The following is a 115,343-nucleotide window of genomic DNA, read 5'->3' as shown; positions in this document are numbered from 1 at the left end:
TTTCTGCGATGGCGTCCTGACAAAAGCCCGAAGCAATGCACGTTCGAACAGATACTTGGAAAATGAGGCTTGGCGAGGCGTCGACAGGTCCACACCATCGAGACCAAATCCGTCAAGCATTCGGCGCAGCCAAATCCAGTCGCATTTCACTGGCGATCTTGAACCCGGCGGCGAGATAAACGCCTTTGCAGGAGGATGCCGGACCAAACTCGTTGTTCAGTCTGTCACCACGCCTCGCTTTGGCGGATCACGGTTCTCGTCCGGATTAGGAACTGGCACTTCGTCGGGAAGAAGATCCGGCTCAGGCTCGCGTATGTCCGGCGTCCACGTCGGCGCATCCACTGGCGGCTCTTCGGTTGGCTCTGGTTTGGGGGGCACATCTATTCTCCGGGTTTCGCTTGGGCGTGGGGTTCGGCCCGCCACAGGTCGCGCGTCGCCGCGTCTGGAGGCGAAAGGGTCTTTTCACACCCCATGTATTTTTACCGATGGCCAGCGGTCCTGGGGCTTGTCGGCGCCCGATCAGAGTCCTGCGTTCCGGCTCCTTTGAGCGCAATGTTGGCATCCGCTGCCTCTGGCTCTTTGAGGACTGCCCTGTCGACGTTCTTGATCTCGGCCATAAGGAATCGTCCTTGGTGGCCAACGGGCAACCGCGAGAATTGTTCCGAGCTATTAAGGGCGGCTGGAGCTGCTGTGCGGACCTTCTGGCTGGGCAGTTATCAACTATGCTGTCTTGCGTTTCGGTGAGGCTCTCTTTGTGGATCTCGCCAGCCCTTCCTGTTTGAGGCTCTTCTTCAGCACCTCAGCGAGGTTGATGACATTCTCCTGTGGCCTTGGTGCGGGCTTCGGCAGCTTCTTGCCTTTGCGCTTTGCATCGATCATGGCGATCAGCGCGTCTTCATAGGTGTCTTCAAATTTCGAGGGATCGAAGGTCGTCACTTTTTTGTCAATAAGCATGCCGGCGATTTCGAGCAGATCGGGGTCGTATTTCTGCTTGGCCAATCCATCGAACACAGTGCTTTCCGAAACCATTTCGTTGTGGTTGCGAAGCTCGGTCATCACCATGCCCTTGCCATAGGGCTGAATCAGCACTTCGCGGCCGCGCTGGTAGAGCACCACGCAGGATCGAGCGGCCACGCCCTTGTTCTTCATGGCATCGCGGATCACTCCGTATGCTTCGATTGCGGCGCCGTCGGCCGGGATCAGATAGTAGGGCTTCTCGAGATAGCGCGTATCGATATCGTCAATCGATACGAATTCGCCGACTTCGAGCGTGTGCTTCGACGTCAGCTTCAACGCCTTTATGTCGTCAGGTTCGATCTGGAGAAATTCGTCTTTTTCGATCTCGAAACCCTTCACCTGATCCGCTGCATCCACCAGCTTTCCGGTCTCCTCGTCGGCGTAGACGCTCCTGACCGGCAGACCGTCCTTGCGGTTCAAAATCTTGAAATGGATCTTGGATGCTTCGCTGGTTGCGCCGACAATCTTCACGCCGCAAGTAACCGAACCAACCTTCAAGAAGCCCTTCCAGGCAGCACGTGGCGCGGCCATTTTGCGCTTATCCCGTTTCCAGCTAGGGCAACGCGTTTCCGTTCGAATTGTTCCTGCGGCGGGGGCTCGGTGCACGTCAATGTCCGGCGGGGAAGTCCTGTCGGTCTCGACAGCCGGGCCGGCGCCTGCATCCGCAGGAACCGAAAGCGCACCATGAACATTGTCAGACACAGGCAGGAGAGTGTCATGCAAGTCGTTCGGACCGAAGTGGTGAATGCCAGGGCGCCAGACGGGCAGTCGGTTCGCCGGGTGATATTTTGCGGCGAGGGCGGCGACTGCGTTACGGTGGACATGGCAAACGTCGGGATACAAGCTGAAGATGACGTGCTTGCCCGCGCAAAGGCAATCCTGGTCCAGACAGCGACCTTTGATCTCGCAGCCAATGAATATGACGCGAGCAGCAACGGCAATTTCGACCAGGTCGAGATAACCTCTGCAAGCGACGGCGCCGGCGACGTATATGTCTTTGAGTATCGCGATGGCGAAACCAGCCGACGCATACCGCCGTCGAGGATGGCGAGCCTTGAGGCGGCCCGGTCCGAAGCTATCCGCTGCGCAATCGATCTTCTCGCCGACCTGCAGCCTGGCACGGACGCTCTGTCCGGGTGGCTTGTGAGGGTATCCAACGAAAACGGTGAATTGCTTTACACTGTTGATGTGGCTGAGGCCGATGCAGCGCGGCAGGCAGGCCAGTAACCCAAACCCGACGGAATCCACCAGTGGCCGCCCAAGGATTGATTCACGGACCAATAGGCGACGATGGCCTGCATCTGTGCGTCGACATGCAGCGCCTGTTTGCGCCGGGTGGACCTTGGCCCGTGCCGTGGGCTGAAAAGGTGGTCCCGGCGATCGAAGAACTGGTCGCCAGACATGCCAGCCGTACCCTGTTCACGCGCTTCATTCCTGCCGCCCGCCCGGGCGAGGCGCCGGGAATGTGGGCAAACTACTATCGTCGGTGGGCGGAGGTAACCCTTTCCAACATCGATCCGCGCCTGATCGAGCTGATGCCTCAACTTGCACGATTTGTACCGCCGGCGACGGTGGTCGACAAACATGTCTATTCGCCCTGGACCGAGGGGCGGCTCGACGCGCTGCTGAGTGGCTCCGGCGTGCGTGCGCTCGTGATCACCGGTGGCGAAACCGACGTTTGCGTTCTCGCGACCGTGCTTGGCGCCATCGATCGTGGCTTTCGCGTCATTCTCGTCACCGATGCCATCTGCAGCTCTGCCGACCAGACCCATGACGCACTGATGGAAGTCTACCATTCCCGCTTCAGTGAGCAGATTGAGGCGGCCAGCATGGCGGAGGTGTTGGAGTGTTGGCCACAACTCACTCGCTGATCTGGGGGGCTTCAAGTGAAAGGGCCGACAATCGTCATTCTGGTCGGGCGGACTGTTTCAGTTGGCGGACGGCACTACAGTGAACCGGAAAACGTATATGAACGGCACGATTGCCTGATCTGCTCGCTCGCGTGAATCAGTGTCTGGAAGCGTACAAAGCCTTGCAGAGCTATCGACAGCGCGGCCAACCGTCATAGAATGGACAGGATACAGCGCCGAAGACTCGATGCCGGCATCTAGCAATCTTTGCGAGACATCCGGCGCCTCTGCCGTCGGCCTTCCGCTGGGAGGGTGATTTGCTGAAAAGCGAAGTCATTGACCTTGAAACCTAGTCGCTGGCAATCGCGCTGACGACATTGTGTCGACGGCGTTTGCGGTCGATGGAATCCGCGCAAGTTTCCTGAGTGTCGCTGCGACGACGAGGAATTGTCGGGCTTATGGTCCATGCCATGTCCGGCAAGAAAATTGCCGTGAGCTTCGACCACCGGGTGGCTGCCTCGCCTTCCGAGTTGCGCAACGCAATTCATGCCTCTCTGGCAATGGCAAACGGCTATGACGTGTCGTGGTCGGCTGAAGCACGATAAATCCACAACCGCATCATGAAAATCCGGCGTTCAAACCAAGGCGCAACCGTCGGCCTGGAATTCACGGCACGATGGAACAAAATTGAAGATGCCGCGTTTGGGGTCTTGCGGCGCGATCCACCATTGGCCGCGGGGGCAACTTTATCCGTATAAATCCATAGGGCTGGGAGTGGCGCTGTGACCGTGCAGGCATCCAAGAAGCAATTGGACCGTCGAAGCATCCTGAATTCTCTGAAAGCCTTCCGGCGCGGCGATTTCTCCGTCCGCATCGACAATGTTTATGAAGGCCTCGATTCTGAGATAGCTGAGACTTTCAATGAGATCGCTGACCTCAACGACCAAGTGACGCGCGAGTTCGAGCGCTTGAGCCGGGTCGTCGGCAAGGAGGGGCGGATAGGCGAGCGCGGCCGGGTTCGCAATGCCACCGGCAGTTGGGAATCCAGTGTCCGTTCAGTCAATGATCTCATCGAAGACATGGTTCAGCCAACGGCTGAGGTTGCGCGCGTTATCGGCGCCGTCGCCAAGGGCGACCTTTCGCAGACCATGATGGTCGAAATTGATGGCCGACCGCTGCGCGGCGAATTCCTGCGCATCGGCAAGATCGTCAACACCATGGTCGGCCAGTTGGCCTCCTTCGCCTCTGAGGTGACGCGCGTGGCGCGCGAGGTCGGTACGGAAGGCAAGCTCGGCGGCCAAGCCCGGGTCAAGGGCGTCGCCGGCACGTGGAAAGATCTGACCGACAACGTCAACGCGATGGCCACGAACCTGACCGGGCAAGTGCGCAACATCGCGGAGGTTACGACGGCGGTCGCGTCGGGCGACCTGTCGAAGAAGATCACAGTCGATGTCAAGGGCGAAATCCTAGAACTGAAGAACACCATCAACACGATGGTGGACCAGCTTAATTCCTTCGCTTCGGAAGTGACGCGCGTGGCGCGCGAGGTCGGCACTGAAGGCAAGCTTGGCGGCCAGGCGCGCGTTGAGGGTGTTGGTGGTACGTGGAAGGATCTGACCGACAATGTGAATTCCATGGCCGAGAACCTGACTGGCCAGGTGCGCAACATCGCCGAAGTGACGACCGCGGTGGCTTTGGGCGACCTGTCGAAGAAGATTACGGTGGACGTGAAGGGCGAGATTCTCGAGCTGAAATCCACGATAAACACGATGGTGGACCAGCTGAATTCATTCGCGGGCGAGGTCACGCGCGTGGCACGCGAGGTTGGCACCGAAGGCAAGCTTGGCGGCCAGGCGCAGGTGCGCGGCGTCGCCGGCACCTGGAAGGACCTCACCGACAACGTCAACTCGATGGCCGAGAACCTGACCGGTCAGGTGCGCAATATCGCCGAGGTGACCACGGCGGTCGCGTCGGGCGATCTGTCCAAGAAGATCACGGTCGCCGTGCAAGGCGAAATCCTGGAACTCAAGGACACCATCAACACGATGGTCGACCAACTGAACTCCTTTGCCTCGGAAGTGACGCGCGTGGCACGCGAGGTCGGCACCGAAGGCAAGCTGGGCGGCCAGGCAGAGGTGAGGGGCGTCGGCGGCACATGGAAGGATTTGACCGACAACGTCAATCTCATGGCCGCCAACCTGACTGGCCAGGTTCGAAACATCGCAGAAGTCACCACCGCCGTGGCGCGCGGCGACCTGTCGAAGAAGATCACCGTCGACGTCAAAGGCGAGATCCTGGAGCTCAAGGACACCGTCAACACGATGGTCGACCAACTGAACTCCTTCGCCTCTGAGGTCACGCGTGTGGCCCGCGAAGTGGGATCGGAAGGCAAGCTTGGTGGCCAGGCGCATGTCGAAGGCGTCGGTGGCACCTGGAAGGATCTGACCGACAACGTCAACGCCATGGCCGGCAATTTGACGGTGCAGTTGCGTGACGTGTCGAAGGTGGCAACGGCCATAGCGACCGGCGACTTGACCCAGAAGATCACCGTCGACGCGCTGGGCGAGATCTTGCAGATCAAGGACGTCATCAACACGATGGTCGACCAGCTCAATTCCTTCGCTTCGGAAGTGACACGTGTGGCGCGCGAGGTCGGCTCCGATGGCAAGCTCGGCGGCCAGGCCCAGGTGCGCGGCATCGGCGGCACGTGGAAGGATCTGACCGAAAACGTCAACGCCATGGCGGCCAACCTGACCGGCCAGGTGCGCAACATCGCCGAGGTAACCACCGCCGTGGCGCTCGGGGACCTTTCGAAGAAGATCACCGTCGATGTCCGCGGCGAGATCCTGGAGCTGAAGGACACCATCAACACAATGGTGGACCAGCTTAATTCCTTCGCTTCGGAAGTCACGCGCGTGGCACGCGAGGTCGGCACGGAAGGCAAGTTGGGAGGCCAGGCGCAGGTGCGCGGCGTTGCCGGCACGTGGAAGGATCTCACAGACAATGTGAACTCGATGGCCGAGAATCTGACCGGCCAGGTGCGCAACATCGCCGAAGTCACGACCGCCGTGGCGCGCGGCGACCTGTCGAAGAAGATCACCGTCGATGTGAAGGGCGAAATCCTGGAGCTCAAGTCGACCATCAACACCATGGTGGACCAGTTGAACTCCTTCGCCGGCGAGGTCACCCGAGTCGCGCGTGAGGTTGGCACCGAGGGCAAGCTTGGTGGCCAGGCGCGCGTCGAAGGTGTTGCCGGTACCTGGAAGGACCTGACCGACAACGTCAACCTGATGGCGACGAACTTGACCAATCAGGTGCGCGGCATCGCCGATGTCGTGACGGCGGTCGCGCAAGGCAATCTCAGGCGCAAACTGACGGTCGACGCGAAGGGAGAGATCGCCCTGCTGGCCGACACCATCAACGGCATGATCGAGACGCTTGCCACCTTTGCCGACCAGGTGACCAACGTCGCCCGTGAGGTGGGCATCGAGGGTAAGCTCGGTGGTCAGGCGCGTGTGCCAGGTGCCGCCGGCCTCTGGCGCGACCTGACCGACAATGTCAATCAACTCGCTGCCAATCTGACCACCCAGGTGCGTGCCATCGCCGAGGTTTCGACGGCGGTGACCAAGGGCGATCTTACCCGTTCGATCAGCGTCGAAGCCTCCGGCGAGGTCGCCGCGCTGAAAGACAACATCAACGAAATGATCCGCAATCTGAAGGATCAGACGCTGAAGAATGCCGAGCAGGACTGGTTGAAGACCAATCTCGCCCGGTTTTCGCGCATGCTGCAAGGCGAGCGCGACCTTGCCACCGTCTCGCGGCTCATCATGTCCGAACTCGCTCCTCTGGTGAACGCCCAGTATGGGGTGTTCTACGTCACCAATCGCGACGAGGAGGAATCCTATCTTGAGCTGGCGGCTTCCTATGGCGCCGAGAGCAAGGCTGCCATCAAGCAGCGGCTTGATCTGCGAGAGGGCCTGGTTGGGCAAAGTGCCGCCGACAAGCGCGCCATCATGCTGGACAATGTGCCGCCAGAATTCCTTCGGGTCACATCTGGTCTTGGCAGCGCCTCGCCAGCCAATGTCATCATCCTGCCTGCCCTGTTCGAGGATGAAGTCAAAGCCGTCATCGAGCTCGCCTCGTTCGGCGAGTTTCGTGACACACACCAGTCGTTCCTCAACCAGCTCATGGAATCCGTCGGCATCGTTCTCAACACCATCGCTGCGACGATGCGCACGGAGGGCCTGCTCAAGCAGTCGCAACTGCTGACGTCGGAATTGCAAGCGCGTCAAACCGAGCTGACAAAAAAGCAGGAAGAGCTGCATGCGACAAACGAGGAGCTGCAGGAAAAGGCGCAGCTGCTCGAGAACGAAAAGAAGCAGGTCGAAAACAAGAATCTCGAAATCGAGATGGCGCGACGCGCGCTGGAGGAAAAAGCCGAGCAACTGGCGCTCACGTCGAAATACAAATCCGAATTCCTGGCCAATATGAGCCACGAACTGCGCACGCCGCTCAATTCGCTGCTCATTTTGTCAAACCTGCTGGCGACCAACCAGCACGGCAACCTCAACGAAAAACAGGTAGAGTTCGCCCGCACCATCAATTCGGCAGGAACCGATCTTCTCAGCCTCATCAACGATATCCTCGATCTGTCGAAGATCGAGTCGGGCACTGTTTCCATCGACATCAACGATATGCCGGTGACGCATCTTCGCCAGCATATGGAACGAACTTTTCGTCAGCTGGCAGCCGACAAGGGACTTGGCTTCACCATCAAGGTCGATCCGGCGCTTCCCGACACGGTCCGCACAGATGAGAAACGCTTGCAGCAGATTGTCCTCAACCTGCTTTCCAACGCATTCAAATTCACCTCGGAAGGCGAGGTCAGCCTGAACTTCCGGGTTGAAAAGGCCGGCCGCCGCAATGGCGCGACGCAGCCGGTGAAGGCTCTCGCGATCGCCGTCACCGACACCGGCATTGGCATTCCAGAAGACAAACAGAAGCTGATTTTCGAGGCCTTCCAGCAGGCCGACGGCACCACCAGCCGCAAGTATGGCGGCACCGGCCTTGGGCTCTCGATCAGCCGCGAGATCGCTCGCTTGCTTGGCGGCGAATTGCGGGTCGAAAGCACGCCGGGCAAGGGGTCGACATTTACCCTCATCATCCCGTTCGACGGCCCCCGCGTGACGACAGTACAGTCGACCTTGGCTCCGGCGGCGGAGGCGGTTGCTGCGACAGCTCTGCTCAGCAGTCCGCCCTCGGCAGAGCTGATCGACGACCGCGATTCAATCCTACCCACCGATCGGATCGTGTTGATCGTCGAAGACGATCCGACCTTTGGCGGGTTGCTGCTTGGCCTCGCCCGGTCGGCCGGGCTGAAAGGCGTTCTGTCGACTGCAGGTTCCGGCACGCTGGCATTGGCCCGCAAGCTCGTTCCCGACGCAATCACACTTGATCTCGGACTTTCGGATATCGATGGCTGGGTGCTTTTCGATCTGCTGCGGCATGACCAGAAGACGAGGGGAATTCCTATCCATGTCATCTCGGGTGCCGAAGACATCGACAGTCTCGCACGCAAGGGGGCGTCCAGCATTTCCACCAAGCCCGTTTCCTCGGACGAGCTGATGAAGGTGTTTCAGGATATCCACTCGAAGAAGCTCCGCGTTCAGCGCCGCGTTCTGGTCGTGGACCCTGACCCGGAGCGGCGTCTGGCTCTGGTCGAGGCAATCCGCGACGGCGTAACGTCGGTCACCGCGATCGGTCGTGTTGCGGCAAATGCAGAAGACGTTGGCCTCGCCTTCTATGATGCCGTCGTGCTCGGCTTTGGACGCTCCGCCAAGGACAACGCAAAGGCGCTGGACGAGATCACCGGCCAATTCGGCGAAGCCTTGCCGCAGCTGCTGTTCTTTACACCTCACCCGGACGCGCTTGAACAGGTACTGGCATTGAACCCGGCCTTGGCGGAAGCACCGCGGGCGGAGAACTTCGCTCAATTGGCGCTGCATATTTCGGCAACGCTGCCGGGAGAAGGTCGCCAAGAGGCCTGGGCAGGAACTGAACACAACGGCAAGTCCGATCTCGCCGGGGCGAAAGTTCTCATCGTCGACGACGACATTCGTAACATTTATTCGCTCACGAGTGTTCTGGAGACCTATGACATACAGGTTCTGCATGCCGAGCGGGGCCGTGATGGCATCGCGCTTCTTGAACAGGCGCCCGATGTCGACGTGGCATTGATCGATATCATGATGCCGGAGATGGACGGCTACGAGACGATGCGGCGGATTCGCGGCACACCGGCGATTGCTCATATCCCGCTGATTTCCGTCACCGCAAAGGCGATGAAGGGGGATCGGCAAAAATGTCTGGATGCCGGGGCTTCCGACTACATCGCCAAACCCGTCGATCTGGATCTCCTGCTGGCGCTGCTTCGTGTCTGGATCGGACGTGCCCGATCCCGTGTCGAGAGCCCGGAAAAAATTCTCCTGGCAGCGAACTGACGGCCGTTCGATGCAAAAGCTGGCAAGAAACAGGGTAAGGAAACTTGAGGTGGCAGCTCTTGCCGAAGGGCCGGCAAGAGCCCGTATCCTGGCGGTGGACGACGATGAGCGCAATCTGCTGGCGATCAGCGAAGTGCTCGCGACTATCGGAGAGGTCATCTGCGCCCAATCGGGCGAAGAGGCTCTGCGCTTTTTGCTGAAAGAGGAGTTCGCCGTCATTCTCCTGGATGTCCTCATGCCAGGGTTGGACGGGTATGAAACGGCCGCACTTATCCGCCAGCGCGAGCAATCCAAGCGCACCCCAATCATCTTCTTGACCGCCATCAACAAGGAGGATGCGCATATGCTGCGCGGCTATGATGCCGGCGCGGTCGACTATGTGTTCAAGCCATTCGATCCGATCATGCTGCGTTCGAAAGTCGCGGTTTTCGTCGAACTCCACGAGAAGACGCTCGAGATCCAGCGCAAGGCGGAGGTCGAGCAGGGACTATTGGCGCAGGCGTTGCAGGCGCACAAGGACAAGCTTCAGGCCGAACGCGCGCTGCGCAGCGCCGAGCAACGGCAGGATGCCATCCTGAATTCGTTGCCGGTCTGCTTTCATGCTCGGGCAGCCGAGCCACCCTTCGCGGCGCGCTTTGTTACGGAGGGCGTCGAGCGCTTGACCGGCTTTGCGCCTGAATACCTGACATCGGATCCGGAGTTCGGTCTCAACCGCGTTCATCCCGACGACCTGCCGCGATTGAAGCAAGCGCTGCTGGCGGCCAAAACCACCGGCTCCTATACGTGCGAGTTCCGCTGGCATTGCGCCAATGGCGAGTATCGCATTTTTCTCGACCAGGGCGTGATGTCGGACGGGTCAGATGGCCGTGAACCGGAAATTATCGGCACATTGCTTGACATCACGGAGCGGCGCGGTCTTGAGGATCAGCTGCTTCAATCCCAGCGCATCGACGCTATCGGCAAGCTAACCGGCGGCCTGGCGCATGATTTCAACAACCTGCTCGCCGCAATTCTCAGTGGGTTAGGGCTGCTTGAACGCCGGGCTACGTTGGATGATCAGGCGCAACAGGTACTCGACCTGACGCGGCGTTCTGCAAAACAAGGCGCTGACCTTGTCGCGCGAATGCTGGCATTCTCGCGGCGCCAGACCCTGAAGCCGGAAGCGGTGCGCCTTGCTGCGCTGGGCGACACGATGAACGGATTGGTGGCGCCCGTGCTGGGGGGGTTGATCCGTTTCGACTGGCAGATCGATGACACGATCTGGCCGGTGCATGTCGATGCAGGCCAACTTGAATTGGCCTTGATGAATCTGGTTTTCAACGCGCGTGACGCCATGCCCTCTGGCGGGACAATAACCGTGCATGCGCAGAATCGATCGATCGGGACGCCAACAGAGGATATTCCGCCGGGCGACTATGTCATGATCGCCGTCAAGGACACCGGATCCGGCATACCCCCCGATCTTGTCGCCAAGGTCGTCGAACCGTTCTTCACCACCAAGCCGGTCGGTAAGGGAACGGGCCTCGGCCTCAGCACGGTCTACGGCTTCATGAAGCAGTCAGGTGGGACACTTCGCATAGAAAGCGTCGTTAACCGCGGAACTACCATGCAACTCTGGCTGCCACGATCGACCGAACAGCCGGTCGATCCTGTGGTGGAACCCGACATTGAACGAGCGTTCGCCGATGCCGGGATGGAGCACCCATCAATCCTCCTGATCGATGACAGCCATGTTTTGCGGCAATTGACCGCCGAGTCCCTTCGCCAACGTGGTTTCGAGGTGACCTGCGCGGGAGGAGGGGCGGAGGCGCTGGCCATGATGGAGCGCACTCCCGACGAGTTCGACGTCATTATCACCGACTTCGCCATGCCACTCGTATCCGGCGTCGACGTGATCCGCTTCGCGCGCAATTTGCGCTCGGACTGGCCAGCGGTCATGATCACGGGCTATGCCGATGCCCGGGAGATTGCCGATCGGCCGGCCGACGTGCCCTTGCTCGGCAAGCCCTTCCGCGACGAGGATCTGTTCGAAGCGATTTTCCTCGCGATAGAGAATGCGGCCCCCCAAAGGATCAAAACCGGCTAGCGCTTAGGGCTTGTCGACGGTCTGGCCACGTCGGCAGGCCGGGCAGATCGAGACCGCACTTTCGGGGCACGGCGACAAGGGCCGCATTCCTGATCGGCAATCTAGGTCATTCGCAACAGGCGGCGCTACCAGCGCTCCTCGGTGTCGCGGTCCGGTAGGTCTATTCCGCAGCACACCCAACCAAGGCGCTGCGCTGAACCGTAGTTGTACCGAGGCATCAGGTGAGCCGGATCATCGAAGGTACCGACGTGCAGCGCGATCTCGGTTGGCGACGCGTCGTAGCAAAGGCTGAGCGGCGATCCGCATTCTGGGCAGAAGCCTCTTTGCGCGATCGGCGAAGACCTTCGATATGTTGGCGTTCCGGAATTCCAGGTCAGGCTTTGGCAGGGCATCCAGGCAAGAACTGCAAACGCGCTGCCGGTCGCTCGTCTGCACATATCGCAGTGGCAGTAGTGAACCCTCGGTTCGATCCCGGCGCTGAATCGGATCCTGCCACAGAGACATCCGCCCTTGATGGCCAAGGAGCCGGGTAGGCGCTTGCCAACCTCACGCATTAAGATCGATCAAGGCGGCGCCGAACGCTCCGATCGCAGTCAAAGAGGCACTGCCGATGTTCTTGTCGGCGATGTTCTTGTCGGTTGCGAAGGCGGTCAGCGCGGCGAAGCCTTCGTCACCGAGGTCGAGCACCACGACGAAAATTCTTTGCCCGCTGACCTGATTGACGAGCTTGGGTTTCATGGCGTTCCGAACCTGTTGCGGGGCAGTTAATGGGCATGGTGCTCGGCATTCCGCTTGCGTGTTGCCGCTGCCTTCTTTGCCGATTCCGATCGGCTTGCGGCTGACCGTGAAGCCGATGCCTTGCCGCCGCTTTTCCCACCCTTGTGGGCCGCGGGGTGTCCGGTGTGTTTACCACGACCCGAGCCGCCTTCTTTCTTGCCGCCGCCATCGTCCTTGTTGACGGTCGCCCATGCCCGGCGCTCGGATTCCTTCTCGGAAACACCGCGCTTCTCATAGCCTGCGGCAATGTGGTCGGCTTTGCGTTCCTGTTTGTCGCTGTATTTCGATTTGTCGCCTCGTGGCATGGTCGTTCTCCTGGCTCAATGATGTTTGAACGGTATGCCGGCGGGAGAGTTCCAAGCGGAAATTCAGAAAATTGAAAACGCGAGCGAGGATTTCGACCAACACGGAGCGTTATTGCTCCGGAGCCGTGGCGGGTGCCGTGTAGCGGCGGCGCACGGCACCGATCACGCGTTTCTTGAAGCGATCGAGCGCGGCAAGCGTCTCCCTGGAGACGACGTCTCCGCGTGCCGTCTACTCGGTAGCCCAATGCAACGAAATACGTTCCGCGACCTCAGTAGCCACCGACCACCGGCAGGATCTCTCCCGTGATGTAACTCGAGCAATGCGACGAGGCGAGGAACACGTAAGCCGGGGCAAGTTCTTCCGGTTGCGCTGGCCGTTTCATCGGCGTATCCGCGCCGAATTTCGAGACGTCGTCGGCTTCCTTGTCCGAAGGGTTGAGCGGCGTCCACACCGGACCTGGCGCGACCGCGTTTACCCGGATGCCCTTGCCGACCAGATTGCCCGAAAGCGCTCGCGTGAAGGCATGAATGCCGCCCTTGGTCATCGAATAGTCAACCAGTTGCTTGGAACCGTCGATGCCGGTCACCGAACCGGTATTGATGATCGCGGAGCCCGGCTCCATGTGCGGCACGCTCTCCTGCGCCATATGAAAATAGCCGTAAAGATTGGTCTTCAGCGTCGTGTCGAAATGTTCCTCGGTCAGGTCGTTGAAGTCACTGGAATGGATTTGGAAAGCGGCGTTGTTGACCAGCACGTCGATCCTGCCGAATTTTTCGACCGTCAGCGCCACGGCGTTGCGGCAATGCTCGCGTTCACTGACATCGGCTTTTATCAGTATGCAACGCCGGCCTTCCTTTTCGACGGCGTTTTTGGTCGCTTCGGCGTCCCTGTCTTCACTCAAGTATAGGATCGCAATGTCGGCGCCCTCGCGGGCGAACAAGACTGCCACCGAACGGCCGATGCCGGAATCACCACCCGTGATAAGCGCTACCTTGTCATCGAGTTTTTTCGATCCGAGGTAGTAAGGCGCATCGTAGAGCGGAGCGGGCTCGATCGCCCATTCATGCCCCGGTTTGGGTTGATGCTGCTCGGGAAAAGGTGGCTCGGGATATTTGCGGGCGCCGGCTTGCATCGCTTGTTGCATTTTGCCAATGCTCTTCGTCTCGTCTTTGGCGTCGATACCACGCTGGATATGGCGTTGCTTGGCGGCTTCGGCTGAAGTCTGCGACTTAGTCTGCATGGCTTTCTCCTGTGCTCGGAGAACGAACAACGCATGCCGGGCAAAAAAGTTTGCGCAAATATCTCGATCCCGAAAGGGCTCGCCATTGCGAACAGCCTGCGAGGGGCGTGGAGCATTGGTCGTCAATAAGATCGGAATTGCCATGCCGGTGCCGTTCACACAAACACCACATTCATTACCCGCTCAAAGCACGCTCTTTTCAGAGCCATAGGGTTTGGCAATGCGGACCATGCCTTTCGTCCGAAGGCGCTGGTATAAATAGAAAATCGTCATCAAGCCGATTGCTGCTCCAGCACCAAGACACAGCGCGAGCAATAGTTCTGCACCGACACCAAACGCAAGCAGAGTAACGCCCGCCGCAGCGACGATGGCATTTATGAATGCGATCATAGTAGCTGCAGTGGTCAGGTACGCCAGGAGAGGCCCAGTACGAAGAGAAGGTTCGGCGTCATTTTCGGGCCAGCGACCGAATTCCTTGGAAAACTGGAAGGCAGCCTCGTCGCCCAAAGTTCGATAGTAGGCTCTGATCCGGGCAATGCCGATATGGGCCTGCATGTTCTCAGCGGCGATGTCGACCAACCTCAAGACGGTAAAGGCACCCAGTAAAAAGACCGATGGCAGCACAACCGCGACAAACGGCAGGAAGAACTCGGAGGACTGCGTAACAAAGCCCGTTGCCACCAGAGCGCTCGACAGAGCCATAATGTAGATGGTCGTCCGCGACGCCATTTCACTTATGGACGTGCTGATCGCTGTCTGCTGCACGAAATGCTCTGTCGTCAGGGCCGCGAGAAACGAAGCATCGGGTGTCGGCGTGTCAGCCATGGAGTATGCTCCTGTCGGGTCGACCTGAGTTTTTCTTCGATATAGCGCTTGCGAGGCTGGCCGCCACTGGATGCTCCCGACGTCTGACCCATGCCGGTTTTATTGTGCCATATCCAGCGAGCCCGCATCACCGATCAGAAAGGGCCGATCATGTGGTCAGCAGACGCTGGCCATATCGCAGGCGAAATGTCTGCCGCGGTCAATCTGTATGGCCTCCTGTTGGGGATCCGGGTCGAAGCGCATTCGCGGCGCGGTTGCAGTTGGGAGCGGTTCCGCGGCGGCGCTGATGCGAGTTCGCGCATTCGTGGCAGCGGCCTCGAAACAAATTCGGTCTCTAGGCCGGCAACGCGAATTCACCGGCAAGTTCAATGGTGCGGGCTTGCGGGCCGACTTTTCGGTGGCGAAGCCCATGACCACGGTCCACCAGACTCATAAATCAGCAGCCCGGATCCTGCCTACTGCGGTATCTCCAGGCCCTGCCGCAATCCTGTCGCGACGACTGAGACCCTGAATTTTCCGGCGAGTGCCCGGTCGAATATGGCGCCGACGATGATGTCGGCGTCGGCGTCGACCTCCTCGCGGATGCGGGTGGCGGCCTCATCGACTTCGAACAGCGTCATGTCCATGCCGCCCGAGATCGAGACCAGGACGCCCTTGGCGCCGATCATCGAGGCTTCGTCGAGAAGCGGGTTTGCTATCGCCGCTTCGGCGGCCTTCCTGGCGCGGTCCTCGCCCGTGGCTTCCCCGGTACCCATCATTGCGCGACCCATGTCGCGCATCACCGACTTCACGTCGGCGAAGTCGAGATTGATCAGCCCCTCCTTGACGATGAGATCGGTTATGCAGCCGACGCCGGAATAAAGGACGCGATCAGCCATGGCGAAGGCGTCCGCGAAAGTCGTCTTTGCGTCGGCGATCCTGAAGAGGTTCTGGTTCGGAATAACGATCACGGTATCGGCGCATTCGCGAAGCTGCTCGATGCCCTCTTCGGCGGCTTGCATGCGGCGCTTCCCTTCGAAGGTGAACGGCTTGGTGACGACGGCCACGGTCAGGATGCCGGCTGCCCGTGCAGCGTTCGCTATGACGGGCGCGGCACCGGTTCCAGTTCCGCCTCCCATGCCGGCGGTCACGAAGCACATATGGGTTCCCGCAAGGTGGTCCCTGATCTCGTCGATCGATTCCTCGGCTGCCGCGCGGCCGACCGCGGGCAGCGACCCGGCGCCCAGGCCTTCCGTGACATGGGCACCCAGCTGGATCAGCCGCGATGCTTTCGACATGGTCAGTGCCTGGGCATCGGTGTTGGCGACGATGAACTCCGCACCCTGCAGATTTTCGGCAATCATGTTGTTGACCGCGTTGCCGCCGCCACCGCCCACACCAATGACGGTTATCTTCGGCCGCATTTCCGAGATGACGGGCCTTGCCGCGGTGCTCATCGTCTTGTCTCCTTGGAATTGATCGACAAAAAAGTTCCCGGAACGCGCCGCTTGAACACGCCAGGTGCAAGAATCAGGTTCTATCGCCTTGGCACAGGGAATCAGAGGGTGAACTTTGCGGCAAGACAAGATGTGGGACTTGTACCATATACGCCTGAACGAGCCGACCTTTTGGACGAGTCTCCAGCCAATTTCCGGAATTGGCCCGGCTTCTGGCCAGCGAAAATCCACAATCCGGGATCCAACCCCTTCAAGCTTCACGCGCCCGCCTCACGCGCCAGAACCTTGAGAATCTGGCGGCCGATCGACGCCTGACGCTTAGCGGATCGGCATCTTGCCGCGAAACAACGGCTGATGGGCCCGCATCAGAGCGGCAATCCGGTCGGCAATCTTTCGTACCGGCGGGGAGTGGCGTTCCTCATGGTGGGTGACGATCCACTGGTCGGTTTCGAGTTCTGGGATAGGATGAGCGACGCGAACCAGCCGCGGATCGCTGTCACCGACGAAGCACGGAAAGATCGAAAGGCCGGCGCCTGCGGCCACCAATTCGCGCACTGAATGGGTGTTGTTGCCGCGCACGGCGATGCGATCGCCGTGATGGGCTTGCAGCCAGCGCGCCGAGGCAATGTTTGCCCCTTCGCCGGTGACGCCGACGAACAACCCGGCGGCGATGCCGTTGATCAGGTGGCGTCCGGAATAGATGGCATACGCGACCTTGCCGCTCTGACGGCCGGCCAGCCACTGTTCGGTCGGGCGCTCGCTGCGGATGCCGATATCGGCGGCGCGGCGACCGATGTCGACCCGGTCGGTGGTGGTGACGAGTTCCACCCTGATGCCGTCATCGACGGTCCAGATTTCGCCGATATGGGTGGAAACGAAGGCCGAGGTCCATGGCCCGGCCGAGACGCGGACAATGCGGTCGGGCAGGTTTCCCTCGCGCCAGCGGGTTAGCGACTGCATTGCTGCTTCGACGTCTTCGGCGCGCCGCAGCAGTTCTTCACCGACCGGGGTTAGTCGGTAGCCGGTCTGCTGACGTACGAACAGCGCTTCGCCGATCTGCTTTTCGAGCGCGGTGACGCGTCGTCCGAGTGTGGCTGCGCTGAGGCGCGTGGTTGCCGTAGCCGCGCTCAGGCCACCCAGCCGCGCAACGTGGAGAAACAACCTCAGATCGTCCCAGCCAATATCCATTTTGCAGAAATGAAAAACTCCTTGCGACCGTGGCTGTAGCGCGAAGCGGACATCATGCGCAAGTATGCAGCTATTGGAGGCGTTGGATAATCCTGCCCTGGCAGGAAAATGACAGGCACGCCTCGGTGGCCAGGAAGTCAGCCCAATCCGTTCGATCGTGCATACGCTTTGCGCGATTGCTTTGCGTTTTCGACCAACTCAAGAGCGTGAGGTATTTCGCTCACCAAGGAGACGATCATGTTGCATGCACTTCGACACCGTTTCGCCCGATGGCTTGCCTATCGCCAGACGCTTGCGAGCTTGAGGCGGCTTCCAGACAGCATATTGGCGGATGCGGGCCTTTCTCGCGAAGAGATCCGCGAGCGTGCCCGCGACGCCAGCCTGCGTCGCTGAGATTGGAGGCGGGCATGCAGAGAATGGAGCCGGCGGCGAGAAGCAATCAGGCGTCGTCTCCTCACTGCTGAGCTGCGGCTGAATTGTGCCAATGCAGTGGCCATGCTTGATGCGGCCGCAGTTTCGCTCCACATCGAAAGGGATCAAGACCGAGACATCCGAGCGGCGGCGGACTTTGCTGTGGGCCTTGCCCGCATCGCTGGTCCTGCACGCGCTTATCACTGCGTTCCTGGTCTACGGCCTGCCCATTCCTCCCGAGCAGCCGCAGGAGGAGCAACCGGTGAACGTCGCGCTCGTGCCGCCGCCCGAACCACCTGAAGCGCAAAAGCAACCGGAATCGAAAGTAGAAGAGCCTGTAGCGGAAAAGCCGCCGGCGCTCGAGGTGCTGAAACCTGTATTCCAGTTCGGCGACAAGGATACCGGCCCCAGGAAATCCCTGGATGGAGCCAGCGCGCAGGATAATTCGCCGACACCGGTCAAGGACAAAGATACGAAGCCGCCAGGTGAGGCGAAGGACGTCGAGAGCAAACCCGCCGCGTCGCCAGACTCCGGGGAGCCGGCGGGTACGACCAAGACCGAGGAGAAGCCGGCAACCGCAGCCTCCGAGCCGACCCAGGAGAAGCAGGCAACCGAGGACGCGAGCAAGCAGGGCGCAGACAAACAAGAGCCGCAAGATGCTGACAAGCAGGCAGCCGCGACGCCGTTGGCCGCCCCCGGCGACGATGGTGAGATCGAGCTTCCTGCATCGGCCCAGGCGCCGAAGGCCAGGCCCGAAAACGCGCCGAAGCGCAGCCCTGCAAAGGTCTCGAAGCCTGGAAGCGGAGGCGCCAGGAAGCCTAGCTCCACGGAGGTGGCCTCAGCCGGGGCTTACTCGGGCCTTCCGGGCGTCCGCGAGCTCTTCTCGCACGGCGCTACCGGCAATGCATTCGGCACCACCGCGACTGACGGCATGTCTCGCGGTGAGCGCGTTGCCACACTTTGCGCCAACGTGTTGGCCGAGGAGCTGAAGGGCGCCGAGTTTTCTCCCGAGTGGCTACCAATGAGACCGCTGAAGTCGGGCAATATTGTTATAGATCCGGCCTTTCGCGCAACGATCGGATGGTACCATGTGAGCTTCCGGTGTGAGGTCGACACCGACGCGACGCGAGTGTTGTCCTTCGACTCCCGTGTCGGGTCTGCCGCCTCGCCAGCCGAAAGCGCTCAGCTTGAACAGGAACTTCGCCGGCAGCATTCGGGGGGATAGCCTGCGCGTTATCATGCCCACGCGCTGGGCGACTGGTTTATGTAACACCAAGGCGCTGTGATTGGGTGCCGCGTGGTTGCATCTCAATCCGCCGGACGATTGGCTTTGCGCCACTCCTCATATTCGCCGCGGGCATCGTCATGCAGCGGATAGTAGCGCTGCAGCGGTGCGCCCTGCATCAGCTTCTCTCGCGAGAACTCTTCCCAATCGTGATGCTTCTGGGATTCTTCGATCACCTTTGCGGCCATTGCGACGGGAAGCACAACCGCCCCGTCGTCGTCCGCCACTATGATGTCGCCGGGGATCACCGTGACACCGCCGCAGGCGATCGGAACGTTGACTGCGTTCGGATAGATGCTGGTTTGCACATGGTAGTTGGGCGTCCAGCCGCGCAGCCATAGCGGCAGATCGAGCTTTTCCACATTCGGCCGGTCGCGCATGCAGCCGTCGATGACGATGCCCGCGCCGCCTCTGCCCTTGAAATAGGTCGACATCATATCGCCGAAGACGCCCGAGCTCATGTCACCGCGCGCGTCGACGACGACCACATCGCCTTCCTGCGCGTGATAGAGCACGTGCCGGTGCAGTTGCGTTTCCGGGTCGGCGTATTCTCCCTCGCTGAAGAGGTCCGGCCGCTGCGGCAGGAACTGCAGCGTCAGCGCCGGCCCGACGATCGACTTCCCATGGTTCTGCGCCACCGGACCGACCATGTGCGGATTGCGGAAACCCATGTGGCCTAGCGTGCCGGCAACCGTCGCGGCGCCGATTTCCCTCAGGGCGTCAATGAGGTCTTTGGGCGGTCGCGTGATGTCAGGGATATGCGTCATTGTGGACTCCGGATAAAAGGGGACTACCAGTTCGTAACAGACCCGTCCCGGCGCCTGAGGTGAGGCGCTTCCCAGAAACGAAAAGCCTCCGCCTGGACCGCCGCTTCGTTGACCTCGACGCCGAGGCCCGGCAGGTCGCTGACCGGATAGTCGGCACCGTCGAGCCGTGGCTGCACGGGGAAGAAGTCGGAATTGTCGAAGCCCAGCTTCGTCTCGGGTTCCCTGGTCTCGAGCCACGCGAAGTTGGGTACGGCGGCGGCGAGATGCAGGGTCGCGGCAGTGCACACCGGACCAAGCGGATTGTGCGGCATCAGGTCGACATAGTGCGCCTCGCTCCAGCCAGCGACCTTCATCGCCTCGGTAAGCCCGCCGACATTGCAGACATCGAGCCGGTTGAACTGATGGATGCCGCGCTCGATGTAGGGCAGGAACTGCCACTTGCTGGCAAATTCCTCGCCGATGGCAAACGGGATGTCGGTCATCCTGCGCAGGGATTCGTAGGCTTCAGGTGTCTCGTCTCGTATCGGCTCCTCGAGGAAATCCAGCACGCCGCGGCCGAGCTTGTTGCAGAAGCTCGCCGCCTCTGCCACCGACAGCCGATGATGATAGTCGATGCCGAGAACGACGTCGTCGCCAAGCGCCTCGCGCGCCTTGTTCAGCATGCTCGCGGTAGCGCCGATCGACTCGCGGGGTTCGAAGATGTCCCTGCTGCTTTGCCCTGCGGGGAAGAAGCGGATCGCCTGCCACCCCCGTGCGCGCAGCTCCCGGGCTCGTTCGATGGCGACGTCGCCCTCGGCCTCGTCTCCGGTCGAGGCGAAGGTGGGGATGCGGTCGCGCTGCTTGCCGCCCAGCAGTTCGTAGACAGGCACCCCCAGCGCCTTGCCCTTGATGTCGTGCAGGGCGATGTCGATGGCGGAAATCGCCGCCTGCAGAACGCGCCCGCCCTCGAAGTACTGGCTGCGATATGCCTCCTGCCAGATCCGCCCGATCTGCATCGGGTCGCGGCCGATGAGAAACTCGCGATAATGCTCGACCGCGCCGGCAACGGCCTTTTCGCGCCCGCTCAAGCCGCTCTCGCCCCAGCCGAAGACGCCTTGGTCGGTCTCGATCTTGACGAGCATCTGATTACGCGTTCCAACCCATACAGGATAGGGTTTGATCGCGGTGATCTTAAGCTTTTCAGTCATCCCCAACGTTCCCAATGAACCCCGTCTTGTCTCAGCCGGCCTTGAGGGCCAGTTCAGTTTCGCCATCGAACAGATGCAGCCGCTCCTGGTCGAACTCGAGCCAGATCTGCTCGTCAGGTGCGACGACGATGTTGGGGGACACGCTGATGTTGACGATGGCGCCTGACAGCAACGCCTGCACGAAGGTGACGTCTCCGGTCGGCTCCACTGTATAGGCCTTGGCCGGGACGCTGCCTGGCACCGCGCTCTTGTGGAGCCTGATGGTCGAGTGACGTGCGCCGAGCACGACTTTCCTCGACGTTGCCCCCGCAACCTTCCGGGCGTTGAGCGGCGAGAGCTCAAGGCTCCAGCCCTCCGCGCCGGTCAACGCAGTGTTGCCGTTTGCTGTCGATGCCTCCAGTGGAACAAGGCTCATCGCCGGGCTGCCGATGAAGCTGGCGACGAACATGTTCACCGGATGGGCAAAGACCTGCGCCGGAGAATCGTATTGCAACAGGTAGCCGCCGTTCATCACCGCCATCTTGTCGGCCATGGTCACGGCTTCGAGCTGGTCGTGCGTGACATAGATGATGGTCGCCTTGAGGTCCTGGTGGAAGCGCTTGATCTCCGAGCGCATCTGGACGCGCAGTTTGGCGTCGAGGTTGGAGAGCGGCTCGTCCATGAGGAAAACGGCAGGGTCGCGGACGAGGGCGCGCCCCAAGGCGACACGTTGCTGCTGCCCGCCTGAAAGTTCGCGCGGCTTGCGCTCGAGAAGGTGCGTCATGTCGAGCACGCGCGCCGCTTCCTTGACCTTCCTGTCGATCTCGTCCCTGGGCAGCTTGCGCATCTGCAGCGGGAACGCCAGGTTCTTGTAGACCGATTTCTGCGGGTAGAGCGCGTAGTTCTGGAACACCATCGCGATGTCCCGGTCCTTGGGGTCGAGGTCGTTGACCACGCGGTCGCCGATGACGATGTCGCCCGATGTGACCGGGATCAATCCCGCGACAAGATTGAGCGTGGTTGTCTTGCCGCAGCCCGAAGGGCCGACGAGCGCAACGAACTCGCCGTCATTGACCGTCAGCGAAACGTCGTTGACAGCTTTGAAGCCGCCATAGGTCTTGACGAGATCTCTCAGGACCACGTGGGCCATCGGCAACTCCCTACGGCATGATGCCGAAAAGTGTGAAGCGGTTTTCGGACGACATCATGCTCTATCTCTTTGATTTAGAGGCGGATTCAGATTTCAGGTCGAACAGACCTGAAATCATCCGGCTCTAGTGTTTGACCGCGCCTTCTGTAAGGGCGCGTACGAAGTATCGTTGCAGGAGGAGGAACAGCACCACGACGGGCACGCTCATCATGAAGCTGGCCGCCATCAGGCCCGGAAAGTCCGTCGTATTCTCCGAGAAGAAACGCTGTATGCCGACCGGCAGGGTCAACTGCTCGTTCTTGGAAAGGAAGGTGTAGGCATAGATGTACTCGTTCCAGGCGCCAATGAAGGAATAGATCGCGGTGGCGATGATTCCGGGCGTCGAGAGAGGCATCACGATCAGGATGAAGGCCTGGAACCGGGTCGCCCCATCGATCCGCGCCGCCTGCTCGAGCTGCACCGGAATGTTGTCGTAAAAGCCCTTGAGCAGCCAGATCGCCAGCGGCAGGCCGAAGGTGAGATAGGTGAGAATGAGCGAGCCATGCGTGTTCACCAAACCGATCGCGCGCATCAGGATGAAGAGGGGCACGAGAAAGATCACCGCCGGGAACATGTTGCGCAAAAGCACGGTGAAGAACAGGAAGTTTCGACCGGGGAAACGAAAGCGCGAAAACGCGTAGGCAGCAGGAACGGCCACGATCACCGAAAGGATTGTGGTGACCGTCGACACGTAGAGGCTATTCCAGAAAAAACGCAGGAAGTCCTGACCGACGCTGTTTTGCGGATCGAGCAGCTTCTGGTAGCTGGCCAGGGTAGGCTCTTCCGGCCACCATTGCGGCGGGAACTGCATCGCCGCGAACCCGGACTTGATCGATGTGATCAGCATCCAGATCATCGGCAACGCGGTGTAAAGCAGCATGAACACGAGGAAGATGCGCCCGGCCCACCGCCATCCGTCGATGCGCATGCGGCGCCGGGCCGGACCTCGAGGGGCTGTCTCGACGATCGTGCTCATGCGCTCCCCTCTTTGCGCTCGTTGCCGGCCAGCGCACGAACGTAGAAGTAGCCCAGCACCATCAGCATGAGGAACAGGAGTACCGAATAGGCCGATGCGACACCCCATCGCTGCCGGCCGAAGGCGAGCTCATAGATGTGGGTGATCCAGATATGCGACGCGTTCGACGGCCCGCCACCGGTCATGATCCACGGGATGATGAAGGAATTGAAATTGGCCACCGCGAGCAACAGGATCGTCACCGTCGAGACGTTGCGCAGATGCGGGAAGGTGACGTGCCAGAAACGCTGCCATGCATTGGCCCCGTCGACTTCGGCGGCGCGCAGCAACTGGTCGGGGACCGTCTGCAAGCCGGCCATCATCATGATCATGGCAAACGGAAACTCGCGCCAGATATTGACGACGATCAAGGAGGGCAGCACCGTGCTGACGTTGTCGATGAAGTTCGGCGGCCGGTCGGCCAATCCGAGGCCGACCAGCACCGCGCCGATGATGCCGAAGTCCGAATGGTAGATCCACTTCCAGATATAGGAGGCGGCAACCGCGCTGATGACCCAGGGAATGATCAGGATAGCGCGCAGGACGCCCCGGCCGATAAACTCGCGGTGGAGCGCCAGCGCGGCGGCAAACCCAAGGGCAAAGGCAACGAAGGTGGATGCGATCGTCCAGATCAGGGTGTTCAGGGTAACTTTCCAGAACACCTGACTGGTGAGGATGGCCGTGTAGTTGTCCAATCCGATGAAGGTCTTGTCGCGGAGCTGCAGGCCAGGCGGCGTCTTAAAGAACGACAGCTCGACCGTGTAGTAGATCGGATAGGCGATGACGATGAGCATCACGGCGATCGCTGGAAGCACGTAAGCGTAGTCGGCGCGATGCTCCCAGATATTCCGCAGCACGCCGGAGCTACCGGGTTGCAATCTTCGGCGAGCCTCGGCCTTGCCGGTCACGATCGTCACGATGGCGTGCCCTTATTGTTCGGAGCAAACCGGCTGCACGCACTATCGGCGCAGCCGGTCGGATCGCAGGTCAGGCCCGGACTAGAGTCCGTCCATCAGGTTTTTCACCTTCTCGGCCGCGTCGTCCGCTGCCTGGTCGACGGTCATCGCTCCGGTCAGGGCGTTCTGCAGCATGTCCGGGACGATGATATTCATGATCTCGGGGGATTGCGGCAGCGCCGGGAACGGAATGCCGTATGGCAACATCGAGGTGGTGACATCGAGGAACTTGATGTTGTCCAGACGTTCCTTCATCCATTTGGTCTTGAAGCCGTTGAGGTTGCCCGGGTTCGAGCCGGCATACGCCATCTTCAGCGACCATTCAGGGCTCGTCCACATGCAGATGATGGCCTTTGCGGCCGGCTCGTCCACCTTGCCGCCCTCGACATATTCGGGCTTCAGGATGTGAATGTTCGAGCCGCCAAACACGACGGCGCGCTTGCCGTCGGGGCCGGTCGGGATCAGGCCGTAGCGCATGTTGTCGATGACGGTCTGCGCCTTCTCCTTGTCGGCGCCCGTTGCCTTCTTCTGCAGGTCGAGCATGACGTTATAGTCGGACGGGTGCGAGACCATCATGCCGAGTTGGCCGGCGACGAACAGGGGCTGGTTATCGGCCTGCTGGTTGGTGAGCGCCGAAACCGGAACCGACTTGTCGCGAACATACATGTCGTAGGAGGCTTGCAACGCCGCCTTGCTTTGCGGGCTATTGAGTTCGACCTCCTTATAGGTCGGGTTCGCGGAGGCTTCGTCGAAGACACCGCCGCCATAGGCCCATAGTTGCGGCATGAAGCGGTACGGCGTGTTGCCGGCGTTCTTTCGCGCCACGAGGCCGTAGCCGGCAATGCCGAGCTTGTCATGGATCTGCTTGGAATATTTGACGACGTCGTCCCAGGTCGCCGGAGCCTTGTCCGGATCGAGGCCCGCACGCTTGAAGATGTCGGCGTTCCAGATGAACGCCATCGTCTCATTGTTGGTGGGAATGCCGTAGGTCACGCCATCCCAGGTTACCGCCTTCATGGCGCCGGGCCAGAAATCCTCCGTGGGATAGCCCACATCTTCCGGCTTGAGCGGCTGCAGATAACCCTTCGAGGCGAACTCGGTTCCACCCAGGATTTGCAGGCGGACCGCCATCGGCGCGGCATTGCCCAGCAGCGCCGTGCGGAACTTGTCGAGAAGGTCGTTGTAGGTGAGGGCCTGATCCTCGAGCTGGATGTTCGGATAGGTCTTGCGGAAGGTCTCGAAGAAATCCTTGTAGTACTGACGCAGCAGGTCGGGGTCGCCCTCGAACACGCCCTGATACCAGAACGTCAGTCGCCCCTTGTAGTCGAGCGGAGTGACCTTGCCGCAATCGGCGGCCGTGTCGAAATCCTGTGTGCCGGCGATGGAGCGCACATATTCCGGCGACCACTTGCTCAAATCGACTGGCGGCGAACCCAGCGCCGATCCCGACATGAGCGACGCCATCAAAGCAGTGGCGACAGTGCCGCGCAGGACGGCACCGCCGAGTGTAATCCTCGTCATAGTATCCTCCCAGATTCTCCCATGCCGCTGTGCGCCAAGGGGCTCGTTCGACCGTGCGGGATGCGTCCTTCTGCTCAATGTATCCCTTCGATCATCTGGTACGTTTTCAGATCGTGGATTGCCTGTCAACGCACCCGATCGTACATTGTTTGCAAAACCCGTGTATGATATCGAGCATGTGATGTACTAATCGGGGGAGCCGGCTTTGGCCGAAACAAGCGATTTCAAAGCAGAGCCACCCGTGGGGATTGATCCCATCGGGGCGTCCAGCGAGGGCGCCTCGCTTTATGAACTGATCCGGGAAGACATCATCGAGGGACGGCTCGCCGCCAACGAACGACTTGTGGTTACCGATCTCGCCCGGCGTCACGGCACCTCGACCAACCCCGTACGCGAGGCGCTGCAGCTGTTGCGAGGGGAGGGCTTCGTCACCTTTGTCGCCAACCGTGGCGCGCGCGTCCGGCCCATAGACCAGGATTTTGTCCGGGATATCTACGAGATCGGAGTCCTGATCGAGCCGGCCCTGACGCGATGGTTCGTGAACATGGCGACCGGCGAGGACATCGCCGAACTCGAACGCATCCAGGCTCTGATCGAAGAGAACAACTTCACCGACACATTGCGGCACAGTGAACTGGATACCGCCTTCCACACCGTAATGTACCAGCGCCACTACAACCGCCATGCCGCCGAGCTTTGGTGGAAGCATCGCGAAGTGCTGCGAGCCGTGAGCCGGCGTTTCAATTTCACGCTCGCGCGGCGGGCCGCCATCATGCGTGAACACCGCGAGCTCATCGCGCATATCAAAGCCGGAAATGCCGACGAGGCGGCCGAACTCATTGCCCGCCATGTCGAGGGTTCCGGCCGGCACGTTCTCGAACAGATGCGTGCGCGCAACGCCGCTCGGGCCGGATAGAACTTCCAGCCCAGAAAATCATTGGTCCGGCCATCAGACAGAGGTAGTTGAGAGATGAAAATCACGAGCGTTCGGCCGTGGCTGATCAAGTCCGATGCTTCCTATTGGGGGGAGTTCCTGTTCGTCGAGGTGACGACCGACGAAGGGGTGAGTGGCTGGGGGGAAATCACCACCACCACAAGGCTCGCCAACCGCGCGCTGTGCACGATCCTGCGGCAGATCGGTGTTGCCGTCACAGGTGAGGATCCGGCGCGCATCGAGCATCTCTGGCACAAGATTTTCCGCAGCTTCACCTATATGGGCAGCCGCGGCGCCGCAGTCGAATGCGTGAGCGCTATCGACATAGCGCTCTGGGACATTCGCGGCAAAGTTCTAGGCAAGCCGATCTACGAGCTGCTGGGCGGACCGGTGCGCGATGAAATCGCGCTCTATACCCATCCCAACCAGGCCAAGTTTAACAGCAAGGAGGCTGTGGTCCGCGAAATTCGAGACATCGTCGAATCCGGACACACCGGGCTGAAGTTCGATCCTTTCCCCCACCAGGGCCGCATCGCCGATGGCTTGGCGCGCGAACAGCGGGACGGCTACCTCGATGGCGGCATGACCCGCAAGGACGAGCGCGAGGCCGCCGAACTCACGGCTCTGATCCGCGAAACGGCGGGGCCAGATGTCGACATTCTCATCGACGCGCATGGCCGTTTCGATGTACCCACCGCCATTCGCCTCTGCCGGAGCCTCGAGGAAGCCGGCCAGATCGACTGGTTCGAGGAGCCTTGCCCGCCCGAGAGCCTCAATGCCCTGAAGCAAGTGCGCGAGAAGGTCAGCGCCCCTATCTCGTGGGGCGAGCGCGGCCACACCAAATGGGATTTCGTGCCGGTGCTCGAGAACAGGCTTGCGGACTACATCATGCCGGACGTCACCTGGACCGGCGGCATTACCGAACTGAAGAAGATTTCCGCCCTGTGCGAAGCCTACTACATCCCGGTCTCGCCCCATGACGCCGCGGGACCGATCAATGTGGTTGCGGGAGCGCAGGTGATGATGACGGTTCCCAACTTCTACAAGCTCGAAACGTCGGAGTGGAACCTGGACAAATATAATCACCTCATCGACGAGCCACTCGATGTCTCGAACGGCAGCCTCAAGCTGGCGTCGAAGCCGGGTCTCGGTGTCGAGATGAACCGAGACTACCTGCAGGCCCACGAGATAGAGCTTGGCTAGCAACGCTTATGCAGGCCGGGGGTGCGGGGCGCCACCAATCAGAACGAGGATAAGCCATGGCAAAGACGGGTAGCGCCGGCGAGGCGCTCAATCGGGTAAATACGAACTCCAGGCCGAGCGACCTGCGCATCACCGACCTGCGCGTTGCCGAGATCGTCGGCGCGCCGTTCACCTCCGCGCTGGTCAAGATCTACACCAACCAGGGCATTGTCGGCCTGGGCGAAGTGCGCGACGGCGCCAGCGCGACCTATGCGCTGATGCTGAAGAGCCGGTTGCTGGGCGAGAACCCTTGCGACGTCGACCGGCTGTTCCGCCGCATCAAACAATTTGGCGGCCATGGGCGGCAAGGTGGCGGTGTCTCGGCAATCGAGATCGCGCTTTGGGACCTCGCCGGCAAGGCGTATGGCGTGCCGATCTACCAGATGCTGGGAGGACGGTTTCGCGACAAGGTGCGTGTCTATTGCGACACCGACGCGGACAAGCCCAGCGGCACCGAGACCGGAAAGCGGCTCAAGGCGCGGATGGATCTCGGTTTCACCTTCCTCAAGATGGATCTCGGTCTGGCGCAGATTTCGCACATATCGGGCGCAGTGGTGGCGCCGGCCGGCGTGCTCGACGGTTTCCGCAGCCATGCCGCGCGCGGTCCGGCACGCACGCTGGCCGAGCGCCGGGCGCGTAATGCCGCCTATGATGCGCAAAACGTGCCGCATCCCTTCACCGGCCTCCACTTCACCGAAAAGGGCATCGACCTGCTCGACCAATATATCCACGAGGTCCGCGAGGTGATCGGCTACGAGGTTCCGCTCGCCATCGACCATGTCGGCCACATCTCGCTGCAGGACGGCATCCGTCTGGCCCGGCGGATCGAGAAATACGCACCGGCCTGGCTCGAGGACGTGATCCCCTGGCAGTACACCGAGCAGTATCGGCAGTTGCAGCAGGCGACGTCGGTGCCGATCTGCACCGGTGAGGACATCTACCTCAAGGAAGCATTCGAGCCGCTGCTCAATTCAGGCATCTCGGTCATCCACCCGGACTTGCTGACCACCGGCGGCATCCTCGAGACCAAGAAGATCGGCGACGCGGCGCAGGAGCATGGCGTCGCCATGGCCATTCACATGGCGGAAAGCCCGATCGCGGCAATGGCCGCCGCGCATGTCGCGGTAGCGACGGAAAACTTCATGGCGCTCGAATATCACAGCGTCGAAGTCGACTGGTGGGACGACATCGTCACCGGCCTGCCCAAGCCGCTGGTCGAGGACGGGTTCATCACCGTGCCCGACAAGCCTGGTCTGGGCATCGACGACATCGTCGACGAAGTGATCAGCCAGCACCTGCAGCCCGGCGTCACCGACATCTGGCAACCGACCGATCACTGGGACGACGAATATTCCTGGGACCGCACCTGGAGCTGACTCTACACTTCTCTCCTCGGAGGGAGAGGTGAACAGAAGGATGGACCATGATCTATGAACTTCGCATTTACGACTGCGTGCCGGGCCAACTCCCGGCGCTGCTCAAGCGTTTCAACGACCATACCTTGGCGCTGTGGGATATACATGGCATTCGCCAGGCCGGGTTCTTCACCACGGTGGTCGGCGAAAGCAGCAATCGACTGACCTATTTCATCGCCTGGGAATCCCTTGCCGAGCGCGAAGTGAAATGGAGGGCCTTCACCACCGATCCGGCATGGCTCGAGGCCCGCGACGAGTCCGAGCGCGATGGCCCGATCCTGGCCAATATTTCCAGCCAGTTTCTCGCGCCAACCGCCTTCTCGTCGGTGAAATAGAGGACATCATGAAGATCACCGATCTCAGGTGCGCCGTCATCGGCAGGCACCCCATCGTGCGCATCGTCACCGACGAAGGCCTCCATGGCCTCGGCGAGGTCGAGTACACCAAGCCTTATCTGAAACCCTGGGTGCTGCATTTCCGCGACGCGCTGATCGGCGAGGACCCGACCGATGTCGAACGCGTGATGTTGAAAATCCGCCAGCGCGGCTCGTTCAAGCCCTACGGCGCCGCCGTCAGCGCTATCGAGCATGCTCTGTGGGACATCGCCGGCAAGGCGGCAGGCGTTCCGGTCTACAAGCTGCTCGGCGGCAAGGTGCGCGACAAGGTGCGGGTCTATAACGGTTCCATCCGCAAGAAGCGCACCGGCGACAGGCCGGAGGATTACGCGGCCGACGTCAAATGGATGATGGAGCGGCCGGAAGGTTTCTTCATGGTCAAGCAAGGCATCAGCTTTCATTCCAACATGAAGACCAGCGTCCCCGACTTCCACTACGGCGTGCGTCAGCCGCCGACCTATCACGGCGCGATGGACCAGGGGCAGATCAGCGAGCGCGGCATGGCGCATATGATCGAATGCGTCATCGCCATGAAGGATGTGCTCGGCGATAAGGTCTCGCTGGCGTTGGATTGCGGCCCCGGGTGGTTCCTGCCGGACGCCATCCGCTTCGCTCAGGCGGTGGAAAAATACAATCTGATGTGGCTGGAGGACATGCTGACCGGCGACTACGTGCCATGGGTCAACCCGCAAGCCTACCGCGAACTCACGACATCGACGTCCACCCCCATCCACACCGGCGAGCAGATCTACCTGCGCCATAACTTCAAGGAACTGATCGAGACGCAGGCGGTTCGCGTCATCGGTCCGGATCCCGCCGACATCGGCGGCATCGCCGAGCTCAAATGGGTGGCCGAGCACGCATACATGCACTCGATCATGATGGCGCCGCACGGCACGGCGAACGGTCTGCTGGGCCTCGGTGCGCTGATCAATGTCTGCGCCACGCTGCCGGCCAACTACATCGCCTTCGAATATCCCAGCGCCTCCGACCCGTGGTGGCAGGACATCGTCATCGGCCTGCCCAAGGGGCAGATCGTCAGGGAAAGTATGGTGGACCTGCTCGAAGCTCCGGGACTCGGCCTCGACATCGACGCCAAGGCAGCGAAGAAATACCTGGCGGAAGAGGACGCCGGTTTCTTCGACCGATAACGATCCGACGCGACCTGAGCGTCATCGTCGAAGCCGGGCGGCCAACGCCAGGCGGTCAGCCTGCTGATGTCGACGCTGACCGGTATCAAGATACTGCTCCTGGACGAACACACCGCCGCACTTGATCCGCGCATGGCGGCCTTCATGCTCGATCTCACGCGCAATATCGTCGAGGAGCAGAGACTGACGGCGCTGATGGTGACGCATTCGATGCGCGACGCGCTTGACCACGGCCCGCGTACCGTCATGCTGCACGAAGGCCCATCGTGTTCGATATTGCCGGCGACCAGCGCAAGAGCCTCGACGTTCCCGATATGCTGAACCTATTCCGGCAGGCGAGGGGCGCCTGGCGCTCTGTGCGCAACCCATGCGTGCAAAATAAAGCTGTGGATATCTGGGTTGTGACGGGTTGTCGTCGTATAAACCAAGTCAAGCCGGAGTAGCGTCCAGCAACTGGCTCGGGGGATTCAATGAAGCGGTTGCTTTTGGGCGCGGCTATGCTTGCCGCTGGCGTCTTCGGCGCGGATATATCTTTCGTTTCTTATATTAGGGATGGCGCAGGGATCGGGGCGTTTGCGCAGAACGCGCAAAGCGCCTCGCCCGAGGCGCCAGCCAGTGGCGGCCTTGGCAATGGCGGCGCCGCACTAGGCGGCGGCTCTTCGACGAAGCAACCGGCCGCAGGCGCGACGGGTGACGGGGCGACCGGCAGTCCCGATGCGGCGGCCAAGGTCGGCGCCAAGCCGGCGGACGCCAAGGCTGATGATGCGAGCGACGCCAAGGCTGCCGATGCCAAAACGACCGACGCGAAGGGCAAGGCCACAGAGAAGACGACCGATACGGAAGCAGCGCCGGAGGAACCTGCCGCGGCAGCGGCGGCAGTGGAAGCAGCCACGGCAACCGAGAGCGGCGATCCCGAAGCGGTCGGCACGCCGAAGGTGGATCTACCCAAGGCTGGGGGCAACGGCAATCTGGGTTACGCTGTAGGCATCGACGTCCCCGATTATCACGGCATCGAGCCGCAGATCGCGCTGAACTACAATTCCTCACGCAAGACCAAGACCGGTGGCCTCTACCAGGGCTGGCTCGGCTATGCCTGGGGCCTCGACGGCTTCGATGTCATCGAACGGGCCACGCCGGGCTATGGCATGCCGGCATACGACGCCAATGACATTTATCTGCTCGACGGCCAGGCGATGGTGGCCTGTGCGGCCGGCATGGTGTCGCCTTCCTGCGCGACCGGCGGTACGCAACGACCGAGAATGAAAGCTATCGCCGCATTGCGCTGAACAGCACCAGCAACGAATGGAGGGTTACCGACCGCGACGGCACGGTCTCGACTTTCCGCTCGGTGGCGGCGGTAGCCAATCTGACGCCGACCGCCGGCACGCCGGCCTATGATCTGGCGATGAGCTATCGCTGGCTGCTGACCTCGGTCACCGACACCAATGGCAATAGCGTAACCTATACCTACACCTGTCCGGCAAGTCCGGTCTGTTATCCCGACGCCGTCAGCTACAACGGTACGGTGGTCAAGTTCTACTACGAGACGCGTCCCGACCTGATCCTGATGGGCAATGGCCGCGACATCTCCGTCACCGACAAGCGCATCAAGACGATCGGCGTCACGGTCTCAGGTATGCTGCGGGGTGCCTACAAGCTGACTTACGATCAGGCGCCGTTTTCCAACACCTCACGGCTGACCGCCGTCACGCGTTACGGCACGGACGCCAGCGTCGCCACAGACGGCGCCATCTCCGGTGGCACCTCGAAGGTGCTCGGCCAGATGACCTATCAGAACACCGATGGGGTCTATGGGTCGGTGGCAGCGCCCTCATTTGCGGGTGGAGGTGTGTCTTCGCCGAGGCAGGTTGGGGATTTGGATGCAGACGGTCGAGATGAGATCTTTGGCGACGCCATCAGGAACGTGGACACCTGCACGCACAATCAAGGTCCTTGCCCAGCTCTAGAGCGGACCAAGTACATATACAAATTCAGTTCGAGCGGCGATCCGGCCGGAACCGTGTCCCTGCTTTTAGACACGTTAGCTAACCCTAACAGTGATCCAGATCCCCCTGAGTATTCATCAGAAGCTGGTCACTTCTTGGCGACTAAGAGTTCTACGGATTTCGCAGATACGTCCATTCAGAACTATGTAGACGGTGCAACCGGTCGGATTACCTATACGGCCACCAAATCAATCATCAAGGCTGATGCTTCTCTGGGTCTGTCAAAGATACCCTGTACTCCAACCGGTTATCAGGCGGTGTGTGATGGTCTTCCAAACGTTGGGCCGGGGGGATTATCACCGCCAGGGGCATCACTCGTTGCCGATGCAGGCGGCAACGGCATCGACGTTGTCAATGCTGTCGCTGGCAACTGGTCTACACCAGCAATAGGCGTCGGCGATTTTCTCGGTAGCGGCCGGCAGCAACCACTCTTTTGGGGTAGCGGCGGGACGGCGAGAAAAGGAGCGCTGTCGAACGGCGTTTGGCAGAAGAGTGGACCATCCTTCAGCATCAGTTGCCCGGCACAGGAATCTGAGACCTCCGGCACATGCGTTTTTGCCGATATCAATGGCGATGGGGCAACGGATGTCTTCCGCTACGGTCGTAATGCCAGCCCTGCGATTTGGCTGTCGACCGGCGTTGGCTTCAAAAGCTATTCGATATCCTCGGTCTCTGGTGCCTCCGCTGTCCTTCGCGACTTCGACAATGATGGCCGCATGGATGTCATCACAGCCGGCAGCAACCAGTCGGCGCCGCCACCCTGGCCTCTGTCGATCGGCCCTATCAAGATTTACTCGCTGCAGCCGTCCTCGACGGCGATGACGCCGGTGCAATTCACTATGCCTACGACAGCGAACGTCGGCACAGTCATCGGCGACTTTAACGGCGACGGGCTGCCAGACTTCACCAACTACAACAGCATGTTCATCTCGAATGCCGGCACGGGCAATCCGAACCTGCTGAAGCAGATCGTGACGGAACTTGGCGGCAAGGTGGCGGTGGAGTATTCGCCGTCCTCGACCTGGGTGAACAATTACCTGCCGCAGGTCGTGCATGCGGTGACCAAGCTGTCGGTCAGCGATGGCCGTGGCCAGACGGCGGTGAGCGCTTACGCCTATTCCGGCGGCAAATACGATCCGGCGGCGCGCAAGTTCCTGAGCTTTGCCTCGATCGTCGAGACAAAGCCGCTGGCCAATGGCGAGACGGCGCCGTCGAAGATCGAGACCACCTTCCGCCAGGATCTCGCAAGCTATGGCCTGCCGTCACTGACGGTGTGGAAGGATGGCGCTGGTACGGTCCATAAGCAGGTGGCCGAGACCTATGTCGTCAACACCACGGCAAAACCCTACACGGTGCAAAACACGGTCACCGACACGACGCTGACCGAGAACATCAGCCGCACCTTGCGGGTCCAACGCTGGTTCGATGCCTACAACAACATCTTCTTGCAGGACGACTACGGCCGCACCGATGTCAGTGGCGACGAGACCCGGACCGGGCGGTGGTTTGCGCCCAACACGTCGGCCTATATCGTGTCGCTACCGCGCATCCAGACGGTACAGGCGGGTCTTGACGAGACATTCCCGTTCATCAGCTACAAGGCGTTTTTCTATGACAACCAGCATGGCGACAACAGTGCGCCGCCGACCAAGGGCAATCTGACCTGGTCGATCGATTATGCCGATGTCTACTCGACGCCGCAGAAATATTCCTATCAGGTCTTCGCCTACGATGCCTATGGCAACAAGATCTCCGCCATCAACGCGCTCGGCCACAAGACCGAGTGGGACTATGACGCGACCTATCACGTCTATCCCGTAACCGAGCGGGCGCCGAAGTATTTTGCCACGGGCGGGCAACCAGCAGACACGCGCTTTGTCTCGACAGCCACATACAACGCCACCTGCGGGCTGCTGGCGACGAAGACCGACCCCAATGGTCTCGTCAAAATCTTCACCTACGATCCGTTCTGCCGGCTCTACCAGGTCTCGCAGAGCGTCACCGGCGCCTATGCCAAGATCCGCTTCGAGAACGAGGGCAATCCGGCAACTCAGGCGCTGGTCAAGTACACGCCGCTGCCCAATGGCGCCGGTGAGGATTTTATCCGCTCGTATTATGACGGGCTCGGCCGGGTCTATCGGGTAGAGACTCCCGGAGAGACAGCGGCCGGCGCCAGGCGCATTGCCGAGACCGACTACGATCTTCGCGGCAATGTCCTGCGCAGCGCCTTCCCTAGATTTGTCGGCGAGGCCGCGCAGTGGACCACCAACAGCTATGACTGGGCCGACCGGTTGCTGCTGACGGTCAATCCGGATGCCAGCCAGCGCAGCTACCTACCCTATCTCGCCACCGCCGAAACCCTCCCGCCGCGGCTGTGGGGAACAACGCTGACCGACGAACTCGGCCATAAAAGCACAACGGTCAGTTCGGCACGGGGCGATGTTGTGGCTGTCTATCGCGACACTTTGGGTCTCGGCCTGATGGAGGCCCGCAACTACGACAGGCTCGGCCGTTTGATCGGTGTGACCGATCCCGGTGGTTCAAACTGGACATACACCTACGACATGGTCGGCAACCGGCTGACGGCGTCCGATCCCGATCTCGGCACATGGTCCTACGTCTACGATGCCGCCAACCGGCTGGTCAGCCAGACTGATGCCAGAGACACGGTCACCACGCTGAGCTATGACCAGATGGACCGGCTGACGCTGAAGACGGCGACGGCGCCGGGTGGCAGTGCGGTGACGCAGATGCAGAACAGCTACGACCAGGCGGCTGCCGGCTTCTACAACATCGGCCAGCTGACTGCCTCGACCAATCCGGCGGCCACGCAAGCGTACAAATATGACGGCTTCAGCAAGCCGGCGCGGCAGGATACCACCATCGGCACGCTGACCCACACCACGACCAGCGTACGCGATGCGTCGGGGCAAACACTGGCGACGCAATATCTGCCGGTGCAGCTCGACTTCGGCACGTCAGCCGCACCGCTGCAATACAGCGCCGGCAACAGGCTCGTCTCCGCTCCCGGTTTCATCACCTCGACGGTCTACGAGGCCGATGGCCAGACCAAAGAGATCACCTACGCCAACGGCGTGAAGACCTCCTTCGCCTATTCGCCGACCCGACACTGGCTCACGAGAATAACCACCGCCAAGGATGCCACCATTCTGATGGATCGTCAGTACGTGCGTGACGCCATCGGCCGCATCACCAGCATCATCGGCATCGACCCTGCAGGCTCGGCCAGTTGGACCTATGGCTACGACAATGCCGACCGGTTGATTTCGGCCGACAATGCCGGCGACAACACGCTGGACGAAACCTTCGTCTATGCCGCAAACGACAACATGATCTCGCGCACGCGCGTTGCCGGGAGCTATGTCTATCCCGCCGGGAACGCGGCACGTCCGCATGCGCCAACATCCGTCGGCGCCAATGCCATGGCCTATGACGCCAATGGCAATCTAACCTCCGACGGCACTCGAACGCTGACCTGGGATGAAGCCAACCGGCTGAAGACCGTCACGCGGGCCTCCAACAGTGTCTCGCTGTTCTATGGCCCAGATGGTGCGCGGGTAAAGAAGGCTTCAACCTTCGCCACCACGCTCTATCCCGACGCTTCCGTCGAGATCAATCCGGCGACGCCGGGTGCGGAGATCTACACCCGCTATCCCCACCCAGACATCAAGGTAGTCGGCACGACCAAATACTTCCTGCACCGCGAGCACCTGGCCTCGGTGCGCAATGTCACCGACATGTCGGGCGCCATTGTCGAGTACACCAACTACGCCACCTATGGCGAGCAGCTCAACACCGGCTTCAAGACGCAGAAAAGCTATATCGGCGAGCGCTTCGACCCCGAGACCGGGCTGCTCTATCTCAATGCACGCTACATGGATCCGGTGCTGGGGCGGTTCATCTCGCCGGATGACTGGGACCCGACACTGCCCGGCGTTGGGACGAACCGATATGCCTATGCTCGAAATGATCCCGTGAACAAGAGCGACCCAAATGGACATATGTTCGGCGACTGGTTCTCGAAATCTGAGGATCGAGATGCGACAAACTCTTCAAACGCTGATCATGCGGATACTGAGGCACAAAAGGCGAGAGAAGAAGGTGATCCTTACAATGTAGCGCCAGATTGGGACAAATTTTCACGCCAGAGCCGCGCGCGTGTTGGCAAGACGACACCCGAACTGATGGCGATGGATGCCATGTCAGTGCTTGAAAGCGTTGGGTGGGTATCCGGCGCACGAGCAATTGCTGCTGCCCCGAGTGTAGTCGCTCCCAAAGCTGTGGAAAGCGTTTGGTCTCTTGGTCCGGCGCCCCGGGGAAAGGCGATTGAGAAGGCGCTCGGGCAAAATTTGCCTGACAGTTACCCGGTGGTCGACAAAATTGCGGGCGGCACTGTCACGAGCATCAAGAGCGTAGACCTCAACGCGAAGACATACCAAAATGCTAGTACGCTAAGTCAAGTACTGAAAGGATATGTGGACAAGGTCAAAGCGTTCAATGGTGCGACCTACGCTGGCCGGACAATCAACTCGGCACAAATATCTGAACGAGCGTTGCAGGTTGCTGTGCCCAATAGCGGTAATGCGGCACAGCAGGCAGCTATTAGCGAAGCTATGCGATATGGGGCATCGCGAGGTGTTGCTGTGAGCGTTTCCACATTTCCATGACAATAGGAGGAGTACAGCTTGAAATCTGCAACGGCCTACGAGCGGAATGGGAAGCTTTTTATCTTTGGTCAGTCGAAGACAATTATGGGATTGTGGATTGAGGAGCGCCCAACTCTAGTCATTCAAAAGAATGAGGTCGCTGAAATAAGGAAGGCCGTTTTGAACTGTCTCCATCTATCTAAAGATGGCGTTCCTCATCCTCGGCAAGAGGACTGGCCTAAGTTGAATAAAGAGTTTGCCGAATCTCTTGGCGTGAAATCCTTCAGCGCCTTTGCCAAAACTGCTAGATGCGTCAACATCAGTCAAGATGGTGGCATCATTAGGCTTGTTCCTACACAGAACCGCGGAAGCAAAATTGGCTTTACGCCACTAGAGGATAAAAGTCAGACATTGCGCGAGACCGACGATGGCCTAGGTGAGGCAGTAATATTTGCGCTCAGTGATTCCAAATGAAGGATTCTTTCGCTGGAATCTTCCTCTTCGAATAGCAGTAATTACAGCAACAATGCATATTTTACCCTGCCCTTGGCTGAGCTGCGTATAGATTGACCGCATGCTCCTCCTTGCTCGCATTGTCGTTCCGCCGCATCACGCAGCGCGGTAAGGGGCCGTGCGCTCTACAAGACCCTGCTAGTCGAGCCTTGCCGCGTCACAGATGTCGGCATCTGGGCCTGGTGGCTGATGCCGGACCGTGTCAGCTCAAACCAAATAACAAAAGCTGTGGCTAATCCGCTCCCCGCGCCTTCGCTGATATCCCCGTCACACCAGCCCCTGTAACCTCAGCCTGAAAACCCTCGGCTTAGAATCAGCCGGGGTGGGGTGGGTCGTGGCGGGACTTGGCGCGCAATGTCTGGATTTCCGGGACTGGTGGCTCGAGGAGCTGCGGGGGGGTTGGGCTCGGCTTTCGCCTAAGCAGAGGCAAGCCCCTAGCGGCGACTGGATCGTCAGCCTGGCGGATGACGGCATTCGTGTGCGCGAGGCCGGCGCCCCTGAGTTCCAGTCGATCCCGCTGGCACTGACAGCCTCGTCGGACGAGATCCTGGCGTTGCTGCAGGGCGGGCGCCGCGTCAGGCGGCCGCGTTTCGATATTGTCATCCAGCCCGGCCTGTTCCTGACCCGGCAGCTGGCGCCGCGGCGACTTCCGGTTCGGCAGGCGCGCGACATGGCCGAGCTCGACCTTATGGCCGCGACGCCGCTCGATCCGGCACAGGTGCATGTCGTGTTTGCCAGGGATGCCGGGGCCAGGCCTGCCGGGCAGGACAGTTCCTACCATGTCGTCAAGGGCAAGACTCTTGCCCCGGTGCTGGACGCGGTGCGCCGCGCCGGCGGCTCGGTGCGCAGCCTGTCGCTTTCGCGGCCCGAAGAGACGCTGCGCGCCGATCCGCTCAGCCTGGCCAGCATCTGGCCGCCGACGGCGCGCGACCGGCGCAGGCGCAGCACCTGGATCGCGGCCTGTTCGGCGCTGGCCGCAGCCCTGCTCATCACCTTTGCCCACGCGCATTGGCTGATCTGGCAGGCCGACGGCGAACTTGACGCCGAGATTGCCGATGCGCAGGTGCTGGCCAAGACGGCACGCGCCTCGCTGCAGAAGCGCCAAGCCGGCATCGAGCGGGTCGAGAAAATCCGCCAGGAAAAGAAGACCACGGCGTCGCTGGTGCGGGTCTGGGCCGAACTCACGCATCTGCTTCCCGACACGGCCTGGCTCACCGATCTCTCGGCCAAGGGCGACGATCTTGTTATCACCGGCTTTGCCACTTCGGCGGCCGAACTGATCCAGCCGATCGATGCCTCGCCGCTGTTTTCGGCGCCCGAATTCGCCTCGCCCGTGGTCAAGGTGCCCGGACAGGACGGCGAACATTTCACCATTTCGGCAAAGATCGGAGCGCTCTGACGATGCTCTCCGCCATCCTCAACACCAGCCCGCCGCTGCGCCGCCTGATCGCGCTGGCGCTGGCAGTGGTGGCGGCGTGTCTCTGTGCCTGGCTGGTGTTCGCGGCGTTCGACAGCGTCGCTTCGGCGCGGGCCGGGATCGAGGAAAAGCGCGAACTGCTCGGCCAGCTGCAAAACGTGGCAGCCCTTGCCAAGCGCCTCGACGGCGAGGCCAGCCCGGTGGTAGCGGCCAATCCCGAATTCCTCACCGGCGAAAGCGAAGCGATGATTCGCGGCGGGCTGCGGAAGCGGCTGAACGCCATCGCTGCCGCCAATGGGGTCAGCGTGCTGTCGGCCGGCAACGCCCCTGTGCTCAGCGAAGGCGGCGTCGATTTCATCGGGTTGCGGGTCAATCTGTCGGGGCCGCTGGAAGGCATCCACAACGCCGTGCTCGCCTTGGAGACCTCGCTGCCGGTGCTGTTTATCCGCGAGGCGACGCTGCGCACCACCGATGTCAGCCCTGCCGCGGGACGGATGGGCGACCCAGAGCTGTCTGCCGAGATCCTGTTTTACGGCCCGCTGCAGACACAAACCCCGCCAGGCGGGGTCAAGCCATGAGCGGGAAATTCGCGGGCCTGGCGATTGCTGGAGGTATCGCGGTTCTCGCCCTCATCAATGTCGCGCTCTACAACACACCGGTCGACACCACGCCGATCGCGTCCGGCAAGGGCCATGATGGCGGCCCGGCTTCGGCGACGGGTGCGCTGCAATTTCCCGAAGCCGGCGATTTCAGCGAGACGTTCCAGCGGCCGCTGTTCACGCCGTCGCGGCGGAAAATCGTGCCGCCGCCGCCAGCACCGCTGCCGGTGGAGGTTGCCGTGGCGCCCGTCGAACAGGCGCCTCCGCCGATGGACGTCGCGCCGGTGGCCGCGCCATCGCTGCTGGGCATCAGCATTCAGGGCGGGGCGGGAAAGGCGCTGCTGCGCGTCGCCGGCAAGGATGAAGCGCTCTGGTATGCCAGTGGCGAGACCGTCGATGGCTGGACGGTCTCGACGATCGACAAGGACCAGGCCGTGCTGGAGCGCGACGGCAAGGTGGCGCGCATCCCGCTGCATCCGTCATGGCAGAACCCGCTACCGGCGCCGCCGCCAGCGCCAGCCCCGCCACCGCCGCCACCTGAGCCGGAACTATGAGCGCGCGCATGTTTGCTGAGAGTAAAGGCAGGGCAATCGCATTTGGTGGTGCCAGTCCCCCACTCCGTCCGCTGCGCGGCCATCTTGCCGGGGCGAGCCACGGGTCTCGCCCGTCCTTCGGACCCCCCATGTCCATGGGGGAGAGGAAACCCAAGCGTTTCAAGGCCGCGACCTCGGCGATTGGCATTTCCTCTTCCCCCACGAATGTGGGGGAGAGGTGGCTCGGCGAAGCCGAGACGGAGTGGGGGAACGCCATATGCGATTGTCCTGCTTCCCCTTGCGGGAAGGGGCCAAGGGTAGGGGTATTCTTAAAACGCAAAGCTCTCCCAGCCATAGACGCAGATAGCACCAGCGCCGGCTTTTCGCTGGTCGCGGTGCTGGTGTTCATGCTGATCGTTTCGGCCATCGTCGTTCCCTTCGCGGTCACCGCCAGGACGCGGCTGATGATTGCCAACAACGAGCTGGAGCAGGAGCGCCTGTCGCTGCTTGCCGAGGGTCTCGGCAATGTGGTGGCGAGCGAATTGACCGGCGACCAGGTCACTGAAAAGCTGCCGCTGGATTCCACGCCGGCCGCGTGCCGGTCGGGACAATACAGCTTTGTCCTGCGCGTCCAGGATCACGCCGGGCTGATCGATCTCAACGCCGCCGACGACCGCCTGCTGGGGCTGGGCTTCGCCGCGCTCGGTTTCGAGCAACAGATGGCGGGCGAACTGGCAAAGGCTGCGATGCGGTTTCGCGACAGCGCCAAATTGTTCGCCGGCCTGCCGCAGGCAAGAAGCCCGGTGGGCCCGCCCGAGGACAAAGAGGCGCCGTTCGAATCCGTATCCGAGTTGCAGGAGTTTTCAGCACTTGCGCAAATCCCGCTGCGCAACCTGCAGGGGATTTTCACCGTCAACTCCAAGCGCGGCACGGTCAGCTCCGATCGGGCGCCGCGCCGGCTGCGCGCTGTTCTCGTCGGCGGCCCCAACGCATCGGTCGTTGCGGGTGCGACCGATGTATCGGCCTACACGGTTGAAATTGTTGTAAGCCGGGATGGCTCCGGCATTACGGGCGAGGCCGGCTTCATCGTCGAAAAATCCCAAGCCAACTCGTCGCCATTCTCGCGCGTCTCGCGTAGCCCGGCCGGCTCCGCCGCCGCACTGCCACCGTCCACGGCCACTGCCGGCTGTGAGATGCTGTTCGGCACTGAAGCCGCGCAATTGCTGGCGAGGTTGAGCGTATGAACGCTTCCGCCCAGGCCAAGGGGATCGAGGCGTTCCTCACCTTTCTCGAAGGCGAGAAGGTACTGACCGCGCATGCCGCGCAGCGCGCCTTGGGGGCGTCGCGAACATCCGGCCATCCGTTCGATACGGTGATGACCGAACTCGGGCTGATCGGCGAGCAGGAGCTTGCCAACAGCCTCAGCAGTTACCTTGAAGCGCCGACGCCGGTGGATGTCCCCGAGCAGATCAGCGCCGAAATGTTGGCCGGCGTGCCGCTCGCCTATCTCCGCGAGAACGCCATCCTGCCCTTGCAGATGGACGCCGAGCGGCTGGTTGTCGCCGTCGCCGATCCGTTCTCGTCGGCAACCATCGATGCGCTTGCCTTCCACTATGAGCGGACGCTGGCGCTGCGCATTCTGCCGAGGCGCGTGATCGCCGAATGCATCGACCGTGTCGAGCAGTCGGCCCTGGCGGCGGCGTCGAATGGCGGCAGTGCCGGCGAGATCATGGATTTCGGTCCTGACGATCTCGAGCGGCTGAAGGATTTCGCCCGCGAGGCGCCCATCGTGCGCTTCGTCGCCGAGACCATCCACAAGGCGGTCGATGCCAGGGCCACCGACATTCACATCGAGCCGCTCGAGGATCATGTCCGCATCCGCTTCCGCCATGACGGCATGCTGTCCACCGTCGACACCGCCTCGATTGCGATGCTGTCGGGCATCTCAACGCGGATCAAAATCCTGTCGCGGCTCAACATTGCCGAGCGCCGCCTGCCGCAGGACGGGCGCATGCGCATTGCCGTGCGCGGCAGGGATATCGACCTGCGCGTCTCGGTCATCCCGTCCATCCATGGCGAAGCCATCGTGCTGCGCATTCTCGACCGCGCCGGGGTCGAGCTGAAGCTGGAGAAGCTCGGCTTCGACAGCGCCGCGCAAGCCAAGATCCGCTCCATGTCGCAATCGGCCAACGGCATCGTGCTGGTCACCGGGCCGACCGGCAGCGGCAAGACGACGACGCTCTATTCGATCCTTGCCGAACGGTCGCGGCCCGACGTCAAGATCTTCACCGTCGAGGATCCGGTGGAATACCGCATGGCCGGGATCACCCAGCTGCAGGTCAATCCGGCGATCGACCTCGACTTTGCCGCGGCCCTGCGGTCGATCCTGCGCCAGGACCCCGACATCATCCTGCTCGGCGAAATCCGCGACCGCGAGACGGCGCAGGTCGCGGTGCAGGCAGCACTGACCGGGCATCTGGTGTTCTCGACGCTGCACACCAACAGCGCGGCGGGCGCGTTGACACGGCTGCGCGACATGGGCATCGATGGTTACCTGCTGGGCGCGACGATCCGCGGCGTCATCGCGCAGCGGCTGCTGCGCCATGTCTGTCCGGCCTGCCACGGCGTTGAGCCGCCCGGTTCGCCCTGCCGCACCTGCAATGGCTCGGGCTATAGCGGCCGCACGGTGACCTACGAAATGCTGCAGGTTTCGCCGCGCATTGCCGAACTGATCGACCAGGGCGCCGGCGAAATGGAGATCGGCCGCATAGCCGCGCAAGACGATCTGGTGCCGATGTCGATCCATGCCACAGCGCTTGCCCGCTCCGGGGTTACCACGATGGACGAGGTCCGCCGCGTCATCGATCTCGCGGGGGATGGCTGATGCCGGCCTTTGCCTATCGCGCCTATCTCGTCGACGGCAGCACGGAGAGCGGCGTCCTCGATGCCTCGACCAAGCAGGAGGCCGCCCGCAAGCTGGCGCAGCAAGGGCGCCGTTCCTATCACCTCGCCCCGGTAAGCAGCGACAGACCGCAGTTGCGCCTGCCGGGGCGAAGCGCGCTGACCTTTACCCGGAAGGTCGATCTCAGCCGGCTGTTTTCCGAGCTGTCGGTGCTGCTCAACGCCGGCTTCACCGTCGACCGCGCCCTCGGCGCGGTCATCGCCGGCGAGGCGAACCGCCAACGGCGCCAGCAGCTGCAATCGGTGCTCGATCTCACCACGGGCGGGCGGCCGATCGCCGAGGCCTTTGCCGCCCTGCCGGGCATCACCTCCGATGTCGCGGCACTTCTCGCCAGCGGTGAGCGCAGCGGCAAGATGGCCTATATCTGCCAGCGGCTGGCCGACACGTTCGAGGCCACCGCCAAGCGCCGCGCGGCAATCGGCGAGGCACTGGCCTATCCGGCCTTTCTGCTTTCGGTGATGAGCGGGGCGCTGGTCATTCTGGCGACCGTGCTGGTGCCGGCGCTGGAGCCGATCTTCGAGGGCTCATCCGCGCCCAAGCCGTTCACCATGAAGATGCTGTCGGTCTTCGGCACGGTGTTCCGCGACTACCCCTTCGTCTTCCCGCTGGCGGCAGTGCTCGGCCTTTTGTCCTATCTCGTGCTGTCTCGCTCTGCCGGCGCCAGAAAACAGTTCTCGCACGCGGTGTTGAAGATACCGCTGATCGGCGCGCTGGTCAGGGATGCCGTCATCGCGCGCTACCTTGAAACGCTGGCCTTGCTGCTCGGCAATGGCGTGGCGATGACCGAGGCGCTTGGGCTCGCCGCCAATGTGTCGAGGCAGAGCTCGCTGGCAGCAAGCTTTGCCTCGATCGAGGACAATGTCGCCAACGGCGCCCGCCTGCACGGCGCGGTCGTCAAGGCGGGGATTTTCGATCATGCGACGATGTCGCTGGTGTCGCTCGGCGAAGAGGCGAACGCGCTGCCGGTGGTGCTGGATCGCGCCGCGAAAATGCTGCAGCTGACGCTGACGCGGCGGATCGACACGGTGCTGAAGCTGCTGACGCCGGCGCTGACGATTTCGCTTGGCTTCCTCGTCGGCAGCCTGGTCATTTCGGTGATGACCACGATCCTCTCGATCAACGATCTGGCGCTGCAATGACCGCCGCCGCCGCGAAAGCCAGCCAGCAGGCGGAGGCCGGATTCACCCTGGTCGAAATGCTGGTGGTGCTGGCGATCATGGCGCTCATGGCGGCCATCGCCGCACCCGGGCTGGTCAGCCACTACCGCAGCAAGAGCCTGGAGACGCTGGCCGGCGAGATCACCATGCGGCTGCGCCTGTCGCGCACCTCGGCCATTGCCACCGCGCGGCCGAGAGAGGTCCTCGTCGATCTCGGCGCCCGCACCATTCGCTTTGGCGAGCGCGATGTTTTCGCATTGCCGGATGACGTCAAACTGACGGTCGTTACCGGCCAGGAGACCGTCGTCGCCGGACGGCAAACGGTGCTGACTTTCCTGCCCGACGGCAGCGCGTCGGGCATGGATATTTCGCTGCAGCAAAAGGCGCGGACCGCGCGCATTGCGGTCAACTGGCTGACCGGACTTCCGACATGGCGGGCATTGCCGTGACAGAGCCTTCGTCCGAAGACGGGTTTTCGATCCTGGAAATGATCGTCGCCATGACGATCCTGGCGCTGGTGCTCGGCATCGCCAGCCAGTCGATCGTGCTGGCCAGCCGCAGCATCGCCATCGCCAAGGCGCAGATCGAAGCGGCGAGGGCCGCGCGCATCATGCTGTCGGAGTACGAGGCCGGAACGGACAGCAGGCGATCCGGCTGGCAGTTGCAGACGCGCCCGATCGTGGTGTCGAAGACGAAGATGGTTGCCGTCGTCATTGGCAGGAGTAACGGCGCCGGCCAGCCGTTCCTGACCTTCGTGCCCGCGAAGGATCGGCAATGATCCGGCGGCTGGTCCAAGCCCATGCGCGTCGTGGGGGCCGGCCATCCGGGCAGCGTGTTCTCAAGCAAATATTCGGGACCGACCGGCGCCCCAAATCATCGGCATCGGTCGAAGGCTTCGCGCTGATCGACGTGCTGGTCGGACTGGCGATGATCGGCGTGATCTCCGCGCTGATGATCGTCTTTCTCGGACAGGCGCGGACCATGATGCGGATCCAGAAGACGACCGAGATGCAGATGGAGGTCGATGCCGCGGCGCGGTTTCTCGAAACGGCGATCGGCAGCGCCGAGCCGCTGCCGTTGTCGCAGTCGACGCCCGACATGGTGCTTTATCTCAGCGGCACCGGCGCGCGCATCGAGTTCAACGCCGTTCAGGCCATCGGCTTCAAATCCTCAGCCTTGCGCGAGGTCGCCGTTTCGCTTGGAAGTGACCTGACCATCGTGCAGAAAATCCGACGCGGCAGCGATGCCGCCAAATCGACTGGAGGCCAACCGGTGCTGCTGATCGCCGGCGTCAGCGCGGTAAGGTTCGAATATCTCGACGCCTCGGCCAAAGTCCCGTCATGGTCGGCGAGCTGGTCCGCTCCACGGCGTCTGCCTGCTGCCGTGCGGTTCACCATCTCGGTGGCGAGGGACGGCGCGACCTACTCGTCGACGGGCTTTGCCCGCCTCGATCTGGCAACCGCCGTGCCGCCGCCGGTGAGCTGAAGAGCCTGACCCATAACGCGTCCCGTCTCGCTTCAGTTGGCGGGCATCAGTTGGTGATGTCCTGGTCCTCGCCGGTGCCGTCGGGCTTGCCGTCCTTGCCAAGCGTGCGGATGACGACGCCGCTCGCATCGGCCTTCACCTCGTAGGAATAGGGCTTGCCCCAGGGATCCTTCAGGCCGCCCTTGAGATAGGGACCGTTCCAGCGCGCTTCGCTGGCCGGCTGTGTGACCAGGGCGGCGAGCCCTTCTTCGTCGGTCGGGTATTTCGCGTTGTCGACATAATAGAGTTCGAGCGCGCTTTCGATGTTGCGGATCTGCGCCTTGGCGGCGTTGGTCCGCGCCGAGCCGAGATAGCGCAACACCTGAGGCGCGGCGAGCGTCGCGATCAAGGCAATGATGGCGAGAACGACCAGAAGCTCGACCAGCGTGAACCCGCTTTCGCTGGTGTCGCGGCCGGATTTTTCGGAAGCTTGCTTAAAGCGCAGCATGATCATCAGAGCAGTCCCATGTTCAAACCGGCGAATTGTTCCAGCACCCAGCTGGCGCCGAGGCCGATGGTGATAAACGGGCCGAAGGCAATGCGGGCCCGCGCGGCTGCCGGACCGCTCGCTACCACCTGGCCACCAACGAACAGCAGCGCGGTGGCGCTGGCGATGAACAGCAACACCGGCAGAAGCAACGGGTCGATCCAGCATGCGGCGGCGGCCAGCATCTTGACGTCGCCGAGGCCAAGCCCGATCCGGCCGGTCATCAGGAAGTGCCCGCGCCGCAGCAGCCAGGCGGCGGCGAAGGTCGCTGCGGCAAACAGGAGATGCAACGGCAGGCCGTCCGCCCCGGCTGCCGCCACCTGATAGCCTAGGCCGACGGCGGCCAGCGCCAGGTTCAACCCGTCCGGGATGATCTGGCGGCGGAAATCGGCGATCGAAATGGCGGCGAGAATTGCCGCCAGGGCGAACGTGGCAGCCAGCAGGAGCGATGGGTGCGCAGCCGCGATCAATAGGCCAGCCTCTTCAAATCCTGCTGCAGCTTGGTGCCGCCGCGGCGTTTCTGGATCGGCGTCTGCAGGCTAATCTTGCCGCGGAATTCGTCGGTCACTTCGCGGGCCTCGTTGATGTCGCGCACGACATGCGGCCGGATGAAGATGATCAGTTCGGTACGCACAATCTTGTCGTTTTTCTGTTTGAACGCGTTGCCGATAATGGGGATGTCGCCGAGAATTGGCACCTGCGTGCGGCCGACACTGTTGTTCTGCTGGATGAGGCCGCCCAGCGCCAGGCTTTCGCCGTCATTGACCAGCACGCGGGTCTGGATCTTGCGCTGCTGTATGGTCGGTGAATCGATGCCGGAGCTCTTCGTCTCGGCAACGTTGCTGACCTCCTGCTGAATGTCGAGCATCACCCGGCCCGCATTGTTGATGCGCGGCGTCACCGTCAGGATGACGCCGGTGTCCTTCATCTGCACCGAGTTGATGATCGGCGCCGTGCCGCTGCCGGTATCCTGCGATTGCTGGGTCAGGATCGGCACCTGGTCGCCGACCTGCAAGATCGCCTTCTGGTTGTTCAGCGCCATGATGGTCGGCGCCGAAATGACGTTGACATCGGTGATCGAGGACAGCGCATTCAGCGTCACCTGTATGTTGTCGGTGGCATAACTCCAGTTGAAACCCGGCAAAGTGGCGGCGGCAGCCGCCTTGGCCACGTCGGTCACCGATACCTTCGTGCCGCCATTCTCGAAGAACCAGCGCAGGCCGTATTTCAGCTCGTCGTTGAGCGTGACTTCGGCAATGACCGCTTCCAGCATGACCTGCGTCGGCAAGATGTCGACCTTGGTCAGGATCTGCTCGATGCGCTCATAGTCGCGCGCCGTGGTCTGGATCAGCAGCGCGTTGTTTTCGATGTCGGCGACGACGGTGGCGTGGGCGGGCGGCTGTCCGTCCTGCTGCGGCATCGAAGGCGACGGCCCGGTCAACGGCACCGGGGTAATGCCGTCCGACTGCATGGCGATCGGCGTCTGGTCGGGCGACACGTTCGAGCCGTCCGCGCCGCCCTCGGTCTTGACCGAGGTGCCGAGAACCGAGCTCAGCACAGCGGCCAGTTCCTTGGCCGGGCGGTTCTGTATCTGGTAGACGAAGAGCTGGTCCTCGTTGGACTCCGCCAGCCTGTCGAGCTTGTTGATCCAGCTGGCGGCGCGCGCGAGATAGGCCGGGCGCGAGGTGATCACCAGCACCGAATTCAGCCGGTCGTTGGGGATGAACTGGATGAGCTTGGCGCCCGGCCCGTCCTTGGTGCCGAAGATGGAATCGAGTTCCGCGGCGACGGCTTCCGGCTTCGAGGTCTTCAGCGGATGCAGCGCCACCGACATGCCGCGCATCCAGTCGACATCGAACACCGACACCGCCTCGCGGATGGCATTGAGGTCGCTGTCATTGCCGGCGACGGTGATCAGGTTGCGGGTGGAATCGACCCGCAGCACCGAGCCCTGGCGGGTGATCGGCTCGAGAATGGTCTTCATCTCGTCGGCGGCGATATATTGCAGCTGCAGCACCTGCACCTTGACGCCGGGCCCCGAAGGCGACACCGAGGGCACGCTGACCGGCGGTGTGTTGGACATGATCTCGGACAGCGGCACGACCTGGTAGGTGCCGGCGCGCTTGGTGATGCCCGCGCCATTCACCGCAAGTGCTGATTCCAGTATGTCGACCAGTGCATCCTTCGACACCGGCTGCGAGGTCTGCAGCGTCACCGTGCCCTGCACGCGCGGGTCGACGATGTAGTTGAGGTGCAGCGCGTCACCCAGCACCGCCTTGGCCGCATCGGCGATCGGCGCACTGACCAGGTTGAGCTCGAACTGGCCCGAGCCGTCAGTCGTTACCTGGGTGACGGGGGCGCTGGACGAGACGAACTGGCCGGACCCCTGATACTGCGCGCCGTTGAAGCGCTGCCCGGCGCTCGCGGCCGAGGTGACGGTGGATGGTCCGGTGTATCCCGCCCGCAAGGGCGAGTTCTTGGCGTGCAGGCTGTCGATAGTCTCGGTGAAAAAGTCCTTGCCCGGCGTGGAATTGCAGCCGGCAAGTGCAAGCAACAGGCACAATACGACGCGATTGCTTGACCCGATTGACATACACCCGATTCCCCAAGGGCCTTAGTTTAGGACGTCCTGAGGTTGAGTGCTTGGATTGATGGGGGGATTTGGAGTCTATCCACAGGGTTGGTGGTGGGGGGTGGGTGCGACCGGGGGTTGGGTTTCTCCTGCAGAACCGAGAGCGCGTCGGTCAGCGCATTGAGCACCAGCGGGATCGAGTTAATGCTCCACCGCCTGAAAAGCGGTGGCTTCAAGTTACGGCTGAAAGCCAGATCGGTCTGCCTGCGGCGGACCGGGGTGCCTCGCCAGTTAAGGTTGAAGTCGTCATCCGGGCTCTCATCCTCATTGGAACAAAATCGGAAGATTCCGCTGCGTACTCAGTTGAGCCAAGCCAATCAGACGGTCCAAGAGAGGCTCGCCGTCTACATCAAAAAAACAGTCATAAAGGCTGTTCGGCCGAAGCCCAAACATCTGGGCTACTTCTGGTTTCCAACCATCCCCAAGAGGCTCAGGGGGCAGCTTCAAGAAGCTATCGGTGATCAACAATAGCTCCGCTTGCAATAGAGCTGCCTCTTCGGGCGACCATTGTCCGTCACTGTCAGAATGAACCATCAGTGTTGGACACCGCGATCCTGCGACGCCCTGTTCTACGTGCGTCGCAACCTTAGAGCGGAACGTTTCGAAGTCAGCATACGAGCCTACCTCAACCCCATCCAGCTCCTCATCGCCATCAAAGACAGCTAGATATAGTCCCATCAGGTCCTCGTGATTTCAAAATTACGGCGATGCTCTTTAGCCAAGGCCTTCAAATTGGCGCTCAACTTGCATTCTTTTGGAAGGTCTAAAACCAACCGCGTACCTTCCTGCACAGCTCGATAAAGGAGAAGTCTGACCTGATAAGTTGCCCTCATTTCAGAGACGTTTTTGATCAGAAAGATTTTATTATTTATTTCGGCATCGGCGCGCGCGCCCCTCGCAACATGCCACTTCGTCATCATAAATTCCACAGCCCATCCCTTCGCATGCCTATCACTTCTGTCTCGGAACCAAAACACCCCACCGGTTTAGCCAGTTCTGGAAGGTAGGGTTGATGGGCCGCGTCGTCTCGATCGTAAGAGGCATGTTCGTTTTCAGCGATCGATACGTTTGGAGCCTAAGTTGGTAGGTCGAATCCAGCATGCTAAGCCCTCCCTTGATCTCGAAATTTCCAACCTTCATGCCGTCAAAGATCGTTCCCTTTGGCAATCCGCCCCGGCTAAACTTTGCGTCTCCCACAATGACTTTGAACGCCGCGCTGTCGAAATCAGCTTGGTTTGGCCTCCAACCGGCATTGTTCTTGGTAAGACCTAACTGCGCTAGCCGTTCGGCTTCGTGAGTAACCCCCCCCTCGAAGCGAAGCAACACTTGTTGCAGCGGCTGTTGCTCCTACTCCAGCAACCGTGGCTGCTCCTGGTGCAAAAAGGCCTGTTTCAGCGGCAGCCAATTCGGAAAGCACGTGGCCACCTTGCCGCCGCTGACATTGTCAAAAATGGTGCTTTTGCCGCAAGTAGTGGTGTGGCAGCTCCCATTGCCATGTTTGCTATCAATTGGCCACCGCTGACACTTTTAGCCGTATCCGTTGGTGCAGGAGCATTTGCAGGCTCGACACTCATGAAATATGCACCGAGGATCGCAGCAGCCCAAATGAGGGGTGCTATGTGGCCATTATTGTCCCCCCTATTGATCGGATCATTGCATGCGTAAGCATATCTGTTGGTGCCAACGCCTTCCTTAGTCGGATCCCAGTCATCCGGCGAGATGAACCGTCCAAGCACCGGATCCATGTACCTGGCATTGAGATACAGCAGCCCGGTCTCGGCATCGAAGCGCTCGCCGATATAGCCCTTTTGGGTATGGAAGCCGGTGTTGAGGCTTTCGCCGTATATGGCGTAGCTATTGCCTTCGACAGTGTTGCCCGAGATGTCGGTGACCATGCGCACCGAGGCCAGGTGTTCACGGTGGAGAGCCACAATCTGACGACGCTGGCGCTCGATCACACTGCCTTCATCGACAGCATCGTCGACCCGATTGCACGCGACCCCGCGGAACTGGTCGCGACGACCATCATCCACGGCTGCACGTCCGCTAAGGCTCTTCCCGTTAGCCGGACGGAATGCCTCCAGGCATGGCGTTTTCGCCTATTTGACACCTCTCGGCTGTGGGCACATAAATCGCGCCCCAAGCTACGGAGACACCGATGACTGTCGAGCAGACGCTGCCGGACACAGCGCCCGTGGAGGCCCAAGTCAGGCCCGACCTTACGACCTTGATCGTCTATTTCGGCGCGCTGATCGCCATGTTCATGGCAACCATCGACATGCAGATCGTCGTCACCGCCTTGCCCACCATTGCCGGCGAACTCGGCAATCTGCATTTGTTCGGCTGGGTCGGTGCCGCCTACCTGCTCTCGACCGCCGCGGTCTCGCCATTCTACGGCAAGCTCGGCGACATGTATGGCCGCAAGAATGTCGTGCTGACGGCGATCGGCCTGTTCCTGCTGGGCTCGCTGGTCTGCGGCATGGCATGGTCGATGGAGAGCCTCATCGCCGCGCGCGTGCTGCAAGGCATCGGCGGCGGCGGCCTGATGGTCTCGGCCTTCGCCATGATCGGCGAACTGTTTTCGCCGCGCGACCGCGCGAAATATCAGGGCTACAGTTCGGCGGTGTTCGCGCTGTCATCAGTGCTCGGCCCGTTGGCCGGCGGCTACATCACCAGCCTGTTCGGCTGGCGCTGGGTGTTCCTGGTCAATCTGCCGATAGGCATCATCGTGCTGGCGGTGCTGGCCTTCGCCATGCGCAGCCGGTTCAACGAAAAACGGCACCGCATCGACTATCTCGGCGGCGCGCTGCTCGCCATCGGCACAACGGCGGTCGTTTATTGGGGCTATCACGTGCTCGACCCCAGCGGGCCGGACCTGCTCACCTTCGTATTGCCACTCCTCGCGCTGGTCGCCATCACCTTGTTCATCATGGTGGAGCGCCGGGCCGAAGAGCCGATCGTGCCGTTGCGGCTGTTCGGCAATTCGACGGTCAGCATCGTCTCGGGCGTGTCGCTGGTCGCCGGAACGGTGACGCTGGGCATGTTCTTCTATTTCGCCCTCTACATGCAGACGCTGACGGGTCTCAGCCCGGCCGAAGTCGGCTTCCTGTTCCTGCCGGCGTCGCTGACATCGATGGTCATCTCGATCGTCGCCGGGCGGGTAATTGCCGCAACCGGACGCTACAAATGGATGCCGGTGGTCGCCATGGCTATTGGCGGGTTTCTGATGCTGGGCTTTGTCCTCACCAACCAGCACACGCCGATCTGGGTGCTGGCAACGATGATGGCTGTGTTCGGCATCAGCATGGGCCTGCAGTTCCAGGTGCTGATCGTGGCGATCCAGGCGGCGGCACCGCTGCAGGATATCGGCGCGGTGACGTCGCTGATCACCCAGGCGCGGACGCTCGGAGCATCGCTGGGTCTGGCGCTGAACGGCGCGGTGATGATCTGGGCGCTGAACCGGCAGACAGCCGAGCTTCCTGCAGACGCCGCCGCCCTGCTGCCGGGTGGCCTGAACGGGTTGACGCCGCACCTCGCATCGAGCCTGCCGGGCGCGATCCGCGAAGTGGTGCTCGACCATTACTCCAGTGGCTTCAACGTGATGTTCATCTGGGTGGCGGCGCTCTATTTCGTCGCCATGGGGCTGACGCTGCTGCTCGAGGACAAAGAGATCCCGAAGCGGGCCTGAGCCAAAGCTTGTGTCATGCGCTGGGTTTAGGCATTTGGCGATGATCTGAAATCACCGAGGAGGACAGCCATGATCATCGACACTCATCTGCACCTGATCGACCTGTCGGCGCTGCGCTATCCCTGGCTCAGCCGCGAGCCGGCGCTCAACCGCGATTTCCCGCACGCAGAATATGCGATCCAGGCCCGCCGCGCCGGTATCGAGGCCGCGCTGCATATGGAGGTCGACGTCGATGAAGCCGACATCCAGGCCGAGACCAGCCATGTGAAGGCGCAGTCGCTGGAGAAGGGCAGTCTGTTGCGCGGGGCGATCGCCTCCTGCCGCCCGGAGGAGGCCGGCTTCGCCGCCTATCTCGGGCGCCAGCAGGCCGATCCCTTCGTCAAGGGGTTCCGCCGCGTGCTGCATGTCATGCCGGACGAGCTTTCGGACAGCGCGCTGTTTCGCGAAAACATCAAGCGGCTTGCCGGCACCGGCCTGACCTTCGACCTCGTCGTCCTGCCGCATCAGATTCCAAGGGCGGTTGCGCTCGCCGATCTGGCGCCGGATGTGCAGTTCGTGCTCGACCATTGCGGCGTGCCCGACATCAAGGCCAGTGCGGAACATCCGTGGCGCGAGCATATGACCGAGATCGCGCGGCGTCCCAATGTCATCGGCAAGATCTCCGGTGTCGTCGCCTATGCCGATGCCGGCTCATGGACCGTCGAGACCTTGCGCCCCTATGTCGAGCACACGATCGGCATTTTCGGCTGGGACCGCGTCGTGTGGGGCAGCGACTGGCCGGTGTGCACGCTTGGCGGTGGCCTTGCGACCTGGGTGGCGGCGACGCATGCGCTGATTGCGGGAGCCAGCCCTGAGGAGAGGACGAAACTGCTGTCGGGCAATGCCAAGCGGATGTGGAAGCTGTAGCGCGGTCGGACACCGATTGCCTGCAAGCGCGCAGAACGCCATCATAGCGCTACTTCACGCCAATACCTGCCGTCAGGCCGCCATCGATCCTGTAGTCCGCGCCGGTGCAGAAACCGGCCTTCGACGAGCACAGGAAGGCGATGAGTTCCGCCACTTCCTCCGGTTCGCCGATACGGCCGAGCGGATGCGCCGCGCCGAAGCGCTTGTAAGCCTCTTCGACATCGGCATCGCTGCCATTGCCGCCACGCGCGGCCTTCTCCAGGATTGGCGTGCGGATCGAGCCCGGGCTGACCGAATTCACCCGAACGCCTGATGCCGCATAGTCGAGCGCCAGCGAGCGCGTCAGCGTGTGGATGGCCCCTTTGGTCGTGGCATAGGCGGCAACGTTCTGCTGGCAGGCAAAGCCCTGCACCGAGGCGACGTTGACGATGGCGCCGCCTCCGCGCTTGATCATTTCCGGAATGCCGAAATGCGCGGTCAGGTAGATCGAGCCGACATTGACCGTCATCGTTCGGTTCCAGGTTTCCCAGTCGGTGGTCGTCGCCGTGCCATAGGGATGGACGGCGGCTGAATTGACGATGACATCCAGGCCGCCGAACTTCGCGACGCCAGCCGCGACCGCGTCGCGCACCTGGTCGGAGATGGACACATCGGTTTCGATGACCAGCACCGCAGCTCCAGCGCTTTCCAGTTGCGCTTTCATCGCCGCATTGGCGCTGCGGTCGATGCCGCAGGCGATGATTGCGGCGCCACCGGCCGCAAGGCGTCTGGCGGTTGCCAGGCCAATGCCGGTCGTCCCCGTCACCAGGGCGACCTTGCCGTCGAAATCCATCATTTCTAAAAACTCTTCCATTTTCTATCGACTCCCATCGAGGTCCAACAATAAGTTGCCAACCTCTCGCAGAAGGAAAGCCGAAAATGGAACAATGCTGGCGCTGGTATGGGCCCGATGATCCGGTGACGCTCGATCATGTCAAGCAGGCGGGCGCCACCGGCGTGGTCTCGGCGCTCCACCATATCTATGACGGCCGGGCGTGGCCTGAGGCCGAAGTGCTGGAGCGCAAGCGCATTATCCAGGAAGCAGGACTGACCTGGTCGGTCGTCGAGAGCATTCCGGTCCACAATTCCTTCAAGATCGGCGCGCAGGAACGCGAGCGCTATGCCGGCTATTACCGCGATTCGATCCGCGCGCTGGCCAAGGCCGGCATCGCCACGATCTGCTACAATTTCATGCCGGTGGTGGACTGGACCCGCACCGATCTAGCCTGCCGTCTGCCGACGACAGGCTACGCCCTGCGTTTTGATGCCGTTGATTTCGCCGCCTACGATCTGTTCGTGCTGAAGCGCAAGAACGGAGCTGACAGCTACACGCCGGCGCGTATTGCGCAGGCGGAAGCGCGGCTGAAGGAATTGCCGCCCGAGAAGATCGACCAGATCGAGCGCAATCTGATCGCCGGCCTGCCGGCTACAGAGCGCAAGTATGACCGCGACAGTTTTCGCGAGGCGCTTGCGGACTATGACGGGATCGGGCCGAAGGAGTTGCGCGACAACCTCGCGTGGTTCCTGCGCGAGATCATTCCGGTGGCGGAAGAGGAGGGGGTGCGCATGTGTATCCACCCCGACGATCCGCCGTTTTCGCTCTACGGCCTGCCGCGCGTCGTTTCGACCGCCGAGGATGCGCGTTTCATTCTCAATGCCGTCGACAGCCAGGCCAATGGGCTGACGTTCTGCACCGGGTCCTACGGCACGCGCGCCGACAACGACATCGTCGCCATGGTCAAGGAATTCGCCGACCGCATCCACTTCGCCCATCTGCGCAACATCACCATCGAGGATGACGGCTCGTTCTACGAGGCCGAGCATCTCGAGGGCGGCACCGACATGGCGCACGTCATTCTGGTGCTGATGCAGGAAGAGAAACGCCGCCACAGAGAAGGCCGCGCCGACTGGCAAATCCCGATGCGGCCGGACCATGGCCACCTGCTCGCCGACGATATCGGCAAGACAAGGATCAATCCCGGCTACTCGCTGATCGGCCGCCTGAAGGGCCTGGCCGAATTGCGCGGCATCATGCGGGCCGTGGAAACGTTTGGGCTGGCTTGAAGGGGCAACGAACTGCGTTCAATGCCGACGCCGGCTCAGCGTGCGTCGCTGTAGATCCATGCGGCCGGCGCGGACGCAAGACACCTCCGATTGCCAGCTTGACAGAAAGCTGACAATGTATCATATCCGGAAAAGCTGACTATGTATCATATTATCTAGCGCTAGGAGAAAGACCGGCAAAGCCGGCGTCCCAGGGAGGCAATTTTGGGAGAGGCTATCAGCCAGTGGAGCAATTGGTCGGGCTATGTCACGGCCACGCCGCAGGCTTTTGCCGAACCGCAGAGTCTCGATGAGCTGAGTGGTGCCATTCGCAACGCGCCGGGACCAGTTCGATTCGCTGGCACGGGCCATTCCTTCACGCCTCTGGTTAAGAATGACGGGACGATCCTGTCGCTTGATCGCTTCGAGGGCCTGAGGTCGCACGATCCCGAAAGGCTGACAGCACGGGTCGGCGCCGGCACCAAGATCGGCGCGCTGGCAAAGCTGTTGCACGGCGTCGGCCAGGCGCTGCCGAACATGGGCGACATCGACAAGCAGGCGTTCGGCGGGGCGCTGGGCACCGCCACCCACGGCTCGGGCATCACGCTCGGCGCTTACCATACCCAGCTCGAGGCGATGCAGATCGTCGACGGGCGTGGCGCCGTGAAAGAGTTCGACCGTGCCAAGAGCCCCGACATGATCGAAGCCATGGGCGCTTCGCTCGGCGCTTTCGGCGCCGTCACCGAAGTGACGATCCGCAACGTGGCGAGTTACCGGATGCGGCACCGCCGCTGGACGGCGCCGATTGCCGATGTGCTTGCGCAATTCGAAAGCACCATGACGGCGCATCGTTCGGCCGAGTTCTACTATGTGCCGTTTTCCGGCCAGGCGCTGCTGATTGCCAGCGACATCACCGAGGCGCCGGCGACGGTGCGTCCGCCGACGGAAGACGACGATGCGGTGACGACGCTGAGAAAACTGCGCGACTATCTCAGCTGGCTCCCTTGGCTGCGCCGCCGTCTCATCGGCTCGGCCTTCGCCAAGGTGCCGGCCGAGGATTATGTCGAGGAGTGGCTGAAGGTCTTCACCTCCGAGCGCAACGTCAAGTTCAACGAGATGGAATACCACCTGCCGTTCGAGGAAGGGGCGCCCGCACTCAGCGAAATCATTGCGCTGCTCGAGACGCGGTTTCCAGAGGTCTATTTTCCGATGGAGGTGCGCGTCGTCGCGCCCGACAATGTCTGGCTCAGCCCCTTCTACAAGCGCCCAACCTGTTCCATCGCCATCCATCACGGCGTCGAGCGCGATCCGATGGCGTTCTTCAACGCCGCCGAGCCGATCTTCAGGAAGCGCGGCGGCCGCCCGCATTGGGGCAAGATGCACAGCCTGACATCAAGGGAATTGAGCGCGCTCTATCCGCGCTGGAACGATGCGATGGCGGTCCGCCGCGAGATGGACCCGGACAACCGCTTCGTGTCGCCCTATATTGCCAGGCTGCTCGGCGTCGCGGCATGAGCTTGACCGACACCTATTTCGCGGAAATGTCGGGCGCGCTCAGGGCAGCCGGGATCTTTCAGCCTTGCCTGGTGCTCGATCTCGACCGGCTCGATCACAACATCGCTGCGATCAAGGCGAAGTTCGCCACGGGCCTCGATCTGCGCCTCGTCGACAAGTCGCTGCCATGCCTGCCGCTGATCGACCATATCCGCGCGGCGTTTGCGACCGACAGGCTGATGACCTTTCATCTGCCGATCAGCGCCGAGATGCTGAAAGTGTTTCCCCAAGTCGATCTCCTGTTGGGCAAGCCGATGCCGGTTGCCGGCGCCAGGCACGCGCTGACGAAGGGCGTTCTCGCCGGGCTCGGCGAAGCTACGTCGCGCATCGTCTGGCTGATCGATACCGAGGAGCGGCTGGCCGCCTATGGCTCGCTTGCCGCCGAGCTCGACCGCGAGCTGCGCGTCTGCTTCGAGGTCGATGTCGGCCTTCATCGCGGCGGTATCAGCGATCCCGACTCACTGGCCCGGGCAGTTTCCGCGTTGGCGAATTACCCGCGGCTGAAATGCGAAGGCGTCATGGCCTACGAGGCGCATATCGGCCATATCCCCAAACTGCTGGGAGGACCGGCCAAGGCGCGCGTCAAGGCGATCAGCCTGTTTCGCCAGTATGTCGCTTGCCTTGCCGCCGACCAGCGCAAGATCCTCAATCTTGGCGGCAGCAGCACCGCATTGCTCTATGACAGCTGGGTCGGCGCCAATGAATTGTCCATCGGATCGGCTTTTATGCTGCCGACCGATTTCGATGTGCCGAGCCTCAGCCAATTGCGGCCTGCCGCATTCATCGCGACGCCGATCCTGAAGGTGGTCGATGTCCAGGTGCCGGGCCTCGACCAGCGCTCCTGGCTGCTGCAGAAGCTCGGGCTGTTGCCGCGGCGCGGCTGTTTTCTCTATGGCGGAAAATGGATGGCGAAGCCCGTCCATCCCGTGGGGATGAAGACCGACAAGACGTTCGGCTTTTCGACCAATCAGCAATTCATGGCGCTGCCCGACAACGTCAATGTCGGGCCTGACGACTACGCCTTCCTGCGTCCGACCCAGAGCGAATTCGTGCTACAGCAGTTCGGTTCGATCCAGGTCTATTCCGGCGGGAAATTCGTCGAGCAATGGGCCGCACTGCCGTTTTCGTAGAGCAATTCCAGGAAAGTGTGAAGCGGTTCCGTCCGGAGTTGCGTCAAACAAAGAGACCGAAGTGGAGGAGGATAGGATGGTCGCCAAGGCAGTCAAAACTCAGCCCGTGCAGCCTGAATGGGCAGCCGAACTCGACCTCGCCCTCACCGATCTCGACGCCAGGAAGGACGACTGGGCGCAGACCTCGAATGGCGAGCGGATCGCCTTGCTGCGGCAGGTCAAGGATCACATCCGCGAGGTCGCCGAGGCGTGGGTCAAAACCGCGACGCGCAAGAAGGGCATCCCGACCGGCTCGCCGCTGGAAGGCGAAGAATGGCTGGCTGGCCCGGCGGCGCTGATGGATGGCTGCAACCAGTTCATCCACACGCTCAGCCTGATGGAGGGCAAGAAGTTTCTCGACAGACTGCCGGTCCGCACCTTGCCTAGCGGACAGGTGGCGGTAACGGTGGTTCCGAATTCGCTCTGGGACAAGGTGTTGTTCACCGGGCTGAAGGCCGAGATCTGGATGCAGCCCGGCGTGACCAAGGCGAACCTCGCCGCAAACACCGCATCGGCCTATGACGCGCCCCGCACCAGCCGCAAGGGCAAGATCGGCCTCGTGCTCGGCGCCGGCAATGTCGCCTCGATCGCGCCGCTCGACTGCCTGCACAAGCTTTTGGTCGAGCACCAGGTGGTTCTGCTCAAGATGAACCCGGTCAACGACTATCTGATCGATTTCCTGCGGCCGGCGCTGCGGCCGCTGATCGAATTCGGAGCACTGCGCATCGTGCGCGGTGGCGCCGATGTCGGCGCGTATCTGTGCAACCACGATCTCGTCGACGACATCCACATCACCGGTGCCGCCGCCTCGCATGACGCGATCGTCTGGGGGCCTGGCGAGGAGGGCCGCAAGAACAAGGCGGCGGGCACGCCGCGCAACAGCCGGCGTATCACCTCGGAGCTTGGCGGCGTGGCACCCACCATCGTGGTGCCCGGTCCGTGGTCGGATGCCGATATCACCTACCACGCCGAACTGATCGCTACTCAAAAGCTCAACAATTCCGGTTTCAACTGCATCGCCTGCCAAATGCTCGTGTTGCCCGAAGGCTGGGGCAAATCCGATGCGCTTTTGGCAGCACTCGAAAAGGTGATGCAGAAAGCCCCGTCGCGCCCGGCCTATTATCCCGGCGCGACCGAGCGCCTCGCCGCCTTCGAGGCGCACGCCGACACGGCACAAAAATTCGAGCGGCCTGGCGGGCCCGCCTGCGTTGTGGTGCCGTTCCGGCCGGGCACGGACGCCTATCTCGAAAATGCCGAGGTGTTCGCGCCGGCGCTCAGCGTCATGCGGCTGCCGGCGGGCAATGCGGAATCCTATCTGCGCGCCGCTGTCGCCTACGCCAATGAAAAGCTGCACGGCACGCTTGCCGCCAACATCCTCATCCATCCCAGGACGATCGCCGAGATCGGCCGGCAGCGCTTCGAGGAAATCATTGCCGAACTGCGCTATGGCGGCATCGGCATCAATTCCTGGAGCGGCGTTCTGTTCGCGCTGCTGCGCCCGACCTGGGGTGCTTTCCCTGGCCACACGCTCGACGATGTGCAGAGCGGCATCGGCGTCGTCCACAACACCTATTTGTTCGACAGACCGGAGCGCAGCGTGCTCGAAGCGCCGTTCCGCATCATGCCGAAGCCGGCCTGGTTCCTGACCCACAAAAGGGCACACATGGTCGGCCGCCTGATCACCGAGTTCAACTACCAGCCGAGCCTCCTGAAGCTGCCGCGCATCATCTGGAACGCGCTGCGCGGCTAGCAACGAGCATCCGATCTCGAAAACAAAAGCCGGCACAGGAGCTACGACAATGGCTGACGCGGACGCAATCATCGTTGGCGGCGGGCTGGCCGGCCTGGCCGCAGCCGCGGAACTCGGCGATGCCGGCAAGCGCGTGATCATCGTCGAGCAAGAGGGTGGCGGTTTTCTCGGCGGCCAGGCATTCTGGTCGCTCGGCGGCCTGTTTTTGGTCAACACGCCCGAGCAGCGCCGCCTGCGCATCAAGGACAGCCGCGACCTCGCCTGGCAGGATTGGCTGGGTTCTGCCCAGTTCGACCGGCCCGAGGACCATTGGCCAAGGAAAGTGGCGGAAGCCTATGTCGATTTCGCCGCCGGCGAGATGCGGCCGTGGCTCTACGCCATGGGCATGCGCTGGTGGCCGGTGGTCGGCTGGGCCGAGCGCGGCGGCGCGCTGGCCAATGGCCACGGCAATTCAGTGCCGCGCTTCCACCTGACATGGGGCACTGGGCCGGGCGTGGTCGCGCCGTTCGAAAGGCGCGTGCGCGAGCACGTCGCCAAAGGGCTGATCACTTTGAAATTCCGTCATCAGGTCAGCCGGCTGATCAAGACCAACGGCGCGGTCACCGGCGTCGCGGGCGAAATCCTGGAGGCATCCGATGTCGAGCGCGGCAAGCAGTCGAGCCGCACGGCCGTCGGCGATTTCGACCTTTCGGCCGGTGTCGTGATCGTCACCTCCGGCGGCATCGGCGGCAATCATGAGTTGGTTCGCAAGGTCTGGCCGGTCGGGCGGCTGGGGCCAGCGCCGAAGCGTATGGTTGCCGGCGTGCCGCACCATGTGGACGGCCGCATGGTGGCGATCACCCAGGACGCCGGCGGGGGCGTCATCAACGCCGACCGCATGTGGCACTATGTCGAGGGGATCAAGAACTGGAATCCGATCTGGCCGAACCACGGCATCCGCATCCTGTCGGCGCCGTCGCCGCTATGGTTCGATGCTCTGGGACAACGCATGGAGGCGCCGTTCTTCCCGAGCTTCGATTCGCTCGGCACCTTGAAGCGTATCCTGTCGACGGGACACGATTATTCCTGGTTCGTGCTGAGCAAGACGATCGCTTCGAAGGAGTTCGTGCTGTCGGGTTCGGAGCAAAACCTAGACTTTACGGCCAAGGATTGGCGGGCCGTGCTGAAGAACCGGCGCGGCGGCAAGGCGCCACCATCGGTGGCAGCGTTCCTGGAAAAGGGCGAGGACTTCGTCGTCCGCGACAACCTGGCCGACTTGGTCGCCGGCATGAACGCGCTGTCAGGCGACAATCTGCTCGACTACGACCGGCTCAAGGCGCAGATCGTGGCGCGCGATCGCGAGGTCGACCATGCCTATACCAAGGATGCGCAGGTCACAGCCGTCCGCGGCGCCCGCAACTACATTGGCGACAAGATCTTCCGGGTGACCAAGCCGCACAAGATACTCGATCCCAGGCACGGGCCGCTGATCGCGGTGCGCCTCAACATCCTGACGCGCAAAACGCTTGGCGGCCTGCACACCAATCTCAATTCGCAGGTTCTCGACGGCAATGGCGAACCCATTGCCGGGCTCTATGCGGCAGGCGAGGTGGCCGGCGGCGGTGGCGGCGGCTATCACGGCTACAATGCGCTGGAAGGGACATTTCTCGGCAGCTGCATCTTCTCCGGCAGGAACGCAGGCCGGCACGCCGCGGGCAGGTGACGCGGCTGGCGGGCCAAGAAAAGGTCGATGAGAACAGGACATCCGCCATGTTCCATGGATAGCGACTGCTTTCGCGCTTGCGGCAACCCAGGCGGTCAGCGAGTTGCGGCTTGCCGGCGCCGACGGTTCCCATGCGCTGGTGCTCGGCGCTGCGGCCCATCAGAGGCCTGCGTTACGCTGGCGCCACCGCGAAATTGAGCTTGAGGTCCTGAAGGCCTGGCCGCAAGGTCGGCCGAGCTACCACTCGGCGAAGGAGCCGTCCTTGTGACGCCAGACCGGGTTGCGCCAGCGGTGGCCTTCCTTGGCGCGTTCCTTGACGTAGTCCTCGTCGATTTCGACGCCGAGGCCGGGACCATCGGGGATTGCGACATAGCCATCCTCGTAGCGGAAGACGTCCTTGTTGGCGGCATAGTCGAGCAAATCGTTTGCGGCGTTGTAGTGGATGCCGAGGCTCTGTTCCTGGATGAAGCAGTTGTAGCTGACGGCATCGAGCTGCAGGCAGGCGGCGAGCGCGATCGGGCCGAGCGGGCAGTGGGGCGCCACCGCAATGTCATAGGCCTCGGCCATCACTGCGATCTTGCGGCATTCGGTGATGCCGCCGGCATGCGACAGGTCCGGCTGGATGATGTCGACGGCGCCTTGTTCGAACACCGATTTGAAATCCCAGCGGCTGTAAAGACGCTCGCCGAGCGCGATCGGCGTCGAGCCCAGCGCTGCGATCTCCTTCAGCGCCTCGCGATTTTCGCTCAGCACCGGCTCCTCGATGAACATCAGCCGGTAGGGTTCGAGCTCCTTGACCAGCATGCGCGCCATCGGCCGGTGGACGCGGCCGTGGAAATCGACGGCGATGCCAATGTTGGACCCAACGGCCTCGCGCACCATGGCGACGCGTTCGACAGCCGCATCTATTCTGTCATGGCTGTCGACGATCTGCAGTTCCTCGGTGCCATTCATCTTCAGCGCCTGAAAACCGCGCGCCACCACTTCCCTGGCGCCATCAGCCACTTCCGCCGGCCGGTCGCCGCCGATCCAGGAATAGACCTTGATGCTGTCGCGCAGCTTGCCGCCGAGCAGTTCGTGCACAGGCACGCCGAGCGCCTTGCCCTTGATGTCCCACAGCGCCTGGTCGATGCCGGCAATGGCGCTCATCAGGATCGGCCCGCCGCGGTAGAAGCCGCCGCGATGCATCACCGTCCAATGGTCCTCGATCAGGCGCGGGTCCTTGCCGATCAGATAATCGCCAAGTTCCTTGACCGCTGCCTCGACCGTCAGCGCACGGCCTTCGACCACAGGCTCGCCCCAGCCGGTAACGCCGGCATCAGTCTCGATCTTCAGGAACAGCCAGCGCGGCGGGACGATGTAGGTGGTGAGCGAGATGATTTTCATGCTGGTCTCAGTTGTTCTTGAGTTTCTTGGCGCTGACCAGGTCGCGCGCCGCAAGGTCGAGGATCCGGCCTGCCGCCGCACGCGCCGCCGCGGCATCGCGCATGCGCAGCGCCTCGACCACCTCACGGTGCGCCGCCACCGCTTCCATGCGCCGGGCGAGCGAAATGGTCGCCGTTGCTTCGAGCGAGAATTTCAGCCCGGTGTCGATCAGATTGCCGATCTGGCGGAAGATCGGGTTGTGGCTCGCGGCATAGACGATCTGGTGGAAGGTGATGTCCGAGCGCGAGAAGGCGGCGAGATCCTCGCCGGCATTGGCCATGCCGCGCCAGGCGGCTTCGAGATCGGCGATCTCCTGCAGCGTCGCACGAGTCGCCGCCAGTTCAGCTACCAGAGGTTCGATGGCGCGGCGCGTTTCGAGGATGGCGTCGAACAATTTGTCGTCCAGCGCATGCGGCGCGTGCCAGGCCAGCACCTGCGGGTCGATGATGTTCCAGTTGTCCTGTTCACATACAACCGTGCCGATGCGCGGCCGCGACAGCACCAGCCCCTTGGCGGCCAGCACCTTCAGCGCCTCGCGGATGACGGTGCGGCTGACGCCATATTCGACGCCGAGTTCGTTTTCGGTCGGCAGGGACGAGCCGGCGGGATAGCGTCCGGAAAAGATGTCTGAGGCAAGCGCCTTGGTCACATCGGGCATGACGCGCGGGCGGCGGGTGTCGCCTGATGCCTTCTTCGAAGTTTCGGTCACCTCAGCCCTCCTCCAAGGCGGCGAAACCACTGATCTCGCGTCCCCGGCCTTACCGGATGCGGATGATTTGCGCCAGCGATCCCTGGTCAGAGCATGTAGCTCAATTATCATACCAGATCAATTGACGAGTATGATAAAAAGAATTAGAGACTCTGCATCCGGGCTGAGCGCCCGGCCATCGCTGGGAGGTAATCATGCGACTTCTGAAGACCGCGCTCGTCGCGGGCGCCCTTGCCGTGCTGTCCGTCACGACCATCGCAGCATATGCTCAGGACACCAAGATAGGTTTTATCGTCAAACAGCCCGAGGAGCCGTGGTTCCAGGACGAATGGAAGTTCGCCGACCAGGCCGCCAAGGAGAAGGGTTTTACCCTGGTCAAGATCGGCGCCGAGGACGGTGAGAAGCTGATGTCGGCGATCGACAATCTCGGCGCGCAGGGCGCGCAAGGCTTCATCGTCTGCACACCTGATGTGAAACTCGGCCCCGGCATCGTCGCCAAGGCCGCCGCAAACAATCTCAAGCTGATGACCGTTGACGACCGTCTGGTCGGCGCAGACGGCAAGGCGCTGGAAGACGTGCCGCATATGGGCATTTCGGCGACCAAGATCGGCGAGGCCGTCGGCCAGGCGATCGTCGACGAAATGAAGGCGCGCGGCTGGAAGGCCGACGAGGTCGGCGCCATCCGCGTCTCCTATGATCAGTTGCCGACCGCCGTCGACCGGGTCGAAGGCGCCATTTCGGTGCTGAAGGCCAACGGCTTCAAGGCCGAAAACATCTTTGACGCGCCGCAGGCCAAGACCGATACCGAGGCTGCGCTCAATGCGGCGACGGTGGTACTCAACGCCCATGCCGACATCAAGAAGTGGGTCTCCTTCGGCCTCAACGACGAAGCCGTGCTCGGCGCCGTGCGCGCTTCCGAAAGCGTCGGCATCCCGGCCGAAAACGTGATCGGCGTCGGCATTGGCGGCGCGGATTCGGCGATCAACGAGTTCAAGAAGCCGACCGCCACCGGCTTCGTCGGCACGGTGATCATCTCGCCGAAGCGTCACGGCTACGAGACTGCGCTCAACATGTATGACTGGGTCGCCAACAACAAGGAACCCGAGAAGCTCATCCTGACCGCCGGTGCGCTGGCCAAGCGCGACGACTACCAGACGGTCCGCAAGGGTCTCGGCATCGAATAATCCTCCCTGTACAAACAGGCGGCGGCTCACAGTCGCCGCCTGTTTGGCATGGCAAAAGGATAGGCGCCCCATGTCCTTTCTCGACTTCTCGGAAATCACCAAGACCTATCCGGGCGTCAAGGCGCTGTCGGACGTCTCGTTCGGCGTCGACAAGGGCGCCGTGCACGGCCTGATGGGCGAGAACGGCGCCGGCAAATCCACGCTGATCAAGATCCTGTCCGGCGACCAGCATGCCGATGACGGCGAGATCCTCATCGACGGCAAGATGCAAGCCTATGCAACGACGCGAGATGCCTTCGACAATGGCGTCATCGTCATCCACCAGGAACTGCAGCTGGTTCCTGAGCTCACTGTTGCCGAAAACCTCAGCCTCGGCCGCTTCCCCGCCAACGCCGGCATCATCGCCCGTGCCAGGATGCTAGACGATGTTGGCGCCAAGCTGAAATCAGCCGGCATCGACATCGATATCAGCCGCAAGGTCAAGACGCTGTCGATCGGCGAGCGCCAGATGGTCGAGATCGCCAAGGCGATCATGCTCGACGCGCGCGTCATCGCTCTGGACGAGCCGACCTCGTCATTGTCGTCGCGCGAAAGCGAAATCCTGTTTGCCCTGATCGACCGCCTGCGCGGCGAGGGCAAGGTCATCATCTATGTATCGCACCGGCTGGACGAAGTGTTCCGCCTCTGCGACAGCCTGACCGTGCTGCGCGACGGCAAGCTCGCGGCGCACCATGCGTCGCTGAAAGACGTCACGCGCGACCAGGTCGTCGCCGAAATGGTCGGCCGCGAAATCTCCGATGTCTGGGGGTTTCGCCCACGCCCGGCCGGCGATGTCCGGCTGAAGGTCGACGCTGTTTCCGGAGTAAAACTGACGACGCCCGCCAGCTTCGAGGCAAGGGCGGGCGAGATCGTCGGCTTCTTCGGCCTGATCGGCGCGGGGCGCTCGGAACTGATGCGGCTGGTCTTCGGCGCCGACCGGCGCTCAGGCGGCACCATCAGCGTCGACGGCAAGGTCGTTCATGCCACCGATCCCCATGACGCGATCCGCGCCGGCATCGTTTTGTGCTCGGAAGACCGCAAGCATGACGGCATCATCCAGGGCCGCTCGATCGAGGAGAACATCAACATCTCGTCGCGGCGTCATCACACGCGCTTCGGGATCCTGAACCGCGCCAGCGAGATCGCCACCGCCGAGACCTTCATCAAGAAGCTCAAGGTGCGCACGCCGTCGCGCAAGCAGGACATCATCAACCTCTCCGGTGGCAACCAGCAGAAGGTCATTCTCGGCCGCTGGCTGTCGGAGCAGGGCGTGCGCGTGCTTATCGTCGACGAGCCGACACGCGGTATCGATGTTGGCGCCAAAGCGGAAATCTACGAACTGCTCTACCAGCTTGCCGAAGACGGCATGGCGATCGTCGTCGTCTCGTCCGAACTGCCGGAAGTGATGGGCATTTGCGACCGCATCCTGGTGATGTGCGGCGGGCGCATCAGCGCCGAACTCGCCCGCGACCAGTTCGCCGAAAAGGCGATCCTGGCCGCCGCTCTTCCCGATCAGAAAACCCCCGACGCGATCGCATCCTGAGGATCTTTGCCATGACCGATCAGTTGAAGAAGATCCTGCTCGGCGAACAGGGCCTCGTCGTGATCTTCATCGTCGCCTTCGCGCTGGTGTCGCTGCTGGTGCCGAATTTTCTGACCGACCGCAACATGCTCGGCCTGCTGCAATCGGTGGTCACCGTCGGCATCGTCGCCTGCACGATGATGTTCTGCCTCGCCGCGCGCGACTTCGACCTCTCGGTCGGTTCGATCGTTGCTTTCGCCGGCATGGTCGCGGTGATGGCGTCGAACTATACCGGATCGATCATCCTCGGGCTTCTTGCGGCAATCGCCTGCGGCGCCTTCGTCGGCTTCATCAACGGCGTCGTCATCGCCAAGTTCCGCATCAACGCGCTGATCACGACGCTTGCTACCATGCAGATCGTGCGCGGCCTTGCGCTGATCGCATCCGATGGCCGCGCCGTCGGCATCAACAGCCCGGATTTCTACCAACTGGCGCTGTCGAAGCTGTTCGGCATTCCGACGCCGGTCTGGGTCCTGGCCGTGCTGTTCTGCATCTTCGGTTTTGTCCTCAATCGTACCGTGTTCGGCAAGAACACGCTGGCCATCGGCGGTAACCCGGAGGCTTCGCGCCTGGCCGGCGTCAATGTCGACTGGACGCGCATCTGGATCTTTGCGCTGCAAGGCGTGGTTTGCGGCATCGCCGGCATCCTTTTGGCCTCGCGCATCACGTCGGGCCAGCCCAATGCGGCGGTGGGGCTTGAACTCTCGGTCATCTCGGCCTGCGTGCTCGGCGGCGTCTCGCTTGCCGGCGGCCGCGCCACCATGTCGGGCGTCATCGTCGGCGTGCTGATCATGGGCATCGCCGAAAACGCCATGAACCTGCTCAACATCCCAGCCTTCTACCAATACATTGTGCGCGGCGTGATCCTGCTGCTTGCCGTTTTGCTCGACAATCTGCGTTCGTCGGCACTGGGCCGGCGCTGATCCGTCTTCCAGTGGAGTGACAGCCATGGCTGAGCGCCTGTCCGGCAAACGCATCTTCCTCACCGGCGCCGCGCAAGGCATCGGGCTCGCCATCGCCGAGGCCTGCCTGGCCGAAGGGGCAAAACTGTTCCTGGTCGATCGCGACGGCGCGCTGCTGGACAAAACGGTCGCCGGCCTTGCCGCACCGCAGGGCCATGTCGGACATACCGCAGCCGACATCAGCGACGGGGCCGCGATTGCCGCTGCCGTCAGCCGGGCGACCGACGCGATCGGGCCGATCAACGCGCTGATCAACAATGCGGGGATGAATGTGTTCTCGACGCCGCTCGAGGCGACCGAGGAGGAGTGGAATCGCAATTTCGACGTCAACGTCAAGGGCGCCTGGAATTGCAGCAAGGCGGTGCTGCCAGGAATGATCGCAAATGGCGGTGGCGCGATCCTCAACATCGCCTCGACGCACAGCTTCACCATCATCCCTCATACCTTCCCTTATCCCGTGGCCAAGCACGCGCTGCTTGGGCTGACCAAATCGCTGGCGCTGGAATATGCCGGGCAGGGCGTGCGCGTGAACGCGCTGGCGCCCGGTTATGTCGAGACGCAGAAGGCGACCGACTATTGGAACAGTTTTGCCGATTCGGTTGCGGCGCGCGCCAGGACGCTGGCGCTGCATCCCGGCGGCCGCATCGCCTCGGCGCGCGAGATCGCGCTGGCCGCTGTGTTCATGATTTCTGAGGAGTGCCCGTTCATGAACGCGGCGACCCTCGTCGTCGATGGCGGGCTCAGCCAGCTACAGCATCCCGCCTGAACGCTGGAGAGGCTCTATTTCTACGGCGTCGACCGCCGGCTTAATGGCGCAAGCCGTAGCGATCAGAAACGCTCGCGATAGGCGCGCGGGTTGGTGCCCAGCACGCGCAGAAAGCCGCGCCGCATGGTTTCTTCCGAGCCGAAACCGCAGCGGCGGGCCGTCTGGTTGACGGGCTGGCCCCGCTCCAGCATCCGCCGCGCCGCCTCGATCCGGATCTCCTCGATCGCGCGTGCAGGTGTCCGGCCGGTGGCCTCGCGATAGCGCCGCGAGAAGCTGCGCGGGCTCATATTGGCGTGGTCGGCCAACTGCGTGAGCGACAGGTCACCGGCCAGATTTTCGAGGATCCAGCCATGCAGCCGGTCGAAGCGTCCGTCGCCTTGCTGCAGCTTGAGGGTCTGGCTGAATTGCGCCTGGCCACCGGGACGTTTCAGGAAGACCACCAATTCGCGCGCCACGGCAAGCGCCGTGTGCCGGCCAAGGTCGGCCTCGACGAGGGAGAGGGCGAGATCGATCCCCGCCGTTACACCAGCTGATGTCCAGACATTGCCGTCACGAATGAAGATCGGGTCAGGTTCGAGGCGGACCGCGGGAAAGCGGCGGGCGAACTCCGCGCAGCGTCCCCAATGGGTCACCGCGCGACGCCCGTCGAGCAGGCCAGCCGTCGCCAGCAGCATGGCGCCGCTGCAGACGGAAGCGGTTCGCGTGGCATCGCGCGAGCGGCTGGCGATCCACTGGATCAGCACGGGATCGTCGCAGGCCGCGTTGACGCCCCATCCGCCGGGCACGACCAGCGTGTCGATCTTACCTCCGTTCGCCGGCAGCACTGCTGCCTCCAGCACGAGACCGGCCGATGTCCGGATGCGCGGTGAGGCGGCGACGACCACGACCTCGTAAGGAGCCGGTTCGCCGGCCTGCCTTTTGAAATCATTGGCGCTGGCAAAGACCTGCAGCGGTCCGCTGACGTCGAGGAGCTGGATGTCGGGATAGGCAAGTACTTCGATACGGCGCATTGGTTTGGCCCGAAGCGAGGGATGAATGGCAATCGTGCCAAACCATGATGCCGTAGATTGCCGGAAGTCAACCCACGGAGATTTCCATGCCCCTTCGTTTCGGCATCCTCGTATTCCCCGACGTCCAACAACTCGACCTCACCGGCCCATACGAAGTCCTGGCATCGGCCAAGGATGCCGAGGTGGAACTGATCTGGAAGGATCGCAACCCGGTGACGTCATCGACGCGCCTCTCGCTGACGCCAACCGCGACCTTTGACGATTGCCGGCCCCTCGACGTGCTGTGCATTCCTGGCGGGGGCGGGGTCAACGCGCTGCTGGAGGACCAGACAGTCCTCGATTTCGTGTGGGAGCGCGCGGGGCAGGTGCGCTACATCACCTCCGTTTGCAGCGGTGCCCTGGTGCTTGGGGCGGCCGGACTGCTGAGGGGCAAGCGCGCGACCACGCACTGGTATGCGCATGATTTCCTTGAGGAGTTCGGAGCGATCCCGGTCGACGAGCGTATCGTCGAAGACGGCAAGCTCATTACCGCCGGCGGCGTCACTTCGGGGATCGACTTCGGCCTGGCGCTGGTTGCGAGGCTGCTTGGACAGGAGGAGGCCGAGATCGTGCAGCTCTCGCTCGAATACGCCCCGGCTCCTCCCTTCCGGTCCGGCACGCCCGCCGAGGCGTCCCCTGCGGTGCTGGCGCAGGCAAAAAAGCGCCTCTCTGGTTCGAGGCGGGTTCGCGAGGCAATCTTCGCTCGCTGGCGCGAGGCTCGCGCCGCCGCTGCGCCGGCGCGCATCCACGGCTGAAGCAGCAAGGCCGAAGGTGCATCCCCTGGCCCTTCGGCCTTGCTGCGTTTCCACTGTTGACAGGTCCCTTCGTCTGTGCAGAAATTGGTTGGACCATTGAACCACTTCGGTAATAGCCCCGGTGACCGAATTCAGCCTTCCGCCGATCCAGACGACGGCCCGCGACGACGCGGTGCTGAAGGCGTTGGCCGGCTTCGTCATGCGCGAGAAGCTGGAACCCGGTGAGAGGCTGCCGACCGAACGCATCCTCGCTGAGCGTCTGAAGGTCAGCCGCAACACGGTGCGCGAGGCGCTGACGCGCTGGGAAGGGCTTGGCCTGGTCGAGCGCCGGCAGGGCTCGGGCACCTATCTCAAGGCCGCCGTCTCGCTCGACATGCTGCACATGCCGCTGACGCTTGCCGGCGGCAATGATTTCACCGGCCTGATGCGCACGCTGGAAATCCGCCGCGCGCTGGAAGCGGAAGCCGCCGCCCTTTGCGCCATTCGTGCCGACAAGGACGACCTCGCCGAGATCGAGCGCAAGCTCGACATCATGGAGGAAGAGTTTCTCAGCCGCGCCGGCATGTCGTCGGAAGAGGACTGGGAATTCCATCAGGCGATCTACCGCGCCTGCGGCAATCCGCTGTTCGAGCAGATTATCGCCGCCATGCACGAACTGTTCCACCGCTTCTGGGAACATCCGCTCGGCGTGCGCGATTTCGGCCACGCAAGCTTTCCTTACCACCGCACCATGTTCGACTGCATCGCCGCGCACGATCCGGAAGGCGCCCGGGCCGAAGCGCTGAAGCTGATCGCCACGGTCGAGGACGATTTGAAGCGCGGCGCCGCCAACCTCAAACTTTCGGTCCGCACATGAACGAGCACAGCTTCGACCCAGGCATTTCCGGCAGCGACTATCTCGCCGAGGCGGCGACGCTTCTGGCGCATGACGACCCGTTCCCCGGCAATGCGGTGGTGCCGCCGATCTACCAGACCTCCCTGTTTACCTTCGCCAGCTATGCCGACATGGCCGACACCTTTGCCGGGCGCAGGAAACAGCCGATCTATTCGCGCGGCGACAATCCGACGGTGATGGAATTCGAGTCGCGCGTCGCAGCGCTTGAAGGTGCTGAAGCCGCACGTGGTTTTTCGAGCGGCATGGCTGCGATCAGCGCGACGTTGCTGGCTTTCGTCGGCGCAGGCGAACGCATCCTTGCGGTGCGCAATTGCTATGGCGACGCCTACCGACTGTTCGAGCGGCTGTTTCCGCGCCTGCATATCAAGGTCGACTATGTCGACGGCTCCGATCCGGATGCGGTGGCCTCGGCACTTCCCGGTGCGAAACTGCTCTACCTGGAAAGCCCGACCTCGATGATGTTCGAGCTGCAGGATCTCGAACATCTGACGCGGCTGGCGAAAGAGCAGGGCATCGTCACCACAATCGACAATTCCTGGGCGACGCCGGTGTTCCAGAAGCCGATCCTGCACGGCGTCGATCTGGTGCTGCACTCGGCCTCGAAATATCTCGGCGGCCACAGCGATACCGTCGCCGGTGTGGTGGCGGGCTCGGCCGCCCATATCAAGCACATCAACGACCAGACCTACTCGCAGCTTGGCGCAAAGCTGTCGCCCTTCGAGGGCTGGCTGCTGTTGCGCGGCCTGCGCACGCTGCCGCTGAGACTGCCGCATCACATGAAGAGCGGGCTCATCATCGCCGAGCGCTTGAAGGCGCATGACAAGGTCGAGCGGGTCAATCATCCCGCCTATTCCAATCATCCCGGCAAGAAGACACTTGCCGGCTATGCCGGGCTGTTCTCCTTCGAGGTGACGGAGGACGTCGACATTCCCGCTTTCGTCGATGCGCTCAAATTCTTCCGCATCGGCGTCAGCTGGGGCGGGCATGAAAGCCTGGTCGTGCCGGCAAAGGCCTCGCTCGAGCAGACGCCGGGTCTCAATTCGATGGCGCGCTTCGGCGTCAGCCCCCGAACCATCCGCCTCAATGTCGGATTGGAAAGCGTCGAGGACCTTTGGGCCGACATCGGCCAGGCCTTCGACAAAGCAAAAAAATGACTGGGTTCAAAATGGGAGTTCTGAACATGAAAAGACTGAGCATCATGCTTGCCACCGCTGCCGGCCTGGCGATCTCCGCCAGCAGCGCGCTGGCCGATACCACGCTCAAGCTGGTCGAGGTCATCACCAGCCCGCAGCGCACCGAATTCCTGAAGAAGCAGATCGCCGAGTTCGAGGCCGCCAATGCCGGCGTCAAGGTCGAGGTGGTCTCGCTGCCCTGGGGTCAGGCCTTCGAGAAATTCCTGACCATGGTGCAGGCGGGCGATACGCCCGACATCGTCGAGATGCCGGAGCGCTGGATGGGCCTCTACGCCACCAACGGCCAGCTCGAGGATCTCGGGCCGTTCATGGCCAAGTGGGACGACGCCAAGACACTCGGCGATCGGGCCAAGCAGTTCGGCTCGACCGTCAACAATACCCAATTCATGATCCCATACGGCTACTATGTGAATGCGCTGTTCTGGAACAAGAAGCTGTTCAAGGAAGCCGGTCTCGACGGCCCGCCGGCGACGCTCGACGACTTCATCGCCGACTCCAAGAAGATCTCGGCCATTCCGGGCAAGTATGGCTATTGCCTGCGCGGCGGCCCCGGCGCCTTCAACGGCATGCACATGTTCATGAACATCGCCGCCGGCAAGGGCGGCTACTTCAACGAGGACGGCACCTCGACCATCAACGAGGAGGGCTCGGTCAAGGGCCTGCAGATGCTGGCCGACATGTACAAGGACGGGCTGGCGCCCAAGGATGCGGTGAGCTGGGGCTTCAACGAAACCGTCACCGGCTTCTATTCCGGCACCTGCGCGATGCTCAACCAGGATCCGGATGCGCTGATCGGCATTGCCGACAAAATGAGCGCCGACGATTTTGCCGTGGCGCCGCTGCCGGTCGGACCGAGCGGCAAATCCTACCCGACGCTGGGCTATGCCGGCTGGGCGATGTTTGCCAACTCGCAGCACAAGGACGATGCCTGGAAGCTGATGGCGACGCTGTTGTCCCCCAAGGACAATCTGGAATGGGCCAAGGAAGTCGGCGTCGTGCCGATCCACAATGGCGCCGACCAGGATGCCCACTTCAAGACCGAGCAGTTCAAGGGCTGGTTCACCGAACTCAGCGACACTTCCAAATATGAAATGGTGACGCCGCCGACACATCTGGAGAACCTCGGCAATTTCGTCGACCAGGTGGCGATCAAGAATTTCCAGGAAGTGCTGCTCGGCCAGAAGTCGGCCAAGGACGTCGCCGATCAATGGGCCGCGTTCCTGACCAAGGAGCAGCAGGACTGGCTGGCCAAGAACAAGAAGTAGTTCTTCTTCCTTCTCCCGTTTACGGGGAGAAGGTGGCCCGAATGCATGTCGCCCAAAAGTGCGTAGCGGTTTTGGGACAACGACATGCACAGACAGGCCCGGATGAGGGGCAGCGCGAGCACCCCAAGGCTGGCGCCGCCCCTCATCTGCCTGCCGGCATCTTCTCCCCGTGAACGGGGAGAAGGGTGCTGTTGCCGCTGTCGGCACCCACCCATGACTGTTGAGCGCTAATGACCTATGCCGTGTCCGAAATACGATCCGCAGGCCGGCCGCGAAAGAAGCGGCTGACGCATGCGGCCATCGAGCCCTGGCTTTATCTCAGCCCGGCGATCGTTCTGCTGGCCGTGGTGCTGCTGGTGCCGCTGATCATCGGCATCAGCTATTCGTTCCGGAAGTTCTCCGCCTTCAAATCCGAATATGTCGGTCTAGGCCAGTACCAGGCGATGCTGACCGACCAGGTGCTGGGGCAGGCGCTGGTCAACACGCTCTGGTGGACCGTCGCCAGCCTGTTCTTCCAGTTCTTCCTCGGCCTGGGTCTGGCGTTGCTGCTCGACAAACCGTTTGTCGGGCGCAAGTTCGTGCAGGCGGTGGTGTTCCTGCCCTGGGCGGTGCCATCTTTCCTGTCGGGCCTGACCTGGGCGTGGCTGTTCAATCCGATCATCGGACCACTGCCGCATTGGCTCTTCACGCTCGGGCTGAAGGCCGAGCCGACCAATGTGCTGTCCGATCCGGCGACCGCCATGTGGGGGCCGATCATCGCCAACATCTGGTTCGGCATTCCGTTCTTCGCCATCACGCTGCTGGCGGCGCTGAAGTCGATCCCGTCGGAACTGCATGAGGCGGCCGCAATCGACGGCGCTTCGCCTTGGCAGCGCTTCACCAAGGTGACGCTGCCGTTCCTGGCGCCGACCATCGTCATCACCGTCATGCTGCGTACGATCTGGATCGCGACCTTCGCCGATCTGATCTTCGTCATGACCGAGGGCGGGCCGGCCGGCTCGACCAGCACGGTGCCGGTCTACATCTATGTCAGCGCCTTCAAGTCGCTGGACAAGGGCTATGCCTCCGCGGTGGCGGTGCTGCTACTGGTACTGCTCATCGCCTATGCGATCGCGCTGATCGCCATCCGCCGCTTGCTGGTGAGGCACGTCTGATGATTGCCGGACGCTCCACCTCCTCGCGCATCTTCAGCGGCATCGGCCTCTACGCGGCGATTGCCGCCTATATGATCTTTGCGCTGTTTCCGATCTTCTGGACGCTGAAGATTTCGGTAACGCCGGAGCGGCTGCTCTATTCCGAGGGCATCACGCTGTGGCCGTCGCAGACCACCTTCCGCAACTTCATCACTGTCCTGGAAGCCTCTGACTTCCCCCGCTATTTCCTCAACAGCGTTATCGTCTCGGTGTCGACGGCGGCCCTGGTGACAGTCATCGCCACGCTCGCCGGCTACGCCATGTCGCGCTTCACCTTTCGCGGCAAGGCAACGCTGGCGATCATGCTTTTGCTGACGCAAACCTTCCCGCTGGTGATGGTCATTCCGCCGATCTACCGCGTCATGGGCGAGCTTGGCCTGACCAACAGTCTGGTTGGTCTGATCATCATCTACACCGCCTTCAACACCGCCTTCGCCACCTTTCTAATGCAGTCCTTCTTCGACGGCATTCCGAAGGATCTGGAGGAAGCGGCGATGATCGACGGCTGCACGCGGGCGCAGGCGATGCGCAAGGTGATCGTGCCGCTGACCTTGCCCGGCATGGGCGCCACGCTCGGCTTCGTCTTCACCGCCGCCTGGAGCGAATTGCTGTTCGCGCTGATGCTGATCTCCAGCGACGACCAGAAGACCTTTGCCGTCGGCCTGCTCACCTATATCGGCAAGTTCGCCGTGGATTGGGGGCAGATGATGGCGGCGTCGATCCTGGCGCTGATCCCGGTCTGCATCTTCTTCGCCTTCCTGCAACGCTATCTCGTCACCGGCCTCACCGCCGGCGCGGTCAAAGGATAATCGATGGCTTCCGTCACGCTGCAAAACGTCGAGAAGGATTACGGTTCGCTGCGCATCCTGCACGGCGTCGACCTCGAGATCGCCGATGGCGAGTTCGTCGTGCTGGTCGGCCCGTCCGGCTGCGGCAAGTCGACCCTTTTGCGCATGATTGCCGGGCTGGAGGAGGTGTCGGGCGGCGAGATCCATATCGGCGATCGGCTGGTCAACGATGTCGCGCCGAAGGACCGCGATATTGCCATGGTGTTCCAGTCCTACGCGCTCTATCCGCACATGGATGTGTCGTCGAATATGGGTTTCAGCCTGCTTTTGAAGAAGGCGGAGAAGACGACGATCGACGGCAGGGTAGGGGCGGCGGCCAAGCGCCTCGGCCTCGACAGTTTCCTCGGCCGTCTGCCCAGGCAACTGTCCGGCGGCCAGCGCCAGCGCGTCGCCATGGGCCGCGCCATCGTGCGCGATCCCAAAGTGTTTCTGTTCGACGAGCCGCTCAGCAATCTCGACGCCAAATTGCGCGTGCATATGCGCGCCGAGATCAAGGCGCTGCACCAGCAGCTCAAGACCACATCGGTCTATGTCACCCACGACCAGATCGAAGCCATGACTATGGCCGACCGCATCGTCGTCATGCATGACGGCTATGTGCAGCAGGTCGGCCATCCGCTCGAACTCTACGATCGGCCGATCAATACTTTTGTGGCCGGCTTCATCGGCTCGCCCGGCATGAATTTCTTTCCGGCGACAGTGGCCAAGGGCGGCAAGGTGGACGCGGTGCTGGCCGACGGCCAGAAGCTGCGGTTGCCTGATGGCTTGCCGTTGAAGGATGGCGATGTGCTTACTGTCGGGCTACGGCCGGAGCACATCCAGCTTGCCGACGATGGTCCGCTCAAGGCAGAGGTCGAGGTGGTCGAGCCGCTCGGCCTGTCGACGCAGTTCTATGTCCGGCTCGCCAACCAGCTGGTTTGTGTCTTCGTCATGGGACGCAGCACTATCCGGCCGGGCGACACGGTAAGACTGTCTGCCGATCCGGCGGCGCTGCATCTGTTCGATCCCGCAAGTGGCAATCGCATCGGGTGATGGCGGCCATCCGGCCTGTTTTCCGAGCATGATCTCTTCCGGAAACCGGTATCCACTTTTCGAGATCATGCTCTACTGAAGGCTGCCCAGGCTGGCATACATGCCGGTGGTGCGGAACTGCGTCGGGTTGATGCCGTAGAGCCGGCGGAAGACTTTCGAGAAATAGTTGGCGTCCTCGAAGCCGCACAGGATGGCGACCTCCTTGACTGGCAGGAAATCGGCTTTGGTTAGCAGCTTCGCCGCCCGCTGCAGCCGCTGCTGCAGCACGAACTCGGCCGGCGGAACGCCTTCGCTCTCGGCGAAGCAGCGCGAGAAATGGGCGCGGCTAAGGCCGCTGATCTGGACGAGCTCGGCCACGGGCAAGGGCTTGTCGAGATTGGCGTTGATATGATCGATGACCGGCTGCATGACGCTCTGTTTCTCAGTGAAGGCGTGCGAGCCGAAGACATCGTCGTAAAGCGCCATCGCCGCCTCATAGGCGATTGCCGAAGCAGCGCCAGGCGAAGCGCCGCCCTTGATCAGGCGCAGGCTGCAATCGGCGAGATGATCGATCGTCTCCGGCTGCAGCCGAAACACCGGGCCGGAGACGCTGAGTATGGATTTGTGGACGCGCAGCGCCTCCTCGCCATTCATCGAGATCCAGAAATATTCCCAGCGGTCGCCCTTCTCCAGCCAGTAGCGATGGTTGTGCGGCACCAGCACCAGCAGCGTGTCGTTGGCCTGCAGGCGGTAGTTGCGGTTCTCGTAGCGCAGCTGGCCGGTGCCGCTGATCGTGTGCTGCAGCACGGTGAACGGTGTCTGGCCGCGCTTGCGCCCATCCCAGTCATAGGTCACGCCCTCGCGTACTTCATAGCCGGTGCTGGTTGGCATGGCATGCAGGCGTTGGCGGCCGCGCGGCAGCGAGATGGTGCGCATCAACTGTCCGTTGGCGATCAGATCATGCAGCACAAAATTACCCTCGAAAGCATAATCGTTCTCTGGCCGCGCCCTGGAATAACGGCATAATCCAAATCCTGAGAACGCGAAAGACCCGCGGTCGAGGAGCGGGCGGGGAGGAGAACGAGCCGGAATTCCGGCTCGAATGGGATGCGCGCCGAGGCGAGCCGCCATTCCCTTTCTGTTGCTCCTTACCCGGCATTCGAATGCATCGAGGTGAGGTGATGAGTTTCAAAATCGCTATTATCGGCGCCGGCAGCGTCGGCTTCACCAAGAAGCTGTTCACCGATATTTTGTGCGTCCCGGAATTCAGCGACATCGAATTCGCGCTGACCGATCTCAGCGAACACAATCTGCAAATGATCAAGGCGATCCTCGACCGCATCGTCGAGGCCAACAAGCTGCCGACCAGGGTGACGGCGACGACCGACCGCCGCAAGGCGCTGGAAGGCGCGCGCTACGTCATCAGCTGCGTGCGGGTGGGCGGGCTCGAAGCCTATGCCGACGATATCCGCATTCCCTTGAAATACGGCATCGACCAGTGCGTCGGTGACACGATTTGCGCCGGGGGCATCCTCTACGGCCAGCGCAACATCCCGGTCATCCTCGACTTCTGCAAGGATATATTGGAGGTCGCCGAGCCAGGCGCCAAATTCCTCAACTATGCCAACCCGATGGCGATGAACACCTGGGCGGCGATCGAATATGGCAAGGTCGATACGGTCGGCCTCTGCCACGGTGTCCAGCACGGCGCCGAACAGATCGCCGAAGTGCTCGGCGCCAAGTCGCACAGCGAACTCGATTATGTCTGCTCCGGTATCAACCACCAAACCTGGTTCATCGATTTGCGGCTCAACGGCCGCAAGATCGGCAAGGACGAACTGGTGGCTGCCTTCGAGGCGCATCCGGTCTATTCGCAGCAGGAAAAGCTGCGCATCGACGTGCTGAAGCGCTTCGGCGTCTACTCCACCGAAAGCAACGGTCATCTCTCCGAATATCTGCCCTGGTATCGCAAGCGGCCGGACGAAATCACCCGCTGGATCGACATGTCCGATTGGATCCATGGCGAGACCGGCGGCTATCTTCGCTACTCCACGGAAACCCGCAACTGGTTCGAGACGGAATATCCGCAATTCCTCGAAGCGGCGTCGAAGCCGCTCGACGTATCGAAGCGCTCGAACGAGCATGCCAGCCATATTCTCGAAGCGCTGGAGACGAACCGCGTCTATCGCGGCCACTTCAACGTCAAGAACACCGGCATCATCACCAATCTGCCGCAGGACGCGATCATCGAATCGCCCGGTTTCGTCGATCGCTTCGGCATCAACATGGCGTCAGGCATCACGCTGCCGGAAGCCTGCGCGGCCACCTGCATGGCTTCGATCAACGTTCAGCGGATGTCGGTGCATGCGGCTGTTACGGGCGACATTGACCTGCTCAAGCTCGCGGTGCTGCACGATCCGCTGGTGGGTGCGGTGTCGACGCCGGAAGAGGTCTGGCAGATGGTCGACGAGATGGTCGTCGCCCAGGCGCGTTGGCTACCGCAATACGCCGATGCCGTGCCGGCCGCCAAGGAGCGGCTTTCGAAATCGATGGTGAAAACCCGCGACTGGGCGGGTGCGGCGCGGCGCAAAGTGCGCTCGATCGAGGAACTGCGCGCCGAAAAAACGGCCCTGAAACAGGCCGGCTGAGAATGCTGGCAGGCGGACAGCGGGAGGCCGGTTCGCCAATCAGCCGTCATGAATAGATGCGGGCAGCAGCAGACGTCGAAACATCTGGGAGGAACACAATGAGGAACTTTCGTGGAATTGGCATTCTCGCCGGGCGAAGAATTGGCATTCTCGCCGGGCTGGCGCTGAGCGTCTCGGCATTGGCGCTTGGCAGTGCATACGCGTCCGAGCCGACCACGCCGCCGGCGCCGGCGGCGTTTCCCGCCGAGGGCAAAATCAAATACGTCGCCCGCGATTCCATCCTGGAGTTCAAGGCGCTGCCCGAATATCACGAGCCCGAGTGGGTCACCGAGAAATACGTCAAGACTGGCAAGCTGCCGCCGGTCAAGGATCGCCTGCCGAAGGAGCCGCTGGTGTTCAAGACCGGCAACATGCCGGACGGCATCGGCGTTTATGGCGACACCATGCGCCACGTCATTGGCGGCCGGCCGGAAGGCTGGAATTATGGCGCCGGCCAGACCCAAGGATGGGGCGGCATCGACATCGGCCTTTCGGAATGCCTGACGCGCACCGCGCCTTTGTTCCAGGTCGAGGCCAAGGACACCGAGCCGCTGCCCAACCTCGCCAGGAGCTGGGACTGGTCGAAGGATGGCCACACGCTGACCATGCACCTGGTCGAAGGCGCCAAATGGTCTGACGGCGTTGCCTTCAATGCCGACGATGTCATGTTCTACTGGGACGATGAGGTCGTCGACCCCAATGTCTCGCCGTTGAACGGCGCCACAGCGGAAACCTTCGGTGTCGGCACGACGCTGAAGAAGGTCGACGACTACACCGTCGAGTGGACCTTCAAGGACGCTTTCCCCAAACAGTATCTCTACGCCATGGCCTACGGCACCTTCTGCCCCGGCCCGGCGCATATCCTGAAGCCGCAGCATCCGAAGTACTCGAAGAATACCTACGAGCAGTTCAAGAACGCGTTCCCGCCGGAATATATGAACATTCCGGTGATGGGTGCCTGGGTGCCGGTGGAGTATAGGCCCGACGACATCATCGTCTTGCGCCGCAATCCCTACTACTGGAAGGTCGACGAGAAGGGCAACCAGCTGCCCTATCTCAACGAACTGCACTACAAGCTGTCGACCTGGGCCGACCGCGACGTGCAGGCGGTGGCAGGGGCCGCCGACTTCTCCAACCTCGAGCAGCCGGAGAATTTCGTCGCTTCGCTGAAGCGAGCGGCGGACAAGGACGCGCCGGCCCGGCTCGCCTTTGGCCCGCGCCTGATCGGCTACAATCTGCGCATGAACTTTTCCGCCAATGGCTGGGGCAATCCCGACGAACGCGGCCAGGCGATCCGCGAGCTCAATCGCAATGAGGACTTCCGCAAGGGCATCACCATGGCGCTCGACCGCAAGGCGCTCGGCGACTCGCTGGTCAAGGGGCCGTTCACCGCCATCTACCCCGGTGGCTTTTCCTCGGGCACCAGCTTCTATGACCGCAACTCGACCGTCTACTATCCCTTCGACATCGAGGGCGCCAAGGCGGAACTGGCCAAGGCTGGTCTCAAGGATACGGATGGCGACGGCTTCGTGAACTTCCCGGCCGGGACCGCCGGCGGCAAGAATGTCGAGATCGTGATGCTGGTCAACAATGACTACGGCACAGACAAGAGCCTCGCCGAAGGCGTCGTCGGCCAGATGGAAAAGCTTGGCATCAGGGTCGTGCTCAACGGCCTCAACGGCACCCAGCGTGATGCCTCGCAATATTCCGGCCGCTTCGACTGGCTGATCAGGCGCAACGAGCAGGAGCTGACTTCCGTCGTGCAGAATACCGTGCAACTCGCGCCCGTCGGACCCAAGACCAGCTGGGATCACCGCGCGCCCGAAAGCGGCGTGGTCGACCTGATGCCGTTCGAAAAGGAGCTTGTCGACATCGTCAACAAGTTCGTCTCCTCGTCAGACAATGACGAGCGCGCCAGCCTGATGAAGACGTTCCAGAAGATCTCGACGGAGCATGTCTACAATATCGGACTGACCGAATATCCCGGCGCCCTGATCATCAACAAGCGCTTCTCCAACATCCCGCAGGGAACGCCGATCTTCATGTTCAACTGGGCCGAGGATTCGATCGTGCGCGAACGCGTCTTCGTCGCCGCCGACAAGCAGCAGAAATACGAACTCTTTCCCGACCAGCTTCCCGGCAAGCCCGGCGACAAGGGTCCGACGAACTGAGTTTCCTCCCCTGGCTGACGCCCGGCCGCGCTGCGCGCGCGGCCGGGACGGAGTAAGGTCAGCGGCAACAGATTAGATCCAAGGAGGAGAAACGGTCCGATGCTGCGATTCCTGGCCATGCGCATAGCATCGGCGGTGCCGGTCATGGTCATCCTGAGCCTGGTCACCTTTGCCATCATCCAGGCGCCGCCGGGCGACTATGCCGACTATATCCGTTCGCAGCTCATCAACCAGGGCGGGGCGTCTTTTGCCGAAGCCGACGCGCAGGCGCAGGCCTATCGGGTCGAGCACGGCCTCGATAAACCGCTGCCCGTCCAGTACCTGAACTGGGTCGCCGGCATCATCACCCGCGGCGATTTCGGCTACAGCCTCTATTACAACAAGCCGGTCGCCGCAGTGGTCGGCGAGCGGCTGCCGCGCACGCTGCTGCTGGCATTGGTCTGCCATCTGCTGGCGTCGGTGCTCGGCATCACCTTCGGCATCTGGGCGGCGACCAGGCAATACACATGGATCGACTCGGTGCTGTCGGCCATCTCCTTCCTCGGCATGACGGTGCCGCGCTTCCTGATGGCGCTGATCATCGTCTATCTCCTGGTCTTCCAGTTCAACGTGTCGGAGATCGGCAGCTTCTTCTCGCCGCAATATGGCGGCGCGCCGTGGTCGTGGGCGAAATTCGCCGACCTCGTCAAGCATGTCTGGCCGGTGGTGGCGATCGCCACCTTCGGCGGGCTCGCCTACAATATGCGCGTCATGCGCGGCAATCTGCTCGATACGCTGAACGCGCAATATGTCGAGACGGCCAAGGCCAAGGGCCTGACCGGCAGCGCCGTCGTCATGCGCCATGCCGTGCCCAACGCACTGCACCCGCTCATCATGTATCAGGGCGTGGTGCTGCCCTACATGCTGACCGGCGAGATCGAGACGGCGATCATCTTTGCGCTGCCGACGGTCGGGCCCGCCATCGTCGGCTCGATGGCGGTCGGCGACGTTTATGTCACGGCGACCTTCATGATGGTGCTGTCGGCAACGCTGATCGTCGGCAACATCATCGCCGACATGCTGCTCGCGCTGCTCGATCCGCGCGTACGCCAGTTCAGGGAGAGCTAGATGCTGGCGCGCGACCCATCCCCGCCGCCGCCCCCGGCTGAAGCAACCGCGATTGCGACCCCACGCGGCAATGAGAGCTATATGGCGCTGGTCTGGCGCCGGCTGAGGCGCTCCTGGACCGGCATGGCCGGGCTGATCCTGGTCGTGCTTCTGGTGCTGATGGCGCTGTTCGCCGATTTCTTCGCGCCGATGGACCCCAAGGTGACCGATGTCGCTTTCGCCCCGCCGCAAGTGATGAGTTTTCACGACAGAGACGGGAATTTCGTGCTCCAGCCGCGGGTCTATGCGCTGGCGGATTCTGCAGACCTCGACCCGGTCACCTTCCAGCCGGTCGTCGGGCCGGATTACGAGCATCCGCGCCTGCTCGGCTTCTTCGTCAAGGGCGCCGACTACCGGCTGCTTGGCCTGATCCCCGCCAACCGGCATTTCTTCGCTTCGGCCGACGGCCAGCCGGTGCATTTTCTCGGCACCGACAAATTCGGCCGCGATGTGTTGTCGCGCGCCATCCAGGGCTCGCGCGTCTCGCTGATGATCGCGCTGACGGTGGTGTTCATCATCACCGTCATCGGCACCACGGTCGGCATGGTCTCGGGCTATTTCGGCGGCCGCTTCGACGTCTGGATGCAGCGCTTTGTCGAGCTGGTGCTCGCCTTCCCGCAATTGCCGCTCTATCTTGCGCTGACGACGCTGATCCCGGTGACCGCGCCGACCAACGTCTTCCTCGCCTTCGTCATCATCGTCATGTCGGCGCTGGGCTGGGCGCAGATGTCGCGCGAGGTGCGCGGCAAGACGCTGGCGCTGGCGCGGATCGACTATGTGCGCGCTGCCATGGCGGTTGGCGCCACCGACATGCGTATCATCATGCAGCACATTTTCCCCAATGTGATGAGCCACGTCATCGTCGCCGTGACGATCGCGATCCCGACGGTGGTACTGCTCGAAGCCTTTCTCGGCTTCCTCGGCTTCGCCGTGAAACCGCCGCTGATCTCATGGGGGCTGATGCTGCAGGACACGGCTACCTATTCGGTCATCGGCACCTATCCGTGGATCCTGTCGCCGGTCGGCTTCGTGCTGATCACCGTCTTTGCCTTCAACGCGCTGGGCGACGGCCTGCGCGATGCCGTCGATCCCTATTGAGGTGGCCGGGATGACCGTAGCGCTCGCAGCCACCTTCGCACCAGCCGTCCGGCTCGACCATGCCGGCCGCCACGACCAACCCATCATCGATGCCCGCAACATCGAGGTCGCCTTCAAGGTCGAGCACGGCGTCGTCGACGCGGTGAAGGATGTCTCGTTCCAGCTCTATCGCGGGGAGACGATCGCCATCGTCGGCGAGTCCGGTTCCGGCAAGTCGGTGACGGCGCGCGCCGTCATGGGGCTCTTGTCAAAGCGGGCCACCGTGTCGCCGAACTCCACCATCGACTATTGCGGGCAGGACATACTGAAATTCCCCGAGAGCGCTCGGCGCAAATTGCGCGGCAATCGCATTTCGATGATTTTCCAGGAGCCGATGAGCTCGCTCAACCCGATCTATACGGTCGGCAGTCAGATCGTCGAGGCGATCAGGGTGCATCGAAAGGTCAGCCGCAAGCAAGCCTGGGCGCGGGCGCTCGAGCTTTTGCGGCATGTCCAGATCCCCGAGCCGGAAGCACGCATCAAGCAGTATCCGCACCAGATGTCGGGCGGGCAGCGCCAGCGCGTTATGATCGCCATGGCGCTCGCCAACGACCCCGATGTGCTGATTGCCGACGAGCCGACGACGGCGCTCGACGTCACGGTGCAGGCGCAGATCCTCAATTTGATCCGCAATCTGCAAAAAGAACTCAGGATGGCGGTCATCCTGATCACCCACGACCTCACCGTGGTGCGGAAATTCTCGGACTATGTCTATGTCATGCAGCATGGCGAGATGTGCGAGCACAACGTTACCGAGCGGCTGTTCGCCGACCCGCAGCATGCCTATACCAAGCGGCTGCTCGCTTCAGAGCCGCACGGCAAGCCGCAGCCGCTGCCGGAAAACAGCGGCACCATCCTCGAGGCCCGCAATATGCGCGTCTGCTTCATGCTGCGCCATGGCAGCTTCCTGAAGCCGGACTGGCGCGAGCTCGTCGCCGTCGACGATCTCGGCCTGAAGCTTTGCCGCCACGAGACACTGGGGCTGGTCGGCGAATCCGGCTCCGGCAAGACCACCTTCGGTCTCGCCTTGCTCAAGCTCACCGAGGCCAAGCGCGGCGAGGTCAGCTTCGACGGCCAGCCGATCCACGGCCTGTCTCGCGCCGGGATGCGGCCGCTGCGCTCGCGCATGCAGGTCGTTTTTCAGGATCCGTTCTCGTCGCTTAACCCGCGTATGACGATCGGCCAGATCATCGAGGAAGGGCTGGTCGTCAACAGGATCGGCGCGACACGGCGCGAGCGGGTCGGTCGGGTTCGCGACGCCCTGGTCAGCGCCGGCATGCCCGGCGATATCCTGTCGCGGTTCCCGCACGAATTTTCCGGCGGCCAGCGGCAGCGCATCGCCATTGCCCGAGCCATCGCGCTGGAGCCCGAATTCATCCTGCTCGATGAACCGACATCGGCGCTCGACCTTTCGGTGCAGGCGCAGATCATCGACCTGTTGCGCAAGCTGCAGGACGAACGCGGCCTTAGCTATCTCTTCATTTCGCACGACCTCAAGGTGGTGCGCGCGCTCTGCCATCGCGTCATCGTCATGCAGAACGGCAAGATCGTCGAACAGGGGCCCGTCGACGAGGTCCTCACCCATCCCAAGACCGCCTACACCGAACGGCTCGTCAGGGCCGCTTTCGACGTGGCGTAGCAAAGTGCCGGAGGTTTAATAGTGGCAAGACATCCCAGGATCACCTTCATTGGCGCGGGTTCGACCGTGTTCATGAAGAACATTGTCGGCGACGTGCTGCAGCGCCCATCGCTGTCAGGCGCGACGATCGCGCTGATGGACATCAATCCGCAGCGGCTGGAAGAGAGCGCCATCGTCGTCAACAAGCTGATCGCGACGCTGGGCGTGAAGGCGAAGGCCGAGACCTATTCCGACCAACGCAAGGCGCTCGCCGGCGCCGACTTCGTCGTCGTCGCCTTCCAGATCGGCGGCTTTGAGCCCTGCACCGTCACCGATTTCGAGGTGCCGAAGAAATACGGCCTGCGCCAGACCATTGCCGACACGCTCGGCGTCGGCGGCATCATGCGCGGCCTCCGGACCGTGCCGCATCTGTGGAAGATCTGCGAGGACATGCTGGCCGTCTGCCCCGACGCGATCATGCTGCAATACGTCAACCCGATGGCGATCAACACCTGGGCGATTTCAGAGAAATTTCCTGACATCAAACAGGTCGGCCTCTGCCATTCGGTGCAAGGCACAGCGATGGAACTGGCGCACGATCTCGACATTCCCTACGACGAGATACGCTACCGCTCGGCCGGCATCAACCACATGGCCTTCTACCTGAAGTTCGAGCACCTGCAGCCGGATGGCTCTTACCGCAACCTCTATCCGGACCTGGTCCGCGCCTATCGCGAGGGCAGGGCGCCGAAGCCGGGCTGGAACCCGCGGTGCCCCAACAAGGTGCGCTACGAGACGCTGACGCGTCTCGGCTATTTCGTCACCGAAAGCTCCGAGCATTTCGCCGAATACACGCCCTATTTCATCAAGGAAGGCCGCCCCGACCTGATCGAGAAGTTCGGCATTCCGCTCGACGAATATCCCAAGCGCTGCATCGAACAGATCGAGCGCTGGAAGGGCCAGGCCGAAGCCTATCGCTCGGCCGACCGCGTCGAGGTCGAGCAATCGAAGGAATACGCGTCCTCGATCATGAACTCGGTGTGGACCGGGGAGCCTTCGGTGATCTACGGCAATGTCCGCAACAATGGCTGCATCACCTCGCTGCCGGACAATTGCGCCGCCGAGGTGCCGTGTCTGGTGGACGCCTCCGGCATCCAGCCGACCTATATTGGCGAGCTGCCGCCGCAACTCACCGCGTTGATACGCACCAACATCAATGTGCAGGAACTGACGGTGCAGGCGTTGATGACCGAAAACCGCGAGCACATCTACCACGCGGCGATGATGGACCCGCATACGGCGGCCGAACTCGATCTCGACCAGATCTGGGCGCTGGTCGATGAGTTGCTGGCGACACATGGCGACTGGCTGCCGACCTGGGCGCGTGGGAGCGCCAAGGTCCGGGCCGCCTGAGCGCTGCTGCGGCGGTATCTACTCCACCGTCAGGCCTCCGGTGGCGCCGGCAACCGGTGGCGCAGTTCCTCGACCAGGACGCGCTCGTTCTCCGAATAGTCGATCGGAACGACGACGAGATGGACGCCACCGCAGGCAAAGGCCTGTTCAAGCGTCGATTGTATTTCTGAGACGGCGCCGACCCTGGTTCCCTTGGCGCCATAGGCCTCGGCATAGCGGACGAAATCGGGATTGCCGAAGGTCATGCCGAAATCGGGGAACCGGTCGACCGCCTGCTTCCAGCGGATCATGCCGAAAGCATTGTCCTCGATGATCAGCACGACCAAATTGAGCTTCAGCCTGACGGCGGTTTCCAGTTCCTGGCTGTTCATCATGAAGCCGCCATCGCCGCAGATCGCCATGACGCGGCGTGCGGGATAGAGCATCGCGGCCGTCATCGCCGACGGCAGGCCGGCGCCCATCGTGGCCAGGGCGTTGTCGAGCAGCAAAGTGTTGGCGACGCGCGTGCGGTAGTTGCGCGCAAACCAGATCTTGTACATGCCGTTGTCGAGCGCCAGGATGCCATCGGCCGGCATCACCGCGCGCACATCGTGCACCAAGCGCTGCGGCGTGAAACGGTCTTCGGTGGCGCGGGCGGCAATGCGGCTCAAAATCCCTTCGCGCAGCGGCAGTAGCGCCTGCGCGTTGGGGATCTTGCCCTCGATCCGGTCGGCAAGCAGCCTGAGCGAAGCGCCGATGTCGCCGACCACTTCGGTCTGCGGGAAATAGACCTGCTCGACATTGGCCGGCTGGTAACCGACATGGATCACCTTCGGTCCCTTGTCGCCCATAATGAAGGGCGGCTTCTCGATCGTGTCGTGGCCGATGGTGATGATGAGGTCGGCCTGTTCGATGGCCTCATGGACATAGTCGCGCTCGGAGAGCGCGGCGGTGCCCATGTAGAGTTCGGTGCCGCCGGGCACCGTGCCCTTGCCCATCTGCGTGGTGAAATAGGGAATGCCGGTCCTGATCACGAACTGGGCGAGGTCGGACGTCGAGCGCGGCCGCGATGCGGCGGCGCCCAGCATTGCCAGAGGACGCTGCGCCTTGATGATCATCTCGGCGGCGCGGTCGAGCGCAAGCGGGCTGGCCAGCGGAAGCTCGACCGGAGGCGGCGGGATCAGCGCGACATCGTCGCACTCCTCGGCCGCGATGTCTTCGGGCAGTTCCAGATGCACCGGTCCCGGACGCTCCTCTTCGGCAATCCGAAACGCTTCGCGCACCACGGCGGGAATGGTCTTCGCCGAGATGATCTGGCGTGACAGCTTGGTCAGCGGCTTCATCGCGGCGACGATGTCGACGATCTGGAAGCGGGCCTGGCGCGACGACCGGATGCCCTTCTGCCCGGTGATCATGATCATCGGCATGGCGCCCAGCAGCGCATAGGCGGCACCCGTCGTCAGGTTCAGGGCGCCGGGCCCGAGCGTGGTGATGCAGACGCCCGGCTTGCCGGTGAGCCTGCCATGGGTGGCGGCCATGAACGCCGCCGCCTGCTCATGACGGGTGAGGATGAGCTGGATCGAGGATTTGCGGATGGATTCGACGACGTCCAAGTTTTCTTCGCCGGGAATGCCGAAGATGCGATCGACGCCCTCATTCTCGAGGGCGGCAACAAGCAGGTCAGAACCTTTGGGCACGAAGCATCTCCTGGGCAAAGCGGCGGCGAACCGCGTCGGGATATGATCAGACATAGTGCTGGCAAAGTCCTACCGCGAGGCCCGGCCGCCGCCAATATCGCTCTGCTCTTGCAGACGGTTCTGTTTCTCGCGGCCTGAGTGAGCGCATCGGCCAAACGGAAAAAAATTCCCCGGCAATGGCGCTGGAGCGCCTATCCTTGCTTCTTGCGGCAGGCGCAAGCCTGTAAACATGCGGTATGAGGCGGGCCTGCCCGCCGCGCAAGAGGTGCCAGAATATGCCCAATCCAACCGTCGTCGGGTTTTCCGGCAATTTCACCAGGCCGTCCAAGACGCGTGGCTTCGTCGACCAGGTTGTCAGGGATATTGCGCGCCAGCATGGCCTGTCGGCGAGCACCTATGACATCGAAGACCTCGGCCCGTCGCTCGGCGCTGCCAAATGGGCGCGCGATCTCGACGGCCAGGCCCGGGCAGTCTTCGACAGCGTCGTCAATGCTGATGTGCTGGTGGTGGGGTCGCCGACCTACAAGGGCAGCTACACCGGCCTGTTCAAGCACTTCTTCGATCTGTTCGATCCCGCCGCCTTGCGCGGCAAGCCGGTGGTGCTGCTTGCCACCGGCGGCAACGATCGCCACGCGTTGATCGTCGAGCACCAGTTGCGGCCGCTGTTCGGCTTTTTCGAGGCGCTGACGCTGCCGACAGGGGTCTATGCCACGGACAAGGACTTTTCCGACGGCGTGCTGCGGGCCGAACCCATCCTGAAGCGCGTCGAGCAGGTTGTCGGCGAGGTCGGGCTGGTGCTGGCCAATCGCTCGGCAGCCGGCGTTGCTGCCGGATAGAGCGAGGCGAGCAGGCCGCCTCCGGCTTTGCTCGGGAGTGAATAAAAAGGACCGCCACCGACGCGAATCGTGACGAGCCTCCTTGGAGTAGGCCAAGCCTCCCACAGCCCGACTGCCTTCAAAATCAATACCCCGCCGGCTAGGCCTGGCGGGGCATCGATAGTAGGGTCTGGATCGAATGGGAGCGATCCGGCTGAAAAACGCCAATACCGGTCAAAGGTTCCCGGTCATCCTGAGCGGCGATGACAAAGGGTTTAGCCCAACTGCGAAATCCATCTCAGGCGGATTTCTCGCGACAGCTAGTTCCTGTCCGCCGGCTTCGAACGCATCCTTGACACCGTCTCGCGCTCGGCGCGCTTGGAGCGCAGAGGCGGCAGGCCGCGGTCGATCAGGTCCATGTCCTCCAGCACCATGTCGCCCATGCGCTTGAAGGCGATGTCAAGCGCACCGGCGCGGTGGGCGGAGCGCAGGAAGCCGGGGATCGTGCGGACCGGATGGTCCTGCGCCAGCGGCTCTTCAGGGAAGACATCGCTGGCGGCGACGATGTGGCCGCTTTTCACCGCCGCCATCAGGGCAGGGAAGTCGACGACGCCGGCGCGGCTGAGCAGGATGAAGGCGGCGCCCTTGCGCATACTTGCAAAGGCCTCAGCGCCGAGGAAACCCTGGTTCTCCGAGGTCACCGAAGCGACGACGAAGACGAAATCGCTTGATGTCAGCACCTCGTCCAGCGAGGCCGGCTTCACCCCATTGTCGATCAGGATCGACGGCGGCAGCCAAGGGTCGAAGACCTTGGTGCGGGTGCGAAAACCCGACAGCAGTCGGTTGAGCGCACGGCCGAGATCGCCGAAGCCGATGATGCCGACATCGGCGCCGGACAGAAGCCGCGCCGTCAAATTGCCGTCACCGCCCCACAGCTCCTCGCCTTTGCGGAAGGCGAGGTCGGCATCGACGATGTTGCGGGCGAGGTTGAGCGCCATGGCGAGGCCAAGCTCGGCCACCGGCTCGGCGAAGACGAGGCCGGTGGTGACGACATGGATGCCGCGCGCAAACAGCGTCTCATAGGGCATGTTGTTGATGAGGTTGGTCTCGACATTGAAGACGCAACGCAGCGCCTGCATCTGGTCCAAGGTCTCGGGCGAGATCGGCGGCTGGCCGATAATATAGCGGGCTTCGGCCAGCACGTCGGCGGGCAAGTTCGCCACGCCCTCGGCCGTCGTCTCGACGACGCGGTAATGCGCCTTGAGGCGCGCCAGCTGCGGTGGGGTGAAGATCAGGTCGAGCGTGCGTGGTTCCGGCGCGCTGATGACCAGCGGCAGGGCTTTGTTTGGCATAACGACTCCTCCCCGGCGCGATGCGTATCGCGTATTCTTGCTTTGCACTTGTGGTAGTCCCCAAAACCGCTTGCCGCCTTCCGGCGGCATGTGCTTGAGGGGTAAAATACCCACCATTAAACGATTTACAACTCCGGGAGGGGCCGCCGATCGCGCGGCTCGAGCCTTGCCGGGTTTTGATGCGGGAATCCGTTGGCTCGCCAGGCAACCGGCCCTGAGGGCTCCTTCCCTTCTCCCCCTGTCGGAGAAGGTGCAGTCAAAACGGATAGTGCTGCCCCGGATCCTCGATGGTTAGCCAGCGCAGGTCGGTGAACTCGGCAATCGAGGCCTTGCCGCCGAAGCGGCCGTAGCCTGAACCCTTGACGCCGCCGAACGGCATTTGCGCCTCGTCGCCGACGGTCGGGCCGTTGATGTGGCAGATGCCAGCTTCGATGCGCGCGGCAACCGCCATGGCACGGCGGATGTCGCGGCTGAACACGGCTGAAGACAGGCCGTATTCGGTATCGTTGGCGACACGTACCGCTTCGTCCTCGCCCTTGACGCGGATCACCGGCTTGACCGGGCCGAAGGATTCTTCCGAATAGACGCGCATCGCCGGCGTCACGTGGTCGAGCAATGTCGCCTCGACTACGGTTCCGGTGCGCTTGCCGCCGGCCACAAGCCTGGCGCCCTTGGCGACGGCGTCGGCAACCAGTTCTTCCATCTTGTCGGCGGCTTGGCCGCTGATCAGCGAACCGAGCACGACATGGCCGCGCGGGTCGCCGGCAGGCAGCTGCGCGGCGCGGGCGGCGAGCTTGGCGACGAATTCGTCGGCGACCTTTTCATCGACGACCAGACGCTCGGTCGACATGCAGATCTGGCCCTGATGCATGTAGGCGCCGAAGGTCGCCGCATTGACCGCGGCGTCGATGTCGGCATCGTCGAGCACGACCAGCGGCGCCTTGCCGCCGAGTTCGAGCAGCGCCGGCTTTAAGTGACGGCCGGCGAGTTCGGCAATGATCCTGCCGACCTTGGTCGAGCCGGTGAAGTTGACACGCCTTACGGCGGGGTGCGCGACCAGTGCCTCGGCGATTGTCGCTGCGTCCTTGGGATCATTGGTGACGACATTGATGACGCCCTTGGGCAGGCCGGCCTCGACCAGCACCTGCCCGATCAGCCGGTGTGTGCCTGGGCACATTTCCGAAGCTTTCAGCACAACCGTGTTGCCGCAGGCGATCGGCATGGCGATGGCACGAGTACCGAGGATGACCGGTGCATTCCACGGCGCGATGCCGAGGCAGACGCCGGCCGGCTGGCGGATCGCCATGGCCAGCGTGCCGGGCTTGTCGGAGGGAATGACCTCGCCCGAAATCTGCGTCGTCATGGCGGCTGCCTCGCGCAGCATTTTGGCGGCGAGCATGACGTTGAAGCCGGCCCAGGGGCCGGTCGCGCCGGTTTCTTCCATCATCAATTTGGTGAATTCGCCGACCTTGGAGTCCATGACATCGGCCGCCTTGGACAGCAAAGCGCGGCGCTCGCCCGGGCCGGTCTTCGACCACGTCTTGAAAGCGGCAGCAGCGGCTTCGACCGCGGCATTGGCGTCGGCGATGCTGGCTGCGGCAGCGCGGGTCGCCAGCTTGCCGGTGAACGGGTCCATGCGCTCGTAAGAGGCTGAGCCGGAGGCATCCCTTTTGTCGCCGTCGATCAGAAGTCCGATGTCCATTGTTCTCTCCCTCGCTCGCCGTGGAGCGTCTTTTCTATCTATTATCGACCACGATCTGATCCGAACACCGGCTCCCACTTTTCGGGATCATGGTCTAGAAGCCGAGCACCTCGGCATTGATCGATGCTTCAAGCCCACCGTCAACCGGCACATTGACGCCGTTGACCCAGCGTGCGCCGTCCGAGCACAGGAACAGCACGACAGGCGCGATGTCGCCCGAGGTTCCGGCGCGCCCGACCCTGGCGATGTCGCTGTCCACGCGGGCGTCACCCAGCACATTGCGGAACTGTTTGAGGATCGGCGTCTCGACCGGGCCGGGGCTCACTGCATTGACGCGGATGCCGCGGCTCCTGAACAGGTCCTGATGTGCGGCGCGCTGCGTCCACAACAGCAGCAGCTCCTTGGAAACGGGATAGCCTTCCTCGTTCTTCACCTGATGGTCGGCGATCATCTTCGCCACATCGGGAAAGCCTTCGATGCCGACCATCGATGCCGCGCGGTTGAGATTGGCGCGCCAGCCATAGCCGGCGATCGAGGCGACGTTGACTACGGTGCCGCCTTCACGAAGTCTTGGTGCGAGGCCTTCCGAGAGCGCGCGCAGGCCGTAGAAGTTGACGGCCAGTGTCGACACCGCACCGGTGTTGCCGGGGAGGCCGGCGACATTGCAGAGCGCATCGATGCGCTGCGGCAGGCGCCCGAGGAGATCGTCGACGCCGGCCTTGGATGAGATGTCAGCCTTGACGAAACTGCCGGCCGATGCTGCCGGTTCACGCATATCGACGCCGATCACGTCAGCGCCCAGTTGGCCGGCAAGTTCGGCCGTGCGAGCGCCGATACCAGAGGCGACACCGGTGATGAGGATGGTCTTGCCGAACAGCATGGTCACGCCTTTTCACTATGCGTTGCGGCCTGTTGCGGCGAAGGCGTCGCGTCACTATCGCCGGCGTTTGCCGGCAGCCTGACCCGGTAGCCGACCGGCAGCAGGCGCAGGCCAAAGCGCTCCTCCAGCGTTCCCCACAGGCCGCGCGGCAGGAACAGCGAGAACAGCACCGCCGTGGCGCCGAGGCCGATCAGATACCAGACGCCGGTGCCGCCGAACCAGGTCTCGATGAGGAAGAACAGCAGCGCACCCAGAATGGCGCCCTCGAAGGTGCCGATGCCGCCGACCAGCACCATGAAGATCATGTAGGCGGTCCACTGGACGTTGAAGTAGGTTTTCGGCTGGAAGGTGATCGACGTGGCCAACCACAGCGCGCCGGCCATGCCGATGCCGAAGGCGGCGAGCACGAAGAGCAGCCGCTTGGTTCCAGTGACGCGCACGCCGACCGATGCCGCGGCCTCCTCATTGTCCCTGATGGCGCGGATGGCCGCACCCGTGCTGCCACGCAGCAGGCTAAACAGGGTGGCGAGCAGCGCCGTCATCGCGGCCAACGCCAGCCAGTAGATCGTCGCCCGCCTGACGCCGGCGTCATAGACGTTGAGCGAGATCAGCGACGTCCCGGTTTCGCCTTGCACCAGCCGGTCGAGATTGACCAGCAGATGGGTGAGCGCGGCGATCACCCACATGCCGATGGCGAACTCGCCGTTCTTAAGCTTCAGCATGAACAGCGACATCGGCCAGGAGATCGCGCCGACGATGATCGCCGAAACGAACAGCGAGGCGAACGGGTTGAGGCCGGCATCGGCCAGACGGATGGCGAAATAGGCGCCGAGGCCGAAGAACACCTGCTGTCCAACCGAAACCAGCCCGCCGAAGCCGGCCAGCGCGTTCCACATCGCTGCCAGGATCACATAGATGAACAAGGCGGTAAGGCGGTCGACGGCGCCGGCCGACAGGAAGTGCGGCGCGATGCCAAGCAGCGCGATGATGACGACGACCGCAATCGCCGAGATGCGCGAGGCGGAGGTGCCGCGCTCGATGACGGGGTCGTTTAAAACCGCGCTCATGATGCTTTCCTCGCGGGCAGGCGCAGCAGGCCGCGCAGGCCAAGGCCGGAGGTGGAGAGCCGGATGAACAGCACGATCAGGAAGGCGACATGGCCGCCGATCAGAAAACCTTGCGGATGGATCTGCGCGCCGAGCGTCTGGGCGAGCGCCAGAACGATGCCGCCGACCAGCGTGCCCCATAGCGAACCGGCGCCGCCGATCACCGCCGCCTCGAAGGCGAACAGCAATTGAGGTGCGCCGGTATAGGGATCGAAGGTGGCGCGCATGGCGAGGAAGGCGCCGGCCAGCCCAACGGTGACCATGGCGATGGCGGCGGCGAGGGCATTGGCGCGGCGCGCATCGACGCCGACGAGACCGGCCGTGTCGGGATCTTCCGACGTGGCGCGGATCGAGCGGCCAAGCCTGGTGCGGGTGAGGAACAGCTGCAGTCCGCCAAGCAAGATGACGGCGGCGGCGAACATGATCACGGCAAGCTTGCCGACATAGATGCTGCCCGGCCATTCCCAGGAATCGTAGGAGAGGCTGCCGATATAGGGCGCCAGCGAACGTGTGTCGGCGCCGAACTGCTCGAACAGCGCATTGTCGATGACGATGGCGAGGCCGAACGTGGTCAGGATCGGCAGGAGCGCGCCGCCGCGGGCGCTGCGCTCGAGCAGGAAGCGCTGCAGCGCCCAGCCGATGGCCGCCATCAGCGGCAGCACGATGAGCACGCCGACGAAGGGCGAGATATGGAATTGCGAGGCGAGCCACCACAGCGCGTAGGCGGAAAACACGGCCAGGCTGCCATGCGCGAGGTTGATTATGCGCATCACCGAAAACATGAAGGAGAGGCCGCAGGCGATCAGCGCGTAGTAGCCGCCGAGCAGGATGCCCTGGACGATCTGGTTGCTCATGCCGGCACACTCCCGGCGCTTTTTCTGTGCAGACCAAAATAGGCTTTCGTCACTTCATCGCGGGACATGCCCTTGCTCGGGCCTTCCAGCGCGACGCGTCCTTCGAGCATGCAGATGACCTTGTCCGAGACCGAGAGCGCGCGATTGAGGTCCTGTTCGACCAGGATGATCGTCGTGCCGGAGCTGATCAGGCCTTGCAGCGAAGCGTATACGCGGTCGACCACCAGCGGCGACAGGCCGAGCGAGACCTCGTCGAGCAGCAGCAGTTCGGGATTGCTCATCAAAGCGCGGCCGATGGCGGTGGCCTGCTGCTCGCCACCGGAGAGATGCCCGGTCTTGGCATGGCGGCGCGGCTTCAGATTGGGGAACGTGTCGAGCACTCGTTCCACGCTCCAGTCGCCGGGACGGCCGGCGGTCTTGCCAAGCAGGAGGTTCTCCTCGACCGTCATTTGCACGAACAGTTTTCGCCCTTCCGGCACCAGCGCGACGCCCATGCCGACGCGCTTGTGCGAGGGAACGCCGGTGATATCGGCGCCATTCAGCAGCACGCGGCCGGCCGTCGGCTCATGGGCGCCGGCGATCGCCCGCAGCAGCGTCGTCTTGCCGGCGCCGTTGGCGCCGACCAGCGCCAGCGTTTCGCCGCGCTCGATCGTAAAGCTCACACCGCGCACCGCCTGCAACAGGCCATGGCGGACGACCAGATTCTCGATTGCGAGCAGGCTCATTTCGGGCCTCCGCCGAGATAGGCGCGCACGACTTCCGGGTCGGCCATCACCGCTTGCGGCTCGCCATCGGCGATGATCTTGCCGGCGTCCATACAGATCAGCCGCTCTGCCACCTGCAGCAGGATGTGGACGATGTGCTCGATCCAGACGATGCCGATCTTGCGGCGGCGCAATTCCTTGATGGTATCGACAAGTTCGCTCGCCTCGCCATCGGTCAGTCCGCCGCCGATCTCGTCGAGCAGAAGCAGCGTAGGCCTTGCCGCGAGCGCGCGGGCAAGTTCCAGCCGCTTGCGGTCGAGCAGGCCGAGCGTTTCGGCGCGCCGGTTGGCCACGCCCATCATGCCGCACAGTTTCAGCGACTCCAGCGCCTCTTCATAGGCCTCGTCGCGGGCGAGACCGGCGCCATGCGACGCGGCAACAAAAACGTTCTCGAACGTGGTCATGCCGCCGAACGGCTTGGGCACCTGGTGCGTGCGCACCAGGCCGAGACGACAGCGCGCTGTAGCCGGCATCGCGGTCACATCGCCACCCTTGAAGGCGACCGTGCCGGCGCTCGGCGGGAATGCGCCTGATAAGATGCTGAGCAGCGTCGTCTTGCCGGCGCCGTTCGGGCCGACGATGCCGACGGCCTCATCGGCATTCATGGCGAAGTCGACATCGTCGAGCACCACCAGCGCGCCGAAGCGTTTCTGGATGCCGGCAGCGCGGAGGATCGCGGCGTTTGCTGAACCGTTCACGATGCGATCCCCGTAGCCGTCCGTCAGCCGTTATACGGCTGGAGCTTGGCCTCGACCGGAACCTTCGGGTCGGTGGCGTTCTCGGTCACGACGTAGTCGAGCGGGAATTTGCCGCCTTCCTTGGCCGCCACCCATTGGGTGCCGATGATCGGGCCGGGAGAGACATTGGCGACCGGGCCGCTGGTGAAGTCGACCTTGCCGATCATGGTCTCGGTGTTGAGCGCGCTCAGCGCCTTGGCGACGGCCGCCTTGTCCTTGGCGTCGGTGCTTGCCTTCAGCGCCTCGAAGCCGGCGTCGAGCAGCGACATCGAGGCGCCGAGCTGCTGCGTCCACTGCTTGCCGCTGGCGGCCTCATAACCGTCGGCCAGTTCGATTCCCGAAACGCCGGTCAGCGGCGACTTGTAGGGAAAGGCCTTGTGCCAGTAAGCGGCGCTCGAAATCTTGTTGCCGAGATCGCCCAGCGCCTCGATGTCGGACGGGAACAATCCGGTCTTGGCGACCTGGCAGATCTTGATCTGCTTGATCAGGCCTTGCTGTGCAGCCTGACGCCAGAAGGCGGCGAAGTCCGGCGGGATCGGGAAGGAGTTGAAGATCTCGACGCCTTCCTGCTTGAACAGCGCGATCTGCGAGGAATAGTCGGTGGTGCCGGTCTCGTAGGCGCCGGGATCGACGATGGTGAAACCCTGCTTTGCCAGCAACGGCGCCAGATGGGTGCGGATGGCATTGCCGTCTGCGTCGTTGGGATACATGACGCCGACCTTCTTGTTGGTCTCGATCAGGTTCCATTGCGAGATGTAGGTCCGGAAGAACTCGTCGACGCCGAAGCCGAAATGATAGGTCCATTTGAACGGCGAGGGTTCGCCGGGCTTGGCGCCGCGGCCGAAATACCAGGCCTCCCACGGCATGACGGTGGAGAGGCAAGGCACGCCGGCGGCTTCGCAGGCGTCGGCGACCGGGTTGATCACCTCCGGCGTCGACACCGCCAGCATCAGGTCGACGGCCTGGTTGTTGATGAGGTCCTTGGCGAGCTGGCCGGCGCGCGACGGGTCGGATTGCGTGTCCTGGTCGATGATCTCGACACTGTATTTCTTGCCGCCGATGTCGAGGCCGTTGGCGAGCGCCTTGCGGGCGAGATCGAGCACATAGCCGTCGGTCTGGCCGAAGCCGGCGAGCGGCCCGGTGCGCGGGCTGACAAAGCCGACCTTCAGCGTGTCGGCGGCCTGCGCGAATGCCTGGCCGCGGCTGAGCGCAAGTGCCGCGCCGCCGGCGAGCGATGTGGCGATGAACTGGCGCCGCGAGACGCCGGATTTGCTTGAGGTCATGCTGGTATTCCTCCCTTTCCTGACGGCACCTGGAGGTCACCGCCGGCCTGCTCAAAATCGATGCCGCCCGTTCTTAAGATCGGAGATCGCCCCGGCAGGCCTTGAGGCGGCAGCGGAACGCCGCCAATGCCGATAACGGCACGATTTCGATCCTCCCATCGTCACAGTGCCCTAGGTGTTTGGTTTGGTAAAATGATATTTTGCGGTGTTTCGTTAACCAACAGGTTATGGAAATACGGCTGAAGGCCCGCTCTGCGCCAGATTGGCGAAAGGTGCTCAGGCGTTCTGGCTGGCCGCCTCGCGAATGGTCTGCAGCAGGATGGTGAAGGCCGGCGAAGGCGCAGTGTCGGTCCGCATCGTCAGGCCGACCGGCCCTTTGGTTTCCTCGGTGTTGACGGGCAAGGCGACGAAGGCGCCGCTGGAGAGTTCGTTGGCGACGACGCCTGTCGATATGATCCAGACCGCATTGCTTTGGCGCAGGAAGGCACGGCCGAAGGAATCCGAGACGGTCTCGATCTCGGTCGCAGGCGCCGTCATGCCGTTGGTGATGAACAGGCGGTCGACGAAGGGGCGGATGACCGACTCCCGCGTCGGCATCAGCACCGGGAATTCATCGAGCCGGGCGAAGATGTCCTGGCCCGGCTGCAGCAGCGGATGGCCGGCCCTCACCACGAACAGCACCGGTTCGGAATAGAGATGCTCGAAGAAGAAGCCGGTCATGTTTTCCGGCGCCGCAAGCCGGCCGACGACGAGATCGAGCGCACCGACGCGCAACTGTTCCAGCAGGACCGCGTTCTCGCCGGTGACGATCTTGATCGCAGCACCGGTATTTTCACTCAGGAACAGGCTTATGGCGCGTGGCATCACCTTGGCCGACACTGTCGGGAGCGCGCCGATGCGGATCGGATGCCGGTTGATGGCGCCGTCCTGGCGGACGGAATCGACGCCGCGCTTCAGTGCCGTGATCGCCGTGCCGGCATGGCCGAGAAAGATTTCGCCAAGCCGTGTCACCCTGATGCCGCGGCCGTCGCGTTCGACGACAGCGATGCCAAGCGCCTCCTCCAATTCGCGCAACGTCTTGGTCACGGCCGGTGGGCTGACATGGAGAAAGTCGGCCGCCCTCGCCACGCTGCCTTGCCGCGCTACCTCAAGGAATGCCTGCAGGTGACGGAACCTTATGCGGCTTTCGGACATGTTCTCATAACCTAGCAGTTAATGAAACGGCGTAAAATATCATTTTACCAAACCAAATGCCTTGTGCAATGTGAACACGGAGGATCGAAATCGTGCCATTCGTCAACATTGGCGGCATCACGCTGCACCATCGCCATATCAAGGCGAAGGGAAATGCGCGGCCGATCGTGTTCATCAATTCGCTGGGCACCGACTTCCGCGTCTGGGACGAGGTGTTGTCCGAACTGGGTGGCGAAATGCCTGTGTTGGTCTACGACAAGCGCGGCCATGGCCTGTCCGACATTGGTGGCGTCAGCTCGATCGACGAGCATGTCGATGATCTGTCGGGCCTGATCGATCATTTCGAACTGAACAATGCGGTGCTGTGCGGCCTGTCGGTGGGCGGCCTGATTGCGCAAGGGTTTTATGCCCGGCGCCCCGAAATCGTCGACGGCCTCATCCTGTGCGACACCGCCCACAAGATCGGCACGGCCGACAGCTGGAACACCCGCATCGAAACGGTCGAAAGCAAAGGTATCCAGGCCATCGCCGATGCCGTGCTCAAAATGTGGTTTACGCCTGCCTTCCACGCGGACCGTGTCGCCGAGCTCGACGGCTACTGGAACATGATGACCCGGCAAGCCGTCGCCGGCTATGTCGGCACCTGCGCCGCGGTGCGCGATGCCGATTTCACCGAGGCCGCGCAGGGGATCGCGGTACCCACGCTTTGCGTCGTTGGCGACCAGGACGGCTCGACGCCGCCGGATCTCGTCCGCTGGCTGGCCGATCTGATCCCAGGCGCACATTTCGAAATCATTCGTGACGCCGCGCACATCCCTTGCGTCGAACAGCCCAAGGCGCTGACCACCCTGATCCGCGATTTCGTCGCGGCGCTTCCCCTGAGAAAGCAGACCCATGGATGAACTGCCCAAAAACGAAACCAGATATCAGACCGGGCTGACCGTCAGGCGCTCGGTGCTCGGCGACCCGCATGTTGATCGCAGCGAGGATGCCGTCACCGATTTCGACCGGCCGTTCCAGGAGCTGATCACCGAGGCAGCCTGGGGCACTGTGTGGGCGCGTCCGGGCTTCAGCAGGCGCGAACGCTCGATCGTGACGCTGGCACTGCTGGCCGCCCTTGGCCATGATGAAGAGGTCGCCATGCATGTGCGCGCCACCGCCAACACCGGTGCGTCGCGCGACGATATCTGCGAAGCGTTCCTGCATGTCGCGATCTATGCCGGCGTGCCGGCCGCCAACCGCGCCTTCAGGATCGCCAAGGAGGTGTTTTCGGAAATGGACGGAAGCAGGGCTGGCCATGCCAGCTGATGCCGGCTCGAACCGCAGGCCCGAGAGCGGAGCCTTCTTCCAGCGCGACCGTGGCTGGCATCCGCCGGCGCTGACGCCCGACTACAAGACGTCGGTGTTGCGCTCGCCGCAAAAGGCGCTGCTGGCCTTCGACAACACGGCGTCCGAAATCACCGGTCCGGTGTTCGGCCACGCCATGCTCGGCGAACTCGACAATGACCTGATCCACAACTTCGCCAAGCCCGGCGAGAGCGCAATCGGCGAGCGTATCATCGTCTATGGCCGCGTGCTCGACGAGCGCGGCCAGGGCGTCTCCGGCGCGCTGCTCGAATTCTGGCAGGCCAATTCAGGCGGCCGTTACCGCCACAAGAAGGACGGCTATCTCGCGCCGCTCGATCCGAATTTCGGCGGCTGCGGCCGCACCATCACCGATGCCGATGGCGGCTATGCCTTTCGCACGGTGAAGCCCGGTCCCTATCCCTGGCCGAACGGGCCCAATGACTGGCGGCCATCGCACATCCATTTCTCGGTGTTCGGCCACGGCTTCGCACAGCGGCTGATCACGCAGATGTATTTCGAGGGCGACCCGCTGATCTGGCGGTGCCCGATCGTGCGCGGTATCCGTGACAAGGCGGCCGTTGAGACGCTGGTCGCGGCGCTCGACATGCAGGCGACGATCCCGTTCGACGCGCGCGCCTACAAGTTCGACATCGTGCTGCGCGGGCGCCGCGCCGCGCTGTTCGAAAACCGGCCGGAGGGCAATTGATGGCGCAATCGCTGACCCGGCTGAAGGAGAGCCCGTCGCAGACCGCCGGGCCCTACGTGCATATCGGGCTGACGCCGAATTTCGGTGGTATCGGCGGCGTCTATCCGACAGACCTCGGCGCGACGATGCTCAACGACAAGACCAAGGGCGAGCGCATCGGTTTGCGCATCCGCGTGCTCGACGGCACCGGCACGCCGCTCAGGGATGCCTTGATCGAAATCTGGCAAGCGGATGCCAATGGCTTCTACAATTCGCCGGCCGAATTGCGCGGCGATGCCGATCCGGATTTTCAGGGCTGGGGCCGTCAGCCGACCGACATGGAAACCGGCCTGTGCAGTTTTCAGACGATCAAGCCGGGACGCGTGCCGTATGGCGACGGCCGGCTGATGGCGCCGCATATCAGCCTGTGGATCGTCGCCCGCGGCATCAATATCGGCCTCCACACGCGGCTCTATTTCTCCGACGAGGCCAAGGCCAATGCCGAGGATCCGATCCTGGCCCGCATCGAGCACAAGGTGCGCGTGCCGACGCTGATCGCCGAGCGGCAAGGCGACAACTATATTTTCGACGTCCATCTCCAAGGGGAGAAGGAAACGGTCTTCTTCGACAGCTGACGGTCAGGAAACCAATGACATGACCGTATCGCCCTTCGACCATCCGCTGCTCTCCGGCCTGCTCGGCGACGAGGAGGCGGCTCGGCATTTTTCGGTGGATGCGGAAATCGCCGCCATGCTCGATTTCGAGCGCGCGCTGGCGCAAGCGGAAGCCGAAAGCGGGACTATCGGCACGGATGCCGCCGCGGCGATTGTACCTGTCCTGTTGTCATACAAGCCGGACACCGCGCGGCTGCGGGCCGGTGTGGCGAAGGATGGCGTGATCGTGCCCGAACTGGTGCGCCAGTTGAAGGCAGCGGTCGGGGCGCCGCACGACGCCGGCGTGCATTTCGGCGCAACCAGCCAGGACGTCATCGACACTGGCCTGGTGCTTCGGCTGCGCCGGCTCATTGAACATCTCGACCTGCTGCTGACTGAAAACATTCTGCGGCTGGTGGGGCTGGAAGAACGTTTTGGCAGCCGTGCATTGACAGCGATGACGCGCATGCAGCCGGCGATCCCAATTCAGGCGTCGGACCGCGTGGCGGTGTGGCGCACGCCGCTGCAACGGCATCAGCAGAGACTGTCGGAGCAATCCAAGCGTCTGATCGTGGTGCAGTTTGGCGGCGCCGCCGGCACGCTGGAGAAGCTGGGCGACAAAGGACCTGCCGTGCGCGCGGCCCTTGCCGCAAAGCTCGGCCTTGGCGACGCGCCGCAATGGCACAGCCAGCGGGATGCGCTGGCCGAATTCGCCGGGCTACTATCGCTCATCACCGGCAGCCTCGGCAAGTTCGGCCAGGACATTGCGCTGATGGCGCAAGATGGAACCGACATCAAGCTGTCCGGCGGCGGCGGCTCGTCGGCCATGCCGCACAAGCAGAACCCGGTGAAGGCGGAAGTGCTGGTGACGCTGGCGCGCTTCAACGCCACCCAGCTTTCCGGCATGCATCAGGCGCTGGTGCATGAGCAGGAGCGCTCCGGTGCTGCCTGGACGCTGGAATGGCTGCTCTTGCCGCAGATGGCGGTTGCGACGGCGGCTGCGCTACGGCTCGCCGCCGAACTCGCCGGACAGATCGAAAGCCTGGGACACTGATGCGCACCCGGATTGTCATTGTCGGCTCCGGACCGTCCGGGCTGCTGCTTGGCCAGCTTCTCGGCACCATTGGCGTCGAGACGGTGATCCTCGAACGTTCGAGCCGGGAGCATGTGCTTGGCCGGGTGCGGGCAGGGGTGCTCGAACAAGGCACCGTCGAGTTGCTCGAAGAGGCGGGCGCAGCTGCAAGGCTGCATGCCGAGGGCCTGCTGCATGCCGGCATCTCGCTTGCCTTCGGCGGCAGCCTGCATCGGCTCGATCTCACAGCGCTGACCGGCGGAAAACACGTCACCGTCTATGGCCAGACCGAGGTGACACACGACCTGATGGACAAGCGCGAGGCGGCGGGGCTGACCACCGTCTATGAGGCGGCCAACGTCGCGCTGCATGGTTTCGATGGCGAAGCGCCCTACGTCACCTACGACAAGGACGGCGTCAGCCATTGCATCGACTGCGACTTCATCGCCGGCTGCGACGGCTATCACGGCGCTAGCCGCAAATCGGCGCCTGGGCGGGCGCTGAAAACCTTCGAGCGAACCTATCCCTTCGGCTGGCTCGGCGTGCTGGCCGAAGTGCCGCCGGCCGATCACGAACTGGTCTACGCCAACCATGAGCGGGGCTTTGCGCTGTGCTCGATGCGGTCGACGCATCGCAGCCGCTACTATGTGCAGGTTCCGGTTGATGAGAGCGTCGAGGCCTGGAGCGACGACCGCTTCTGGGATGAGTTGCGCCGTCGCCTGCCCGAGCAGACTGCCGCCGCCGTTGTTACCGGGCCGTCCTTCGAAAAGTCGATCGCGCCGCTGCGCTCCTTCGTTGCCGAGCCGATGCGCTTCGGCCGGCTGTTCCTGGTCGGCGACGCCGCCCATATCGTGCCCCCGACCGGCGCCAAAGGGCTCAACCTCGCTGCCAGCGACGTGCGCTATCTCTTTGCCGGACTTCGCGAATTCTATGTGGACAAATCGCAGGCCGGGCTTGACGCCTATTCGGCCAAGGCGCTGGCGCGGGTCTGGAAGGCGGTACGCTTCTCCTGGTGGATGACGACGATGTTGCACCGCTTTCCTGATACGGGCGAGTTCGGCCAACGCATCCAGGAAGCCGAGCTCGACTATCTCGTGCATTCGCAAGCGGCGTCGACCGCGCTGGCTGAAAACTATGTCGGTTTGCCCTATTAAGGGCGGTGCAAACTCAAACCCGTTCGAGCGCCACCGCGATGCCCTGGCCGACGCCGATGCACATGGTGGCCAGCGCATAGCGGGCGCTGCGCTCGCGCAGTTCCAGTGCCGCGGTGCCAGTGATACGCGCGCCCGACATGCCCAAGGGATGACCAAGCGCGATGGCGCCGCCATTCGGATTGACGTGCTCCGCATTCTCGGAGATGCCGAGTTGACGGAGCACGGCGATCCCTTGGGAGGCGAAGGCTTCGTTGAGTTCGATGACATCGAATTGGTGCGGTGTCAGGCCGAGGCGGGCGCAGAGCTTTTGTGTCGCCGGGGCAGGGCCGATGCCCATGATGCGTGGCGCCACGCCGGCAGCAGCGCCGCCGAGGACGCGGGCGATCGGCGTCAGGCCGTATTTTTTCACAGCCGCTTCGGAGGCGATGATCAGCGCTGCCGCGCCGTCATTGACGCCGGACGCGTTGCCGGCGGTGACGGTGCCGCCCTGGCGGAACGGCGTCGGCAATTTGGCCAGCGACTCGACCGTGGTGCCGGCGCGGGGATGCTCATCCTTCGATACGATAATCGCATCGCCCTTTTTCTGTGGGACCGTCACCGGGGTGATCTCCTTCGCCAGCCGGCCATTGGCCTGTGCCGCGACGGCCTTGTCCTGGCTGCGCACGGCAAAGGCGTCCTGGTCGGCGCGCGACACTGAAAAATCCTCGGCGACGTTCTCGCCGGTCTCCGGCATGGAATCGACGCCATAGTGTTTCTTCATCAGCGGGTTGATGAAGCGCCAGCCAATCGTGGTGTCGTGGATCTCGGCGTGGCGCGAAAAGGCTGTCTCGGCCTTGGGCATGACGAAGGGGGCGCGGCTCATCGATTCGACGCCGCCGGCGATCATCAACTCGGCTTCGCCCGCCTTGATGGCGCGGGCGGCAATGGTGAGCGCATCCATGCCGGAACCGCAGAGGCGATTGACGGTCGAGCCTGAAATTTCCTTCGGCAGTTCGGCCAGGAGCAGCGACATGCGGGCTACATTGCGGTTGTCCTCGCCGGCCTGATTGGCGCAGCCATAGACGACGTCGTCGACAGCCTGCCAGTCGATGCCGGCATTGCGCTCGACCAGCGCCTTCAGCGGGATGGCGCCAAGATCGTCGGCCCGCACCGACGACAGCGAGCCGCCGAATCGGCCGATCGGGGTGCGGATGTAATCGCAGATGAATGCCTCGGTCATGTCATGCGGCCTTTTCTTTACCGCTTCCCTCATGCGCCGCCTTGGTGCGGGCCTGCAGGTCGCGCAATGTCGTCAGCTCGAGTTCCGTCGGCGCCGGCGTTTCGTCAAGCGCCTCGGCGAACTTTACGATCCAGCCACAGCTGTCCTGCACCTGCTGCCGCGTTGCGCCGGGATGCAACGACACCACGGTGAATTCCTTGCTCACCGGATCTGGCTTCCAGATGGCAAGGTCGGTGATCAGCAGCGTCGGCCCTGATGTCTCGATGCCGAGGCGCTGGCGATGGTCGCCGCCATCGCCATGGCCGAAGGAGGTGAAGAAGTCGATCTTCTCGACCATGCCGCGCTTGGACTGCGCCATGGTGATGTAGATCTCCTTCGACGAGGTGGCGATCTCCGGCGCGCCGCCGCCGCCGGGCAGGCGGGTCTTGGGATGCGCATAGTCGCCGATGATGGTGGTGTTGATGTTGCCGAACTTGTCGAACTGGGCGGCACCGAGGAAACCGATCGAAATGCGGCCGCCCTGCAGCCAGTAACGAAACATCTCCGGCACCGAGACGGTCGTGACGGCGGTGTCGCAAAGTTCGCCGTCACCGATCGACAGCGGCAAAACATCGGGCGCGGTGCCGATGGTGCCGCTTTCATAGATCAGCGTGATGTCGGGCGCATGCGTCAGTCGCGCGACGTTGCAGGCGGCTGACGGCGCGCCAATGCCGACGAAGCAGACATCGTCGTTTTTCAGGGCTCGGCTGGCGGCAATCGTCATCATCTCATTGGGAGTAAAGCCGCTCATCCCGCGCTCCTCAGATGCTTTACGCGGCCGGCGAAATCGTCCGCCGTGCGATCGAGGACATTGGCCTGCATCCAGGTCTGGAATTTTTCACGGTCGGCGGCGATGTCGTCCCATTCGAGATAGGCGGCGTTGTCCCTGGCATAGTAGCCGTGCGCGTAGGAGGGATGCGAACCGCCTGATACCACCGAGATCGCAGCGATGGTCCAGCGCGGCAGCACGGTGAGGTTGGGATGCAGGTCGTCGAAATTGTCGACGACTTCCTCTACCGTCACCACGGCGCGCTTGGCCGCGAGCACCGCTTCCTTCTGGATGCCGATAATGCCTTCGACCAGAACATTGCCTTTTTTGTCGGTCTTCTGAGCGTGGATGAAGGTCACGTCCGGGCGGATGGAAGGAACGGCGGCAAGCACCTCGCCGGTGAACGGGCAGGTGACCGAGCGGATGTTGGGATTGACTGCCGCCAGCCCGGCGCCGCGATAGCCGCGGAACACCGCGCAAGGCAGGCCGGCAGCTCCCGCCTCGTAGGCGTTGGCCATGCCGGCATGGCTGTGCTCCTCGATCTCGATCGACCGGGGGAAGCCGTTCTCGATGGCGTCGCGGGCGCGGCGCAGCAGGCCGACGCCGGGATTGCCGACATAGGAGAAGATGATCTTCTTGGCCATGCCCATGCCGATCATCTGGTCGTAGATCAGGTCGGGGGTCATGCGGATGAGCGTCAGGTCGCGAAAGCCCTGGCGGATGGCCTCATGCGCCGCCGCCGTCGGGATCAGATGCGTGAAGCCTTCGAAGGCGACCGTATCGCCATCATGCAGGTTCTCAGCCACGGCCTGTTTGAGCGGCAGGAAATTGACCATCGCCAAGAACTCCGAAGTTCAAAAAGTTCGTATTGCGAACATTTGTTTTGTATGAGATATTTTTACATCGCGCCGCCGAAACGAGTCAAGGCGGCGCATTGTCTTGCGGAGGCCGCATGGAGGACAAGGCAAAGACGCGCGACCATGTCGGCTCGCTGGAGCGCGGCCTTGCAGTCATGGAGATACTGGCCCGGCATCCGGCCGGGATGACGCTGACCGAAATGGCGGAGGAGGCGGGGCTGACCCGCGCCGGCGCGCGTCGCTTCCTGCTGACGCTGACCGCCACCGGCTATGCCACGCAATCCGGCCGGCAGTTTTCGCTGTCGCCGCGCCTGCTCGCCATCGTGCGCTCTTGGCTCGGCGGCGCCTCGCTGTGGACATTCGCGGCATCCATCATGCGCGACGTCGCGGGCCAATTCGACGAGGCCTGTAACGCGGCGGTGCTGTCGGGCGAGGAAGTCGTCTATGTCGCGCGCATTCCTGGCCGCCGCATCCTCAGCGTTTCGCTCGATGTCGGCACCAGGCTGCCGGCGCATTGCACCTCGATGGGGCGCGTCCTGCTTGCGGGGCTGGGCGCGGATGAACTGAAGGCCTTGCTTGCAGAGGCGAGGATCGAACGGCGCACGCCGAAGACGATCACCAGCCGCGCCGCGCTGGCCAAGGCCATCGACGCGGCGAGGGTGGATGGCTTTGCCGTCGTCGATGAAGAGCTGGAGCTTGGCCTGCGCTCGATCGCGGTGCCTATCTGTGACCGCGCAGGCAAGACCGTGGCGGCGATCAACGTCTCGGCGCAGTCGGCGCGGTTCTCCGTCGAGGCGATGGAGCGGGATATCCTGCCAGCGCTGCGGACGGCCAAGCAACAGATTGAGGAATTTTTCTTCGTGTGAGCGCAAGGCTAATCGCCTGAGGGAAGCGCTGCCCCCGCTCTGTCTCGGAGACGGGACGCCCTACGCGGTTAGCGTCGCCATGCGAACAAACGATGCCCTGGGGCACCTGAGCACAACGCATATGCGTGAATCCAAATATATCGTTGACGTCGCCCTTCAACTCCAGTATTGAACAGGACTATACAGGTTTATTGAACAGGTACCCTTATGAAGCGGCGCGCGGTTCAACTGTCTCCCGGCACGGGCAAGCCCGAGCAGATCGCCACCGTTCTCGAACATGAGATCCGCTCCGGCGTGCTTGGCTTCGGCGACCGCCTGCAAAGCGAGAACGAACTCGTCCAGCGCTTTTCCGTCAGCCGCAACACGGTCCGCAAGGGCCTCGAGGAGCTGTCCAGCCGTGGGCTGATCACCACCAAGGTCGGCATCGGCTCCTTCGTCACTTTCGACGGCAAGCCGGTCGATGACAGCATTGGCTGGTCGCGGGCGCTTGCCAATGCCGGCGCCAATGCCGAGACCCGGACGCTGCGGCTTGAAGTGATCGAGGATGCCGATCTTGCCGCGCTGCTTGGCATCGAAAGCCCGTTCTTCATCGCCGTCGACCGGGTGCGCACCAATGCCAGCGACGGCCATGCGATCTCCATCGAACGCAGCCGCCTGCCGCTGTCGCCCGAACTGGAGGACGTGCCGCTGCGTGGTCTGCGCGAAGGCTCGCTCCACCAGACGCTGCGAGCCGCCGGTCTCATTCCAGACCATGGCGAGGAATGGGTCGGCATCGAGATGCTCAACGCCGAAGACGCCGCCATCCTCGGCTGCCCGCAAGGCACGCCGTTCCTGCGCGGACGCCGGCTGACGCGTGCGGCTGACGACCGGCCGATCGAATATGTCACCAGCCTGCTCAACCCGGCGCATTTCGCGCTGCATATGAGGTTTTGAGCGATGCCAGACAGCACCATTCTCGATCGCGCCATGGGCGCGCTTGTCGGGGGCGCGCTGGGCGATGCGCTCGGCATGCCGACACAGCTTCTGTCGCCGGCGCGGATCGCCGAGCTATACGGCCATGTCGAGGATTTCGTGGCGCCCTTCGCCGACCATCCGGTGTCGAAGGGGCTCGTGGCCGGCACCGTCACCGACGACACCGAACAGGCGCTGCTGCTCGGCCGCATTCTGGTCGAATCCGGCGACCGCTTCGACCATGCGCGCTGGGTCAACGCGCTGCTCGACTGGGAGCGCGAGGTCAAGGCGCGCGGCAGCTACGATCTGCTGGGACCGTCGACCAAACGCGCCATCGACGCCATCAATGACGGCGTGCCGGCGGAAGAGGCGGGAAGCCGCGGCGACACCAATGGCGCGGCCATGCGCATCGCGCCGGTCGGCATCATGATGCCGCTGGAACCGCTCGACGCTTTCGTCGCCAAGGTGGCCGAAACTTGCCGTGCCACGCACAACACCTCGATCGCCATCGCTTCGGCCGCAGCAGTTGCCGCCGCCGCCAGCCACGGCGTCGCCGGTGGCGACTGGCGTGCCGCTTCCGACAGCGCGGTAGCAGCCGCGCGGCGAGGCGCCCGGCTCGGACATTGGGTGACTGGTGGCGATATCGCCGCGCGTATCGCCTGGGCGCAGGAGCTCGTGCGCGGCAAGACCACGCGGGATGCGATCGGGCTCATCACCGATCTCGTCGGCACCGGTGTGGCCAGCCAGGAGTCCGTGCCGGCAGCTTTCGCCGTGCTTGAAGTCGCGCAGGGCGATCCCTGGCAAGCGGCAATCATCAGCGCCAATCTCGGCGGCGACACCGACACGATCGGCGCGATTGCCTCAGGCATGGCCGGCGCCTGCGTCGGCTTTTCGCAACTGCCGCAACAACACATTGCCGGGCTCGTCGGCATAGATATGGGGGAGGTGCGCTCGCTTGCCGAAGACCTCGTCGCGGCGCGCACGGCAAAGGCCAGCAAGGATGCCGCGGCATGAGTGGGCGTCTGGTCCATATCGGCAGCGCCGTCGTCGACTATGTCTACCGCATCGACGCCTTGCCGGCGCCGGGCTGCGAGAAGACCGCGTCGAGCTTTGCGCAGGTCGCCGGCGGCGGCTTCAACATGATGGTCGCGGCCAGCCGCACCGGCATGACGGTTGTGTTCGGCGGCCAGCTCGGCAGCGGACCGAATGGCGATTTCTTGCGCGCCGCGTTTGCGGCCGAAGGCATCATAACGCTGACGTCGCCATCGCCGGTCATGGACAGCGGCAATTGCGTCGCCATGATCTCCGGCGATGCCGAGCGCACCTTCGTGTCGTGGCCCGGTGCGGAGAGCTTTCTCAGCCTCGAGATGATGAGGCCCGTGGTGGTCGCGCCTGATGATTGGGTGTTCACGTCGGGCTATACGCTGAGCTATTCCGGCAGCCGCGACGCGCTGACCGACTGGATCGAGGCGCTGCCAGAAAACATTCCCTTCGTTTTCGATCCAACGCCGGTCATCGCGGATATCCCACGTCCCATCCTTTCGCGGGTGCTTGCCCGTACGACATGGCTGAGCTGCAACATGACGGAAGCGGTCGAGATCGCTGGGCAAGGCGATGTCGAGGCACTCGCCGCCCGGCTGCTCGCCGACCACTGCCCAAAGGCCGAAGGCGTCGTTATCCGCGCCGGCGCCAAGGGCTGTTTCGTGAGGTTGGTCAATGGCGAGACGCAGACCATTGCCGGCTTCAAGGTCGATGCCATCGACACCAATGGCGCCGGCGACACCCATATCGGCGGTTTCGTCAGTGCACTCTCGCGCGGCGTGCATCCCTTCGAGGCGGCGCGCTATGCCAATGCGGCGGCAGCACTTTCCGTCACCCGCCATGGCGGCTCATCGGCGCCGACCGACAGCGAGATCCAGACTTTCCTGAGCCAGGCCGCCACGGGCGAGCCGGGCCAGAACCAGAAGGCCCATCAGACAGCCTGACCCGCCAAGCGGGCAAACAAGAGAGGAACGAACATGCGCATGCCAAGACTGACTGCCCTGCTGACGGCGACCGCCGTCATCACCTCCGCGCTCACGCTGGCCGCCAGTGCCGCCGAAGTGCATGTGCTCAACTGGAAGGGCTACGGCGCTGACGAGCCGTGGGCGATCGAAGCCTTCGAAAAGGCGACCAGCAACAAGGTCGTCAACGACTTCTTCAATTCCGAACAGGAAATGCTGACCAAGATCCGCACCAATCCGGGCCTCTATGACGTGGTCATGATCAACGCCGCCTTCAACGATCAGGCGATGGCGGAAAAGCTGATCCAGCCGATCGATGTCTCGAAGCTGCCGAACTATGCCGACATCAGCAAGGACAAGGCGCAATCGCCGATGCTCGACCATGACGGCAAGGTCTATGGCGTGCCGTGGGTGTGGGGCCTGACGGCGCTGGCAATCAACGAAAAGTCCTTCGACAAGCCACCGACCTCGATCGCCGAAATGTGGGACCCAGCGCATAAGGGCCGGGTCGTCATTCGCGACGACGCTGTCGAAGCGGTGCAGTTCGGCGCCATCGCCACCGGTCAGAATATCAACGACATCAAGGATATGGAAGCGGTCAAGGCGAAGCTGACCTCGCTGATGCCGCAGATCAAGACGTTCTGGAGTTCGGAGAACGACTGGAACCAGATGGTCGCCTCCAACCAGATCGACATCGGCACCTATTGGAGCGGCTCGGCCGATCGCGCCAAGACCCACTTCAAGCTGCCGGTCTCGCTGGTCGTTCCGCAGGAAGGCGCCGTCGCCTGGCTCGACGCGTTCTCGATCCCGGTGGGCTCGAAGAATGTCGAAGGTGCGCAGGCCTTCATCAACTGGATGATCGATCCGAAATTCTATGTCGAATGGGTCACCAAGGTCGGCGCTCCGGTGTCGGCCAACACCAAGGCGGTGGAAGCGCTGCCTGAAGACTCCTTCAACCGCAAGGTGATGGGCGATCCCGAGGTGGCCAAGCGCATCCAGTTCCAGGCGCCGATCACCGACGCGCAGCGCGAGGCCTATCTGGCGCTGTGGCAGCAGCTCAAAGTCGACGTGAAGTAACGCTCACGTCCGGACCAGCCGGCGGTTGGCGCCGGCTGGCCCTTCAATCCTGGGGAGGAGGGTATCATGGCGGTACAGGGTGCGGTCGCGTCGCGCAGCGGGCTGAGATCGGCCCTGCCGCTGCTGGCGCCGGCCTATCTCTGGCTGACGGTGGCGATCTTCCTGCCGCTCTCGGCCATGGTGTTCTTCTCCTTCATGACCGACCTGCCGCTGTCGGGAAAGCCGTGGGCCTTGACCCTTGGCAATTACGCCGCCTTCTTCTCGCAGAGCCTGTACCTGACGCTGCTGCTCGCTTCGCTGCGGCTCGGCCTCGAAGTGACTTTGTGGTGCGTCGTCATCGGTTATCCCGCAGCCTATGTGTTGGCCAAGGTGCTGAAGGGGCGCAGCCGCGAGGCGATCTTCCTGCTGGTCATCCTGCCGTTCTGGTCGAACGGGCTGGTGCGCATCTTCTCCTGGGCGATGGTGCTGCGCGAGGGCGGCATCCTCGACACGGCGCTCAACGCCGTGCTGCCGTTCAATATCAACATCGACCTGATGTATTCCTACCCCGCAGTCATCATCGGCCTGGTGCACTCCTACGTGCCCTACATGGTGCTGACCTGTTACCTCACTTTGCAGGCCATCGACGACTCGCTGATCGAGGCCGGACGTTCGCTGGGCGCCTCGCGGCTGCAGGTGCTGAAGCGGGTGATCATCCCGCTGTCTATGCCCGGCCTGGTGGCAGGTGCGGCACTGATCTTCGTGCCGGTCGTCGGCTCGTTCATGGAGCCGCGCATTCTCGGCGGCCGCACCGGCACGTTCTATGGCACGGTGATCGAGGACCAGTTCGTCGCCGTCTTCAACTGGCCGCTGGGGGCGGCGCTTTCCTTCATCCTGCTGGCGGTGGTGCTGGTGATCCTGGCGGTTGCCTCGCCGGTGCTGCGGAGGGCTGCTTGATGATGACGACCCGCATAATCGAAGGACTAGGCCGCTTCTACATCGGACTGCTGCTCGTCTTCCTCTATCTGCCGATCATCATCATGGCGCTGATGTCGTTCAACGTCTCGCCCTTCTACCAATTGCCGTTCGAATGGACGACGGAATGGTATGCCTCGCTCTGGCAGAACGACCAGCTGATCGCGGCGACCTGGAACAGCCTCGAGATCGCGGTCATCACCACGCTCATCTCAGTGGTGCTTGGCTCGGCCGCTTCGCTGGCGCTCTTCCGCTACGACTTCCGCGGCAAGAAATTGCTGCAGGCGCTGCTGTTTCCGCCGATCGCCATTCCGTGGCTGATCACCGGCACGGCGATGCTGATCTTCTTCTTCGGCGTCGGCATTGGCCGCGGCCTGTTAGCCATCCTGCTCGGCCATGTGGCGCTGGCGCTGCCCTATGTCATCGTCGTCGTCTCGGCCCGGCTGCAGACTTTTGCACCGGAGCTGGAAGAGGCGGCGCGCTCGCTCGGCGCCAACCAGTGGCAGGTGACCGCGCGTGTGACGCTGCCGTGGATCATGCCCGGCGTCATTGCCGGCGGCTTGTTCGCATTTGCCGTGTCGTTCGACCAGTTTGTCGTCTCCTACTTCCTGGCGACGCCGGGGCAGACGACGCTGCCGGTCGAAATCTACGCCGCGATCCGCAAGGGGTTCACGCCCGAGATCAACGCGGTCTCGACCATCATCATTGTCGTGTCGATGGCGCTGATGCTGTTCACGGCGCGCTTCTTCAAATTCGGCGGAGAGAAATAATGGCCGGCGTGCAGGTATCGAACGTCTCCCGCAGTTTTGGCGCGCACAAGGCGCTGGACCACGTCTCCATCGATTTCGCCGATGGCGGTTTCTATGGGCTGCTTGGCCCCTCGGGCAGCGGCAAGACCACGCTGCTCAGGCAAATCGCCGGCTTCGACTTTCCCGACTCCGGCCGCATCGCCATTGGCGGCGAGAGCGTCGAACGGGTGCCGGTCGAAAAGCGGCGCATCGGCATGGTGTTCCAGAACTATGCGCTGTTTCCCAATATGAGCGTCGCCGATAATGTCGCTTTCGGCCTGTCGGTGCGCGGCGAAACGAAAGCGACGATCGCCACCGAAGTGCAGCGCGCGCTCGATCTGGTTCAGCTCGGCAAGCTCGGCGAGCGCCGGCCGCACCAGCTCTCCGGCGGCCAACGCCAGCGTGTGGCGCTGGCGCGCGCCATCGTCACCAAGCCGCGCGTGCTGTTGCTCGACGAGCCGCTCGGCGCGCTCGACAAGGCGCTGCGCGTCGACATGCAGATCGAGCTGAAGCGCATCCAGCGCGAGATCGGCATCACCACCATCTTCGTCACCCACGACCAGGAAGAGGCGCTGACGATGAGCGACCGCATCGGCATATTGCGGGACGGCAGGCTCGTGCAGGAAGGGCCGCCGGAGGAAATCTACGACCGGCCGAAGAGCGAATTCGCCGCCACCTTCCTTGGCGACGCAAACATTTTTCGCGGCGATGCGACCGGCAACGGCATCCGGCTGCCTGACGGCACGGCGATCGCCGCCGGGGTGGGTGATCGGCTTGCCGCCGGTACGAAGGCCAGCTGCGCCGTGCGTCCCGAACGCATTCGCATCGCGACCGATGCCGGGGTTGCGGATGCGGCCAATGCCAACGCTCTGAAGGGCCAGATCTCCAAGCGCATTTTCGCCGGCAACAACAGCACCTATTTCGTCGAGCGTGCCGGCCAGACGTTGAAAGTCATCGTCCAGAATACCGGCAGTGACCGGCTGGCCGAGGGCCAGAATGTAATGCTCAGCTGGTCGCCGGAAAGCACCGTGCTGATTGCCGCAAACTAGTTCGCACCGTCACCCCGGCATGGTTCTGATGGGAATTGATGGAGCGGACCTTGGCTGATGGGCCGGCCATGGCGTTATATCCTGTCGTCCAAGGGAGGAATGGATGGCAGGCCAGGGTTTCGAGCCGGATGTGAGGGTTCGCACCAGCGAATACCGGATCGGTTGCATCGGCGCCGGCATGATCATGGCCGAATGCCATCTTGCCGCCTATGCGCAGGCCGGTTTCCCAGTCGTCGCCATCGCCTCGCGCACCAAGACCAGCGCCGAGAAGGTGGCGAAGCGCTGGAGCATTGCGACCGTCCACGACACACCGGAACAGCTGATCGAGGATTCTGAGGTCGAGATCGTCGACCTTGCCTTTCCGCCCGACCAGCAGCCGGCGCTGATCCGCCATGCGCTGAAGCAGCCTCACATCAAGGCGATCCTGGC

General features: G+C 62.7%; 103 protein-coding genes and 1 pseudogene (1 of these 104 running past the window's edge). 66 read left to right on the top strand and 38 right to left on the bottom strand.

Translation table 11 applies throughout. The features are described 5' to 3' along the window. A protein-coding gene (locus NKI05_RS16030) for an ATP-dependent DNA ligase (protein WP_023815880.1) crosses the window boundary here: on the top strand, positions 1-66 show its 3' end. The gene continues 981 nt to the left of window position 1, outside the view; only the last 66 of its 1,047 coding nucleotides appear in the window; its start codon lies beyond the left edge, outside the window; the stop codon is at positions 64-66. Positions 67-720: 654 nt separating this feature from the next. Here the strand turns inward: NKI05_RS16030 and ku are convergent. Beyond that, positions 721-1,548 (bottom strand): non-homologous end joining protein Ku, encoded by an 828-nt coding sequence (ku, locus tag NKI05_RS32260; protein WP_023681176.1) that lies wholly within the window; start codon positions 1,546-1,548, stop codon positions 721-723. Between ku and NKI05_RS32255 the strand changes: the two genes are divergently transcribed. The 5 genes from NKI05_RS32255 (at position 1,447) to NKI05_RS16005 (ending at position 11,453) form a co-directional block, all read left to right on the top strand. After that, the gene (locus NKI05_RS32255; RefSeq protein WP_460221764.1) at positions 1,447-2,244 is read left to right on the top strand and encodes a DUF6894 family protein; all 798 of its coding nucleotides are present in this window, start codon (positions 1,447-1,449) and stop codon (positions 2,242-2,244) included. The genes ku and NKI05_RS32255 overlap by 102 nt on opposite strands. 23 nt (positions 2,245-2,267) lie before the next feature. Beyond that, positions 2,268-2,888, top strand: coding sequence for a cysteine hydrolase family protein (locus NKI05_RS16020; RefSeq protein ID WP_023687850.1), 621 nt, complete (start codon positions 2,268-2,270; stop codon positions 2,886-2,888). Between the two features lie 449 nt (positions 2,889-3,337). Further along, the gene (locus NKI05_RS16015) at positions 3,338-3,472 is read left to right on the top strand and encodes a hypothetical protein (RefSeq protein ID WP_280790991.1); all 135 of its coding nucleotides are present in this window, start codon (positions 3,338-3,340) and stop codon (positions 3,470-3,472) included. 183 nt (positions 3,473-3,655) lie between these two features. After that, positions 3,656-9,367 carry a HAMP domain-containing protein gene (locus NKI05_RS16010; RefSeq protein ID WP_031195793.1) on the top strand — a complete coding sequence of 1,904 codons (5,712 nt, stop codon included), beginning with the start codon at positions 3,656-3,658 and terminating at the stop codon, positions 9,365-9,367. 49 nt (positions 9,368-9,416) lie between these two features. Continuing rightward, positions 9,417-11,453: a PAS domain-containing hybrid sensor histidine kinase/response regulator gene (locus NKI05_RS16005; protein ID WP_352792640.1), complete on the top strand. Its 2,037-nt coding sequence runs from the start codon at positions 9,417-9,419 to the stop codon at positions 11,451-11,453. A gap of 125 nt (positions 11,454-11,578) precedes the next feature. On the opposite strand, the gene NKI05_RS16000 is transcribed toward NKI05_RS16005, so the two are convergent. The 7 genes from NKI05_RS16000 to NKI05_RS15970 form a co-directional block, all read right to left on the bottom strand. After that, positions 11,579-12,007: a GFA family protein gene (locus NKI05_RS16000; protein WP_081726065.1), complete on the bottom strand. Its 429-nt coding sequence runs from the start codon at positions 12,005-12,007 to the stop codon at positions 11,579-11,581. After that, a complete protein-coding gene (locus tag NKI05_RS15995; protein ID WP_023815879.1) occupies positions 12,000-12,191 on the bottom strand; it encodes a PPC domain-containing DNA-binding protein in 192 nt (63 codons plus the stop codon). The genes NKI05_RS16000 and NKI05_RS15995 overlap by 8 nt, the downstream gene beginning before the upstream one ends. Before the next feature lie 26 nt (positions 12,192-12,217). Further along, positions 12,218-12,535 (bottom strand): hypothetical protein, encoded by a 318-nt coding sequence (locus NKI05_RS15990; RefSeq protein ID WP_023687854.1) that lies wholly within the window; start codon positions 12,533-12,535, stop codon positions 12,218-12,220. A gap of 269 nt (positions 12,536-12,804) precedes the next feature. Then, positions 12,805-13,776: an SDR family oxidoreductase gene (locus tag NKI05_RS15985; protein ID WP_023815878.1), complete on the bottom strand. Its 972-nt coding sequence runs from the start codon at positions 13,774-13,776 to the stop codon at positions 12,805-12,807. Positions 13,777-13,959: 183 nt separating this feature from the next. Next, positions 13,960-14,601 (bottom strand): hypothetical protein, encoded by a 642-nt coding sequence (locus NKI05_RS15980; protein ID WP_023704645.1) that lies wholly within the window; start codon positions 14,599-14,601, stop codon positions 13,960-13,962. Positions 14,602-15,056: 455 nt separating this feature from the next. Beyond that, positions 15,057-16,037, bottom strand: a complete 981-nt coding sequence (ftsZ, locus tag NKI05_RS15975; protein WP_023702103.1) for a cell division protein FtsZ — start codon at positions 16,035-16,037, stop codon at positions 15,057-15,059. Positions 16,038-16,355: 318 nt separating this feature from the next. Next, on the bottom strand, positions 16,356-17,225 hold the full coding sequence (locus NKI05_RS15970; RefSeq protein ID WP_023815877.1) for a LysR family transcriptional regulator: 870 nt from the start codon (positions 17,223-17,225) through the stop codon (positions 16,356-16,358). 237 nt (positions 17,226-17,462) lie between these two features. On the opposite strand from NKI05_RS15970, the gene NKI05_RS15965 reads away from it, so the two are divergent. After that, positions 17,463-17,618 (top strand): YjiS-like domain-containing protein, encoded by a 156-nt coding sequence (locus tag NKI05_RS15965; protein WP_081727380.1) that lies wholly within the window; start codon positions 17,463-17,465, stop codon positions 17,616-17,618. Between the two features lie 109 nt (positions 17,619-17,727). Continuing rightward, positions 17,728-18,861, top strand: a complete 1,134-nt coding sequence (locus NKI05_RS15960) for a DUF930 domain-containing protein (protein WP_023815876.1) — start codon at positions 17,728-17,730, stop codon at positions 18,859-18,861. Positions 18,862-18,944: 83 nt separating this feature from the next. Here the strand turns inward: NKI05_RS15960 and NKI05_RS15955 are convergent, their stop codons facing one another. From NKI05_RS15955 to NKI05_RS15930, 6 genes are all read right to left on the bottom strand, one after another. After that, the gene (locus tag NKI05_RS15955) at positions 18,945-19,688 is read right to left on the bottom strand and encodes a ribonuclease activity regulator RraA (RefSeq protein ID WP_023712169.1); all 744 of its coding nucleotides are present in this window, start codon (positions 19,686-19,688) and stop codon (positions 18,945-18,947) included. Between the two features lie 23 nt (positions 19,689-19,711). Further along, the gene (locus NKI05_RS15950) at positions 19,712-20,875 is read right to left on the bottom strand and encodes a mandelate racemase/muconate lactonizing enzyme family protein (RefSeq protein WP_023704646.1); all 1,164 of its coding nucleotides are present in this window, start codon (positions 20,873-20,875) and stop codon (positions 19,712-19,714) included. Between the two features lie 31 nt (positions 20,876-20,906). After that, positions 20,907-22,004, bottom strand: coding sequence for an ABC transporter ATP-binding protein (locus NKI05_RS15945; protein WP_023704647.1), 1,098 nt, complete (start codon positions 22,002-22,004; stop codon positions 20,907-20,909). A 124-nt stretch (positions 22,005-22,128) separates the two neighbouring features. Next, on the bottom strand, positions 22,129-23,019 hold the full coding sequence (locus NKI05_RS15940) for a carbohydrate ABC transporter permease (protein WP_023681190.1): 891 nt from the start codon (positions 23,017-23,019) through the stop codon (positions 22,129-22,131). After that, positions 23,016-23,975 carry a carbohydrate ABC transporter permease gene (locus tag NKI05_RS15935; protein ID WP_023681191.1) on the bottom strand — a complete coding sequence of 320 codons (960 nt, stop codon included), beginning with the start codon at positions 23,973-23,975 and terminating at the stop codon, positions 23,016-23,018. The genes NKI05_RS15940 and NKI05_RS15935 overlap by 4 nt, the downstream gene beginning before the upstream one ends. 81 nt (positions 23,976-24,056) lie before the next feature. Further along, positions 24,057-25,535 (bottom strand): ABC transporter substrate-binding protein, encoded by a 1,479-nt coding sequence (locus NKI05_RS15930; protein WP_023712166.1) that lies wholly within the window; start codon positions 25,533-25,535, stop codon positions 24,057-24,059. A gap of 205 nt (positions 25,536-25,740) precedes the next feature. Between NKI05_RS15930 and NKI05_RS15925 the strand changes: the two genes are divergently transcribed. The 18 genes and pseudogenes from NKI05_RS15925 to NKI05_RS15840 all read left to right on the top strand — a co-directional run bounded on the left by NKI05_RS15925 (position 25,741) and on the right by NKI05_RS15840 (position 46,011). After that, positions 25,741-26,451: a GntR family transcriptional regulator gene (locus NKI05_RS15925; RefSeq protein WP_023681193.1), complete on the top strand. Its 711-nt coding sequence runs from the start codon at positions 25,741-25,743 to the stop codon at positions 26,449-26,451. Positions 26,452-26,505: 54 nt separating this feature from the next. After that, a complete protein-coding gene (locus NKI05_RS15920) occupies positions 26,506-27,672 on the top strand; it encodes a mandelate racemase/muconate lactonizing enzyme family protein (RefSeq protein ID WP_023815875.1) in 1,167 nt (388 codons plus the stop codon). Between the two features lie 56 nt (positions 27,673-27,728). Continuing rightward, positions 27,729-29,087: a mandelate racemase/muconate lactonizing enzyme family protein gene (locus NKI05_RS15915; protein WP_023725475.1), complete on the top strand. Its 1,359-nt coding sequence runs from the start codon at positions 27,729-27,731 to the stop codon at positions 29,085-29,087. Between the two features lie 47 nt (positions 29,088-29,134). Beyond that, positions 29,135-29,461 carry an NIPSNAP family protein gene (locus NKI05_RS15910; RefSeq protein ID WP_352792633.1) on the top strand — a complete coding sequence of 109 codons (327 nt, stop codon included), beginning with the start codon at positions 29,135-29,137 and terminating at the stop codon, positions 29,459-29,461. An 8-nt stretch (positions 29,462-29,469) separates the two neighbouring features. After that, positions 29,470-30,672: a mandelate racemase/muconate lactonizing enzyme family protein gene (locus NKI05_RS15905; RefSeq protein WP_023815874.1), complete on the top strand. Its 1,203-nt coding sequence runs from the start codon at positions 29,470-29,472 to the stop codon at positions 30,670-30,672. Positions 30,673-30,708: 36 nt separating this feature from the next. Beyond that, positions 30,709-31,016 (top strand): annotated as a pseudogene (locus NKI05_RS15900) (ATP-binding cassette domain-containing protein); the annotation flags it as partial. Positions 31,017-31,142: 126 nt separating this feature from the next. Next, positions 31,143-31,958, top strand: coding sequence for a hypothetical protein (locus tag NKI05_RS15895; protein WP_352792630.1), 816 nt, complete (start codon positions 31,143-31,145; stop codon positions 31,956-31,958). Between the two features lie 281 nt (positions 31,959-32,239). Then, on the top strand, positions 32,240-37,366 hold the full coding sequence (locus NKI05_RS15890; protein ID WP_352792628.1) for an endonuclease toxin domain-containing protein: 5,127 nt from the start codon (positions 32,240-32,242) through the stop codon (positions 37,364-37,366). An 18-nt stretch (positions 37,367-37,384) separates the two neighbouring features. Beyond that, complete coding sequence (locus NKI05_RS15885) at positions 37,385-37,819, top strand: contact-dependent growth inhibition system immunity protein (protein ID WP_023815871.1); 435 nt, start codon at positions 37,385-37,387, stop codon at positions 37,817-37,819. Between the two features lie 373 nt (positions 37,820-38,192). Further along, positions 38,193-39,257, top strand: coding sequence for a PilN domain-containing protein (locus NKI05_RS15880; RefSeq protein ID WP_031205606.1), 1,065 nt, complete (start codon positions 38,193-38,195; stop codon positions 39,255-39,257). A gap of 2 nt (positions 39,258-39,259) precedes the next feature. Beyond that, entirely contained in the window at positions 39,260-39,853 is a 594-nt protein-coding gene (gene gspM, locus NKI05_RS15875) for a type II secretion system protein GspM (RefSeq protein ID WP_023815869.1), read from the top strand. Continuing rightward, on the top strand, positions 39,850-40,428 hold the full coding sequence (locus NKI05_RS15870; RefSeq protein ID WP_023815868.1) for a hypothetical protein: 579 nt from the start codon (positions 39,850-39,852) through the stop codon (positions 40,426-40,428). The genes gspM and NKI05_RS15870 overlap by 4 nt, the downstream gene beginning before the upstream one ends. Then, positions 40,425-41,651: a general secretion pathway protein GspK gene (locus NKI05_RS15865; protein ID WP_245261916.1), complete on the top strand. Its 1,227-nt coding sequence runs from the start codon at positions 40,425-40,427 to the stop codon at positions 41,649-41,651. Before NKI05_RS15870 ends, NKI05_RS15865 begins: the two co-directional genes overlap by 4 nt. Further along, positions 41,648-43,291: a GspE/PulE family protein gene (locus NKI05_RS15860; RefSeq protein ID WP_352668254.1), complete on the top strand. Its 1,644-nt coding sequence runs from the start codon at positions 41,648-41,650 to the stop codon at positions 43,289-43,291. The genes NKI05_RS15865 and NKI05_RS15860 overlap by 4 nt, the downstream gene beginning before the upstream one ends. Continuing rightward, positions 43,291-44,508 (top strand): type II secretion system F family protein, encoded by a 1,218-nt coding sequence (locus tag NKI05_RS15855; protein WP_023804874.1) that lies wholly within the window; start codon positions 43,291-43,293, stop codon positions 44,506-44,508. Before NKI05_RS15860 ends, NKI05_RS15855 begins: the two co-directional genes overlap by 1 nt. Continuing rightward, positions 44,505-44,975: a prepilin-type N-terminal cleavage/methylation domain-containing protein gene (locus NKI05_RS15850; protein WP_023687880.1), complete on the top strand. Its 471-nt coding sequence runs from the start codon at positions 44,505-44,507 to the stop codon at positions 44,973-44,975. The genes NKI05_RS15855 and NKI05_RS15850 overlap by 4 nt, the downstream gene beginning before the upstream one ends. Next, positions 44,957-45,304, top strand: coding sequence for a PulJ/GspJ family protein (locus NKI05_RS15845; RefSeq protein ID WP_023687881.1), 348 nt, complete (start codon positions 44,957-44,959; stop codon positions 45,302-45,304). Before NKI05_RS15850 ends, NKI05_RS15845 begins: the two co-directional genes overlap by 19 nt. Further along, the gene (locus NKI05_RS15840; protein WP_023687882.1) at positions 45,301-46,011 is read left to right on the top strand and encodes a type II secretion system protein GspJ; all 711 of its coding nucleotides are present in this window, start codon (positions 45,301-45,303) and stop codon (positions 46,009-46,011) included. The genes NKI05_RS15845 and NKI05_RS15840 overlap by 4 nt, the downstream gene beginning before the upstream one ends. Before the next feature lie 46 nt (positions 46,012-46,057). On the opposite strand, the gene gspG is transcribed toward NKI05_RS15840, so the two are convergent. The 6 genes from gspG to NKI05_RS15810 all read right to left on the bottom strand — a co-directional run bounded on the left by gspG (position 46,058) and on the right by NKI05_RS15810 (position 51,202). Next, positions 46,058-46,504, bottom strand: a complete 447-nt coding sequence (gene gspG / locus NKI05_RS15835) for a type II secretion system major pseudopilin GspG (RefSeq protein WP_023696276.1) — start codon at positions 46,502-46,504, stop codon at positions 46,058-46,060. After that, positions 46,504-47,007 (bottom strand): prepilin peptidase, encoded by a 504-nt coding sequence (locus tag NKI05_RS15830; protein ID WP_023687884.1) that lies wholly within the window; start codon positions 47,005-47,007, stop codon positions 46,504-46,506. Before NKI05_RS15830 ends, gspG begins: the two co-directional genes overlap by 1 nt. Further along, a complete protein-coding gene (gene gspD, locus NKI05_RS15825) occupies positions 47,004-49,130 on the bottom strand; it encodes a type II secretion system secretin GspD (RefSeq protein ID WP_023687885.1) in 2,127 nt (708 codons plus the stop codon). Before gspD ends, NKI05_RS15830 begins: the two co-directional genes overlap by 4 nt. 303 nt (positions 49,131-49,433) lie before the next feature. After that, positions 49,434-49,847, bottom strand: coding sequence for an Imm70 family immunity protein (locus tag NKI05_RS15820; protein WP_023687886.1), 414 nt, complete (start codon positions 49,845-49,847; stop codon positions 49,434-49,436). Next, a complete protein-coding gene (locus NKI05_RS15815) occupies positions 49,847-50,086 on the bottom strand; it encodes a hypothetical protein (protein WP_023696274.1) in 240 nt (79 codons plus the stop codon). The genes NKI05_RS15820 and NKI05_RS15815 overlap by 1 nt, the downstream gene beginning before the upstream one ends. 474 nt (positions 50,087-50,560) lie before the next feature. Continuing rightward, the gene (locus tag NKI05_RS15810; RefSeq protein ID WP_196814909.1) at positions 50,561-51,202 is read right to left on the bottom strand and encodes an RHS repeat-associated core domain-containing protein; all 642 of its coding nucleotides are present in this window, start codon (positions 51,200-51,202) and stop codon (positions 50,561-50,563) included. Between the two features lie 125 nt (positions 51,203-51,327). Between NKI05_RS15810 and NKI05_RS15805 the strand changes: the two genes are divergently transcribed. Further along, positions 51,328-52,857, top strand: coding sequence for an MDR family MFS transporter (locus NKI05_RS15805; RefSeq protein ID WP_023696271.1), 1,530 nt, complete (start codon positions 51,328-51,330; stop codon positions 52,855-52,857). Positions 52,858-52,926: 69 nt separating this feature from the next. After that, positions 52,927-53,763, top strand: coding sequence for an amidohydrolase family protein (locus NKI05_RS15800; RefSeq protein ID WP_023739518.1), 837 nt, complete (start codon positions 52,927-52,929; stop codon positions 53,761-53,763). Between the two features lie 49 nt (positions 53,764-53,812). Here the strand turns inward: NKI05_RS15800 and NKI05_RS15795 are convergent, their stop codons facing one another. Next, a complete protein-coding gene (locus NKI05_RS15795; RefSeq protein WP_352792684.1) occupies positions 53,813-54,598 on the bottom strand; it encodes an SDR family NAD(P)-dependent oxidoreductase in 786 nt (261 codons plus the stop codon). Between the two features lie 83 nt (positions 54,599-54,681). Between NKI05_RS15795 and uxuA the strand changes: the two genes are divergently transcribed. The 5 genes from uxuA to NKI05_RS15770 all read left to right on the top strand — a co-directional run bounded on the left by uxuA (position 54,682) and on the right by NKI05_RS15770 (position 62,020). Then, the gene (uxuA, locus tag NKI05_RS15790; RefSeq protein ID WP_023815862.1) at positions 54,682-55,866 is read left to right on the top strand and encodes a mannonate dehydratase; all 1,185 of its coding nucleotides are present in this window, start codon (positions 54,682-54,684) and stop codon (positions 55,864-55,866) included. 204 nt (positions 55,867-56,070) lie between these two features. After that, positions 56,071-57,360: a D-arabinono-1,4-lactone oxidase gene (locus NKI05_RS15785; protein ID WP_023815861.1), complete on the top strand. Its 1,290-nt coding sequence runs from the start codon at positions 56,071-56,073 to the stop codon at positions 57,358-57,360. Continuing rightward, positions 57,357-58,529, top strand: a complete 1,173-nt coding sequence (locus NKI05_RS15780) for an alanine racemase (RefSeq protein WP_023702123.1) — start codon at positions 57,357-57,359, stop codon at positions 58,527-58,529. Before NKI05_RS15785 ends, NKI05_RS15780 begins: the two co-directional genes overlap by 4 nt. Before the next feature lie 76 nt (positions 58,530-58,605). Then, positions 58,606-60,318, top strand: a complete 1,713-nt coding sequence (locus NKI05_RS15775; protein ID WP_050593588.1) for an aldehyde dehydrogenase family protein — start codon at positions 58,606-58,608, stop codon at positions 60,316-60,318. A 49-nt stretch (positions 60,319-60,367) separates the two neighbouring features. Further along, positions 60,368-62,020: an FAD-binding dehydrogenase gene (locus tag NKI05_RS15770; RefSeq protein WP_023815859.1), complete on the top strand. Its 1,653-nt coding sequence runs from the start codon at positions 60,368-60,370 to the stop codon at positions 62,018-62,020. A gap of 237 nt (positions 62,021-62,257) precedes the next feature. Here NKI05_RS15770 and dgoD read toward each other — a convergent pair whose 3' ends face one another. Then, positions 62,258-63,406, bottom strand: coding sequence for a galactonate dehydratase (gene dgoD, locus NKI05_RS15765; protein WP_023815857.1), 1,149 nt, complete (start codon positions 63,404-63,406; stop codon positions 62,258-62,260). Positions 63,407-63,413: 7 nt separating this feature from the next. Then, positions 63,414-64,103, bottom strand: a complete 690-nt coding sequence (locus NKI05_RS15760; protein WP_245259915.1) for a FadR/GntR family transcriptional regulator — start codon at positions 64,101-64,103, stop codon at positions 63,414-63,416. 245 nt (positions 64,104-64,348) lie between these two features. Here NKI05_RS15760 and NKI05_RS15755 point away from each other — a divergent pair, with 245 nt between their 5' ends. From NKI05_RS15755 to NKI05_RS15740, 4 genes are all read left to right on the top strand, one after another. Continuing rightward, complete coding sequence (locus tag NKI05_RS15755; protein WP_023668118.1) at positions 64,349-65,338, top strand: arabinose ABC transporter substrate-binding protein; 990 nt, start codon at positions 64,349-64,351, stop codon at positions 65,336-65,338. 70 nt (positions 65,339-65,408) lie between these two features. Further along, a complete protein-coding gene (araG, locus tag NKI05_RS15750; protein ID WP_023691360.1) occupies positions 65,409-66,920 on the top strand; it encodes an L-arabinose ABC transporter ATP-binding protein AraG in 1,512 nt (503 codons plus the stop codon). A gap of 11 nt (positions 66,921-66,931) precedes the next feature. After that, positions 66,932-67,882, top strand: a complete 951-nt coding sequence (araH, locus tag NKI05_RS15745) for an L-arabinose ABC transporter permease AraH (RefSeq protein WP_023815856.1) — start codon at positions 66,932-66,934, stop codon at positions 67,880-67,882. 25 nt (positions 67,883-67,907) lie between these two features. Next, a complete protein-coding gene (locus NKI05_RS15740) occupies positions 67,908-68,687 on the top strand; it encodes an SDR family oxidoreductase (protein WP_023815855.1) in 780 nt (259 codons plus the stop codon). 62 nt (positions 68,688-68,749) lie between these two features. Here the strand turns inward: NKI05_RS15740 and NKI05_RS15735 are convergent, their stop codons facing one another. Beyond that, positions 68,750-69,697 carry a GlxA family transcriptional regulator gene (locus NKI05_RS15735; protein ID WP_023712134.1) on the bottom strand — a complete coding sequence of 316 codons (948 nt, stop codon included), beginning with the start codon at positions 69,695-69,697 and terminating at the stop codon, positions 68,750-68,752. A gap of 86 nt (positions 69,698-69,783) precedes the next feature. Between NKI05_RS15735 and NKI05_RS15730 the strand changes: the two genes are divergently transcribed. From NKI05_RS15730 to NKI05_RS15700, 7 genes are all read left to right on the top strand, one after another. Further along, positions 69,784-70,491: a DJ-1/PfpI family protein gene (locus NKI05_RS15730; RefSeq protein ID WP_023691357.1), complete on the top strand. Its 708-nt coding sequence runs from the start codon at positions 69,784-69,786 to the stop codon at positions 70,489-70,491. Positions 70,492-70,612: 121 nt separating this feature from the next. Continuing rightward, entirely contained in the window at positions 70,613-71,347 is a 735-nt protein-coding gene (locus NKI05_RS15725; RefSeq protein ID WP_023668124.1) for a FadR/GntR family transcriptional regulator, read from the top strand. Then, positions 71,344-72,540, top strand: coding sequence for a PLP-dependent transferase (locus tag NKI05_RS15720; RefSeq protein ID WP_023815854.1), 1,197 nt, complete (start codon positions 71,344-71,346; stop codon positions 72,538-72,540). Before NKI05_RS15725 ends, NKI05_RS15720 begins: the two co-directional genes overlap by 4 nt. A gap of 26 nt (positions 72,541-72,566) precedes the next feature. After that, positions 72,567-73,844, top strand: coding sequence for an ABC transporter substrate-binding protein (locus NKI05_RS15715; RefSeq protein ID WP_023815853.1), 1,278 nt, complete (start codon positions 72,567-72,569; stop codon positions 73,842-73,844). A gap of 230 nt (positions 73,845-74,074) precedes the next feature. Then, complete coding sequence (locus tag NKI05_RS15710) at positions 74,075-74,998, top strand: carbohydrate ABC transporter permease (protein ID WP_023815852.1); 924 nt, start codon at positions 74,075-74,077, stop codon at positions 74,996-74,998. After that, positions 74,998-75,846, top strand: a complete 849-nt coding sequence (locus NKI05_RS15705; RefSeq protein WP_023668128.1) for a carbohydrate ABC transporter permease — start codon at positions 74,998-75,000, stop codon at positions 75,844-75,846. The genes NKI05_RS15710 and NKI05_RS15705 overlap by 1 nt, the downstream gene beginning before the upstream one ends. A 3-nt stretch (positions 75,847-75,849) precedes the next feature. Then, the gene (locus tag NKI05_RS15700; protein ID WP_023685295.1) at positions 75,850-76,917 is read left to right on the top strand and encodes an ABC transporter ATP-binding protein; all 1,068 of its coding nucleotides are present in this window, start codon (positions 75,850-75,852) and stop codon (positions 76,915-76,917) included. Between the two features lie 72 nt (positions 76,918-76,989). Here NKI05_RS15700 and NKI05_RS15695 read toward each other — a convergent pair whose 3' ends face one another. Then, on the bottom strand, positions 76,990-77,832 hold the full coding sequence (locus NKI05_RS15695) for an AraC family transcriptional regulator (protein ID WP_081727386.1): 843 nt from the start codon (positions 77,830-77,832) through the stop codon (positions 76,990-76,992). Positions 77,833-78,077: 245 nt separating this feature from the next. Here NKI05_RS15695 and NKI05_RS15690 point away from each other — a divergent pair, with 245 nt between their 5' ends. From NKI05_RS15690 to NKI05_RS15665, 6 genes are all read left to right on the top strand, one after another. Continuing rightward, positions 78,078-79,544, top strand: a complete 1,467-nt coding sequence (locus tag NKI05_RS15690) for an alpha-glucosidase/alpha-galactosidase (RefSeq protein ID WP_023687911.1) — start codon at positions 78,078-78,080, stop codon at positions 79,542-79,544. A 98-nt stretch (positions 79,545-79,642) separates the two neighbouring features. Beyond that, complete coding sequence (locus tag NKI05_RS15685) at positions 79,643-81,754, top strand: ABC transporter substrate-binding protein (RefSeq protein WP_023725460.1); 2,112 nt, start codon at positions 79,643-79,645, stop codon at positions 81,752-81,754. Positions 81,755-81,853: 99 nt separating this feature from the next. After that, positions 81,854-82,861: an ABC transporter permease gene (locus NKI05_RS15680; protein WP_023668135.1), complete on the top strand. Its 1,008-nt coding sequence runs from the start codon at positions 81,854-81,856 to the stop codon at positions 82,859-82,861. Continuing rightward, positions 82,862-83,998 (top strand): ABC transporter permease, encoded by a 1,137-nt coding sequence (locus NKI05_RS15675; RefSeq protein ID WP_023687914.1) that lies wholly within the window; start codon positions 82,862-82,864, stop codon positions 83,996-83,998. Between the two features lie 10 nt (positions 83,999-84,008). Next, complete coding sequence (locus NKI05_RS15670) at positions 84,009-85,676, top strand: ABC transporter ATP-binding protein (protein WP_352792616.1); 1,668 nt, start codon at positions 84,009-84,011, stop codon at positions 85,674-85,676. A 21-nt stretch (positions 85,677-85,697) separates the two neighbouring features. Next, positions 85,698-87,068, top strand: a complete 1,371-nt coding sequence (locus tag NKI05_RS15665; RefSeq protein WP_023815848.1) for an alpha-glucosidase/alpha-galactosidase — start codon at positions 85,698-85,700, stop codon at positions 87,066-87,068. A gap of 29 nt (positions 87,069-87,097) precedes the next feature. Here NKI05_RS15665 and NKI05_RS15660 read toward each other — a convergent pair whose 3' ends face one another. Continuing rightward, positions 87,098-88,744 (bottom strand): acetolactate synthase large subunit, encoded by a 1,647-nt coding sequence (locus tag NKI05_RS15660; protein ID WP_023815847.1) that lies wholly within the window; start codon positions 88,742-88,744, stop codon positions 87,098-87,100. Positions 88,745-89,019: 275 nt separating this feature from the next. Here NKI05_RS15660 and msuE point away from each other — a divergent pair, with 275 nt between their 5' ends. After that, entirely contained in the window at positions 89,020-89,580 is a 561-nt protein-coding gene (gene msuE / locus NKI05_RS15655; RefSeq protein ID WP_352792613.1) for an FMN reductase, read from the top strand. Between the two features lie 299 nt (positions 89,581-89,879). On the opposite strand, the gene NKI05_RS15650 is transcribed toward msuE, so the two are convergent. The 9 genes from NKI05_RS15650 to pcaQ all read right to left on the bottom strand — a co-directional run bounded on the left by NKI05_RS15650 (position 89,880) and on the right by pcaQ (position 99,431). Continuing rightward, on the bottom strand, positions 89,880-90,911 hold the full coding sequence (locus NKI05_RS15650) for a hydroxyacid dehydrogenase (protein WP_023729450.1): 1,032 nt from the start codon (positions 90,909-90,911) through the stop codon (positions 89,880-89,882). 256 nt (positions 90,912-91,167) lie between these two features. Beyond that, positions 91,168-92,613, bottom strand: coding sequence for an aldehyde dehydrogenase (locus NKI05_RS15645; RefSeq protein ID WP_023815845.1), 1,446 nt, complete (start codon positions 92,611-92,613; stop codon positions 91,168-91,170). 94 nt (positions 92,614-92,707) lie between these two features. Next, on the bottom strand, positions 92,708-93,493 hold the full coding sequence (locus NKI05_RS15640) for a coniferyl-alcohol dehydrogenase (RefSeq protein WP_027050689.1): 786 nt from the start codon (positions 93,491-93,493) through the stop codon (positions 92,708-92,710). A gap of 2 nt (positions 93,494-93,495) precedes the next feature. Beyond that, positions 93,496-94,560, bottom strand: coding sequence for a branched-chain amino acid ABC transporter permease (locus tag NKI05_RS15635; RefSeq protein WP_023685280.1), 1,065 nt, complete (start codon positions 94,558-94,560; stop codon positions 93,496-93,498). After that, entirely contained in the window at positions 94,557-95,453 is an 897-nt protein-coding gene (locus NKI05_RS15630) for a branched-chain amino acid ABC transporter permease (protein ID WP_023815844.1), read from the bottom strand. Before NKI05_RS15630 ends, NKI05_RS15635 begins: the two co-directional genes overlap by 4 nt. Then, positions 95,450-96,178 (bottom strand): ABC transporter ATP-binding protein, encoded by a 729-nt coding sequence (locus tag NKI05_RS15625; protein ID WP_023685278.1) that lies wholly within the window; start codon positions 96,176-96,178, stop codon positions 95,450-95,452. The genes NKI05_RS15630 and NKI05_RS15625 overlap by 4 nt, the downstream gene beginning before the upstream one ends. Continuing rightward, a complete protein-coding gene (locus NKI05_RS15620) occupies positions 96,175-96,849 on the bottom strand; it encodes an ABC transporter ATP-binding protein (RefSeq protein WP_502898761.1) in 675 nt (224 codons plus the stop codon). Before NKI05_RS15620 ends, NKI05_RS15625 begins: the two co-directional genes overlap by 4 nt. 89 nt (positions 96,850-96,938) lie before the next feature. Then, positions 96,939-98,237, bottom strand: a complete 1,299-nt coding sequence (locus tag NKI05_RS15615; RefSeq protein ID WP_023815843.1) for an ABC transporter substrate-binding protein — start codon at positions 98,235-98,237, stop codon at positions 96,939-96,941. Between the two features lie 276 nt (positions 98,238-98,513). Continuing rightward, a complete protein-coding gene (gene pcaQ, locus NKI05_RS15610) occupies positions 98,514-99,431 on the bottom strand; it encodes a pca operon transcription factor PcaQ (RefSeq protein WP_023685275.1) in 918 nt (305 codons plus the stop codon). 92 nt (positions 99,432-99,523) lie between these two features. Here pcaQ and pcaD point away from each other — a divergent pair, with 92 nt between their 5' ends. From pcaD to pobA, 6 genes are read left to right on the top strand one after another with little or no spacing between them, the layout of a single operon-like run. Next, positions 99,524-100,333, top strand: coding sequence for a 3-oxoadipate enol-lactonase (gene pcaD / locus NKI05_RS15605; protein ID WP_023687922.1), 810 nt, complete (start codon positions 99,524-99,526; stop codon positions 100,331-100,333). Then, on the top strand, positions 100,326-100,739 hold the full coding sequence (pcaC, locus tag NKI05_RS15600) for a 4-carboxymuconolactone decarboxylase (RefSeq protein WP_023685273.1): 414 nt from the start codon (positions 100,326-100,328) through the stop codon (positions 100,737-100,739). The genes pcaD and pcaC overlap by 8 nt, the downstream gene beginning before the upstream one ends. Further along, positions 100,729-101,484: a protocatechuate 3,4-dioxygenase subunit beta gene (gene pcaH / locus NKI05_RS15595; RefSeq protein ID WP_023685272.1), complete on the top strand. Its 756-nt coding sequence runs from the start codon at positions 100,729-100,731 to the stop codon at positions 101,482-101,484. The genes pcaC and pcaH overlap by 11 nt, the downstream gene beginning before the upstream one ends. Continuing rightward, the gene (pcaG, locus tag NKI05_RS15590) at positions 101,484-102,098 is read left to right on the top strand and encodes a protocatechuate 3,4-dioxygenase subunit alpha (RefSeq protein ID WP_023685271.1); all 615 of its coding nucleotides are present in this window, start codon (positions 101,484-101,486) and stop codon (positions 102,096-102,098) included. Before pcaH ends, pcaG begins: the two co-directional genes overlap by 1 nt. Before the next feature lie 19 nt (positions 102,099-102,117). Then, positions 102,118-103,170 carry a 3-carboxy-cis,cis-muconate cycloisomerase gene (locus tag NKI05_RS15585; protein WP_023815842.1) on the top strand — a complete coding sequence of 351 codons (1,053 nt, stop codon included), beginning with the start codon at positions 102,118-102,120 and terminating at the stop codon, positions 103,168-103,170. Continuing rightward, positions 103,170-104,342, top strand: a complete 1,173-nt coding sequence (gene pobA / locus NKI05_RS15580; RefSeq protein WP_023815841.1) for a 4-hydroxybenzoate 3-monooxygenase — start codon at positions 103,170-103,172, stop codon at positions 104,340-104,342. The genes NKI05_RS15585 and pobA overlap by 1 nt, the downstream gene beginning before the upstream one ends. Before the next feature lie 13 nt (positions 104,343-104,355). On the opposite strand, the gene pcaF is transcribed toward pobA, so the two are convergent. Genes pcaF through NKI05_RS15565 form a run of 3 tightly spaced genes read right to left on the bottom strand, consistent with a single transcriptional unit; the run spans position 104,356 to position 107,205 of the window. Further along, positions 104,356-105,561, bottom strand: coding sequence for a 3-oxoadipyl-CoA thiolase (gene pcaF / locus NKI05_RS15575; protein ID WP_352792607.1), 1,206 nt, complete (start codon positions 105,559-105,561; stop codon positions 104,356-104,358). A gap of 1 nt (position 105,562) precedes the next feature. After that, positions 105,563-106,351: a CoA-transferase subunit beta gene (locus NKI05_RS15570; RefSeq protein WP_031205589.1), complete on the bottom strand. Its 789-nt coding sequence runs from the start codon at positions 106,349-106,351 to the stop codon at positions 105,563-105,565. Next, positions 106,348-107,205, bottom strand: coding sequence for a CoA transferase subunit A (locus tag NKI05_RS15565; protein WP_023815838.1), 858 nt, complete (start codon positions 107,203-107,205; stop codon positions 106,348-106,350). The genes NKI05_RS15570 and NKI05_RS15565 overlap by 4 nt, the downstream gene beginning before the upstream one ends. A gap of 116 nt (positions 107,206-107,321) precedes the next feature. Between NKI05_RS15565 and NKI05_RS15560 the strand changes: the two genes are divergently transcribed. The 9 genes from NKI05_RS15560 to NKI05_RS15520 all read left to right on the top strand — a co-directional run. Then, the gene (locus tag NKI05_RS15560) at positions 107,322-108,092 is read left to right on the top strand and encodes an IclR family transcriptional regulator domain-containing protein (RefSeq protein ID WP_023815837.1); all 771 of its coding nucleotides are present in this window, start codon (positions 107,322-107,324) and stop codon (positions 108,090-108,092) included. A gap of 207 nt (positions 108,093-108,299) precedes the next feature. Further along, complete coding sequence (locus tag NKI05_RS15555; protein WP_023815836.1) at positions 108,300-109,025, top strand: GntR family transcriptional regulator; 726 nt, start codon at positions 108,300-108,302, stop codon at positions 109,023-109,025. Between the two features lie 3 nt (positions 109,026-109,028). Further along, positions 109,029-110,057, top strand: a complete 1,029-nt coding sequence (locus NKI05_RS15550) for an ADP-ribosylglycohydrolase family protein (RefSeq protein WP_023815835.1) — start codon at positions 109,029-109,031, stop codon at positions 110,055-110,057. Next, entirely contained in the window at positions 110,054-111,028 is a 975-nt protein-coding gene (locus NKI05_RS15545; RefSeq protein ID WP_023714831.1) for a PfkB family carbohydrate kinase, read from the top strand. Before NKI05_RS15550 ends, NKI05_RS15545 begins: the two co-directional genes overlap by 4 nt. Before the next feature lie 33 nt (positions 111,029-111,061). Then, entirely contained in the window at positions 111,062-112,123 is a 1,062-nt protein-coding gene (locus NKI05_RS15540) for an ABC transporter substrate-binding protein (RefSeq protein ID WP_023668165.1), read from the top strand. Positions 112,124-112,189: 66 nt separating this feature from the next. Next, entirely contained in the window at positions 112,190-113,059 is an 870-nt protein-coding gene (locus NKI05_RS15535; protein WP_023712105.1) for an ABC transporter permease, read from the top strand. Continuing rightward, complete coding sequence (locus tag NKI05_RS15530) at positions 113,059-113,847, top strand: ABC transporter permease (protein WP_023815833.1); 789 nt, start codon at positions 113,059-113,061, stop codon at positions 113,845-113,847. Before NKI05_RS15535 ends, NKI05_RS15530 begins: the two co-directional genes overlap by 1 nt. After that, positions 113,847-114,914, top strand: a complete 1,068-nt coding sequence (locus NKI05_RS15525; RefSeq protein ID WP_023712103.1) for an ABC transporter ATP-binding protein — start codon at positions 113,847-113,849, stop codon at positions 114,912-114,914. The genes NKI05_RS15530 and NKI05_RS15525 overlap by 1 nt, the downstream gene beginning before the upstream one ends. 103 nt (positions 114,915-115,017) lie before the next feature. Continuing rightward, positions 115,018-115,343: Gfo/Idh/MocA family oxidoreductase (locus NKI05_RS15520; protein ID WP_352792601.1), on the top strand; the 326-nt coding region annotated here is incomplete at its 3' end.

Source organism: Mesorhizobium sp. M0771 (genome assembly GCF_040320155.1).
GTDB lineage: Bacteria > Pseudomonadota > Alphaproteobacteria > Rhizobiales > Rhizobiaceae > Mesorhizobium.
Note: the sequence above shows the minus strand (reverse complement) of the source record. Positions and strands in the feature narration are given on the sequence as shown.

Excerpts from the sequence above, each read along its gene's own strand:
- NKI05_RS15820 (WP_023687886.1), bottom strand. The coding sequence starts at position 49,847 with ATGGGACTATATCTAGCTGTCTTTGATGGCGATGAGGAGCTGGATGGG.
- NKI05_RS15940 (WP_023681190.1), bottom strand. The coding sequence starts at position 23,019 with ATGAGCACGATCGTCGAGACAGCCCCTCGAGGTCCGGCCCGGCGCCGC.
- NKI05_RS15535 (WP_023712105.1), top strand. The coding sequence starts at position 112,190 with ATGGCGGTACAGGGTGCGGTCGCGTCGCGCAGCGGGCTGAGATCGGCC.
- NKI05_RS15775 (WP_050593588.1), top strand. The coding sequence starts at position 58,606 with ATGGTCGCCAAGGCAGTCAAAACTCAGCCCGTGCAGCCTGAATGGGCA.
- NKI05_RS15840 (WP_023687882.1), top strand. The coding sequence starts at position 45,301 with ATGATCCGGCGGCTGGTCCAAGCCCATGCGCGTCGTGGGGGCCGGCCA.
- NKI05_RS15855 (WP_023804874.1), top strand. The coding sequence starts at position 43,291 with ATGCCGGCCTTTGCCTATCGCGCCTATCTCGTCGACGGCAGCACGGAG.
- pcaQ (WP_023685275.1), bottom strand. The coding sequence starts at position 99,431 with ATGTCCGAAAGCCGCATAAGGTTCCGTCACCTGCAGGCATTCCTTGAG.
- NKI05_RS15895 (WP_352792630.1), top strand. The coding sequence starts at position 31,143 with ATGAAGCGGTTGCTTTTGGGCGCGGCTATGCTTGCCGCTGGCGTCTTC.
- NKI05_RS15555 (WP_023815836.1), top strand. The coding sequence starts at position 108,300 with ATGAAGCGGCGCGCGGTTCAACTGTCTCCCGGCACGGGCAAGCCCGAG.
- NKI05_RS15735 (WP_023712134.1), bottom strand. The coding sequence starts at position 69,697 with ATGCGCCGTATCGAAGTACTTGCCTATCCCGACATCCAGCTCCTCGAC.
- NKI05_RS15625 (WP_023685278.1), bottom strand. The coding sequence starts at position 96,178 with ATGAGCCTGCTCGCAATCGAGAATCTGGTCGTCCGCCATGGCCTGTTG.
- NKI05_RS15540 (WP_023668165.1), top strand. The coding sequence starts at position 111,062 with ATGCGCATGCCAAGACTGACTGCCCTGCTGACGGCGACCGCCGTCATC.
- NKI05_RS15805 (WP_023696271.1), top strand. The coding sequence starts at position 51,328 with ATGACTGTCGAGCAGACGCTGCCGGACACAGCGCCCGTGGAGGCCCAA.
- NKI05_RS15560 (WP_023815837.1), top strand. The coding sequence starts at position 107,322 with ATGGAGGACAAGGCAAAGACGCGCGACCATGTCGGCTCGCTGGAGCGC.
- NKI05_RS15905 (WP_023815874.1), top strand. The coding sequence starts at position 29,470 with ATGAAGATCACCGATCTCAGGTGCGCCGTCATCGGCAGGCACCCCATC.
- NKI05_RS15850 (WP_023687880.1), top strand. The coding sequence starts at position 44,505 with ATGACCGCCGCCGCCGCGAAAGCCAGCCAGCAGGCGGAGGCCGGATTC.
- NKI05_RS15865 (WP_245261916.1), top strand. The coding sequence starts at position 40,425 with ATGAGCGCGCGCATGTTTGCTGAGAGTAAAGGCAGGGCAATCGCATTT.
- NKI05_RS15950 (WP_023704646.1), bottom strand. The coding sequence starts at position 20,875 with ATGACTGAAAAGCTTAAGATCACCGCGATCAAACCCTATCCTGTATGG.
- NKI05_RS15670 (WP_352792616.1), top strand. The coding sequence starts at position 84,009 with ATGACCGTAGCGCTCGCAGCCACCTTCGCACCAGCCGTCCGGCTCGAC.
- NKI05_RS15965 (WP_081727380.1), top strand. The coding sequence starts at position 17,463 with ATGTTGCATGCACTTCGACACCGTTTCGCCCGATGGCTTGCCTATCGC.
- NKI05_RS15640 (WP_027050689.1), bottom strand. The coding sequence starts at position 93,493 with ATGCTGTTCGGCAAGACCATCCTCATCACCGGTGTCGCCTCTGGTATC.
- pcaH (WP_023685272.1), top strand. The coding sequence starts at position 100,729 with ATGCCAGCTGATGCCGGCTCGAACCGCAGGCCCGAGAGCGGAGCCTTC.
- araH (WP_023815856.1), top strand. The coding sequence starts at position 66,932 with ATGACCGATCAGTTGAAGAAGATCCTGCTCGGCGAACAGGGCCTCGTC.
- NKI05_RS15675 (WP_023687914.1), top strand. The coding sequence starts at position 82,862 with ATGCTGGCGCGCGACCCATCCCCGCCGCCGCCCCCGGCTGAAGCAACC.
- NKI05_RS15760 (WP_245259915.1), bottom strand. The coding sequence starts at position 64,103 with ATGCCCGATGTGACCAAGGCGCTTGCCTCAGACATCTTTTCCGGACGC.
- NKI05_RS15645 (WP_023815845.1), bottom strand. The coding sequence starts at position 92,613 with ATGGACATCGGACTTCTGATCGACGGCGACAAAAGGGATGCCTCCGGC.
- NKI05_RS15715 (WP_023815853.1), top strand. The coding sequence starts at position 72,567 with ATGAAAAGACTGAGCATCATGCTTGCCACCGCTGCCGGCCTGGCGATC.
- NKI05_RS15635 (WP_023685280.1), bottom strand. The coding sequence starts at position 94,560 with ATGAGCGCGGTTTTAAACGACCCCGTCATCGAGCGCGGCACCTCCGCC.
- NKI05_RS15650 (WP_023729450.1), bottom strand. The coding sequence starts at position 90,911 with ATGCCAAACAAAGCCCTGCCGCTGGTCATCAGCGCGCCGGAACCACGC.
- NKI05_RS15705 (WP_023668128.1), top strand. The coding sequence starts at position 74,998 with ATGATTGCCGGACGCTCCACCTCCTCGCGCATCTTCAGCGGCATCGGC.
- NKI05_RS15780 (WP_023702123.1), top strand. The coding sequence starts at position 57,357 with ATGAGCTTGACCGACACCTATTTCGCGGAAATGTCGGGCGCGCTCAGG.
- NKI05_RS15570 (WP_031205589.1), bottom strand. The coding sequence starts at position 106,351 with ATGAGCGGCTTTACTCCCAATGAGATGATGACGATTGCCGCCAGCCGA.
- NKI05_RS15960 (WP_023815876.1), top strand. The coding sequence starts at position 17,728 with ATGCGGCCGCAGTTTCGCTCCACATCGAAAGGGATCAAGACCGAGACA.
- NKI05_RS15585 (WP_023815842.1), top strand. The coding sequence starts at position 102,118 with ATGACCGTATCGCCCTTCGACCATCCGCTGCTCTCCGGCCTGCTCGGC.
- NKI05_RS15710 (WP_023815852.1), top strand. The coding sequence starts at position 74,075 with ATGACCTATGCCGTGTCCGAAATACGATCCGCAGGCCGGCCGCGAAAG.
- dgoD (WP_023815857.1), bottom strand. The coding sequence starts at position 63,406 with ATGAAAATCATCTCGCTCACCACCTACATCGTCCCGCCGCGCTGGCTG.
- araG (WP_023691360.1), top strand. The coding sequence starts at position 65,409 with ATGTCCTTTCTCGACTTCTCGGAAATCACCAAGACCTATCCGGGCGTC.
- gspM (WP_023815869.1), top strand. The coding sequence starts at position 39,260 with ATGCTCTCCGCCATCCTCAACACCAGCCCGCCGCTGCGCCGCCTGATC.
- gspG (WP_023696276.1), bottom strand. The coding sequence starts at position 46,504 with ATGATCATGCTGCGCTTTAAGCAAGCTTCCGAAAAATCCGGCCGCGAC.
- NKI05_RS15630 (WP_023815844.1), bottom strand. The coding sequence starts at position 95,453 with ATGAGCAACCAGATCGTCCAGGGCATCCTGCTCGGCGGCTACTACGCG.
- NKI05_RS15945 (WP_023704647.1), bottom strand. The coding sequence starts at position 22,004 with ATGGCCCACGTGGTCCTGAGAGATCTCGTCAAGACCTATGGCGGCTTC.
- NKI05_RS15985 (WP_023815878.1), bottom strand. The coding sequence starts at position 13,776 with ATGCAGACTAAGTCGCAGACTTCAGCCGAAGCCGCCAAGCAACGCCAT.
- NKI05_RS15980 (WP_023704645.1), bottom strand. The coding sequence starts at position 14,601 with ATGGCTGACACGCCGACACCCGATGCTTCGTTTCTCGCGGCCCTGACG.
- NKI05_RS15680 (WP_023668135.1), top strand. The coding sequence starts at position 81,854 with ATGCTGCGATTCCTGGCCATGCGCATAGCATCGGCGGTGCCGGTCATG.
- NKI05_RS16015 (WP_280790991.1), top strand. The coding sequence starts at position 3,338 with ATGTCCGGCAAGAAAATTGCCGTGAGCTTCGACCACCGGGTGGCTGCC.
- NKI05_RS15755 (WP_023668118.1), top strand. The coding sequence starts at position 64,349 with ATGCGACTTCTGAAGACCGCGCTCGTCGCGGGCGCCCTTGCCGTGCTG.
- NKI05_RS15550 (WP_023815835.1), top strand. The coding sequence starts at position 109,029 with ATGCCAGACAGCACCATTCTCGATCGCGCCATGGGCGCGCTTGTCGGG.
- NKI05_RS15700 (WP_023685295.1), top strand. The coding sequence starts at position 75,850 with ATGGCTTCCGTCACGCTGCAAAACGTCGAGAAGGATTACGGTTCGCTG.
- NKI05_RS15690 (WP_023687911.1), top strand. The coding sequence starts at position 78,078 with ATGAGTTTCAAAATCGCTATTATCGGCGCCGGCAGCGTCGGCTTCACC.
- NKI05_RS15860 (WP_352668254.1), top strand. The coding sequence starts at position 41,648 with ATGAACGCTTCCGCCCAGGCCAAGGGGATCGAGGCGTTCCTCACCTTT.
- NKI05_RS15795 (WP_352792684.1), bottom strand. The coding sequence starts at position 54,598 with ATGATGGATTTCGACGGCAAGGTCGCCCTGGTGACGGGGACGACCGGC.
- NKI05_RS15915 (WP_023725475.1), top strand. The coding sequence starts at position 27,729 with ATGGCAAAGACGGGTAGCGCCGGCGAGGCGCTCAATCGGGTAAATACG.
- NKI05_RS15565 (WP_023815838.1), bottom strand. The coding sequence starts at position 107,205 with ATGGTCAATTTCCTGCCGCTCAAACAGGCCGTGGCTGAGAACCTGCAT.
- NKI05_RS15685 (WP_023725460.1), top strand. The coding sequence starts at position 79,643 with ATGAGGAACTTTCGTGGAATTGGCATTCTCGCCGGGCGAAGAATTGGC.
- NKI05_RS15730 (WP_023691357.1), top strand. The coding sequence starts at position 69,784 with ATGCCCCTTCGTTTCGGCATCCTCGTATTCCCCGACGTCCAACAACTC.
- NKI05_RS15815 (WP_023696274.1), bottom strand. The coding sequence starts at position 50,086 with ATGACGAAGTGGCATGTTGCGAGGGGCGCGCGCGCCGATGCCGAAATA.
- msuE (WP_352792613.1), top strand. The coding sequence starts at position 89,020 with ATGCCCAATCCAACCGTCGTCGGGTTTTCCGGCAATTTCACCAGGCCG.
- NKI05_RS15770 (WP_023815859.1), top strand. The coding sequence starts at position 60,368 with ATGGCTGACGCGGACGCAATCATCGTTGGCGGCGGGCTGGCCGGCCTG.
- NKI05_RS16000 (WP_081726065.1), bottom strand. The coding sequence starts at position 12,007 with ATGCGTGAGGTTGGCAAGCGCCTACCCGGCTCCTTGGCCATCAAGGGC.
- NKI05_RS15870 (WP_023815868.1), top strand. The coding sequence starts at position 39,850 with ATGAGCGGGAAATTCGCGGGCCTGGCGATTGCTGGAGGTATCGCGGTT.
- ftsZ (WP_023702103.1), bottom strand. The coding sequence starts at position 16,037 with ATGAGCACCGCGGCAAGGCCCGTCATCTCGGAAATGCGGCCGAAGATA.
- NKI05_RS15920 (WP_023815875.1), top strand. The coding sequence starts at position 26,506 with ATGAAAATCACGAGCGTTCGGCCGTGGCTGATCAAGTCCGATGCTTCC.
- pcaG (WP_023685271.1), top strand. The coding sequence starts at position 101,484 with ATGGCGCAATCGCTGACCCGGCTGAAGGAGAGCCCGTCGCAGACCGCC.
- NKI05_RS15955 (WP_023712169.1), bottom strand. The coding sequence starts at position 19,688 with ATGACGCATATCCCTGACATCACGCGACCGCCCAAAGACCTCATTGAC.
- NKI05_RS15910 (WP_352792633.1), top strand. The coding sequence starts at position 29,135 with ATGATCTATGAACTTCGCATTTACGACTGCGTGCCGGGCCAACTCCCG.
- NKI05_RS15740 (WP_023815855.1), top strand. The coding sequence starts at position 67,908 with ATGGCTGAGCGCCTGTCCGGCAAACGCATCTTCCTCACCGGCGCCGCG.
- NKI05_RS15890 (WP_352792628.1), top strand. The coding sequence starts at position 32,240 with ATGGGCAATGGCCGCGACATCTCCGTCACCGACAAGCGCATCAAGACG.
- NKI05_RS15530 (WP_023815833.1), top strand. The coding sequence starts at position 113,059 with ATGATGACGACCCGCATAATCGAAGGACTAGGCCGCTTCTACATCGGA.
- pobA (WP_023815841.1), top strand. The coding sequence starts at position 103,170 with ATGCGCACCCGGATTGTCATTGTCGGCTCCGGACCGTCCGGGCTGCTG.
- NKI05_RS15695 (WP_081727386.1), bottom strand. The coding sequence starts at position 77,832 with ATGCGCACCATCTCGCTGCCGCGCGGCCGCCAACGCCTGCATGCCATG.
- NKI05_RS32255 (WP_460221764.1), top strand. The coding sequence starts at position 1,447 with ATGGATCTTGGATGCTTCGCTGGTTGCGCCGACAATCTTCACGCCGCA.
- pcaC (WP_023685273.1), top strand. The coding sequence starts at position 100,326 with ATGGATGAACTGCCCAAAAACGAAACCAGATATCAGACCGGGCTGACC.
- uxuA (WP_023815862.1), top strand. The coding sequence starts at position 54,682 with ATGGAACAATGCTGGCGCTGGTATGGGCCCGATGATCCGGTGACGCTC.
- NKI05_RS15845 (WP_023687881.1), top strand. The coding sequence starts at position 44,957 with ATGGCGGGCATTGCCGTGACAGAGCCTTCGTCCGAAGACGGGTTTTCG.
- NKI05_RS15720 (WP_023815854.1), top strand. The coding sequence starts at position 71,344 with ATGAACGAGCACAGCTTCGACCCAGGCATTTCCGGCAGCGACTATCTC.
- NKI05_RS15990 (WP_023687854.1), bottom strand. The coding sequence starts at position 12,535 with ATGCCACGAGGCGACAAATCGAAATACAGCGACAAACAGGAACGCAAA.
- NKI05_RS15800 (WP_023739518.1), top strand. The coding sequence starts at position 52,927 with ATGATCATCGACACTCATCTGCACCTGATCGACCTGTCGGCGCTGCGC.
- NKI05_RS15525 (WP_023712103.1), top strand. The coding sequence starts at position 113,847 with ATGGCCGGCGTGCAGGTATCGAACGTCTCCCGCAGTTTTGGCGCGCAC.
- NKI05_RS15545 (WP_023714831.1), top strand. The coding sequence starts at position 110,054 with ATGAGTGGGCGTCTGGTCCATATCGGCAGCGCCGTCGTCGACTATGTC.
- pcaF (WP_352792607.1), bottom strand. The coding sequence starts at position 105,561 with ATGACCGAGGCATTCATCTGCGATTACATCCGCACCCCGATCGGCCGA.
- ku (WP_023681176.1), bottom strand. The coding sequence starts at position 1,548 with ATGGCCGCGCCACGTGCTGCCTGGAAGGGCTTCTTGAAGGTTGGTTCG.
- gspD (WP_023687885.1), bottom strand. The coding sequence starts at position 49,130 with ATGTCAATCGGGTCAAGCAATCGCGTCGTATTGTGCCTGTTGCTTGCA.
- NKI05_RS15615 (WP_023815843.1), bottom strand. The coding sequence starts at position 98,237 with ATGACCTCAAGCAAATCCGGCGTCTCGCGGCGCCAGTTCATCGCCACA.
- NKI05_RS15970 (WP_023815877.1), bottom strand. The coding sequence starts at position 17,225 with ATGGATATTGGCTGGGACGATCTGAGGTTGTTTCTCCACGTTGCGCGG.
- NKI05_RS15995 (WP_023815879.1), bottom strand. The coding sequence starts at position 12,191 with ATGAAACCCAAGCTCGTCAATCAGGTCAGCGGGCAAAGAATTTTCGTC.
- NKI05_RS15930 (WP_023712166.1), bottom strand. The coding sequence starts at position 25,535 with ATGACGAGGATTACACTCGGCGGTGCCGTCCTGCGCGGCACTGTCGCC.